Annotated in this window: 100 protein-coding genes, 1 tRNA gene, 3 other RNA genes and 3 pseudogenes (2 of these 107 running past the window's edge); 54 read left to right on the top strand and 53 right to left on the bottom strand. The window is 62.2% G+C overall.

Features of this window, described 5'->3' with window-relative positions:
* The 3 genes from FFY45_RS09040 to FFY45_RS09030 all read right to left on the bottom strand — a co-directional run.
* Window positions 1-1,573, bottom strand: the 5' portion of a protein-coding gene (locus tag FFY45_RS09040; RefSeq protein WP_176340173.1) for a S9 family peptidase. Its footprint begins 359 nt before the window's first position; 1,573 of the gene's 1,932 nt are visible here — the first part of the coding sequence; the start codon lies at window positions 1,571-1,573; its stop codon lies off the left edge, out of view.
* Between the two features lie 568 nt (window positions 1,574-2,141).
* Window positions 2,142-2,498 carry an MmcQ/YjbR family DNA-binding protein gene (locus FFY45_RS09035; RefSeq protein ID WP_176340172.1) on the bottom strand — a complete coding sequence of 119 codons (357 nt, stop codon included), beginning with the start codon at window positions 2,496-2,498 and terminating at the stop codon, window positions 2,142-2,144.
* Window positions 2,499-2,678: 180 nt separating this feature from the next.
* Window positions 2,679-3,287, bottom strand: coding sequence for a TetR family transcriptional regulator (locus FFY45_RS09030; protein WP_176340171.1), 609 nt, complete (start codon window positions 3,285-3,287; stop codon window positions 2,679-2,681).
* A 125-nt stretch (window positions 3,288-3,412) separates the two neighbouring features.
* Between FFY45_RS09030 and FFY45_RS09025 the strand changes: the two genes are divergently transcribed.
* Window positions 3,413-4,489 carry an aldo/keto reductase gene (locus tag FFY45_RS09025; RefSeq protein WP_176340170.1) on the top strand — a complete coding sequence of 359 codons (1,077 nt, stop codon included), beginning with the start codon at window positions 3,413-3,415 and terminating at the stop codon, window positions 4,487-4,489.
* 117 nt (window positions 4,490-4,606) lie between these two features.
* Window positions 4,607-5,569 carry an aldo/keto reductase gene (locus FFY45_RS09020; protein ID WP_176340169.1) on the top strand — a complete coding sequence of 321 codons (963 nt, stop codon included), beginning with the start codon at window positions 4,607-4,609 and terminating at the stop codon, window positions 5,567-5,569.
* 674 nt (window positions 5,570-6,243) lie between these two features.
* On the opposite strand, the gene FFY45_RS09015 is transcribed toward FFY45_RS09020, so the two are convergent.
* Window positions 6,244-7,137 carry a LysR family transcriptional regulator gene (locus FFY45_RS09015; RefSeq protein WP_176340168.1) on the bottom strand — a complete coding sequence of 298 codons (894 nt, stop codon included), beginning with the start codon at window positions 7,135-7,137 and terminating at the stop codon, window positions 6,244-6,246.
* 141 nt (window positions 7,138-7,278) lie between these two features.
* On the opposite strand from FFY45_RS09015, the gene FFY45_RS09010 reads away from it, so the two are divergent.
* The 6 genes from FFY45_RS09010 (at window position 7,279) to FFY45_RS08985 (ending at window position 13,271) form a co-directional block, all read left to right on the top strand.
* The gene (locus FFY45_RS09010) at window positions 7,279-8,031 is read left to right on the top strand and encodes an SDR family oxidoreductase (protein ID WP_176340167.1); all 753 of its coding nucleotides are present in this window, start codon (window positions 7,279-7,281) and stop codon (window positions 8,029-8,031) included.
* 294 nt (window positions 8,032-8,325) lie between these two features.
* The gene (locus FFY45_RS09005; RefSeq protein WP_176340166.1) at window positions 8,326-8,997 is read left to right on the top strand and encodes a glutathione S-transferase family protein; all 672 of its coding nucleotides are present in this window, start codon (window positions 8,326-8,328) and stop codon (window positions 8,995-8,997) included.
* A gap of 54 nt (window positions 8,998-9,051) precedes the next feature.
* Window positions 9,052-9,666: a cysteine hydrolase family protein gene (locus FFY45_RS09000; RefSeq protein ID WP_176340165.1), complete on the top strand. Its 615-nt coding sequence runs from the start codon at window positions 9,052-9,054 to the stop codon at window positions 9,664-9,666.
* A gap of 27 nt (window positions 9,667-9,693) precedes the next feature.
* The gene (locus FFY45_RS08995; protein ID WP_176340164.1) at window positions 9,694-9,993 is read left to right on the top strand and encodes a putative quinol monooxygenase; all 300 of its coding nucleotides are present in this window, start codon (window positions 9,694-9,696) and stop codon (window positions 9,991-9,993) included.
* A gap of 58 nt (window positions 9,994-10,051) precedes the next feature.
* Window positions 10,052-10,945 carry an EamA family transporter RarD gene (gene rarD / locus FFY45_RS08990; protein WP_176340163.1) on the top strand — a complete coding sequence of 298 codons (894 nt, stop codon included), beginning with the start codon at window positions 10,052-10,054 and terminating at the stop codon, window positions 10,943-10,945.
* A gap of 244 nt (window positions 10,946-11,189) precedes the next feature.
* Entirely contained in the window at window positions 11,190-13,271 is a 2,082-nt protein-coding gene (locus FFY45_RS08985; RefSeq protein ID WP_176340162.1) for a M13 family metallopeptidase, read from the top strand.
* 214 nt (window positions 13,272-13,485) lie between these two features.
* Here the strand turns inward: FFY45_RS08985 and FFY45_RS08980 are convergent, their stop codons facing one another.
* Window positions 13,486-14,604 carry an ROK family protein gene (locus FFY45_RS08980; RefSeq protein WP_176340161.1) on the bottom strand — a complete coding sequence of 373 codons (1,119 nt, stop codon included), beginning with the start codon at window positions 14,602-14,604 and terminating at the stop codon, window positions 13,486-13,488.
* A gap of 241 nt (window positions 14,605-14,845) precedes the next feature.
* On the opposite strand from FFY45_RS08980, the gene FFY45_RS08975 reads away from it, so the two are divergent.
* From FFY45_RS08975 to FFY45_RS08960, 4 genes are all read left to right on the top strand, one after another.
* Complete coding sequence (locus tag FFY45_RS08975; RefSeq protein ID WP_343204092.1) at window positions 14,846-17,209, top strand: TonB-dependent receptor domain-containing protein; 2,364 nt, start codon at window positions 14,846-14,848, stop codon at window positions 17,207-17,209.
* Window positions 17,210-17,211: 2 nt separating this feature from the next.
* On the top strand, window positions 17,212-18,132 hold the full coding sequence (locus FFY45_RS08970) for a glycerophosphodiester phosphodiesterase family protein (protein ID WP_176340159.1): 921 nt from the start codon (window positions 17,212-17,214) through the stop codon (window positions 18,130-18,132).
* A gap of 230 nt (window positions 18,133-18,362) precedes the next feature.
* A complete protein-coding gene (locus FFY45_RS08965; RefSeq protein WP_176340158.1) occupies window positions 18,363-19,520 on the top strand; it encodes a glycerophosphodiester phosphodiesterase family protein in 1,158 nt (385 codons plus the stop codon).
* 77 nt (window positions 19,521-19,597) lie between these two features.
* Window positions 19,598-21,100, top strand: coding sequence for a hypothetical protein (locus tag FFY45_RS08960; protein ID WP_255171903.1), 1,503 nt, complete (start codon window positions 19,598-19,600; stop codon window positions 21,098-21,100).
* A gap of 75 nt (window positions 21,101-21,175) precedes the next feature.
* Here FFY45_RS08960 and FFY45_RS08955 read toward each other — a convergent pair whose 3' ends face one another.
* A complete protein-coding gene (locus FFY45_RS08955) occupies window positions 21,176-21,361 on the bottom strand; it encodes a hypothetical protein (protein WP_217902502.1) in 186 nt (61 codons plus the stop codon).
* Between the two features lie 324 nt (window positions 21,362-21,685).
* Here FFY45_RS08955 and FFY45_RS08950 point away from each other — a divergent pair, with 324 nt between their 5' ends.
* Together FFY45_RS08950 and FFY45_RS08945 are read left to right on the top strand one after the other, a co-directional pair.
* The gene (locus tag FFY45_RS08950; RefSeq protein WP_176340157.1) at window positions 21,686-22,588 is read left to right on the top strand and encodes a trypsin-like serine protease; all 903 of its coding nucleotides are present in this window, start codon (window positions 21,686-21,688) and stop codon (window positions 22,586-22,588) included.
* 243 nt (window positions 22,589-22,831) lie between these two features.
* A pseudogene (locus FFY45_RS08945) lies at window positions 22,832-23,607 on the top strand (IS5 family transposase).
* A 422-nt stretch (window positions 23,608-24,029) separates the two neighbouring features.
* Here the strand turns inward: FFY45_RS08945 and FFY45_RS08940 are convergent.
* The 7 genes and pseudogenes from FFY45_RS08940 to FFY45_RS08910 form a co-directional block, all read right to left on the bottom strand.
* Complete coding sequence (locus FFY45_RS08940) at window positions 24,030-24,680, bottom strand: hypothetical protein (RefSeq protein ID WP_176340156.1); 651 nt, start codon at window positions 24,678-24,680, stop codon at window positions 24,030-24,032.
* 39 nt (window positions 24,681-24,719) lie between these two features.
* Window positions 24,720-28,748 (bottom strand): coiled-coil domain-containing protein, encoded by a 4,029-nt coding sequence (locus FFY45_RS08935; protein ID WP_176340155.1) that lies wholly within the window; start codon window positions 28,746-28,748, stop codon window positions 24,720-24,722.
* Between the two features lie 36 nt (window positions 28,749-28,784).
* Window positions 28,785-29,426 carry a DUF1629 domain-containing protein gene (locus FFY45_RS08930; protein ID WP_176340154.1) on the bottom strand — a complete coding sequence of 214 codons (642 nt, stop codon included), beginning with the start codon at window positions 29,424-29,426 and terminating at the stop codon, window positions 28,785-28,787.
* A 466-nt stretch (window positions 29,427-29,892) separates the two neighbouring features.
* Window positions 29,893-30,714: a hypothetical protein gene (locus tag FFY45_RS08925; RefSeq protein ID WP_176340153.1), complete on the bottom strand. Its 822-nt coding sequence runs from the start codon at window positions 30,712-30,714 to the stop codon at window positions 29,893-29,895.
* A gap of 66 nt (window positions 30,715-30,780) precedes the next feature.
* Window positions 30,781-30,981, bottom strand: a complete 201-nt coding sequence (locus FFY45_RS08920; RefSeq protein ID WP_176340152.1) for a hypothetical protein — start codon at window positions 30,979-30,981, stop codon at window positions 30,781-30,783.
* A gap of 33 nt (window positions 30,982-31,014) precedes the next feature.
* Window positions 31,015-31,656, bottom strand: coding sequence for a DUF1629 domain-containing protein (locus FFY45_RS08915; protein WP_176340151.1), 642 nt, complete (start codon window positions 31,654-31,656; stop codon window positions 31,015-31,017).
* A 93-nt stretch (window positions 31,657-31,749) separates the two neighbouring features.
* Window positions 31,750-32,199 (bottom strand): annotated as a pseudogene (locus tag FFY45_RS08910) (JAB domain-containing protein).
* Window positions 32,200-32,621: 422 nt separating this feature from the next.
* On the opposite strand from FFY45_RS08910, the gene FFY45_RS08905 reads away from it, so the two are divergent.
* Window positions 32,622-33,059: a GNAT family N-acetyltransferase gene (locus FFY45_RS08905; protein WP_255171902.1), complete on the top strand. Its 438-nt coding sequence runs from the start codon at window positions 32,622-32,624 to the stop codon at window positions 33,057-33,059.
* 558 nt (window positions 33,060-33,617) lie between these two features.
* On the opposite strand, the gene FFY45_RS08900 is transcribed toward FFY45_RS08905, so the two are convergent.
* The 3 genes from FFY45_RS08900 to FFY45_RS08890 all read right to left on the bottom strand — a co-directional run bounded on the left by FFY45_RS08900 (window position 33,618) and on the right by FFY45_RS08890 (window position 35,753).
* A complete protein-coding gene (locus FFY45_RS08900) occupies window positions 33,618-34,097 on the bottom strand; it encodes an Imm44 family immunity protein (RefSeq protein ID WP_176340149.1) in 480 nt (159 codons plus the stop codon).
* Window positions 34,098-34,319: 222 nt separating this feature from the next.
* Window positions 34,320-35,513: a tyrosine-type recombinase/integrase gene (locus tag FFY45_RS08895; protein WP_176340148.1), complete on the bottom strand. Its 1,194-nt coding sequence runs from the start codon at window positions 35,511-35,513 to the stop codon at window positions 34,320-34,322.
* Window positions 35,514-35,676: 163 nt separating this feature from the next.
* A tRNA-Arg gene (locus tag FFY45_RS08890) sits at window positions 35,677-35,753 on the bottom strand.
* Window positions 35,754-36,012: 259 nt separating this feature from the next.
* On the opposite strand from FFY45_RS08890, the gene ubiA reads away from it, so the two are divergent.
* Window positions 36,013-36,918, top strand: coding sequence for a 4-hydroxybenzoate octaprenyltransferase (ubiA, locus tag FFY45_RS08885; RefSeq protein WP_176340147.1), 906 nt, complete (start codon window positions 36,013-36,015; stop codon window positions 36,916-36,918).
* Between the two features lie 394 nt (window positions 36,919-37,312).
* Here the strand turns inward: ubiA and FFY45_RS08880 are convergent, their stop codons facing one another.
* Window positions 37,313-38,038: a ComF family protein gene (locus FFY45_RS08880; protein WP_176340146.1), complete on the bottom strand. Its 726-nt coding sequence runs from the start codon at window positions 38,036-38,038 to the stop codon at window positions 37,313-37,315.
* 49 nt (window positions 38,039-38,087) lie between these two features.
* Between FFY45_RS08880 and bioB the strand changes: the two genes are divergently transcribed.
* The 6 genes from bioB (at window position 38,088) to bioC (ending at window position 43,558) form a co-directional block, all read left to right on the top strand.
* Entirely contained in the window at window positions 38,088-39,122 is a 1,035-nt protein-coding gene (gene bioB, locus FFY45_RS08875; protein WP_023902310.1) for a biotin synthase BioB, read from the top strand.
* A 98-nt stretch (window positions 39,123-39,220) separates the two neighbouring features.
* The gene (gene bioF, locus FFY45_RS08870; protein WP_006452457.1) at window positions 39,221-40,426 is read left to right on the top strand and encodes an 8-amino-7-oxononanoate synthase; all 1,206 of its coding nucleotides are present in this window, start codon (window positions 39,221-39,223) and stop codon (window positions 40,424-40,426) included.
* Window positions 40,427-40,485: 59 nt separating this feature from the next.
* Window positions 40,486-40,560, top strand: a non-coding RNA gene (locus FFY45_RS08865) — sX9 sRNA.
* A 162-nt stretch (window positions 40,561-40,722) separates the two neighbouring features.
* Window positions 40,723-41,484: a pimeloyl-ACP methyl ester esterase BioH gene (gene bioH, locus FFY45_RS08860; protein ID WP_176340145.1), complete on the top strand. Its 762-nt coding sequence runs from the start codon at window positions 40,723-40,725 to the stop codon at window positions 41,482-41,484.
* A 44-nt stretch (window positions 41,485-41,528) separates the two neighbouring features.
* The gene (locus tag FFY45_RS08855) at window positions 41,529-42,311 is read left to right on the top strand and encodes an SDR family oxidoreductase (RefSeq protein WP_176340144.1); all 783 of its coding nucleotides are present in this window, start codon (window positions 41,529-41,531) and stop codon (window positions 42,309-42,311) included.
* A gap of 362 nt (window positions 42,312-42,673) precedes the next feature.
* Window positions 42,674-43,558, top strand: coding sequence for a malonyl-ACP O-methyltransferase BioC (gene bioC, locus FFY45_RS08850; protein WP_104551520.1), 885 nt, complete (start codon window positions 42,674-42,676; stop codon window positions 43,556-43,558).
* Between the two features lie 171 nt (window positions 43,559-43,729).
* Here bioC and FFY45_RS08845 read toward each other — a convergent pair.
* Window positions 43,730-43,807, bottom strand: a non-coding RNA gene (locus FFY45_RS08845) — sX9 sRNA.
* Window positions 43,808-43,901: 94 nt separating this feature from the next.
* On the opposite strand from FFY45_RS08845, the gene lpxO reads away from it, so the two are divergent.
* Window positions 43,902-44,807: a lipid A hydroxylase LpxO gene (lpxO, locus tag FFY45_RS08840; RefSeq protein ID WP_176340143.1), complete on the top strand. Its 906-nt coding sequence runs from the start codon at window positions 43,902-43,904 to the stop codon at window positions 44,805-44,807.
* Window positions 44,808-45,024: 217 nt separating this feature from the next.
* Here the strand turns inward: lpxO and FFY45_RS08835 are convergent, their stop codons facing one another.
* The 3 genes from FFY45_RS08835 to FFY45_RS08825 form a co-directional block, all read right to left on the bottom strand.
* Window positions 45,025-45,444 (bottom strand): nuclear transport factor 2 family protein, encoded by a 420-nt coding sequence (locus FFY45_RS08835; RefSeq protein ID WP_176340142.1) that lies wholly within the window; start codon window positions 45,442-45,444, stop codon window positions 45,025-45,027.
* Window positions 45,445-45,523: 79 nt separating this feature from the next.
* Window positions 45,524-46,141, bottom strand: a complete 618-nt coding sequence (locus FFY45_RS08830; protein WP_006451966.1) for a YdcF family protein — start codon at window positions 46,139-46,141, stop codon at window positions 45,524-45,526.
* On the bottom strand, window positions 46,126-47,085 hold the full coding sequence (locus FFY45_RS08825) for a pyridoxal-phosphate dependent enzyme (RefSeq protein ID WP_176340141.1): 960 nt from the start codon (window positions 47,083-47,085) through the stop codon (window positions 46,126-46,128). The genes FFY45_RS08830 and FFY45_RS08825 overlap by 16 nt, the downstream gene beginning before the upstream one ends.
* 156 nt (window positions 47,086-47,241) lie before the next feature.
* Here FFY45_RS08825 and FFY45_RS08820 point away from each other — a divergent pair, with 156 nt between their 5' ends.
* From FFY45_RS08820 to FFY45_RS08810, 3 genes are all read left to right on the top strand, one after another.
* The gene (locus FFY45_RS08820; RefSeq protein WP_168959119.1) at window positions 47,242-47,724 is read left to right on the top strand and encodes a hypothetical protein; all 483 of its coding nucleotides are present in this window, start codon (window positions 47,242-47,244) and stop codon (window positions 47,722-47,724) included.
* A 585-nt stretch (window positions 47,725-48,309) separates the two neighbouring features.
* Entirely contained in the window at window positions 48,310-50,214 is a 1,905-nt protein-coding gene (gene mnmG / locus FFY45_RS08815; protein WP_176340140.1) for a tRNA uridine-5-carboxymethylaminomethyl(34) synthesis enzyme MnmG, read from the top strand.
* A gap of 443 nt (window positions 50,215-50,657) precedes the next feature.
* Window positions 50,658-51,368, top strand: coding sequence for a DUF2490 domain-containing protein (locus tag FFY45_RS08810; RefSeq protein ID WP_176340139.1), 711 nt, complete (start codon window positions 50,658-50,660; stop codon window positions 51,366-51,368).
* Here FFY45_RS08810 and FFY45_RS08805 read toward each other — a convergent pair.
* On the bottom strand, window positions 51,365-52,336 hold the full coding sequence (locus FFY45_RS08805; protein ID WP_176340138.1) for an alpha/beta hydrolase: 972 nt from the start codon (window positions 52,334-52,336) through the stop codon (window positions 51,365-51,367). The genes FFY45_RS08810 and FFY45_RS08805 overlap by 4 nt on opposite strands.
* Window positions 52,337-52,678: 342 nt before the next feature.
* Entirely contained in the window at window positions 52,679-53,539 is an 861-nt protein-coding gene (locus tag FFY45_RS08800; protein WP_176340137.1) for a PA4780 family RIO1-like protein kinase, read from the bottom strand.
* 147 nt (window positions 53,540-53,686) lie between these two features.
* Here FFY45_RS08800 and FFY45_RS08795 point away from each other — a divergent pair, with 147 nt between their 5' ends.
* A complete protein-coding gene (locus tag FFY45_RS08795; protein WP_055828399.1) occupies window positions 53,687-54,547 on the top strand; it encodes an IclR family transcriptional regulator domain-containing protein in 861 nt (286 codons plus the stop codon).
* Between the two features lie 16 nt (window positions 54,548-54,563).
* Here the strand turns inward: FFY45_RS08795 and FFY45_RS08790 are convergent, their stop codons facing one another.
* From FFY45_RS08790 to FFY45_RS08750, 9 genes are all read right to left on the bottom strand, one after another.
* On the bottom strand, window positions 54,564-55,490 hold the full coding sequence (locus tag FFY45_RS08790; protein WP_176340136.1) for an alpha/beta hydrolase: 927 nt from the start codon (window positions 55,488-55,490) through the stop codon (window positions 54,564-54,566).
* 254 nt (window positions 55,491-55,744) lie between these two features.
* Window positions 55,745-56,131, bottom strand: a complete 387-nt coding sequence (gene pcaC, locus FFY45_RS08785) for a 4-carboxymuconolactone decarboxylase (protein WP_006449044.1) — start codon at window positions 56,129-56,131, stop codon at window positions 55,745-55,747.
* Window positions 56,132-56,195: 64 nt separating this feature from the next.
* Window positions 56,196-56,978 carry a 3-oxoadipate enol-lactonase gene (gene pcaD, locus FFY45_RS08780; RefSeq protein ID WP_176340135.1) on the bottom strand — a complete coding sequence of 261 codons (783 nt, stop codon included), beginning with the start codon at window positions 56,976-56,978 and terminating at the stop codon, window positions 56,196-56,198.
* 14 nt (window positions 56,979-56,992) lie between these two features.
* The gene (locus FFY45_RS08775) at window positions 56,993-58,345 is read right to left on the bottom strand and encodes a 3-carboxy-cis,cis-muconate cycloisomerase (RefSeq protein ID WP_500692576.1); all 1,353 of its coding nucleotides are present in this window, start codon (window positions 58,343-58,345) and stop codon (window positions 56,993-56,995) included.
* 117 nt (window positions 58,346-58,462) lie between these two features.
* On the bottom strand, window positions 58,463-59,026 hold the full coding sequence (gene pcaG, locus FFY45_RS08770; RefSeq protein WP_176340134.1) for a protocatechuate 3,4-dioxygenase subunit alpha: 564 nt from the start codon (window positions 59,024-59,026) through the stop codon (window positions 58,463-58,465).
* 4 nt (window positions 59,027-59,030) lie between these two features.
* Window positions 59,031-59,759 carry a protocatechuate 3,4-dioxygenase subunit beta gene (gene pcaH / locus FFY45_RS08765; RefSeq protein ID WP_176340133.1) on the bottom strand — a complete coding sequence of 243 codons (729 nt, stop codon included), beginning with the start codon at window positions 59,757-59,759 and terminating at the stop codon, window positions 59,031-59,033.
* Between the two features lie 114 nt (window positions 59,760-59,873).
* On the bottom strand, window positions 59,874-61,082 hold the full coding sequence (gene pcaF / locus FFY45_RS08760; RefSeq protein WP_176340132.1) for a 3-oxoadipyl-CoA thiolase: 1,209 nt from the start codon (window positions 61,080-61,082) through the stop codon (window positions 59,874-59,876).
* Window positions 61,079-61,867 carry a CoA-transferase subunit beta gene (locus FFY45_RS08755; protein ID WP_104551341.1) on the bottom strand — a complete coding sequence of 263 codons (789 nt, stop codon included), beginning with the start codon at window positions 61,865-61,867 and terminating at the stop codon, window positions 61,079-61,081. The genes pcaF and FFY45_RS08755 overlap by 4 nt, the downstream gene beginning before the upstream one ends.
* A complete protein-coding gene (locus tag FFY45_RS08750; RefSeq protein ID WP_176340131.1) occupies window positions 61,864-62,727 on the bottom strand; it encodes a CoA transferase subunit A in 864 nt (287 codons plus the stop codon). The genes FFY45_RS08755 and FFY45_RS08750 overlap by 4 nt, the downstream gene beginning before the upstream one ends.
* A 256-nt stretch (window positions 62,728-62,983) precedes the next feature.
* Between FFY45_RS08750 and FFY45_RS08745 the strand changes: the two genes are divergently transcribed.
* The 8 genes from FFY45_RS08745 to glpK all read left to right on the top strand — a co-directional run bounded on the left by FFY45_RS08745 (window position 62,984) and on the right by glpK (window position 71,243).
* Entirely contained in the window at window positions 62,984-64,060 is a 1,077-nt protein-coding gene (locus tag FFY45_RS08745) for an aromatic ring-hydroxylating dioxygenase subunit alpha (RefSeq protein ID WP_006449036.1), read from the top strand.
* A gap of 21 nt (window positions 64,061-64,081) precedes the next feature.
* A complete protein-coding gene (locus FFY45_RS08740; RefSeq protein ID WP_176340130.1) occupies window positions 64,082-64,885 on the top strand; it encodes a GntR family transcriptional regulator in 804 nt (267 codons plus the stop codon).
* Window positions 64,878-65,861, top strand: a complete 984-nt coding sequence (locus tag FFY45_RS08735) for a PDR/VanB family oxidoreductase (protein ID WP_023902283.1) — start codon at window positions 64,878-64,880, stop codon at window positions 65,859-65,861. The genes FFY45_RS08740 and FFY45_RS08735 overlap by 8 nt, the downstream gene beginning before the upstream one ends.
* 60 nt (window positions 65,862-65,921) lie before the next feature.
* A non-coding RNA gene (locus tag FFY45_RS08730) (sX9 sRNA) lies at window positions 65,922-66,011 on the top strand.
* Between the two features lie 11 nt (window positions 66,012-66,022).
* The gene (locus tag FFY45_RS08725; protein ID WP_104551345.1) at window positions 66,023-66,850 is read left to right on the top strand and encodes a DeoR/GlpR family DNA-binding transcription regulator; all 828 of its coding nucleotides are present in this window, start codon (window positions 66,023-66,025) and stop codon (window positions 66,848-66,850) included.
* Between the two features lie 225 nt (window positions 66,851-67,075).
* Entirely contained in the window at window positions 67,076-68,590 is a 1,515-nt protein-coding gene (gene glpD, locus FFY45_RS08720; RefSeq protein ID WP_176340129.1) for a glycerol-3-phosphate dehydrogenase, read from the top strand.
* Window positions 68,591-68,786: 196 nt separating this feature from the next.
* Entirely contained in the window at window positions 68,787-69,608 is an 822-nt protein-coding gene (locus tag FFY45_RS08715; protein WP_176340128.1) for an MIP/aquaporin family protein, read from the top strand.
* A gap of 135 nt (window positions 69,609-69,743) precedes the next feature.
* Window positions 69,744-71,243 (top strand): glycerol kinase GlpK, encoded by a 1,500-nt coding sequence (gene glpK, locus FFY45_RS08710; protein ID WP_176340127.1) that lies wholly within the window; start codon window positions 69,744-69,746, stop codon window positions 71,241-71,243.
* A gap of 115 nt (window positions 71,244-71,358) precedes the next feature.
* On the opposite strand, the gene FFY45_RS08705 is transcribed toward glpK, so the two are convergent.
* Together FFY45_RS08705 and pobA are read right to left on the bottom strand one after the other, a co-directional pair.
* A complete protein-coding gene (locus FFY45_RS08705) occupies window positions 71,359-71,871 on the bottom strand; it encodes a nuclear transport factor 2 family protein (protein ID WP_115037301.1) in 513 nt (170 codons plus the stop codon).
* A 374-nt stretch (window positions 71,872-72,245) separates the two neighbouring features.
* Window positions 72,246-73,433: a 4-hydroxybenzoate 3-monooxygenase gene (gene pobA, locus FFY45_RS08700; protein WP_176340126.1), complete on the bottom strand. Its 1,188-nt coding sequence runs from the start codon at window positions 73,431-73,433 to the stop codon at window positions 72,246-72,248.
* A gap of 98 nt (window positions 73,434-73,531) precedes the next feature.
* On the opposite strand from pobA, the gene FFY45_RS08695 reads away from it, so the two are divergent.
* Complete coding sequence (locus FFY45_RS08695) at window positions 73,532-74,428, top strand: helix-turn-helix domain-containing protein (protein ID WP_176340125.1); 897 nt, start codon at window positions 73,532-73,534, stop codon at window positions 74,426-74,428.
* Window positions 74,429-75,067: 639 nt separating this feature from the next.
* Here FFY45_RS08695 and FFY45_RS08690 read toward each other — a convergent pair.
* The 6 genes from FFY45_RS08690 to FFY45_RS08665 all read right to left on the bottom strand — a co-directional run bounded on the left by FFY45_RS08690 (window position 75,068) and on the right by FFY45_RS08665 (window position 82,074).
* The gene (locus tag FFY45_RS08690) at window positions 75,068-76,549 is read right to left on the bottom strand and encodes a benzaldehyde dehydrogenase (protein WP_176340124.1); all 1,482 of its coding nucleotides are present in this window, start codon (window positions 76,547-76,549) and stop codon (window positions 75,068-75,070) included.
* Between the two features lie 27 nt (window positions 76,550-76,576).
* The gene (locus tag FFY45_RS08685; RefSeq protein WP_176340123.1) at window positions 76,577-77,344 is read right to left on the bottom strand and encodes a coniferyl-alcohol dehydrogenase; all 768 of its coding nucleotides are present in this window, start codon (window positions 77,342-77,344) and stop codon (window positions 76,577-76,579) included.
* 33 nt (window positions 77,345-77,377) lie between these two features.
* Window positions 77,378-78,397, bottom strand: coding sequence for a SphA family protein (locus FFY45_RS08680; RefSeq protein WP_439333519.1), 1,020 nt, complete (start codon window positions 78,395-78,397; stop codon window positions 77,378-77,380).
* 137 nt (window positions 78,398-78,534) lie between these two features.
* Window positions 78,535-79,011, bottom strand: coding sequence for a MarR family winged helix-turn-helix transcriptional regulator (locus tag FFY45_RS08675; RefSeq protein WP_006451709.1), 477 nt, complete (start codon window positions 79,009-79,011; stop codon window positions 78,535-78,537).
* A 369-nt stretch (window positions 79,012-79,380) separates the two neighbouring features.
* Entirely contained in the window at window positions 79,381-80,625 is a 1,245-nt protein-coding gene (locus tag FFY45_RS08670) for an HD-GYP domain-containing protein (RefSeq protein ID WP_176340122.1), read from the bottom strand.
* A 138-nt stretch (window positions 80,626-80,763) separates the two neighbouring features.
* On the bottom strand, window positions 80,764-82,074 hold the full coding sequence (locus FFY45_RS08665; RefSeq protein WP_176340121.1) for an MFS transporter: 1,311 nt from the start codon (window positions 82,072-82,074) through the stop codon (window positions 80,764-80,766).
* A 512-nt stretch (window positions 82,075-82,586) separates the two neighbouring features.
* On the opposite strand from FFY45_RS08665, the gene FFY45_RS08660 reads away from it, so the two are divergent.
* The gene (locus FFY45_RS08660) at window positions 82,587-83,132 is read left to right on the top strand and encodes a gamma carbonic anhydrase family protein (protein ID WP_176340120.1); all 546 of its coding nucleotides are present in this window, start codon (window positions 82,587-82,589) and stop codon (window positions 83,130-83,132) included.
* Between the two features lie 46 nt (window positions 83,133-83,178).
* Here FFY45_RS08660 and FFY45_RS08655 read toward each other — a convergent pair whose 3' ends face one another.
* Complete coding sequence (locus tag FFY45_RS08655) at window positions 83,179-83,445, bottom strand: YkgJ family cysteine cluster protein (RefSeq protein ID WP_176340119.1); 267 nt, start codon at window positions 83,443-83,445, stop codon at window positions 83,179-83,181.
* A 294-nt stretch (window positions 83,446-83,739) separates the two neighbouring features.
* On the opposite strand from FFY45_RS08655, the gene ilvD reads away from it, so the two are divergent.
* Entirely contained in the window at window positions 83,740-85,578 is a 1,839-nt protein-coding gene (gene ilvD / locus FFY45_RS08650) for a dihydroxy-acid dehydratase (RefSeq protein ID WP_176340118.1), read from the top strand.
* Window positions 85,579-85,607: 29 nt separating this feature from the next.
* Here the strand turns inward: ilvD and FFY45_RS08645 are convergent.
* Window positions 85,608-85,931, bottom strand: a pseudogene (locus FFY45_RS08645) (phage integrase N-terminal SAM-like domain-containing protein); the annotation flags it as partial.
* 249 nt (window positions 85,932-86,180) lie between these two features.
* Between FFY45_RS08645 and FFY45_RS08640 the strand changes: the two are divergent.
* The 5 genes from FFY45_RS08640 (at window position 86,181) to FFY45_RS08620 (ending at window position 88,699) form a co-directional block, all read left to right on the top strand.
* The gene (locus FFY45_RS08640; RefSeq protein WP_176340117.1) at window positions 86,181-86,462 is read left to right on the top strand and encodes a hypothetical protein; all 282 of its coding nucleotides are present in this window, start codon (window positions 86,181-86,183) and stop codon (window positions 86,460-86,462) included.
* 57 nt (window positions 86,463-86,519) lie between these two features.
* Window positions 86,520-87,065 (top strand): hypothetical protein, encoded by a 546-nt coding sequence (locus FFY45_RS08635; protein ID WP_076037405.1) that lies wholly within the window; start codon window positions 86,520-86,522, stop codon window positions 87,063-87,065.
* A gap of 81 nt (window positions 87,066-87,146) precedes the next feature.
* The gene (locus tag FFY45_RS08630) at window positions 87,147-87,593 is read left to right on the top strand and encodes a hypothetical protein (RefSeq protein ID WP_139328404.1); all 447 of its coding nucleotides are present in this window, start codon (window positions 87,147-87,149) and stop codon (window positions 87,591-87,593) included.
* A 70-nt stretch (window positions 87,594-87,663) separates the two neighbouring features.
* On the top strand, window positions 87,664-87,999 hold the full coding sequence (locus FFY45_RS08625) for a hypothetical protein (protein WP_076037944.1): 336 nt from the start codon (window positions 87,664-87,666) through the stop codon (window positions 87,997-87,999).
* Between the two features lie 70 nt (window positions 88,000-88,069).
* Window positions 88,070-88,699 carry a hypothetical protein gene (locus tag FFY45_RS08620; RefSeq protein ID WP_043888855.1) on the top strand — a complete coding sequence of 210 codons (630 nt, stop codon included), beginning with the start codon at window positions 88,070-88,072 and terminating at the stop codon, window positions 88,697-88,699.
* 38 nt (window positions 88,700-88,737) lie between these two features.
* Here the strand turns inward: FFY45_RS08620 and FFY45_RS08615 are convergent, their stop codons facing one another.
* Both FFY45_RS08615 and FFY45_RS08610 read right to left on the bottom strand, forming a co-directional pair.
* Window positions 88,738-90,087: a Tle-like phospholipase domain-containing protein gene (locus tag FFY45_RS08615; protein ID WP_176340116.1), complete on the bottom strand. Its 1,350-nt coding sequence runs from the start codon at window positions 90,085-90,087 to the stop codon at window positions 88,738-88,740.
* Window positions 90,084-90,746: a hypothetical protein gene (locus FFY45_RS08610; protein WP_176340115.1), complete on the bottom strand. Its 663-nt coding sequence runs from the start codon at window positions 90,744-90,746 to the stop codon at window positions 90,084-90,086. Before FFY45_RS08610 ends, FFY45_RS08615 begins: the two co-directional genes overlap by 4 nt.
* Before the next feature lie 566 nt (window positions 90,747-91,312).
* Here FFY45_RS08610 and FFY45_RS08605 point away from each other — a divergent pair.
* From FFY45_RS08605 to FFY45_RS08585, 5 genes are all read left to right on the top strand, one after another.
* Window positions 91,313-91,663: a SymE family type I addiction module toxin gene (locus tag FFY45_RS08605; protein WP_176340114.1), complete on the top strand. Its 351-nt coding sequence runs from the start codon at window positions 91,313-91,315 to the stop codon at window positions 91,661-91,663.
* 108 nt (window positions 91,664-91,771) lie between these two features.
* Entirely contained in the window at window positions 91,772-92,020 is a 249-nt protein-coding gene (locus FFY45_RS08600) for a hypothetical protein (RefSeq protein WP_176340113.1), read from the top strand.
* A gap of 662 nt (window positions 92,021-92,682) precedes the next feature.
* Window positions 92,683-92,928: a hypothetical protein gene (locus FFY45_RS08595; protein ID WP_176340112.1), complete on the top strand. Its 246-nt coding sequence runs from the start codon at window positions 92,683-92,685 to the stop codon at window positions 92,926-92,928.
* Between the two features lie 441 nt (window positions 92,929-93,369).
* Window positions 93,370-94,161, top strand: coding sequence for a hypothetical protein (locus FFY45_RS08590; protein ID WP_176340111.1), 792 nt, complete (start codon window positions 93,370-93,372; stop codon window positions 94,159-94,161).
* A gap of 99 nt (window positions 94,162-94,260) precedes the next feature.
* Window positions 94,261-94,617 (top strand): YfeK family protein, encoded by a 357-nt coding sequence (locus FFY45_RS08585; protein WP_176340110.1) that lies wholly within the window; start codon window positions 94,261-94,263, stop codon window positions 94,615-94,617.
* 14 nt (window positions 94,618-94,631) lie between these two features.
* Here FFY45_RS08585 and FFY45_RS08580 read toward each other — a convergent pair whose 3' ends face one another.
* The 3 genes from FFY45_RS08580 to FFY45_RS08570 form a co-directional block, all read right to left on the bottom strand.
* Window positions 94,632-96,731, bottom strand: a complete 2,100-nt coding sequence (locus FFY45_RS08580; protein WP_176340109.1) for a methyl-accepting chemotaxis protein — start codon at window positions 96,729-96,731, stop codon at window positions 94,632-94,634.
* Entirely contained in the window at window positions 96,728-97,225 is a 498-nt protein-coding gene (locus tag FFY45_RS08575; RefSeq protein WP_176340108.1) for a hypothetical protein, read from the bottom strand. The genes FFY45_RS08580 and FFY45_RS08575 overlap by 4 nt, the downstream gene beginning before the upstream one ends.
* A 385-nt stretch (window positions 97,226-97,610) precedes the next feature.
* Window positions 97,611-98,045 carry a winged helix-turn-helix transcriptional regulator gene (locus FFY45_RS08570; RefSeq protein ID WP_039513244.1) on the bottom strand — a complete coding sequence of 145 codons (435 nt, stop codon included), beginning with the start codon at window positions 98,043-98,045 and terminating at the stop codon, window positions 97,611-97,613.
* Between the two features lie 134 nt (window positions 98,046-98,179).
* Between FFY45_RS08570 and FFY45_RS08565 the strand changes: the two genes are divergently transcribed.
* Both FFY45_RS08565 and FFY45_RS08560 read left to right on the top strand, forming a co-directional pair.
* Window positions 98,180-99,067, top strand: coding sequence for an SDR family oxidoreductase (locus FFY45_RS08565; protein WP_176340107.1), 888 nt, complete (start codon window positions 98,180-98,182; stop codon window positions 99,065-99,067).
* Window positions 99,068-99,629: 562 nt separating this feature from the next.
* On the top strand, window positions 99,630-101,075 hold the full coding sequence (locus FFY45_RS08560; protein ID WP_023903021.1) for an OprO/OprP family phosphate-selective porin: 1,446 nt from the start codon (window positions 99,630-99,632) through the stop codon (window positions 101,073-101,075).
* A 152-nt stretch (window positions 101,076-101,227) separates the two neighbouring features.
* On the opposite strand, the gene FFY45_RS08555 is transcribed toward FFY45_RS08560, so the two are convergent.
* The 3 genes from FFY45_RS08555 to msuE all read right to left on the bottom strand — a co-directional run bounded on the left by FFY45_RS08555 (window position 101,228) and on the right by msuE (window position 104,033).
* Entirely contained in the window at window positions 101,228-102,259 is a 1,032-nt protein-coding gene (locus FFY45_RS08555; protein ID WP_176340106.1) for a methionine synthase, read from the bottom strand.
* A gap of 28 nt (window positions 102,260-102,287) precedes the next feature.
* The gene (locus tag FFY45_RS08550; protein WP_176340247.1) at window positions 102,288-103,271 is read right to left on the bottom strand and encodes a DUF1852 domain-containing protein; all 984 of its coding nucleotides are present in this window, start codon (window positions 103,269-103,271) and stop codon (window positions 102,288-102,290) included.
* Window positions 103,272-103,439: 168 nt separating this feature from the next.
* On the bottom strand, window positions 103,440-104,033 hold the full coding sequence (msuE, locus tag FFY45_RS08545) for an FMN reductase (RefSeq protein ID WP_176340105.1): 594 nt from the start codon (window positions 104,031-104,033) through the stop codon (window positions 103,440-103,442).
* 97 nt (window positions 104,034-104,130) lie between these two features.
* On the opposite strand from msuE, the gene FFY45_RS08540 reads away from it, so the two are divergent.
* The 3 genes from FFY45_RS08540 to FFY45_RS08530 all read left to right on the top strand — a co-directional run bounded on the left by FFY45_RS08540 (window position 104,131) and on the right by FFY45_RS08530 (window position 108,316).
* Complete coding sequence (locus tag FFY45_RS08540) at window positions 104,131-105,045, top strand: LysR family transcriptional regulator (protein ID WP_023903024.1); 915 nt, start codon at window positions 104,131-104,133, stop codon at window positions 105,043-105,045.
* Between the two features lie 106 nt (window positions 105,046-105,151).
* Window positions 105,152-106,021, top strand: coding sequence for a methylenetetrahydrofolate reductase (locus tag FFY45_RS08535; RefSeq protein WP_439333521.1), 870 nt, complete (start codon window positions 105,152-105,154; stop codon window positions 106,019-106,021).
* A gap of 336 nt (window positions 106,022-106,357) precedes the next feature.
* Entirely contained in the window at window positions 106,358-108,316 is a 1,959-nt protein-coding gene (locus tag FFY45_RS08530; RefSeq protein WP_176340104.1) for a choice-of-anchor X domain-containing protein, read from the top strand.
* 557 nt (window positions 108,317-108,873) lie between these two features.
* Here FFY45_RS08530 and FFY45_RS08525 read toward each other — a convergent pair.
* Genes FFY45_RS08525 through FFY45_RS08515 form a run of 3 tightly spaced genes read right to left on the bottom strand, consistent with a single transcriptional unit; the run spans window position 108,874 to window position 114,734 of the window.
* Window positions 108,874-110,307, bottom strand: coding sequence for an efflux transporter outer membrane subunit (locus FFY45_RS08525; protein ID WP_176340103.1), 1,434 nt, complete (start codon window positions 110,305-110,307; stop codon window positions 108,874-108,876).
* Complete coding sequence (locus FFY45_RS08520; protein ID WP_176340102.1) at window positions 110,304-113,453, bottom strand: efflux RND transporter permease subunit; 3,150 nt, start codon at window positions 113,451-113,453, stop codon at window positions 110,304-110,306. The genes FFY45_RS08525 and FFY45_RS08520 overlap by 4 nt, the downstream gene beginning before the upstream one ends.
* 9 nt (window positions 113,454-113,462) lie before the next feature.
* Window positions 113,463-114,734 carry an efflux RND transporter periplasmic adaptor subunit gene (locus FFY45_RS08515; RefSeq protein ID WP_176340101.1) on the bottom strand — a complete coding sequence of 424 codons (1,272 nt, stop codon included), beginning with the start codon at window positions 114,732-114,734 and terminating at the stop codon, window positions 113,463-113,465.
* Window positions 114,735-114,997: 263 nt separating this feature from the next.
* Between FFY45_RS08515 and baeS the strand changes: the two genes are divergently transcribed.
* Window positions 114,998-115,343, top strand: the beginning of a protein-coding gene (gene baeS, locus FFY45_RS08510) for a sensor histidine kinase efflux regulator BaeS (RefSeq protein ID WP_176340100.1). 1,034 nt of this gene lie beyond the right edge of the window; the window shows 346 of its 1,380 coding nt (coding positions 1-346); it begins with the start codon at window positions 114,998-115,000; its stop codon lies beyond the right edge, outside the window.

Below are 115,343 nucleotides of genomic sequence, written 5' to 3'. Positions count from 1 at the left end.
TTATCCCAAACAGGTCGACGCCCCCTACTAACCTATCGGAATAGAACGTCATCGTCGCAAGCGCCATATAGCCACCGTAAGACCCGCCTATCACCGCCACGCGATTCGCGTCGAGGTCGGGCTGGGCGCCAATCCAGTCGATCAAAGCACCAATGTCCTTGACAGAATTCTCGCGTTTCTCCCCATTGTCCATGTTGAGATAACGGGTGCCGTATCCATCCGAACCTCGGACATTGGGCACAATGACCGTCGCGCCGAGCGTGTCGACGAAGCTGGCGGTGAGGGGTGACCATCCCGGGCGTGCCTGACTCTCAGGACCGCCGTGGATCATAATCAGGACAGGTGTCTTTGTGCCCGGCGCCACGGACTTCGGACGGTAAACAAAGGCCGGAACGGAGAGACCGTCAAAGCTCTTGAACCGGACCAGAGCAGGTTCTGGTAACGAAGCGCGATCGAGGGGACCAACTTCCGATAGCGTCCAGCGCTGCAACTTGCCGTCTGCGGTGTTCCAGTTCCACACATCGCCGGGCGTGGTCGCCGACGCCATACCGATCGCCAGCGACGATCCGTCGGGTGACAGTTTGAGACCAGTCAGAACGCCCTTTGGTAGATCGGCTTGCGGCAACGCATGGCCGGTAGAGAAATCAGTTACATTGACGGTGGAATAGCCGTCAATGTTGGTCGCATAAGCAAGGATACGACCATCATCACTTAGGTCGAATTTTTCAATATTCCATTGGGACACTGGCAGTACCGGCGTCAGCCGGCCGCTCTTGACGTCAATCTCAACCAGTCGTCTCACATCACTGCCTCGGTCACTGACGACGAGAATGGCATGGCCTCCCCGCACGTAACGCGCACCCTCAAGAACCGCAGGCGTGCCTTTGGCAACTTCATTCAGGTCGCCACTGACGATATCAAGCGTGAACAACTTCTGTTCGCTATTTGATACGGAACGCGAGAGAAGCAGTTTCTTACCATCCGTCGAAATGTCATCGACACCAAATACGCCAGTCCCTTGGTATATAACGGTGCGAGTCGCAGGGTCGGCCGGATTGGCGGACAAAATATCGTAGTTATCAGATCCCTTGACAGCTCGGCTCCAAAATATACGGCTGCCATCACGGGAGACCAAGACATTTTCGTTACGCGTTCCCGGTTCGGTCAGCTGTACAGGACGGCCATCGGCACCGACCGTATAAAGCTGGAACCACTCATCTCCGCCGGTGTCGCGACTGTACAGAACACGGTCCGTGTTCGGGATGGCCATTCCGAACGCGATCGGCTCGGTGGAGAAGGTGATCTGGCGTCGGTCCATTCCGGGACCTGCGACGCGATGAAGTTGTGTGACGTTCCCAAACCGGGTAGTAATCAGCAAGCTACCGTCAGTTAGCCAATCGGCAACTTCGGCGGAACGACTCTGCTGATAACGCGCAACCGCATCACCGATGTCCTTGTCAATTGGTGGAACGTCCTCAAGCGTGGCAGCGCCAATTGTGCGCTTATCCACTTGCTGGGCCATCACTGGAGCAGTAAGTAGGAGCAGCAAGATCAAAGCAACAAAATTCCTCATCAAAAGGCTCCGCTGGAAAACTGGTGGGCGCTAGCATAGCGTCTTATGGTGTCAGTGCTTCGCTCGTGATTGGAATTAATCTCTCTCCTCCCGGATTCTTCGTGCGATTTGGCGGCAAGCACTTGAGGAGAATTCAGCGCACACAAAATATTTATATTTTATGCGACACCAGCCTCCAATCTATCAAAATTATTTTACGAATCTATTCCGTCATTGACCTGTACCAAGCTTCGTATAGCCGGCTCTATTTTCGCTTATTTGCTCATTTTTTCGATCTGACCGCCTCCCTGAATTCAGCCTCAGAAGAAAGTGGGCTGCTCTGATTTATCCTGCACAGCTATAGCACCGGAACCGGCAATCAGATCGCGGATCTCCTTCGCAGCTATGGTGCGGCGCCGTGCGAAGCTGCGCACTTCAGAGGCAACAACCGCGAAGCCAGGTCCCTACTCTCTCGCACACGTCGCGTCCATCACCGCATCCTTTGGGAGCGATGCAAGCATGTGACGCGTCAAGATGTTGCACTTGACTCTTGGGAATGCTCTGTCGCGCAGAGCTGCCACGACGACCGCTAACTGGTTAATTCGTAGCTTTCGTGCAACAGCGAATGGATGTCTGCACGAGATACTGGCCCATCTAACAGGATGGTGATCCAGTGCTCCTTGTTCATATGATATGCAGGCAGTATCCCGTCACGCTTGCGCAATTGTGCCAATTTATCAGGATTAACTTTTACATCAATAACCTCCACGTCCCCGTCGCCATCAATTCCAAGCTTGCTACGCGGGACAAGCATCACCAGCGCAAACCATTTTTCGCTACCCGAATGACGCAAGACCGCGTAATGAGGGAATTTCTCAAATGGATAGTCAGGATTGGCATCAAAGTTCTTCTTTGCGTAGGCAAAAATATCGTCTCTTGTATGCATTACTTACTCCACTCGTTCTAGACTCAGCCAATTCTACAGCTCATAAAAATGATTCCTATGCATTGCCGTCGCCCCGAGAAAAAATGAGACAGAAGGAGTGGCAGCAGCGCTCAAATCCATATCGGACCCTTCATCAGAATGCCGTATTGACCGTGACGCATTGCGCGCGCTGAACCCGCCTCAACTCCGGCAATGCGCGGCGAGCGCACCGAATGCCTCGTCGAGCAACTGGTGTATCGGCACTGCGTGGGGATCGCGTGCAAATCGCGACAACGCGACATCCAGGCAAGCGAGGGCGGAATAGACCAGGGCGGCGGCTTCGGTGCGCTGATTCCCGACATCGCCGAGGCGCTTAACGACTTCCGGGGTGAGATCGACCGCCCAGCGGTTGTGCTTCTCCATATGGTAGGCGCGCAAACTGGCCGTGCTATAGACGACTCGCATTGTCCGGGCGGCAGCCTCGGGATCCTCGGCCACCTTGTCGGCAATCACTTCGAAAGCCTGCCGCAACGATGCCCATACGCCCTCGCTCGTCGAACGCGCAGCAAAAGCCGCCGCGACTCTAGGCCCAAATGCACCGTGTGTTCCCACCACGGCGTCTTCCTTAGTCGAAAAGTAGCGAAAAAAGCTGCGCCGGGAGATGCCGGCGGCTGCGGCAATCTCGTCGACGGTGACGCTGTCGAACCCTTTTTCGTCGAACAGCACCAACGCGCATGCGGCGATCGAGGCGGAGGCTGCGTCGCTCTTCAGTCGCTGCAAAGGGGTACCTGGACTTTTCTGGGTTTTCACGTTTTTTTAGCCCGCCGGAGATGACACTCAGTGCCAAAAGCGACTCTAGATGCCAAATCTAGCGTCAATCTCCATGATTCTAACCAGTGCGGATCAACCCCACTCCAACCACATGAAGGACATGTATGACTTTGACCTCCTACCGCGCTCTTGGCCGATCCGGCCTGATCGTCAGCCCCTTGGCGCTGGGTACGATGACCTTCGGCACTGATAAGTGGGGAGTGGATGAGGCCGGTTCGCGGGCGATCTTCGACCACTACCGCGACGCCGGCGGCAACATGATCGACACTGCGGACATCTATAGCGGCGGTGAGAGCGAGAGGCTGGTCGGCAAGTTCATTGCCGACAGCGGCTCGCGCGATGACATCGTGCTCTCGACGAAGTTCGCCTTCAATGCGTCGGCTAATCCAGCATCAGGCACCCACGTCGCAGGCGGCAATCCGAACGCAGGCGGCGCCGGCGCGAAGAACATCCACCGCGCGCTCGATGCTTCGCTCAGGCGGCTCGGCACCGACTATATCGACCTGTACTGGATGCACATCTGGGATCAGGTCACACCGATCGAGGAGATCGTCCAGACGCTCGGCGACCTGGTTCGCGCGGGCAAGATCCGCTATTACGGCCTCTCGGACATGCCGGCTTGGGTGGCGATGAAGGCGGCGACGATCGCGGCGGAACGGCGGGTGCCAGGCCCGATCGCGATGCAGCTCGAATATTCGCTGGTCGCGCGCGATGTGGAGAGCGAGCATTTCCCGGTCGCGCGCGAGGCCGGGATGGGCGTGATGCCGTGGAGTCCACTGGCCGGCGGCTTACTCTCTGGCAAATACCGGCGCGAGGACCGTGCCGGCAAGGGCCGCCTCAGCGGTCCCAATCCGCTCGGCGACACCAAGTTCACCGAGCGTAACTGGACTATCCTCGAGGCGTTGGAACAGGTGGCAGCGGAACTGAGCCGGCCGATGGCGGAAGTCGCGCTGGCGTGGACACTGGTGAACGAGAGAGTCGGATCGACCCTGGTGGGCGTCAGCAAGGTGTCGCAGCTGGAAAGCAACATCGCCGCCACCGAACTGCGTCTCGAAGGCGCGCATCTCGAACGCCTGAACGATGCCAGCGCGCCCGTGCCCGGGTTCACGTCTGGCCTAGGCTCCCAGGAGATCCGTCGCATGATCTTCGGCGGCCAAGATGTCGCCGGATGGGGCGAGTAGTGGGTTTGGTTATTCAGGATATTTCAGGATCTTTCGTTAACCCGAAGACTGCTTTCCATGCCTCAGCCGTTATCGAGACCTTTGAACCAGATAGCTCTCACACAGGAAGGAAAGATCATGCAAAAACGTAAACTGGGCACCAACGGTCCGGAAGTCTCTGCCATTGGTTATGGCGCCATGGGCTTTCATCTGGCCTACGGGGCGGCCGACGAGCAGGCCGGGCTGGCAACGATCCGTCGTGCTTACGATCTCGGTGTAACGTTCTTCGATACCGCCGAACTGTATGGCTGGGGCGAAAACGAGAAGTTCATTGGCCGCGCTGTGAAAGGCTTCCGCGATGATGTGGTGTTGGCAACCAAGTTCGGCTTTACCCCTTCATGGGAGGCTGACAGCCGGCCCGCGCACATTCGCGAAGTGACAGAGAACAGCCTGCGCTATTTGGGTGTCGATTACATCGATGTGCTCTACCAGCACCGGGTCGATCCGAACGTGCCGATCGAAGATGTGGCCGGCACGGTCAAGGACCTGATTGCCGAGGGCAAGGTCAAGCATTTCGGATTGAGCGAAGCTGGTCCTGAAACGATCCGCAAGGCCCATGCCGTGCAGGAAGTGGCGATGCTTCAAACGGAGTACTCAGTGTTCGAGCGCGAGGTGGAAGTGCTGTTCCCGGTCTTGCGCGAGCTTGGCATCGGCTTCGTGCCCTACTCTCCCCTCGGCCGCGGCTTTCTCACCGGCACGGCCAAGCCGGCAGCCGAGTATGAAGAGACCGATATGCGCCGGGGCGACCCGCGCTGGCAGCCCGGCAACTTCGAGAAGAACGTCGAAGCCGTCCGCCAGTTGAAAGAGCTTGCCACCTCCAAGGGCGCCACCGTTTCGCAATTGGCACTCGCCTGGTTGCTTGCCCAGGGCAACGACATCGTGCCGATTCCGGGCTCTCGCAAGGCAGAGCGCGTTGCGGAAAACGTCGGCGCTGCCGATCTGGTGCTGACGACGCAAGACCTGACCAAAATCAAGGAAATTCTGCCTGAAGGCGGGTTCGGCGAGCGTTATGCCAAAGAATTCGCGCCGAACTGGATCTAAGGCGTAGCGGCCTGCACTCGATGCCAGAGGCATTCATCGCTAGAGATTCGGCCTGATTCGCCAGCTGAGAATTCGCCTGTAACCCGTCATTTCGGGCGAATTCTTCAGGGGTTTCAGCACCAGTGCGCTGTGTGGTCGCTGCTCCTTATAGAACCACCGCTACCCTTGGTTCTTCTCCGTGCGTCGACTAGTGACAAGAACCATTGCTCGCTGATACACACCTGCCGCAGGCGTTCGTTGGGGAGAGCAGGTCTGCGCGTAAGCGCGCCCGTCAAGCGGTTCACCATCTAGAGGCAGACGTCGCCGTCCCGCCGACCATCGATCCGTTCTCTTCAACCTTGCACGGGTCGGCGGGCGGCTCATGGATGTGCCTTATGTCTGTGGACGAGAGCCTCTTGTCCCGTCATCGCTGTAATGCTGGTGAAGCAGGCTGGCCGATTCAACGTGCAGGGCTTAGGCCGGAGGATTTGGGTAGACGTGACTTCTTCAGTGCCTGCTAGGGCTCGTGCAAGCAGAACGCTCAAGCCTCCGGTGCAGCTTGCATTCAATGACTGAGGGCTTCCTAACTCAATCTCGCCGATACTCAGGCCCGTCTTGCAGCGCTGCTGCCAGCGGTTCTGAGTGGTCGCCATAAGCCCCTCGGCGCCAGCTTCCACGCAGCAGCATGACGCCTATTACGCTTTCACATTTAATCGAGGAATCTTTGAAAATTCCTCCGCGATGAAGTCCATGAACACAAGCGCCCTTTTTGCCACCAGGCGGTTGGCGGCATACATGATGTGCATTGGCACTGCAGGGGCTGAAAAATCATTTAACACAATCTGTAGATGACCCGCGTTGAGCCCCTGCTCGAATAGCCATTCCGGCCCCTGCCCGATGCCCAGGCCTGCGCTTATCGACTCGCGCGCAGCTTCCGGCGAATTCACACGAATCCTGCCGGAAACCGGAACGTCCACATCCTTGAAGCGCCATGTCGCCCCCGATGCCAGCAGCGTGTACAGCACGCAATCGTGCTGGCGCAGATCGTCGGGAACAGTGGGAACTCCGCGTTCGGCCAGATACGCACGGCTTGCCACGCAAACACGCTTGAACGATCCGATGCGTCGCGCACGCAGGGAGCTGTTTTCCAGATGGCCGATGCGGATGGCAAGCTCCGCGCCCTCGTCGAGCAAATTGACGAAGCGGTCATTGATCTGCAGATCTAGCTGCAGGCCCGGATAGCGCTGTAAGAAGCGCGGCACTAGCGGCATCACATACTGATGCGACAACGCCGTGGGGCAGGCCACACGTAGTAAGCCAGTGGGCTGCACATTTTCGCGCAGCGACATTTCAGACTCGTCCACCGCATCCAGGATGCGGCGCACTTCCGCGTAGTAGCGCTCCCCTTCCGGCGTCAACATGAGCTTGCGGGTCGAGCGATTGAGCAGCCGGGCCTGCAGATGTTCTTCCAGCGCGGCCACGTGGCGACTGACGTTGGGTTGACCCAAGCCGAGATCGCGCCCAGCGGCAGAGAAACTGCCCGTTTCCACCGCACGCGCGAAGCAGGTCATCAACACGAACCGATCCATTGTGCTTCTCTACTCATGCTTTCACCACATGAATGCTATGCGTGCTGACGGTCTTCTGGCAAATCCAGCATGAGCGCACGCTGTGTCACATCGAAGGCCGGCCATGTGCGGCGGGCCTGGCACCACCGTCAGGAGCATCTCATGTCACGTTTAGCAGGCAAGCGCACCCTCATCACCGGCGGCACCAGCGGTATCGGTCTGGAAACCGCCAAGCAGTTTCTTGCCGAAGGCGCCCGCGTCATCGTCACCGGCGTCAACCCAGAATCCATCGCCAATGCCAAGGCCGCGTTGGGTAGCGAAGTGCTGGTGCTGCGTGCCGATTCGGCCAGCGTCACCGCGCAGCAGGAATTGGCGCAAGCCGTGCAGGCCCATTACGGCCAGCTCGACATTGCCTTCCTCAACGCCGGCGTATCGGTCTGGGCACCGATCGAGGAGTGGACCGAACAGGCATTCGACGCTTCTTTCGCCATCAACGTCAAAGGCCCGTACTTCCTGCTGCAGGCGCTGCTGCCGGTGCTGGACAATCCCGCCTCGGTGGTGCTCAACACCTCCATCAACGCCCATGCGGCCATGGCCCGCTCGTCGGTGTATGCCGCCACCAAAGCCGCCTTCTTGAGCATGACCAGGACGCTATCCAGCGAACTGCTCGCACGCGGCATCCGTCTTAACGCGGTCAGCCCCGGGCCGGTGGAAACCCCGCTATACGACAAGCTCGGCATCCCCGACGCTTACCGTGCGCAGGTCAACCAAGACATTGCCGCCAGCATCCCGATGGGCCGCTTCGGCACCCCCGACGAAGTGGCCAAGGCCGTGCTGTACCTGGCCTCGGACGAATCCCGGTGGACGGTGGGTTCGGAAATCATCGTCGACGGTGGCCGCACGCTCAACGGCTGACCATGGCAGCCGTCGTTGAGACGGCGGGAGCGGCGGGGCGCATCGCTGACATTCATGCGGATGCACCCGCTGCGCGCCTGCCGACCAAGCCAACCGGTGCGTTTGCAGATGCTCGGCGGGGCGCTATCCGCGCCGGCACACACGCAAGGCCCGGCGTCCATTTAACTCAATGCGCTCCGTCATGCGCCGGCTGCATGGTGATGCGCGTTCTTGTGCCATGGATAACGTGCGATCCATCGCCGTGCCGTCGCCTGCCCTATCGCCAGAACCCCTGAAGCAGAACTCACACAGCCTATGCCCAACACCCTCACCCTGATCAGCCACCCGTTGTGTCCATTTGTGCAACGCGCGGCCATCGTCCTGCTGGAAAAAGCTGTCCCGTTCCACCGGATCCAAGTAGATCTAGCAGCCAAGCCCGACTGGTTTCTGGCCCTTTCTCCAACTGGGAAAGTGCCGTTGCTCCTGGTCGTTGAGCCAGACGGAACGGAGACGACAATCTTCGAGAGTATGGTGATATGCGAGTATCTTGAGGAAACTCAACCGGGCTCGCCGATGTACTCGGCCAGTGCACTATCACGCGCCCGTCAACGCGGCTGGACGGAGTTCGCTAGCCAGGCCCTTTCCGACATCTGGCAATTCCTCCACGCAACTGATCGACAGATGGCGAATGCACGACAGACAGCTGTCAGAACGAAACTCGAGCGTCTCGAGTCAAAACTCGAAGTCGGACCCTACTTCGGTGGCATGACCTTCAGCATGGTCGATGCGGTATTCGCGCCGATTTTCCGGTATTTCGATGTCCTCGAACCGGCCTTGTCACTGCCCATTTTTGACAATCTTCCTCGCATTTCCACATGGCGCGCAGCTTTAGCGGTTCGTCCCAGCGTCATTAACGCCGTGGGTGACGATTACGCGGCACTGCTAGAGACCCATCTTCGCAAGCAACTCTCCATTCACATGACATGACCCACGAAGTAGACGTTTCAACCGACATGCTCAACACACTCCAAGGAACTCACAATGAATAGTACATCCACGAATAACCCTGCACAGAAAAGCGCGCTCGTCCTTATCGAGTATGTAAACGATTGGCTGGCTCCGACCGGTGGCATCAATGGCCAATTCCAGGATCGCGAACAGGTTGACACCGCCATCGCCAATTCGAAGACGATTCTTGAAGAAGCGCGTCGCCGTGGCATGGAAGTCATCCACGCATCACTCAAGTTTGAGCCAACGTTCAAGGTGCTCGGCGACGGCAAGTACGGCCTGCGAAAGATGATGCGCGACTATGGCTCGTTCCTCGGTGAGCAGGCGGATTTCTTTCCCGGCTTCGAGCCTCAGGACGGCGAGTATGTCATCCGTGAGCGAACCGGCGGCAGTAGCGTCTTTGCTTCGACCACTCTCGACAGCTACCTACGCAACAATCGCATCTTTGATATCTATCTCGCGGGTTTCGCCCTCAGGCAGTGTGTCGAGTCGTCGATGCGTAATGCTCATGATCTGGGCTACAACACTAACGTCATATACGACGCATCAGCCGCTTTCACCCGCGAGCAGCAGACCGCTTTCCTGAATGAAATCGCTCCGTTCTATGCCAACGCCATCTCCACCCAGGACTTCATCAAGCAGGCATGACGCCTGTATCGCAGAGGCCAAGACCTAATGATCGGCATGATGGTGAAGTTAACGGTCAAACCGGCTAGCGGCGCAGCATTCGAAAGCGCTTTCGCCGCTCAGGCTGCAGCAGTACGTACCAACGAGCAGGGTAACCGCCTCTATAAGCTGTTCAGGTCGCGGGTACGACCTGACAGCTACGTGCTGATGGAAATCTACGAAAACGACGCCGCTCTTAATGCACACCGGGATGCGCCGCACATGGCAGCGCATCGTCCATTAACTGCAGCATTCATTGCAGCTGAGCCAGATATCGAAGCTTTCGATGTCATCGCACATGCAGTGTGACAACAGGCTCGCGAGGGACTACCCGGTCCCTTGAGTTGCCCATCTCACCGAGGTTCACATGACCGCTAGTGTAGATAGCCGCACAGGGTTTTTTTACGGTATCGCCGCCAATGTCCTTTGGGGGGTCCTACCGCTGTATCTAAACATGCTCAAGGGCGTGGATGCATTGCAGGTACTCTCACATCGCGTGGTGTGGTCATTAGTGATGTTTGGCGCGATCATCGCAGTGTCGGGGCGCTTGCGAACACTCCTAGTGGCAGCGCGTGGCCGAACCCTGGGCTTGCTGACCATTAGCGCAGCACTGATCGCGGTCAATTGGTTCGTCTACATCTGGTCAGCGGCTAATGGACATCTGGTGGAGGCAAGCCTTGGCTACTTCATCACTCCACTTGTGAACGTGGCACTTGGAACCGTGCTGCTGAGGGAGCGACTCACCTGCTCACAAGCCGTGGCAATCGGTATTGCCGGAACTGGCGTTCTAATTCTTTCAGTCACCGGTGGCGGTGAGATTTGGATTTCACTAACGCTGGCACTGAGCTTCGGCTTCTATGGACTGATTCGCAAGGTGGTGGCAATCGATGCGCTTAGCGGATTGACGATCGAAACAGCGCTTCTTGCGCCGCTAGCAATCCTCATTCTCTGCTATGTCGGCACCACGAGTGAAGCAGCTTTTGGGCAGGGCAGCCGTATTGATGCTCTACTAATTCTTGCAGGACCAATCACAGCGCTACCACTGCTCCTCTTCGCAGCTAGCGTAAAGCGATTACGCTATACGACACTAGGATTGCTCCAATTCATCGCACCCACACTCCTGCTGGCAGAAGCCGTCTTGTTGTATCAAGAGCCCATCGGCTCCATCCAGTTGGCCACCTTCAGTCTGATCTGGATCGGCTGTGGGCTGTATGCATGGAGCAGTATCATCTCGTCACGCAGTTTAAGTGTGCAGGCATGAGAAGCCTAGCATCTGCAACAGACAGGCTAAAAACGATCAGCGCCGACGCTGCGCCTTACTTGATACCCGAAAACTAACACCCCTCATTCAGAAACTGTCAATTTCATATCACAGCATCAATCAAAACGAGCAAATTGATCGCAAGCTTATTCGCAAGAGCTTCGCTTTCGGCGAGTTAAAGGGACTTATTTATAAGCGACCCGATATATATGCATATATGCTTAGCATTATTACGAGGCGTCCTATGAAAGTTAAATCGTTGATATTGCCTATTTTTATCGCAGCGAGCATAGTTGCTTGCAGCAAAGGAAATGACGGACTTCCCCCTGCTGGCCAGATTTCATCGTCAACCCAGCTACGCGCTGCTAAGAGCACTTTTGATATTGGGGAGCTCGAAGGACAGATCAGTGCATGTGAAAATTTATTCGATTTTGTCAATTCGAAATGGATTGCCAGAAATCCAATTCCAGATGATAGGTTCTCTTTTGGCGCCTTTGATCAGATGCGAGAAAAGTCAATCGCCATTCAAAAAGGCATTTTGGAGTCTGCTGCTTCTAAGGGCTCGGCTGGGACCCCGTTGGAACGGATCTTAGGCAATCTATATGAGGCTGGCATGGATGAAGCTAAGATTGAGCAACTGGGTTCAATGCCGATCAAGGCTCAACTGGATCAAATCAATTCTTTAAATTCCCCCGAACAAGTAGCGAGTTACCTAGCTCAGATTCATGCGGCGGGGCAATTAGCAGTTTTTAATTTTATTCCAGAGGCCGATATCTACGATTCCAGTCGACAGGTGGGATACGCATTACAGGGGAATTTCAATCTTCCTGCGCCGGAATTTTATACTGACAAAAAGTATGAAGAAGTACGCAGTGCATATCTACGCTATATAGCCCAAGCGTTTGAATTGACTGGCGCGACTCATACTGATGCAGAAAAAGACGCCAAGCGAGTATTCGGAATAGAGAAGGCTTTAGTGTCAGGCGCTTCCTCTCCCGAAAAAGAACACGACCCGGCTGAGCGCTATAACATGGTATCTATCGCTGAGGCAGATGCCATCACACCGCACTTTTCTTGGGACAAGTATTTAAAGGTTCAAAACGTTTCTGCAAAGGAATTCTCGTTAGGGCACAAGCAGTATTTTGTCATGTTTGATCGACTTCTCGCTGTAGAGCCCACTGCAAATTGGAGGGCCTATTTGCGCTTTCAGCTTATTGACTCGTCATCCCCTTACCTTAGTAGCAACTTTGTTAATAATCGCTTTCAATTTTACAATAATTTCTTGCAAGGACAAAAAGATCCTGAATCTCGCCCAAAGGCGGTTTTGTCGGCGCTAAACGAAGTAATGGGTGATGGACTGGGTAAGCTCTATGCTGCCAAAGCATTTACGCCAGAGGAAAAGCAGAAGGCGAGCGAGCTTGTCAAAAATGTGATGCAAGAGTTTAAGTCGCGACTAGACAAAAACAACTGGATGAGCGTAGCGACAAAGCAACAGGCCATTAATAAACTCACCGCAATGACCTATAAGGTGGGCTATCCAGACACTTGGAAGGACTGGACGGGGTTAAATACTGGACCGCAGGAATATTTGCAGGCCATACAACAAGTAATGCAATTCAATCGAAGACAGCAACTGGACAAGATCGGCAAATTAACTGATCGCAACGAATGGAGCATTAATCCGCAAGATTTTAATGCGCGCTACGAGACCGCCACGAATTCCATCGTTGTTTCTGCAGCAGTCCTGCAGCCCCCTTTCTTCGATGCGACTGCCGACGATGCAATAAACTACGGTGCAATCGGAACCGTTATTGGCCACGAGATTACTCATGGGTTTGATGATGACGGGAGTAAATTTGATGGTCTTGGCAATAGAGCTGAATGGTGGACCGAGGCTGATATGGCAAATTTCAAAGGCAAATCGGAACTACTAGTCTCTCAGTTTAATGCCTACCAGCCGTTGCCAAACCACCCAGACGCTCATGTCGATGGAAGAAGAACGATGAGTGAGAATATCGCCGACTTAGGTGGAATTAACGTAGCATACGATGCCTTGCATAATGACCTACGGAAACACCCTGAGCGCGCAGTGGCAGTCGATGGCTTTACGCCAGAGCAACGCTTCTTTTTAGCTTACGCCAAAATCTGGAGGGGATCTCTGCGGGAGCAGGCAATGCTGAACACTTTAGCAAGAGATAATCATTCGCCTGCCAACATACGAGCAATTGCAGCTCCTTCTAATATGCCGCAGTTTGCAAAAGCATTTGCATGCAAAAACGGCGACAAGATGGTGCGTAATGACAATGAACGAGTTGTCATCTGGTAACCCTAATGTTATTTACCTTCAATCTCCCCAACCTTTTGACAGCACGCTGCGATATTCAAAGGCGATTAAATAATTAGATCGCAATCTTAAACGCAACTAACTTAAGACGTATGCTTTTATGCCGCGTGGCGGAGGTGCTATTTAAAGGCACCTCCGCTGCAAGCGTTGGCGGCTGACGCCTGACCTCCTCTGTATAATTTGGACTAGCAAAACATCAGGCAAAAAATGCACGCTGCAGCGGCAGCAAGCCCGCTCCAAGCATGACCGCGTCGCCGAGCACGCTCGCGACACGGAGCTCCGGTAGCGGCGGAGACAAGCCGTGTCGGTTTGGGGCACGCGGAACCTGCAAGCGCGCCACCAACGCCTCGGCTAATGGAGTCGGAAGCCGCCCGCCGATGACAATCATCTGGGGATCCAGGCCATAGGCCAGGATGCTGCATAGTCGGGCGAACGGCTCCTGGGCCATCGCCAACCATGCGTCCACCCCTGGCGTTGCCAAGGTGACGTCGGGGAGCAATTGCTCGACGGTCTCCACTTCGCCTCCCGCGGCGCGCACATAGCGCAGCAGGGAGTCAAGATTTGGATACTCCAGGCCGGACACTGTCCATATGCCACCGAACTCGCCTGCATTGCCCCGGTGGCCGCGGAACAGACGGCCGTTGCTGATTATGCCGCCGCCAAATCCGTTGGTCAGATGCAGGTAGACGAAGTTGGCGCAGTCACGACCGATGCCATAAAGGCTCTCGGCGACCGCAGCCACTGCGCCATCATTCTCGACGATGGCCGGAACCCCGAGTGCCTGTTCGAGTAACGGCACCAGCTCCACGCCTGTCCAGTCCTCCAGCGCGGGTGGGCCCACCATCTCGCCACCCTGTCCACTGAAAAACGCGGAGATACCAACGCCCGCGCCAAGGACACGCGGCCGCGCAACACCCGCTTCTGCCAGTAGCTCATCGCCAAATTCGCGCAACTGCGCCAGCACCCGCACGCGGTCCATCTGTGCCATCGCCTGCCGCCGTTGCCCACGCACAGCGCCGCTCAGATCCAACAGGGCAATCGCGAACGCGTCGCCCATCACGCTGACCCCGAAGGCAAAAGCATGGTCGGGGTTCAAGCGCACATCCACGCTTGGGTTGCCCGGCCCCTCAGGCGCTCGGGAGGAAAGGCGCACAAGATCGCTCTGTGCAAATCCCCGCAGCAAGCGGGCCACGGTTGGCTGTGACAGGCCCAGCAGCCGCGGTAAAGCGGCCTGGCTCTGCACGCCGCACTTGAAGAGATGGTCGAGCAGCAGGCGGCCGCCCGTGCTCGGGACGGCAGAGGAAACGTCGATCATGGATACGCAACGCGGCCCTACAAGAAGGGAGAAACGAATCTAGCATGTAGACACAATAATTTCATACATGGTAAATAGTATTACCCCCACATTCTTCTACTGGGGTCTTTGCATGTCGTTTTCCGCACCTTGCTTCACCGCGTTGGCGCTTGCCCTGGCAGCCGTCACGGCCACCTCAGGGGCGTCCGCACAAGAGGCCGAACCCACGAATCGGCAGGCAGTTGACCTGGATGCTGTCGTAGTGACCGGAACACCCAAGGGACGCTCTCAGAAGGACGCGCCGTTCGCGATCAGTGTCATCTCCGAACAGGCCTTGCAACGCCGCTCGGCGACCAGCAGCGTGGACATGCTTCGCGCAGTGCCCGGCATCTCTGCCGAACCCTCCGGCGGACAGGGCGGCGGTCAGAACCTGTATGTGCGCGGCCTGCCCGCTGGTGGTTGGTTCTACATGCAGTACCAGGAGGATGGCCTGACCCTGTTCGACGAACCGCAGGAAAGCTTCCTCAACATCGACAACCTCTTTTCGTTGGACATGATGACCGAGCGCCTGGAGGTGGTCCGCGGAGGCACCTCCCCGCTATTCGCCACCAATGCGCCCGGCGGCACCGTCAACGCGATCACACGGCATGGCACCGCGACACCGGAGGGCGCGGTTCGGCTGACCAATGGCAGCAACGGGCAGTGGCGCCAGGATGCCTATAGCGCCGGCCCACTAAGCGAGAATGTGCTCTACAGCATCGGCGGTTTCCATCGCACCGACGATGGCTTGCGCCGCACCGGCTATACGGCGGACAAGGGCGGCCAGTTGCGCGGCAACCTCACCTTCCTGCTAGGCGACGCGGTGTTGGATGTGGATGCGAAACTGCTCAACGACCGCACCGCGTTCTACAACCCGATCCCGTTGCGGGATCCGCGCGCGCCCGATCGCCCGCTCTCGGCGCTGATCGATCCATTGGACGGCACCTTGCTGTCCAACGATCTGCGACATACCAGCGTGCCCACCTTCTTCGGCGACCAACTCCAACAGCGGAGTCTGGATCTTGCCGACGGCATCCACACCAACGTCAAACAGTTTGGCACGCACCTGGAATGGGACCTTGGGCATGGCATCACGCTGGACAACCGCATGCGCTACGTCAGTGCACAGGTCGACTACACCTCGCTGTTCTCCGGCGCAGCCCCTAGCGATGCGGCAGGCTATCTCGGCACCCAACTGAGACGCGCACGCATTGGATTCGGCGCCAACGTGGCACGCACCGGTTATGTCATTGCCGCCGATGGCAGCCTTTACGACCCGGCTGGCAGCGATGGCCTGGTGTTGGAAAGCGGCTTGTGGAACAGCCGCACCCGCCTGCGCACGTTGTCCGACGACCTACGCCTGAGCAAGGCCTTCGATGCCACTGCAGCCGGACAACACACCGTGACTGCCGGCATCAATGTGCAGCACTTCGAATATGCGCAAGATCGTCTGCAAAACACAGTGCTGACCACACTGCGCAACAACCCACAGCGTCTGGACGTGCTGGCCTACGACGCGACCGGCAACGTCGTTGGCGCGGTCACGCAGAACGGCTTCGTGCGCTACGGCAACGGCGTCACACGCGGCTTTGCAAGCGGCACCTACCTGTCGCCGTATCTCTGGGATTCAGTGAAGTTCGGACGCTTTAGTGTTGATGCCGGTATGCGCTATACACGCTACACCGCCGATGGCGGTGTCTACGCCAACACCACGGGAAACCTTGGAGATCCAACAACGTTGGCGGACGACAGCGTCGGCGGCCTCAGCGGCACGTTCAGCGCACGCGATGATCGTCGGCATGCGTTGCAATGGACTGTCGGCGGCGAGTTTGCGGTGAGCCCCGCGCTACAGGCCTTTGCGCGCTATACCGCCTCACAGCGGCTGCCGCGCCTGCAAAACGTCTACCAGACCCAAAATGCAGCAGTCACCGACATCGACCAGGCCGAGATGGGTCTGCGCGGCACAGTCGGCGACGATCTCTCGTTCTCCAGCGTCGCGTTCTGGAGCCGCTTCAACGATCTGTCGATCAGCGCGATCGTGTTGGATGGAACAGGCGCGGTGCAGAACCTCAACCTGGTCGGCAGCACGCAGACGCTTGGCTTGGAGTCGGAATTCACATGGCGCCCGGCCGACCTGTTCGGCATGACGGGCTCTGTGACCCTCCAAGATCCACAAACCAAAAGCCTAACCAACGCGACCACCAACAGCGCAGTTCCTGGTTTGAACGGTAACCAGATCTCGCGCATCCCGAAATACATCGTCTCGCTAAGCCCGACGCTGTATTTCGACATCGCCGGCAAGCCTACCGAGCTGACTGCAACGGCATATCGCATCGGACAGCGTTACGTCGACTACACCAACGCCACCGCATTGCCGGCCTACACAAGCTACGACCTTGGCCTGTCCACCTATCTGAGCCAGCGTCTGGAACTGCAGCTGCATGCGGCCAACATCAGTAACGTCGTGGGCTTGACCGAGGGCAACGGGCGCGTGGATACCTTGTCTGGTCAAGGCACCGCTGAGGCGATCTACGCGCGACCGATCTTTGGGCGCAACTACACCGCATCGCTGACCTGGAGGTGGTGAGCATGCGTGCACATCTGATGATTGCAGGGCTAATACTGTTGCTGCAAACGTTCCTTGTCGCTGCATCAAGCCCGGTAAAACTGACGCTGCCCGAACGCTTGCGCGATCCCGATGCCGGCACCATCGTGGTCTCGCATCGAGCTTGCTGGATGCTGGCCGCGGAGAACACGCTGGCCGGCATCAATGCATGCGTGGCGCGCGGCATCGACATGGTAGAGATCGACATCCGCACCACGCGCGATGGGCAACTGGTTCTCATGCATGACGATCGCGTCGACCGGACCACCAACGGTCACGGTGCCGTGGCCGATCTCACCGCCGCGCAGATCGCGCGTATGCGTATCCGCGCCAAAGGCGGTGGTCCAGATGCTGCATTGACCGATTGGCATCCACCCACTTTTTCGCAAGCCCTTGCCATCGCGCGCGGCAAAACCTTGATCAATCTTGACGTCAAGGACGCCTCGTTGAACCAGATCATGGATGTCGTTGAAGCGGCGAATGCACAGCGCGATGTTCTGTTAAACGTGCCGATGGATGTGCCCGGAGAGATTGTCGAACGCGCGCATCGCTCCGGCATTGCATTGCAGGTGTTGTACATGGAACGCGATACCAAGATATCAGCAGCAGAGGCCTTCCAACACGCCACCACGCTGCGGCCTACAGCGCTGCAACTCATGTTTAACGACGCTTCGCTAATCGACACAGCACGACACGTTTCCAAAGGAAAGATACGACTCTTCGTCAATACAATGACAAATGATATTGCCAGCGGGAAACCGATGAATCTGTCGGGCGACTACACCGATGCAAACGCGCTGAAGGATCCGGCGAAGGTCTGGGGAGTCTTGCGCGACCGCGGTGTCAGCATGATGCAGACCGATCAACCATTTGCCCTACAGAGCTACCTGCAACACGGGCGCTGACGTCTTTAGATGGTCACTACATCGCCATACAAACTTCGCTGACCGATTTCATGCGAAGGCCGCGCAGGTAAGAGAACCCGCCGACCTGCCCATCACAGTGGTCGCTATTCCCAAGCGCTAAATCATCACCAATATCTTCACGCTGCTCAAGAAACCAGGAGCACCGTGAGATGCAAGGCTGTTCGTAATCGCACCACTCATTCACCACCCTACCCATCTGGAGAATCATCTTGAAACGCTCCGCACATCCCTGGAAAAAGACGGTTTGCGCTCTTGCCTGTTTGGCTATTGCCGCGCTCTCTGGCGCAGCATCAGCAGCAAACAACTGGAATCCTCAACACATCCTCGGCGCGCTCAAGCGACCGCATCAAATCAGTGGCGTCAGTATCGCCGTCATTGCACACCGCGGCGTCGTGAGTGCGGGCTGTCCGGAGAACTCATCTTGCTCAATCCTTGCCACCTACAACAATAACGTTGAAGCGATCGAGCTGGACGTCAAGCAGTCCGCTGATGGAACGCCTTGGCTATTCCACGACCAAAACGTGGGACGACTTCTCGAACACAGCCCCAATTTCAATATTTTCCAGGCTAATAGCAATCCGACCGGGTGGAATCCCGATGTGCGCACATTGAGCAATGCAGAGCTCAATACCGCGTTGCTACGCGACAAGAATTTCGCCAAGACTGGATACCATCCCGTCACACTGACTCGTGCCCTCACCACGATTCGTGATTCGGCGAATCACATGGTCATCGTCCTCGATCTGAAGACACTGGACGCGGTATCGCGTGCTGCTGATCTTGCACGCGCTTATGGCATGGAGAATCAGGTCGTCCTTAAGTTCAGTGCTTCGCTGGTTGCTCGCAGCCCGGACAGCATCACCAATTACACCAAAGGCGTCGCATTTGCACCAACGATCTATGCTGGCGATATGGATAACCTCGCCGATGGCGGCTACGTCGGCCTATGTGGCACGATCAGCAGCAACACGCCTTTCTGCCGAGTCAACGCCTGGATCAATCAGGCCAGAAGCAAGCAGAACTTCGCCTGGTTGGAAATTGGCAACAAGCAGCCGCGCCGTGGCGATCCGACCGCCGAGCTGCTAGCGGACAATCAAGCGCGCAAGGAAGCCCTTGGTGCGTTCTCGCCGGTGTCGGAGTATCGCATCAGCTCCCACGACGGCTACCACTTTGTCCGCAGCAACGGAACCTGCTGCGCCGCACTGAGTGACTACCTGACGCACACCAAGCACTTCGGCAATGAAAGTGCGGATGAGCGCCCTAATTACCTACTGCAGGTGGTTGCCGGGTTCACCAGCATCATTACCGACGACCCGTTAGGCGTCATTCGATCCTCGATCAAACGCGACACGACTCGCTACCTCTGAGTCCCCCGAGGGGCCGGCATTCGCCGGCCCCTTCCATAACGGTTCGAAGACACGCCTAATCCAGTCCGGGTCACCTCATGCGCCTCGTAAGTCATTGGAAAACCATCCTCATTGTTAGCGCAATCGCTGCCCTTGCCTGGTTCATGTTGCGCGATGCCACCAGCGCCAAAAGCGTATCAACGCCATCGGGCACTCCTGCGCAGGCAGCCAAGCGGCCGCCAGCTGGCGAAAGCGCTGCGGCCCCCACACATAATCGGCAGGACAGACCGTCGGCCCAAGAGGTCATTACGGCTGCAACGGCGCTCCCTCCAGACTTTCAAGCCGATGTGCTTTTGCGAGTGGCCGAGTCCGATGATGGCCCTGTCACTGGAAATCACGGCGAACGCGATAGAGCGGTCGTTGATCTTAACGAGCAGGCATACTCCCTTGCTCAACATGCCACACGAAGACTTCCCGGCCTTGCCACTGTCGGCTATGCAGGCGAAGAGAATGAAGATGAGCTGCGTAGCGCCCGGACCGCAGGCCTGGACCAACTCACGTTGCAGACGCGCGCCATCTCTAACGTGAAAAGCCACGCACCAGACCGCGCCATAGCGTTGATGCCGGGGTTGCCCAGGCCCGCCGCCGCAACCTGCGACAGTGACTATGTGGACGATCCGACACCGCTCTACAGACTCCTTCCGACGTTCTCCGTCAACGATGCCCGCCAGAGCACCGATCTGCTCCTTGGGCAAGTCGATCGCGTCCGGAGCGAGGCTGAGATAGCGCCTGCGCTGAAGTCTGTCACCGCCCTACCACTGGGATCCAACGCGACCGAAGCCGCGATTGCGCAGCGCCTGACGAAGATGCTGTTGCGCGCGCGTGGCGATGACGCCAGTTTCACTGCAACCGAGCTGAGCGTTGCGTCGGACATCCAACTGGCACTTCAGCGCGTTGAAAGCATCCCGGGTATTCACTCGCAACTGCGGGCGAGCTATCGCGAGTATGTGGATGCACATTTGTCGGCGTCCCGCTGTGCGGCTAGCCTGGTTGGCAACCATCGCCTGCTTGAGCAGCGCTTCGTCGCGGGACTGCCCAATGATCGGATACGCGAACCCGCACCTACACCGCCCTCGGCGACACCACAAGTTGACGATGCGGTGTCTCTCATCCGCCAAGCAGGCTACAACGTCCGCACCCAGTTGCTTGGCTATGTCGGACAAGAGCCGCTTCGTGATGCCGCGCTGGCAGCTGCGTCGAACGAGTTCCTCGACCAAATCGATGCGGGACCGCTACGCGAGGCGGCAGCAACGGACGCGACTGGCCAGATTCAACGCGCACAACTGATCGAGACCCTCCGCTATCTAGAGTATGCACCGCCCGGCAGTTCGCGCGACCGTGGCTTTTCCCTGCTCGATGGCCTGCTCGATGGAACGCACTATCAGCGCGATCACGATGTCTGGTTCGGTGATCTCAAACGCGTTGCGGATCAATCCATGCGCTGGCCAGATCGCAACCTACGGCTGCGCCATTTAGCAGCCAGCACCACTCCGGTCATTCGAGTCTATGCCATGCTTATTCAGCGCAAAGAGTTCCCGTAGCCGCTTCAGTGCACTGCGCTCCAACACCAGCACCGGACAGGTCCGATGCTGAGTCTCACGTTTCATATCCTCATGCTAAAAGTCATAGCGCAGCCCCTCCAATTCCGGAAGCGCAATCACTTGTGCCGCGACATCGACCGGATTGCTGAGCGGCCACGACCCGATAATCAGCGGCAGCGCGTATTTGATCACCTGCTCGAACACATCTACCGACATCTGCGGCAAGCGCGCATGAAAGGCCTGCGCAGCCTTATGGCGCAACGCGCCGCCTGCTGAGTCCGCTCCCTCGTTTGCTGCGGCAGCTCTATCGACAAACGTCGCACGGCTCGACCCTTCGTTCCGAGACGCCGCAGTTCGTAGCCAAGCCATGCGGCGCGGGCGGCAGCGTAGATGATCGCAACCTCGCAAGACAACTAAGAAAGTGGCAGTAGGGGATGACCATCGTCTTGCGAGTTGGTGGAACCAAGGATGGCGATATCGTTCACCGTTTCGGGCCTATTCACCACCGGGACACCGCCAATCTATTAACGCGCGAATGGGCGTCCCCCCCTCCCCCACGACATCTCTTAAAGAACCCTATCCCTGATGAAAACCTCACCACTGCCAAAGCATTTGGCAGCTCTCGCATTTGCCATCGTCACCACGCTCGCATCCTCGACCGCCGCGGCGCAAACCCCGGGCGTCGTGGCACCTCGAAATCCCGACCGCGCGGAGCTTCCGGTCATCTCCGGCTCGAAGGTCAGCGTTCCCTTTGGCTCATGCACCGTAGGGGCGGTGTTGGTGCCCACAAGCATCTTCCACAGGTTGACGCCTTATCAACGTGCAACACGATGGATCGTGCTGGCTAAGCACTGTGCGCCCATGTACGCGAGCATCCACGTAGGTACTGCTTCCATCGGCAACGTCGTGTGGCAGTCAGCTACCTCGGACATTGAGCTTGTGCGGGTATCGCCCCAGCAGGATCAGACCGCGGTGCTGTACTGCGCCTCCCACAGCAGCGCAGCCTTTTGCAATCCGATCCAATCGTATACCCCCCGTGCGAACAATCAGGTCTTCATGCCGCGCGCAGGGCGGGAGGCGCGTCTTGCTGTAACGGGTTGGTCGAACGCGCCCGATGGGCAGTTCTGCACCAGCGGTTGGCGCACCGGCGTCCGATGCGTGTGGAACGGATTCTCTCTCACGCCTGGAATTTGGAGACCGAGTTATGAGCACATCAGTACTGCTCACGCTTCCGAGCTCAATAGCATTGACAACGGCGACTCTGGCGGACCAGTCGTCACCTACGACCGGCATCTGATCGGAATCATCTCCTCTGGCGAGCCCGAAGGCCGTTCCATCGTCTACTACACACCGATGCAACAGGTGCTGCACGAGCTTTATAGCTACTCCCTCGCCCCGGCCGACCTGCCCACCGCTGCCGGCGACGAGAATCCGCTTTCCCCCGGCGGTGAAAATGCTGGGTGGGAACTGGCACCTACCGACGGGTGAGGACGGTACGGTCGCGACCCACTGCAAGATGAAGGCGAGCGGTCGGCGTCCAGGACGTCGGTCTGTATCATCAGCATCACGTGATACTGGAAGTAGCTCTTTAGTCAGCAAAGCGCCGCCTCCGTGCGGCGCTTTGCTAAGGGATTGAACAGCGACCGTCTATAAGACTAGAGCGTGTCATGAACTTTGCCATTGTCACGCTAACGTTTACGGATGAAGCCTCGTAAGCCTTATCCCACCTAAATTTCCGACGAAGAATGGGCTTTTGCGGCGCCGTATCTGACATTGATGGATGCGCAGGCACCGCAGTGCAAGCACGCGCTACGCGAGATGTTCAACGCACTGCACTGGATTGCACGCGCAGGCGCACCGTGGCGATTGCTTCCCAACGATCCCCCCTTGGGAAGCGGTGTATCAGCAAACGCAGCGTTGGCTGCAGGCTTGGCTGCTTTGAAGCCATGGTCAGCGATCTGCACTCACTCTTGCGTGCGGCACAAGGGAAGAAAGGCCAGCCGAGCGCGGTCATTTTCGATGGCCGGACTCTGCAGTCCACCTATGAGGGCGGTCCGCGTGCTGGATACGATGGCTATAAGCGCAATAAATGGAGCAAGGTGCATATAGTGGTCGATACGCTGGGACATCTGCTCGCCATCCTGGTCACGCCAGCCAATGAGCAGGAGCGCGCGCAAGTCCGATCGTTGGCCCAAGAGGTACAACACGTGACCGGTGAAACGGTCAAGATCGCGTTTGTGGATCAAGGCTATACCGGCGAAGAACCGGCGCAGGCAGCCAAGGAAGAAGGCATTGAGTTGCACGTCATCAAGCTGCAAGAAGCGAAGAAAGGCTTTGTCTTGCTGCCGCGCCGATGGGTCGTCGAGCGCAGCTTCGGATGGGTCAATCGCTTCAGACGGCTGGCACGCGACTATGAGCGATTGCCGGAAAACTTGGCAGGTTTGCACTTTGTCGTCTTCACGATTCTGATGCTTGGAAATGCAGCCACGCTCTTTCAAAGTTCATAACACGCTCTAGGCGCCCCCGAGCAGCGCTTCACCACTTCCGGGCCGCGCCACGCACGTGTATTGATGTTTCTCGGTGGTGCAGAGCGAACCGGTCAAGTCGATCCACGGAGCCGTGAACGTCTTGATCGCGCTCGCTTTTGGACTGCCTTCCAGGGCGCGCTAGCAGATGCAGCCTTTCAGCTAGCAAGGCGCCTGGCAGCGCTGCCAAGTCTTGCGGTGAGTTACCGTGAGTTCCCCGCGCTGCACCATGCGTCAGTATTCAATACCTCGTTACGAGGGGTGTTGCTGCACATTGTTGGACTCCCGACCCGATAGTGTGGACCTCGCCGTTGACCGAGATTTCTATTCCATACCCCCATCCCTGGCAATCGATAAGTCCAGCCGTGTCTGCTCTCCACCAATTTCAATTTGATCAGTAGGCATTACTGCGCAGCAGGTGTTGCGCGCAAGTTGATAGCTCTGTATTGCCTCTGGCTGCCGTAACGCGGCCCATTCTTCTCGAACGTGGCGCAAAGCCTGCCTTCGCCACAGGGAGCTAGGTCCGCACGCGAAACGCGGTCCATGTAATCGATGGATGTTCGCAGCTGTGTAAGTTCGGTTCGCTTTTCGTTGATGATGCCCACCGAGTAAGCCACCGCCCCCAGGCCCAACACGCCCGCCACGAGCATCGTGACGGATGCAATGCCCATGCGCCGCGTGATCCGCGTCTCCAAGGATTGCTGGGCCTGTGCGTAACGTCGAGTGGCTTGCTGCAATGTCTCGTCCACATGGGCCATCTCTTTGTTGAACCGCTTGGCGGCTGGCTCCAGCGTCTGCGTCAACGCCTGATTGGTCAGCTGCGTCAGTCTCGGGAGTGCGTTCTCCAGCACCCGATTGACGTTGGAGTCTGCGCTGCCCACTGCGTTCTGGAGCACCTGGAGTTGCTCGGCGACCACCTCGCGTAACCGTTGTTCGCGCTGCTGCGTGGATGCTACCAGCGTCGTTAGCACTTTGACCGTCTCCTGCAACGAGGCGTTCGTTGCATTCAACGTGGCCATCATTTCCGCCATTGCGGCAGCGTCTTGCTTGTCCATGAGGTTTCCTAACTCGGCTGGTCACGGAAGTGATTTTGACTAACCACCGCCTCCACCACCACCTCCCCCACCGCCGTCTCCGCCTCCACCGTCGTCTCCTTGGGGACCGCTCTGCATCGGCCCCTTGGCAAAATCTGGCAGTGTCATCACCATCACCGGTCCGCGGCTGGTGTTGATTTCCGGTGAGACATCCATCCCAAGTGCCTGGCGTGCGGCGACGTGCTCTTGGGCCTCTTGCTGGGCCTGCGCCTCCAGGAAGTCATTGCCTTTTTTCAACAGCGCCTGCGTCGCTGCGCTGTTGGCCACCCGAGTCAGGGCGTGCTCAATCGCCAGCTCGTTCTTGCTGTCGAGCGCATAGAGCACCTCATCCACGTCGGGATCGCCCGTAATGGATTTCCGCTCAGCTTTCGACGAATCGTTTGGGGCATAGCCTCCTCCTGGACCGGCGAAGCGCTGAGCTAAAGAGGGGAAGGTATCGGTTTGCTCAGCAGCTTCGCTGGGAGAGCGGTGGCCTTGTTCGTGTGCTCTGAATGCATCAATGCTTCCACTCTCCTGGTCTCGCGCGCCGTCGCGAGCGAATGGATAGGGTTCTCCGCGCTCGCGATACTCCTTCCATTCCTGGTGGAAGCGTTCGTCTTCCCGATCCGCCGCCTCAATCTCCTGTTGCAGTTGGCGCAACGAGCGCATGGTCTCTTCCAGAAACAGGGCGCTACCCGGGTCTGCGGCGCTGCGGTCCTGCGCCGGGGTTGATTGCGTTTGTTGGTCTTCTGCGTCAGCAGACCCGACGGGCAAGCGATTCTCTGCACTGGCTTCCAAGAACTGCTCGCGTGCCTGCGCGAGGTGTGCTGCGGGCAGCAAAGCCGCCTCCTGATAGGCATGCAGCGCGTCTGAAGGACGGGGTTGCTCTGCCTTGGTTTCTCGCTCCTCAGGAGTGGTAAGCGCCGTGGCCTGCGATGCAATCAACGATTCTGCTGTCGCAGGCGTTGTTGGGGCCATCACGCGAACCGGCTCTGCCTCGTGCTCACGCGCCACGTCTTGCTGGCGGACCGACGCTTGCTCCATCTCCGCTTGCTGCGTTTGCACGTTGGGGTGCAGCGCTGGAGGCACCGCATCGGCCTCCGCGCCTCGCGAAAATTGGTTACCGGATTCCGGCCCCTCGGATGAAGACACTTGAAGGCGCGCGGCGTCGCGACTCTCTACCGCCGACATTTCCAGCGCGCGTTCCGCTTCTTGTGCTTGATGCGGCCGCGCGTCGCCTGGACTGTGCGTTTGCTTCAGTGTGTCATGTGCGTCAAGAGCCAGGTCTTCGCGTGCCTGTTGGTTCTGCGTCTCTGGCTGCTGGCGCGCGTCTTCCTGCTGCAACTGAGCATGCGTCGTTTGTTGAGTAAGCGCGGCATTTTGAGCGTGCGGTTGAGGGTCCGGTCGCTGCGAGGCTTGCCGAGGTTGGTCCTGCTGCGGTTCGAGTGCTTGAGTTTGTTGCTGCTGATCCTGTGCTTGCCGAGCCTGAGCTTCCTGGACCTCAACTTGCCGGATTTCTTGAGCATGGCGGTCTTGCTGCTCCCGCTGCTGGTTGTCCTCGGCTTGGCGTTCCTGCGCCTGTCGTTGCTGGACTTCCCTACCCTCACGCTCCTGCAGCTCGCGTTGCTGGCTGTTCTGCGCTTGCCGCTCGTGCACTTGGCGTTCTTCTAGCTCACGTTGCTGCTCTGCTTGGCGTTGACCTTCCAACACCGCGTGCGCCTGGACCGCCTGCTCGTTCTTCGACTGATCTTCTTGCTCAGGCTGTGCCTGATGGAGGTGCTCGCGCACCTGCGCGGCGTGCTGCTCTTGCGCGAGACGATCTTGCTGTTCGCGTTCTTGTCGCGCCTGCGCGGCGACAGAAGCCTGCATGCGTGCCTGGATGTCGAGCACTTGCTGCGGATTGGAAGAATCGGATGTCGAGGTGTCTGCGTCTGCCGTTCCCTCAGGCACGCGCCCAAGGGGCGGCAATTCTCGCCGATTGCCTTGCGACTCATTCAGCGCCTGACGGATGTCGTCGCTGCTGGTGACGGCCACCACCCGAGCGACGCCATCGCTACCGCGCTGGAGGTGGACGATGGGGCTGTCGTAGCCGTATTGCCCGGACTCGTTGCGCTGGAGTTGCTGCATGGTCGGTCCGGTGATGCCATTGGCATCTATGGTCCGCTGCGAGGCCAGCATCACGGCCTGCTGCATGTCTGAATTAACGTTCAAATCAACGCCTGCGGTCCGATAACGGTGCAGCAGCTCGTTGTGCTCCATCTGCGCAACCGTGGGCGCGGGAAGCGCCTGGATCGCCGCCAAGGCTTCGTGGGAGCGCTCTATTGAAGGCTGCCGCAGTTGGTCGGTCAGTTCCAGCTCCACCGCCAGGTTGCCGCTGGCGACGCCATCCTTGCTGGCCCACTGTCCTGAACCGGTGCGCTGGTAAAGCTGAGCGTCCGACCCCAGCACAGCGCCTGACTTGGCTTGGGAGGCTTCGACCGCCGCCGGCACCTCCACTCCATAGGACTGGGCGCGCTGAGCGGCGTGGTTTTCCAGATAGGCGGCGGCAATGGCTTCGCGCCCGGTGGCGACGTTGCTCTCGATGCGTGCCAGCGCCTCTTGATTGAGCTGCTGCACGCGTTCCGGGGGCGCGAGTTGGACCGCATAGCTGCCAATCTCATCGGTGCCAGAGTCCGCGGTCCTGACTTGGCGCTCCCAGGTCTGACGCTCGGGATTGCGCTGCCAATTCTGGTTGTCCAACCCCACCTGGTCGCTTGCCAGTGCGGGGAGGTTGAACGGGTTCTGGGGTGGCGGGGCTTTGCCCAACGCCAGCTCCACCGCCTTGGTGTTGGCCAGGGCGCCCAGCTCCTGGGATTTTTCGTAGCTGGCCACCACAGGCTGTTCGTTCGGAGTGCGGCGACCATCCTGTGTGGCGTCGATAGCGGCTTCGCGCTGCCAGTTTCTGCCGTTGAACTGCCACTCCACTCCCGCCTTGTCGGTCTGGTGGTAGATGGCGCGGTTGTCCAGCAGATCGGCGCCTTTGTCGAACACCTTGCTCATCAACAGCGCGTCACTGACCACCAAGGCCGCAGGCACGAAGCCGCTGCCGCCCAGTGCCGCCGCAGTGGACGCACCACCGGCCCAGCCGCCGACATTGCGCGCCAAGGCATGGGTAACCTCAGACTGCGCGGCGGTGGCATTGCCTTGTTCCAGCAGCTCGGCCGAGCGGCGGGCGGTTATCACCGCATCGGCGCCGGTGGCCAGCAAGCCGCCCGAACGCACCAGAGTGCTTGCTGATGCTTCGCCCAATAGCAGTTCCACGGATACGCCACCGCGCTGGCCTCGGGGGACGCGCAGGTTGTATGCGGCCTCCTCGCCCAGGGTCTGCTCAACCTTGAGAATGCCCTGCTCTGAAAAGAGTACGCGCCCATCGTGGTGCGCATTGGAAAGGGCGAGCGACAACCCGCTGCGCTGAAGTTGGATGTCGCCGCCCCGGATGATCGCGCTGTTGCTGACCTGGATTTGGTTGAGCGTGGTGACGATGCGCGACTCAGAGTGCGCGACTGCACCCCAGCCATGGTCCACCCCAGTGAAGCCCTTCAGGGCTTCAATTTGTTGGGCATGGTTTTGATAGTAGGCCGGGACATCGCGAAAGAACTCCCGGACCCGCTGGCTTGTTTGCGCCGGGATTTCGCCAACCGGCGTGTTGGTGTTCAAATCCCCATTGATCAGCCCGACCTTGACCGTATCGCGTAGCTGTTCAACGCGCTTGGCAACTCGATCCATCGCCGCCGTGTCGCCTTCCAGGGCCGCCTGGCCATCTCGAGATGCTTCGATGTCGTCCAGGCGCCGGATCATTCCACTTTGGTATTCGGCCAACGGGCCACCGCTATGCGGCGTCACGCCCATTGCTTGCGCAAGCTGAGGGCTTGCCGGTAGAAACAAGCGATTTTCGGCTGCGTGAATGTCGAATCTTCCGGCGACCTGGAGCCGGGAAAGCAGTTCGCTGTTTTTCAGCGTCTGCTGTTCGATGTTGTGATGGTCCTGGAAAAGCGTCCGATAGTTGGACATAGATAGGCTCCTTCCTTGCTGCCGTGTATTCGCGGCTTAGCAGTTCACGACGTCGTCAAACCAAAGCCCATTGGACTCGCTCGGCGTGACAATGCCTGCCGCTTCTACAGCATCCTTGAACGTCCGGTCACAGTAGACAAAGCCGTTGAAGGGCAGCCTGAAGACGTGCGCCGGGCCCAGCACATCTTGCTTGAAAGCCAATCGCACATCGCCAGTCAGGTCGTAATACTTTCCCGCCTCGTAATCGTCGCTGAGCACGATGTTCAGCTGAGAGGCTTCCTCATCCAGGGCATCCACCGTTCGGACCACATCACAGAGGAAGAGGGTTGCCCCCTGGGAGCCGTCGGCAAGGCGATAGTCGGTCTCGGCAAACGCGAACGCACCAGGGTCTACAGCTTCCATCACCTGACGGAGTCGGCCGGACACCAGCCAATAGCCACTCAACCCGCCTTCGAGGTCTTGTGGCGGAACGCCTTCATTGGGATCGTAGACCAAGCGCGGAACTTCTCTCAGTGGCGGGAAGCCACGAGTCTTAGGGCGCAAGATCAAGCGCGGCGGCGTCAGCAAAGCCTTCTCGTTCTCGAAAACTACACCGTGGCCTTTACCCCCCCTGCGCGCATCCGGCTGCAGAATAAAGAAGTCCCCGGTCTGGGGCTGATTGGTCATCGTTGTATCCATGCTTTGCGTCCCATCTACCTGGCTATGGCCCACACCTAAGTCGGGCAGAGTCTACCGTCCCGATAGCTGACTTGGGCAGACAAAAAAGCGCATACCCCCAACCCTCGCAGCTCGCTCCACCGTGGCGAGCAAAGTCAGCGCCTAGCCGGCCGCCACCCTGTCCGGGCCGCCCCCTCGGACTACAGGAAATGCGATCGCCACGGCTCAGGTCGATGTTGGTGCGCTCGTAATCCCGCTAGTTGGGCACGTAGTAGATCTTCTTGCCCTGACGGGGATGTTGCCCTTAATGCGGCATCCACCCTGCGCGGGTGGCGCGTCAACTGGCGCTTGACGTGCCGTCTGGTCACATCTGCTGCGACGGTAGGCCGCAGGCATCTGGAAGGCGTCCTGTCAAAGGTTACGCCGATGCTGGCGCGATGGACGGCATCCAGAAGTTCGGCCATGCAAGCGGCCGATTCCACGCAAGCTACTGCTTAGTCTTGATCCTTTGACTACCCTTTCCTGAGCAGTGTAGATAAAGCGCGCACTGGCGCCAGTGTTGCTGGACTTTGATCGAGGCAATGCTTTCAAGCAAATCTCCGACTTCGTCTGATCCCCACTCAGTTCCTGTTGGCGGCCTCACGGTAACTCGCGATGGAAGATGACCACCGACACGCATGACGATGTAGCCCTCTAGTGGCATGCCGAAGCTCTTTGTATAACTCGGTTTAAGGCGATCTGAGTTCATCTGAACAACGTGTGCACGCAGCCGTCTCACGAGTAGGCAGATCGCCTTGAATTTCGCATCGCTCCACAAGTCGGTAGTTCGCCGATTGATTGCATCGATGGGCGTTTCATTTCTGCGAGGACTAGCTGGGTATCTGGCTTCCAACATGACTGCCTTGCTCAAAAAATCCAATAATTCGCGCGGCGCAATCGACGCATCAATCTCAAGGTCATCGGCCAACTTTTTGTAATTATGGCTGTACCGCCTGATGTCCGCCAGGAAAAGCGATTCGGGACATTGCTTAAGCCACTTAGCCAAGCCGGCCTTGAGATACATCTCCACAGCGTAACCCATCAAAAGGACCGATGCTCTGGGGTTACCCGTGAGAGCAGCCATATCACCACGGCGTGGGAACTCAGGCTTTCCTATTTTTATTTTCTTTTTTGTGCGCAGCCAATTGATTCTGATTGAACGAGCAGTCGCGGCCAATCCATCGCCTTCTTCAACCCAGGCGTTAGCCTCAGTCTCCCCATGTTTGGCGCTGCCGAGCCGCATTTCAACAAGTTTGGTGTATTCATTCATGTATCGGCTCCCGAGATCATGCGCAAACGGACTGTCTGCACGCCCACTCACTATTTGGTATCGGCGTCAGCTCATTGGGCCACCGCTATGGGGTGAGACGCCCATTGCCTGAGCCAGTCCCTTGTCGTGCGGCATGAAAATTCTATTTTCAGGCGCATCAATGTCGAAGCGATCCGAGTCCGACAGCACCCGCAAGATGCGGCTGTAACGAAGGGTTTGCTGCTCGAACCCATGATGATCCTGAAAAATAGGGCTGCTGCGCGGCATGCTCCCTGCTCCTTACCTGTTGCCCAGGTGCGGCTAGATGTCTGATGCGTTGATAAAAGAGATGCCGCTTTCACCAGCATCATCAGGAATCCCCGCGTCATGGACCGCATCTTTGAAGGCCCAGTCGCAAATCACGAATGAGCTGAACGGCGTAAGGAATACGTGTGCTTGACCCACGACTTCTGGCCTAAAGGCCAAGCTGGCTCCTCCTCCCACCGAGTAGAACTTGCCATTGACATAGTCATCGTCTACTTCAATTTGTAGCTTCGAGGCGACTTCGTCCAAAGCATCAAGCTCGCGAACAACGTCGCACAAAAAGTGGCGCGGACCTTTTGCTTCGTCAGCCAAGCGGTAATCCACCTCCTCGAAGGCAAAGGCGTCGGAATCCACCGAAACCATAGCATCGTGGAGTCGCACGGAAACCAACCAATAACCACCGAATCCCGGCTCTAGATCGCGCGGAGCTGGACCTGTGTTGGGGTCGTAGGTCAGCTGCGGTGTTTCGCGGAGCGTGGGAAACCCTCCCTCCTCCGGCCGCAGGATCAACCGCGGAGGGGACAGCAGGTGGCGGACGTTATCGAACCTCACCCCACAGTGCGGCCTGTTGCTCTCCATGTCCGCTTCAAACATGTAGAAGCTCCCGGCCGTCGGCTGATTGGGTGTTGTTGATGGCATGCGTTTCGTCCCGTCCGTGCGCTGTGGTCTCAGCTGACAGAAAGAGCTTAACTCGGCCGCTTTGCCGACCCAACCCATAAGGCAACGGAGGGGCTATGCCCACCCCCTTGCCGCCAAGCTGACGATCTTCTGGCCGCCGATCACCAGATGGTCGAGCAGCCGGATGTCCAGGAGACCCAAGGCCTGCTGCAGATGCTCGGTGACTTTGCGGTCGGCTTGGCTGGGCTCCGGATTCCCGCTCGGGTGGTTGTGAAAGAGGATGACAGCGGCGGCGTTGAGTTCCAGGGCACGCTTGGCGACCACTCGGGAATGAATCTCGCAGCCGTCGACGGTGCCGGTGAACAAGTGCTCGGTAGAAATGATGTGGTGCTGGTTGTCCAGGAAGACGACCCCGAAGACTTCGTGCGACAGGTGAGCGCAGCGGGCTGTGGATGCGGCCTTGGCGTTGAAGGCGTTGTTCCAGGATGGTGGCTGCTGCGAGCAAGATGCCTCCTCGTCCATCTGAAGTTGATACTGGACTGCTCGGTCTTGGGTGCGCTTCATCGATTCTTCTCCACCAGCGCGTTGTGCGCCTCGTGGGAACCGACAGGCGGAGCGTCCGGCCCTACCGCACCCGGGAGCGAGCACCGCGCAAGCGGCGCACGGCGGAGGGCCGCAACAAAGCGCCAGCGACGAGAAGGAGGCCTGTCCTTGCGGTCAGGACAGCGAAGCTAAGGTCCCTTTGAGAGGCCCAGCGCTGGTGGAGATGAAAACGTTGAGACCCATCCCAGCTGGCGAATGCCTACCTGAGTGGAGAGGACAGCAGCAGGTGTTATCGGCCATTAGATTGGTGGATCAAAGCCTCGTGCGCTTGGCCCGGACTTGCCCTTCGCGCATTGGCTATTGCCGTGCGCTTGCTTGTCTGAGGCAAACTGGCCGGCATGAATACGATTCGGACCTACCGCCCTCACGACTTTGACGCGTGCATGGCTGTCTTCGATGGCAACGTGCCGGCGTTTTTCAGCACTGAGGAACGACCTGAGTTCGTGCGATTTCTAACGCACCACGCTGCTGCCTGGCACTATCACGTCATTGAGCGTGCGGGTGAGGTGGTTGCCTGCGCGGGCTACTCCATCAGCACGGATGGCACGACAGCAAGCCTTTGCTGGGGCATGGTTCATCCGAGCTTGCATCGCCAAGGCCTGGGGACGGAGTTGCTCTTGGCTCGGCTCGAAGCCGTGCGCCTGACGCCGGCCATCCAGCGAGTCGTGTTGGATACCAGCCAGCACACGCAGGCGTTTTATGCCCGCTTCGGGTTTGTCGCGCAGCACGTTGTGCGAGATGGCTATGGTGCAGGCTTGGACCGGTGGGACATGGCCCTGGAGTGCTGGGCACTCCACGCAGCATCAAATAGATGCTCGTGAGCAGTGACTACGGGCAAGCTGATTTTCAGCCAAACTTCGCTCCATTGTGGACGGCCTGGCGAAGCTTGCCTTGCATGGTGCGTTTGAATGAAGCGCAGGACTCTTTGATCAATCGCGCAGATCAAAGGTCGAGCGCGCGAGTTCACCGTTAGCTGAGTCAATTCAGTTCCATCGCAGCGCATGCGCCCAATTTGCATATGACCATCAAAGCATTCCGAGCTGAAGTAGATCCACTGGCCATCCGGACTGTATTCGCATCCATCAGCCGCTCGGGGTCCCCGCGTTAGCTGGCAATAGTCACTGCCTGCACTGGTCATCGTGTAGATCTGCGCAGGGCGCTCGGCGGCCACGGGGATCCGGCACACCCCAACGAAGACCAGCCGACCATCAGTAGGATGAATGCCGTGGAGAAAGCGCATCAAGTCCTGGCTCTGCGAGATACGCTTAGGACCGGCATGCTCGCCCCCAGGATCTCCGCGTCACCGAACACCAGTTGCATTGATGACTCCGTAACTCGAGCCGATAGCGCCAAGCGTTTTGGGTGACTTTTCCAGCCTCCTAATACTGCCAAGCGCCGCTTGTATGCCCATCGTACTCAACGACGGTTTTATCAAGCCACTCTTTAAGGTCATTCAAGAATATGAATCCTTCAAATTCATATATTTTTTTATTACGAACTACATCTGAAATTTGAATATTTATCTGATCAGCTACATACAACATCCGATCTCTCATGGAAGACTGAACCATTACCTCGTAATTAAGCATTACATCTGAATACAACTCGAGATTTTTCTTTGAAAACCTTACTCTCTTCCTAAAGTCCAGTTCCGGCAATCTACACATTAAAACTATCACTAACTTAGATAATCCAGAGCCGTAAAATTTTTCAGAGAAAAAATCTGCTCTATTGACTAGCACTTCCATGACCCGACCGGTCCGAGCCTCCCAGTTTGCATCACTTGTCAATCGTAGCTGCATGGAATCATCTTCTAATTTTGTTTCCAGGTGGGAGGCTACCACTTTGGTGCACAGCATTGTCTATCTTCATGCGCTCTAACATAAGGGCTTCGCCCAGGGTCCCGCTAAATTCCGGGTCTATCCTAACGCCACCAGTACCTATGCTATCTAGATAGCTTTGTGAATACCTAGTTGGCACATTTTTTGATGTTCCGAATTTCCAAACTTCACCTTGGTTGAGCCATGTCTGACCAGTAGGATACTTTTGGCCGCGTGTCATTATGGGATACCAGCCATATTTCAACTTGCCTGCCGCGGCGTCCGTAGATCGTCTAGATAGTCGGCCCACGCTTGCATCATTTTTCGGCGCTCGGTGAGATGAGCTGTGCGATTGTATGCCCTGCCATTTGGGTCACGCACAGCATGCGCGAGCTGGTGTTCGATGTAGTCAGGACGAAAGCCAAGCACCTCATCCAGGATCGTACGAGCCATCGCACGGAAGCCGTGACTGGTCATCGTTTTGGAGTCAAATCCCATCCGCCTCAGTGCAGCATTGATGGTGTTATCGCTGATCGGCCTCCCCTTTCCATGAAGGCTGGGAAATACAAACTCACTGCTCTTGGTAATTGGCTCAAGCTCGCGAAGAACTTCAACTGCTTGGGAGGCAAGCGGGACAATGTGTGGAGTCCCTGTCTTAGAAGCGACGTACCGCCACTCTCCGGCAGCAAGATCGATATCTTTCCATTTGGCGGTGCGCAGTTCGCCCGGCCGTGCGAAGACCAGCGGCGCAAACCTGAGGGCGGCGCGTACGACCGGACTTCCTTCGTACCCCCACAGGGCGCGCAGCAAGGGCGCCACGGCGGCCGGCTCGGTCAAGCTGGCGAAGTTCTGCACCTTTGGAGTCTCTAGCGCTCCAAAAAGATCGGCAGCCGGGTCACGCTCAGCCTTGCCCACCGTGATGGCATATCGAAACACCATACTGGCGATACCCCGCGCTCGATGTGCTGTCTCGACGGCACCGCGCGTTTCTATCTTGCGCAGGACAGCCAGGAGTTCCGGCGCAGATATCTCAGCGATAGGCCTATGGCCCAGATAGGGGTTGAGGTCCTTTTCAACGATTCTGCCATTGCGCTTCATCGTCAAGGCGGAATTCTTCTTGGCATGTAGCTCCAGTAGCTCCGCAGCGACAACCGCAAAGCTGAGCTGGGACCGGTCAACGCCAACCAGCCTGTCGAGCCTTCTCTTCTCCCCTGGGTCGATGCCTGACCGAATGACTTTCCGTGCCTCCAGATGCTGCGCTCGCGCCTCTGCCAGGCTGACCTCTGGGTAGACCCCTAGTGCCAAGCGTTTCTCCTTTCCGCCGAATCGATACTTCCATCGCCAGAGCTTGGCGCCTTTCGGTGAGATCTCGACGTACAGCCCGCCGCCATCGAACAGCCTCACCGGCTTGATAGCGGGCTTTGCACTACGTATTGCAGCATCACTTAGGGGCATGGGGGCATCCGTATCCGTGCTGGGGGCTGATGCCCCCATTTATGCCCCCGATCAGCCTGGATTTCAATGGATCATGGCGGACCTAGCAGGACCTGCAGACAACAAAAAACCCCTGATTTCTCAGGGGTTTTGGACTTTCTTGGATGTCCCTGGAGGGACCATCTGGTGCGCCCGGAGGGATTCGAACCCCCGACCAATGGCTTCGGAAGCCACTACTCTATCCGGCTGAGCTACGAGCGCCTGGCCGCGCATTATGCCAGAACAGCCGCCACCCGCGGGAAACCCGCAGCGCAGGCCGAACCGCTGGCGCACCAGGGCGTTGCCCGCCTTGGGGCCGTCCTTGAAATCTGTCGCCTGCCGCATTCACGGCCGCCATGTGACCCACTGCGTCTACGGCACGCGCTGACAGCGACGTCATCGCAGCAGGCATCGCCTTGCACGGCTCGACCAGCCGGCCAGCGCATGACCGCATCCAAGCCGCACTGCTACCCTTTGCGGCATGAGCAAGCATGGTTTCGAACACGTGCCCGTGGCGCACGCGCTGAGCTGGCCACAGCGACTGGGGCAGTACTGGAAGTTGATCCGCGGCGATCGCCCGATCGGCAGCCTGTTGCTGCTCTGGCCCACCTGGTGGGCGCTGTGGCTGGCTGCCGATGGCCTGCCGCCGTTATGGACGCTGTGCGTGTTCACCGCCGGGGTCTGGCTGACCCGCTCGGCCGGTTGCGTGATCAACGACTACGCCGACCGCTGGCTGGACCCGCATGTGGAGCGCACCAAGTCGCGTCCGCTGGCCACCGGTGCGGTATCCGGGCGCGAGGCGCTGTGGGTGTTCGTGGTGCTGATGCTGGTGGCATTCGCGCTGGTGCTCACGCTCAACTGGCTGACCGTGGCGTTGAGCGTGCCGGGCGTGTTCCTGGCCGCCAGCTATCCCTATCTCAAGCGCCACACCCACCTGCCCCAGGTCTATCTGGGCATGGCATTCGGCTGGGGCATCCCGATGGCCTTCGCGGCGGTGCAAGGCAGCGTGCCGGTGCTTGCCTGGCTGCTGTACGCGGCCAATATCCTGTGGGCCACCGCGTACGACACCTGGTACGCCATGGTCGACCGCGAGGACGACCTGCGCATGGGCAGCAAGTCCACCGCCATCCTGTTTGGCAAGTTCGATCTGGTCGCACAAGGCGTGCTGTATGCATTGATGTTCGCGGCCCTGGTGCTGGTGGGCCTGCGTGCCGGTCTCGCCACCGCTTACTGGGCCGGGCTGGGCATCGCTGCGCTGCTGGTGGCCTACGAATTCCGCATCGCCCGCCATCGCGAACGCAGCCCCTGCTTCCGCGCCTTCCTGCACAACAACTGGGTGGGCTTGGCGATCTTCGTCGGCATCGCGGCGGCGCTGGCGTTGCGCTGACGGGCAGATGCGGCAATCGCGTCGCGAGTTAAGCCCGGGACGAGAAGGCACTGTTTGCGCGCCTTGAAGCGCCCGCGAAACGCGGGCTGGGGCGCGGAGCGGGGTTTGGGGGTACGGAATGGTTCCACTTGTCAGGTGCCGGCTTCGGTGGGATGCGACAGCGCGACCGGGAATCGGCTCCTCGGCTCGGTCAGACATCCTGTCTGACTCGCCGCCGCGGCACATCCCTGTGCCGCTCTCCGCCAATCCCCGGTCACGCTGTCGCTTCGGCAGGTCGTTTCCATGACTTGGGTGGGCTCGCAACTTGTTTGCCCGTCGCCGTCAAACTTCCATCCAGGCGGGAATGGGTGCGTGCGAAGCCTCACGGTGCAGGCTACAACGCGTAAGCCAAGCCTCACGGCACCCGCGCGCACACCCACGCATCCACCCGCTGCACGCCCGCGCGGCGCAACGCCTGCGCCGCCGCGTGCAGCGTGGCGCAAGTGGTCATCACGTCGTCCACCAGCGCCACATGCGCTGGCAACACGCCGCGCGCCACGAACGCATCCCGCATATTGCGTTGGCGTTCGTCCGCATCCAGCTCCGATTGCGGTGCGGTCGCCCGCACGCGTCGCAATAACGGCAGGCAGGGCAACCGCAGCGCGCGGCCAATCGGTGTGGCCAGCTCCAACGCCTGGTCGTAGCCGCGCTGGCGCAGGCGCTGCCGATGCAGGCTCACCGGCACCAGCGCCTGTGGGCGCGGCAAGTCCGCACAGCGTTTGGCCATCAACTCGCTGAGCAAGCGACCGGCCGGTAGATCCTGATGAAACTTGAAACGCCGCAGCAAGCCATCCACCGGCCAGCGATAGGTGAAGCACGCATGCACGCGCTGCAGCGGTGGCGGGTGCTGCAGGCAGTGTCCGCATCGCAGCGCCCCATCGGAAACATATAACTGCGTCGCGCAACACAGGCAGGCGTGGCCGTGATCCGGCAGGGCCGCGCGGCATGCCGGGCACAGATCGCAATCGGCAGTGCCGGCCTCTGCACAGACCAGGCACACGCTCGGCAGCAGCAGCCGCAACACCCGTTGCGGCCACCTGTAAACCGAGCGCACCCCATCGAAGTTGACAGCCTCTTGCATGCTCACCAGACTGCCTGCCTTCCATGCCGCTGACTGTCAGGAAACCCCAATGTCTGTTGTCGTACGCCATGACTGGGATCGCAAAGAGCTGCAGGCGCTGTTCGATCTGCCGTTTCCGGAGCTGCTGCACCGCGCCGCCAGCGTGCACCGCGCCCATTTCGATCCGGCCGAAGTGCAGGTCTCCACGCTGTTGTCGGTCAAGACCGGCGGCTGCCCGGAAGACTGCGCGTACTGCCCGCAGGCGCAGCGCTACGACACCGGGGTGACCGCGCAGAAGCTGATGGAGACCGAAGAGGTCGTCGCCAAGGCGCGCCAAGCCAAGGCCGCCGGCGCCTCGCGCTTCTGCATGGGCGCGGCCTGGCGCTCGCCCAAGGAGCGCGATATCCCCAAGGTCGCGGCGATGATCCGCGAGGTCAAGGCGATGGGCCTGGAGACCTGCGCCACGCTCGGCATGCTCGACGCCGGCCAGGCGCGCGCGCTCAAGGACGCCGGGCTGGACTACTACAACCACAATCTGGACACCGCGCCGGATTACTACGATTCCATCATCCACACCCGCCAGTACCAGGACCGCCTGAACACCCTGGAGCACGTGCGCGATGTGGGCCTGAAAACCTGCTGCGGCGGCATCGTCGGCATGGGCGAAACCCGCGAGCACCGCGTCGGCTTGCTGCTGGCGCTGGCCACGCTGCCGTCGCATCCGGATTCGGTACCGATCAACCAGCTGGTGCAGGTCGCCGGCACGCCGTTGCATGGCACCCAGCAACTGGACCCGTTCGAGTTCGTGCGCATGATTGCCGTTGCCCGCATCGCCATGCCCAAATCGATGGTGCGGCTGTCGGCAGGCCGCGAGGCGATGAGCGACGAACTGCAGGCGCTGTGTTTCCTGGCCGGTGCCAATTCGATCTTCTACGGCGAAAAACTGCTGACCACCGGCAACCCGGACACCGAACGCGACCAGGCCCTGTTCCAGCGCCTGGGCCTGCGCCCGATGCAGATCACCGTGGACGCCGCCGACCACGACCACCCCGGCACCGTGCATGCCGACATCACCCGCGACGCGGCCTGCGAACACGCCGCGTAACCGCAGCTCCACCCAGCCGGCACCGGTCGTCGGTGCCGGCTGGGCGCGTTGAGCCGGGCACGCTACGCTAGCGGCCCCTCCCGCCGTTGAACGACTCCATGGCTCGCCCCGATCTGCACGAACGGATTTCGTCGCTGCGCAAGTTGCGTGTGGCCCAGGAACGGGTACGGGTGCGGCGCCAGGTAGGCCGCCGCGATGGTGTGCGGCTGGAAATCGATGGCCGCTGGCTGACCGGTTTTTGCTCCAACGACTATCTGGGTCTGTCGCAGCAGTTCGAAGTGGTCGCCGCGCTGCAGGATGCCGCCGCGCGCGATGGTGCCGGCGCCACCGCCTCGCATCTGATCTGCGGCCACCACACTGCACACGAAACGCTCGAACGCGAGATCGCCGACTGGCTCGGCTATCCATCGGCGCTGCTGTTCGGCAGCGGCTTTATCGCCAACCTGGCCGTGCAGCAGGCCTTGCTCAGCGAAGAAGACGATGTCTGCGTGCAGGACCGGCTCAATCACGCCAGCCTGCTCGATGCCACACGCCTGGCCGGCTGCCGGCTGCGGCGGTATCCGCATCTGGATGTGGAAGGCGCGATGCGTCAGCTCAAGGGCGCGCCCGAGGGCGCGGCGATGCTGGCCAGCGATGGCGTTTTCAGCATGGATGGCGATGTTGCGCCGCTGCGTGCGTTGAGTCTGGTCGCGCGCATGCAGGAAGCGCTGTTCTACGTCGACGATGCGCATGGGGTGGGCGTGCTCGGCCCGCAAGGGCGCGGTTGCGTTGCCGATGCGGGGCTCGGCGTGGCCGAAGTGCCGCTGCAATTGGTGACCCTGGGCAAGGCGCTCGGTGGCTATGGCGCGGTGGTGGTCGGCGACGAAGCGCTGGTGCGCCATCTGGCCGAAACCGCGCGCCCGTACATCTACACCACCGCGCTGCCGCCGGCACAGGTCGCCGCGACCCTGGCGGCCGTGCGCCTGGCGCGGCGCGACGACTGGCGGCGGGCGCGGCTGACCGAATTGATCGGCAGTTTTCGCGATGGCGCGCGCCGGTATGGCTTCGAACTGATGGCCTCCGATACACCGATCCAGCCCTTGCTGTGCGGCGAAGAATCCACGGTGATGGCGATGTCCGCTGCGCTGGAACAGGCCGGCTTTCTGATCGGTGCGATCCGCCCGCCCACCGTGCCCGAAGGCAAGGCGCGCTTGCGCATCACCCTATCTGCATTGCACACGCCACAACAGGTGCAGACGTTGATCGAAGCCCTGGTGCAGGCGCGCGATGTGGTGAGCCGGCAACCGCTGCGCGCCTCCGCCTGAGGACGGCGATCGAAACGACTGCGCAGCCGCCGGGCAGCGCAGCCGGTGCGCGGGGTGACATGGACCACCCGGCCACTGCAGTGCCGAGCGCAGTCCACGCCCAGCTGACACTTGCTGGATCAGTGGCGTTGGCGCTGACACGGTCATGGTCATGGTCATGCGAGCACGCAACGGAACTGGCTCGAATCCCAGGGTCAACGCGCCACGCGCAAGCTTCATGCACCGACTCAAGACTCACCGCTCCTCCCGCGCGGATCTGTGCACGCCGATCCGTGCCGATCGGCGACAATGCGCGCATGCATATCGACGTCATTGGCCACGGGCCTGCGCTGGTTCTTCTGCACGGTTGGGCCCTGCACGGCGGCGTGTTTGCACCACTGGTGGAGCGGCTGGCGCCGCACTATCAACTGCATCTGGTGGATCTGCCCGGGCACGGTTTCAGCCGCGACGACAGCACGCCATTGGCGCTGCCTTACGTGGTCGCCGCGATCGCTGCGGCAACGCCGCCGGCAGTGTGGATCGGCTGGTCGTTGGGCGGCTTGTTCGCGCTGCATGCCGCCGCCACCCAGCCGCAGGTACGCGGGCTGGCGATGATCGCGGCCACGCCGCGGTTCGTGCGTGGCAGCGATTGGCCGGAGGCGGTCGAAGGCGAGGTCTTCGTGCAATTCGGCCAGGACTTGTCGCGCGATTATCGCGGCACCCTGGAGCGCTTTCTGGCGCTGGACACGCTGGGCTCGGCGCATGCCCGCGCCGAGCTGCGCAGCCTGCGCGAGACGCTGGTTGCGCGCGGCGAACCGGCCGCCGACGCCTTGCAACAAGGCCTGAGCCTGCTGGAACGCACCGACCTGCGCCGCGCTCTGCCGCACTTGGCCCGCCCCAGCCTGTGGATTGCCGGCCAACGCGATCGCCTGGTCCCTGCAGCCGGCATGCACGCCGCCGCGGCGTTGGCCCCGCACGCGCAAGCACTCACCATCGCCGGCGGCGGTCACGCACCGTTTCTCGGCCACGCCGATCAAGTGAGCGAGGCACTGCAACGCTTCGTTGCGTCCGTACCGTGAGCGGATCGCCGATCATGCCAACTCACTGATCGAGGGAGCAGCGCATGGACTTGGGCATCGCCGGACGTTGGGCATTGGTATGCGCCGCCAGCAAAGGTCTCGGATTGGGCTGCGCACGCGCACTGGCCAGCGAAGGCGTCAACGTGGTGATCGTCGCGCGCGGGCGCGATGCCTTGGAGCAGTCCGCCGATGCGCTGCGCGCGCTGCCAGGTGCCGGCGAGGTGCGCAGCGTGGTGGCCGATATCGCCACCCCGCAGGGACGCACCGATGCACTTGCCGCCTGCCCGCAGGTCGACATCCTGATCAACAACGCCGGCGGCCCGCCGCCCGGCGATTTTCGGCAGTGGGAACGCGAGGACTGGCTGCGCGCACTGGACGCCAACATGCTGGCGCCGATCGAACTGATCCGCGCCAGCATCGATGCGATGCGCGCACGGCGCTTCGGCCGCATCGTCAACATCACCTCCAGCGCAGTGAAAGCGCCGATCGACATCCTGGGCCTGTCCAACGGCGCGCGTGCCGGCCTCACCGGCTTCGTCGCCGGGCTGGCGCGCAGCACGGTGGCCGATAACGTCACCATCAACAATCTGCTGCCCGGCCAGTTCGCCACCGACCGGCTGCGTGGCAACTTCGCCGCGATCGCGCAACAGCAAGGCGGCACCGCCGAGGACATCGCCGAGCGCAAGCGCGCGGGCATTCCGGCCGGGCGCTTCGGCGAGCCGGACGAATTCGGCGCGGCCTGCGCATTCCTGTGCAGCGCGCAGGCCGGCTACATCACCGGGCAGAACCTGCTGATCGATGGCGGCAGCTATCCCGGCACGTTCTAGCCGGACTGCATCGCCTCAGGCGAGCTGCGGCACCTCGCATGGCGGCTTGCATACCCCACACCCTGCAGCGCATCTTCGGTCCACGTCGCGCGAACGCAGCGAACGGCAGGCGGGCACGGATCAAGTGCTCACAGTTGCGGGCGTGCAGCGAGTTACAGATTCCGTGGGTCAAGGCACCGCGCCTTGCAATCAACGCGGTGATCTCTACCGCTGTCTGATGCTTGCTTGGCAAGACACAGTGCAGATCGCTCGAGCCTCCAGCCCAGGCCAATGCCGCATGACCACCTGCGCAGCGCCCGAACTCCATCTAACACCACACATCGATTCCCTCCGCCGCGCGCAGCGGCGACAATAGCCCCGCAATGAACAGTACCTTCGACCCCCGCCACGTCCGGCGCGCCTTTGCGCGTGCCGCCAGTAGCTATGCCGCCGCCGCCGCACTGCAGCGCGAAGCGGAAACGCGCCTGCTCGAATCGCTCGACTACTTTGACGACCAGCTGCCCAAGGTGGTGCTGGATGTCGGCGCCGGCCCCGGCCATGCCAGCGGCGCGATCAAGAAACGCTGGCCCAAGGCGCAGGTGATCGCCCTCGATCAGGCCATGCCGATGCTGCGCCAGGCGCGCAAGGCCGCGGGCTGGTGGAAACCGTTCGCGCAGGTCTGCGCCGATGCGCGCGCGCTCCCGGTCGCCGACGGCAGCGTGGATGTGATCTTCAGCAATCTGTGCCTGCAGTGGGTGGAAGACCTGCCGGCGGTGTTCGCCGGCTTCCGCCGCGCACTGCGACCGGGCGGACTGTTGCTGTGCTCCACCTTCGGCCCGGAGACGCTGATCGAACTGCGCGAAGCCTTCGCCCAGGCCGACCCGGCCCCGCACGTCAGCCGCTTCCCGCCGATCGCGCAGTTCGGCGATGCCTTGTTGATGTCCGGCTTCCGCGACCCGGTGCTGGACCGCGACCTGTTCACGCTGACCTACAGCGACCTGCCAGCCTTGATGCGCGAACTGCGGGCGATGGGCGCCACCAACGCGCTCAGCGATCGCCGCGCCACCCTGACCGGACGCGGTCGCTTCGCCGCCGCCAGCGCCGCGTACGAGCCGTTACGGCGGCCCGACGGCACCTTGCCCAGCTCCTGGGAAGTGATCTACGCGCACGCCTGGGCACCGGCACCGGGCGCGCCCATCCGCGAACAAGGGCACGACATCGCCAGCGTACCGTTGGCCTCGATCCCGATCCGCCGCCGCATCGACTGAGCGGCGGTACAGATCGCTGGCCGCAATGCACCTGCTGCCGGTGAGACACACAATCTTGGGCCGATGCCAATGCCGACCTGTCAGGCTCGGCGGCGACACCCGGTAGAATTCAATCGTTAACGGCCGCATGTTCCTGTGACGGCTCACCTTGTTCAACGCCTCAACCAGAGTGGCTGGCAAAACGTGGCAAGCAGTCGTCAGGTGCGTGCAGACGGCGCGGAGGAACCGGTGTGTACGTGTGCAGTACATGCAGGTTCCGCGCACCGGCAGCGCCCGGCTGCTGCACCGTCGTTTTGATCCCGCTCTTGCGTTTGCGGCCCCCGCTCCCTAATTGGCCTTCTCCATGTTGAAGTGGCTCATCATCGCGCTGTTCATCGCATCGGCGCTTTACATCCATTACCGCGGTCGCGTGCGGCACCGGCTCAGCCGGCAGTTGCTGGACCATTCCACCTTCATGGCACCGATCAACACGCTGATGTATCTGTGTTCGCGGGTGCCGACCACGCCCTTCATCGATCCCGGCAAGGAATTCCCTGAGCTGGCACCGTTGCGCGCCAACTGGTCGCTGATCCGCGACGAAGCGGTGGCCCTGCAGCAGATGCAGAAGATCCGCGCGGCAGACGGCTACACCGACATCGGCTTCAACTCGTTTTTTCGCCGTGGCTGGAAGCGCTTCTATCTGAAGTGGTACGGCACCGCGCACCCGTCGGCGTCCGAGCTGTGCCCGCAGACCACCGCCTTGCTGAAGTCCATCCCCACGGTGAAAGCGGCGATGTTCGCCGAGTTGCCGCCGGGCAGCGAACTGCGCCCGCACCGTGACCCGTTCGCCGGGTCCATGCGTCTGCATCTGGGCCTGGCCACGCCCAACGACGATCGCTGTTTCATCGACGTCGATGGCCAGCGTCACAGCTGGCGCGATGGCGAATGGACCATGTTCGACGAAACCTACATCCACTACGCGCGCAACGACACCGACCAGGACCGCATCATCCTGTTCTGCGATATCGAGCGCCCGATGCGCTGGCGCTGGGCGGCGGCACTGAACCGCTTCGTCGGCCGCAGCCTGCTCTCGGCCGGCGCCTCGCCCAATCAGGAAGGCGACAAGACCGGCGGCATCAACCGCGTGTTCCGCTATTTCTACGCTGGCCGCCTGAAGGCCAAGGCCTTGAAGGAACGCAACAACCCGCTGTACCAGATCCTCAAGTGGGGCATCTTCGTGCTGGTAGTGGTCGGCATCGTGTTGCTGTAACGCCAAGACCGACCGCGTAGGAGCGCGCTTGCGCGCGATGAAGCGTTACCGAGAAAGCCTTATCGCGCGCAGGCGCGCTCCTACATAGGCATAGGTCCGGCCGCACTACCGCACTAACCACGTAGGAGCGCACCCGGGCGCGACCAAGCATTCCCGGTAGCGCCTCATCGCGCCCAGGTGCGCTCCTACGCAGGTCTAGCCCGTGCCGGCCATGCAATCAGCGCGAGACCTGCGCGATCCATTCCTGCAGGTTGTAGTAGTTGGTGACGCGGGTGATCTTGCCCTCGCGCACATCGAAGAACGCGCCACCCGGCAGCACGTAGGTCTGCCCGTTGGCCTCCGGCAGGCCCTCGTCGGTGGTGTGGTAGACCCCGTGCACCACGTACTCGGCGCCGACCCGGGTGCCGTCCTCGTTGGCGGTGATCACGATGTCGCGCAACTGCTCGCGGTAACTGTCGTTCATGCGTTGCAGAAAGGCGGCGAATTCCGCACGGCCGATCTCGCGCGGCCCCTGATTGAGGTCATGCGCCACATCGTCGGCCAGGAACGCCAACATGGCGTCCCACTCGCCGCGATTGAATGCTTCGTAGTAGGCCTGGACCAGGCCGGTGGCGCGTTGCCGATTGCTCTCGCTCATGCTCGAACCTGCCGCTGGGAAAGCCGCATCATAGAGCGCGTCTTGCACTGCAACGTCATCGCACGCTGCAGACCCGGCATCAGGCGCCCTGCACCACCAGATCGCGGTGGAAGTAATAGACCTCCTGCAGCAGAAAGCGCCAGCTGGTGTGGAAGCTGCGAAAGCGCGTGCTGGGGGTGGACGAGGCCAGCGCATCCACGCCCAGCTCCTGGCTCAGCCGCAGCGCGCGCGCCATATGCAGCGGGTCGCTGACGATGATGGCCCGGTGCATGCCGTGGCGCTCCATCAGCGCGCGCGCCTGCTGCAGGTTCTGGCGGGTGGTGCGTGATTCGGTTTCGATCACGATCGCTTCCGGCGGGATGCCGTGACGCAGCGCATAGCGCCGCGCGACCTGCGACTCGGCAAAGCGCGCGCCATTGCCGAAGCCCCCGGTGAACAACAGCCGCGGCGCATAGCCCTGCGCGTAGAGATCCAGCGCATGCCGGATGCGCTCTTCGAACACCGGCGAAGGCCGCGCGTCGTAGGCGGCCGCGCCCAGCACGATGATCACATCGGCCGGCGCGGCCTGGTCGCGGTCGCCGATCCACACGATCCAGCCCGCCACGCCCACCAGCCAGATCGCCGCCAGCATGCACAACCGCCAGCCCCAGCCCCACAGGCCGAGCCCGCGCGAACGCCTGCTCACGCCGCGGCCCATGGCAGCGCATCCAGATCTACATTGCCGCCCGACAGGATCAGCCCCACCCGGCGCCCGGCAAAGCGCGCCGGGTCGGCCAGCACCGCCGCCAGCGCAATCGCCGAAGATGGCTCTACGACTTGTTTGAGCACCTGCCAGATCAGCCGCATCGCCTGCACCACTGCGGCATCGTCCACGGTGATCACCTGCGCGCCGGCCGCCTGCAACAGTGCGAAGTTCGGCGCGCCCAGGGTGCCGCGCAGGCCGTCGCAAATGGTGTCGGGAACGAAATCGACCAGGCGCTCGCCCGCCGCCAGCGAGCGAGCGGTGTCGGCCGCCCCGCTGGGCTCGGCCAGCACCAGTGCGCAACCCGGCGCGGCCTGCAGCGCCAAGGCTGCACCGGCAGCCAGCCCGCCGCCGCCGACTGGCGCCACCAGCATGTCCAGCCCGCCGCTCTGGTGCAACAGCTCCAGCGTGGCGGTGCCCTGTCCGGCGATCACGGCCGGGTCGGTGTAGGGATGGACCAGCGTCGCGCCGCTGCTGGCCTGCACTTCCGCGCACAGCTGCTCGCGCGCGGCGATGGTCGGTGCGCAACGCCACAGCGTGGCGCCGTGCCGGGAAATATTGGCCAACTTGGCGGCCACCGCACCCTCCGGCACCACTACATGGCAACCGATGCCACGGGTGCGCGCGGCCAGCGCCAAGGCGGCGCCGTGGTTGCCGGACGAATGCGTGACCACGCCGCGCGCGGCCAGTTCCTCGGGCAACGACCACACCGCATTGCAGGCGCCACGGAACTTGAACGCACCGCTGCGCTGCAGGTGTTCGGCCTTGAAGAACAGCTGCGCGCCGCAGAGCGCATCCAGGCTGTGCGAGGTCAGCAACGGTGTCGGCGCGCACTGCGGCGCGATGCGCGCAGCGGCTTGCAGGACGTCGGAATGGGCAAGAGAAACCGTCTCGATCATGCCTGCAAGATTAACGTATCCCCCACTCTTCACGGTTGCGCGCACAATTCCCGCGCATGCTGGATCGATGAAAAAGCGCCACATAGCGACACAGTTAAGGACCGATTCAATGCATCGGTTCGAAAGTGGCACCATGGTTGCAGGAGGGCACCATCCATGAAATTCCGTCTGATCTTCGCCGCCGGGCTACTGGCTCTGAGCGGCTGCGCGACTTACGACTACACCGGCGGTGGGTCGGGCGGCTATTACCGTGGCGCTCCGGCCGTACAGTATCGCTACCCGCCTGGTTACTCGCCGTATTTCTACGGCAATCCGTACGGCAATCCCTATGGCGCCGGTTCGATCGGGTTGTACGACTACCCGGTGTATCCGGTCTATCGCGGTGGTGGCGGCTACTACTACCGGCAGAACGATCGGCGCCCACAATACCGGCCGCCGCGCCCGAACGGCTCGTACCACAATGGCCCGCGTCCGAACGGTCCCCGCCCCAATGGCCCGCGTCCGCAGCAGCCCAATCGTCCACCGGCAACCGGCGCTCCGCCGTCGCGGCCGCCCGCACGCATCGGTGCGCCGCCAGGGGTGATCCGGCAGATTCAACGGCAGACCGCACCCCGCACTACCCGTGAGCAGATCCCCTGAGTTGCTGACTGCGACGCGGCCCACAAATGGATAGATTGGGGGCTTGCGTTCAGCCGGCACTTGGTTGCAAGCTAGGTGCTCTGTGTGACCCGCCACGTCATTTTTTGACCTGACGCGCTGCACTGACTGACTTATGTCGATGTCCGACAGGGAAATCTGGATCCCCCCTGTTCCGGCCCTGTCGGATATCGGCGCCTTCAACGCATAAAGCCCCGGCATGCCGGGGCTTTATGCTTTTGTCGTTGCGTAATCTGGCAGCGCCGGACGGCATCAGCCCCGGCAAAAGAAACCTCGGCGGCGGCACCAAGCCGCAGAAAAAAATAAGGGTCGGCAGTCCCCCGACTACCGACCCTTACGCTACCCCATCGCACGCGCGGCTGGCCCCTGTTCCAATTCCAGCCTTGCGCCCATGTCGCAATGCCACGACGGGTGCAGTAGGGATATCCGCACGGAACATGCCAACTTGAGTGCCATTGTTCGATAATGTGATTCACATCACATTTTTATCGATTGAGTGACCTCAATCGCCCTTCAGCCGATACTTTCGCGGCCGCTTGTCCTCCTTCCGCTTCCCAGTCCACGCCCATGTCCGACTCTTTCTATCGCTACGACGTCATCGTGATCGGCGGCGGCCATGCCGGCACCGAGGCCGCGCTGGCCTCCGCGCGCGCCGGTGCCCGCACCTTGCTGCTGACCCACAACATCGAGACGGTGGGCGCGATGAGCTGCAACCCGGCCATCGGCGGGATCGGCAAGGGTCATCTGGTCAAGGAGATCGACGCGCTGGGCGGGGCGATGGCACGCGCGGCGGATCTGGCCGGCATCCAGTGGCGCACGCTCAATGCCTCCAAGGGGCCGGCGGTACGCGCCACGCGCTGCCAGGCCGACCGCAACCTGTATCGCAATGCGATCCGCAGCATTGTGGAGGCGCAGCCCAACCTGACCGTGTTCCAGGCGGCGGTGGACGATCTACTCATCCACAACGGCGCCGCCGAGGGCGACAGCGTGCGCGGGATCATCACCCAGACCGGGCTGCGTTTCGAAGCACCCGCAGTGGTGCTCACGGCCGGTACCTTCCTTGCCGGCAAGATCCATGTTGGGGAGACCCAGTACGCGGCCGGGCGCATGGGCGACCCGCCGGCCACCACGCTGGCCGCACGCCTGCGCGAGCGGCCGTTTACGATCGACCGGCTCAAGACCGGCACCCCGCCGCGTATCGACGGGCGCACGCTCGACTACAGCGTCATGCAGGAACAGCCGGGCGACGACCCGTTGCCGGTGATGTCGTTCATGGGCCAGCGCAGCGATCACCCGCGCCAGGTCAGCTGCTGGATCACTCACACCACCGAACAGACCCACGACATCATCCGCAGCGCGCTGCATCGCTCGCCGCTGTATTCGGGACAGATCGAAGGCATCGGCCCGCGTTACTGCCCGTCGATCGAGGACAAGGTGGTGCGCTTTGCCGAGAAGACCAGCCACCAGATCTTCGTCGAGCCCGAAGGCCTGGAGGTCACCGAGATCTATCCCAACGGCATCTCCACCTCGCTGCCGTTCGATGTGCAGCTGGCGCTGGTGCGTTCGATCCATGGCTTTGCGCAGGCGCATATCACCCGCCCCGGCTATGCGATCGAGTACGACTTCTTCGACCCGCGCGGGCTCAAGGCCTCGCTGGAAACCAAGGCGGTGGGCGGGCTGTTCTTCGCCGGGCAGATCAATGGCACCACCGGTTACGAGGAAGCCGCCGCACAGGGATTGCTGGCCGGCCTCAATGCCGCGCGCCATGTGCAGGCCTTGCCGGCGTGGTCGCCGCGTCGCGATGAAGCGTACCTGGGCGTGCTGGTGGACGATCTGATTACCCACGGCACCACCGAGCCGTATCGCATGTTCACCAGCCGCGCCGAATACCGGCTGCAGCTGCGCGAAGACAATGCCGACGCGCGCCTGACCGGCGTGGGCCGTGCGATGGGCCTGGTCGACGATGTGCGCTGGGTGCGGTTTTCGGCCAAGCAGGAGGCGGTGCAGCGCGAAAGCGCGCGCCTGCAGGCATTGTGGGCAACCCCGGGCAATGCGCTGGGCCGCGAAGTGGCCCAGACGCTGGGCGTGGCGGTGAGCCGCGAGACCAACGTACTGGATCTGATCAAGCGCCCCGAACTCAACTACGCCGCGCTGATGCGCGTGCCGACACTGGGCCCGGGCGTGGACGATGCGCAGGTGGCCGAGCAGGTCGAGATCAGCGTCAAATACGCCGGCTATCTGGACCGCCAACGCGACGACATCGCGCGTCAGCAACGCCACGAAACCACGCCGATTCCAGAAGGGTTCGATTATGCCGGCGTGCGTGGCCTGTCGATCGAAGTGCAACAGAAACTCGAACGCGTGCGCCCGCAAAGTATCGGCCAGGCCCAGCGTATTGCCGGCATGACGCCGGCGGCGATCTCGCTGCTGCTGGTGCATCTGGAACGCGCGCGGCGCAGCCAGGTGGCGTGAGGGGCTTGTGGTTAGTTAATCGATTACGTCGCTGCTCGGCAAGCAAGTGTTCCGACGGATTCCACGATGACGTCGGTCATCCATCGCGCTGCCACTCGGTCGCCAGCGAAGGTCTCGCGTACAACTAGATCAATCAACCAGCCGTCGCTTGTCCCACAGCCACCGACAACAGTCGGTGGTGCTCGCGCGCGTGCCGGCGTGGGACCTTATGCGGCAGGGATGCCGCATAAGCGCCTACGTACTTGCGGCGTGTCCCACGCCGGTGCGCGTGCAAGCGCCCTCAGTGGACCGATGCGCGAAACGTTGCCAACAGATGTCAGCATGCGATGCCATGTCGCCACGTGCGAAGCCACCGACGCACGCAGGCTTGCCACTCGTCCGGCGGCCTCTAGCGGCACGGGGGAAGTTGCTATGCTCGATCAACTATGACGACTTTCTAATCCATGAACAGATCGAGTGCGATGTTGAAGGCAACTCTGCGCAGTGCCTGTCTGCTTTTATTGCTGATGCTGGCGAACATCGCGCCGGCGATGGCCACTACCGAAGAAGATGGCCGTTACTGGTTGAGTGTGTATGCCCAGGGCAAGTTGCCGGTCGAAAATCTGTACTGGAGCATGGATATCCATCCGCGCTGGCGCGAGGAAGGCGAGCAGTTCGACCAGTTGATTCTGCGCCCCGCCGTGTTTTACCGCCTCAATCCCAAAGCCAGTGTCTGGATGGGCTACGACACCATTATCAGCCATCCGGCCGGGCAATCCTCCAACCGCGAAAATCGCTGGTGGGGGCAGTTTCAATATCAGTTCGACCCGATTGCCAATATCACCATTACCAGCCGCACGCGTCTGGAGCAACGCCACCGCGAAGGCTTCAGCGATGAAGGCTACCGGGTGCGCCAGATGATCCGGGCCGTGCGGCCCAGTGCGTTGTCGCCGCAATTGTCGTGGGTGGCGTTCAACGAACTGTTCGTCAATCTCGATCAGACCGAATGGGGCGCGCGACGCGGTCTCGATCAGAACCGCGTATTCGTCGGCATTAACTGGAAGTTCAACGCCATCTCCAATGTCGATGTCGGGTATCTGAATCAGTTCGTCAACACCCCTGCAGTGGACCGCGAAAACCACGTACTGATGACCACCTTCCGCTTCAATTTCTAGTCACTCGCCCACCGCCCGATGGTGGGCAACAAGCGCTGGCGCAGTACAAGTGCCGCCAGCGCCAACGTCTCGTCGGCGGCGCGCAGTACGCCGCCCATGTTGATGAAACCGTGGATCATGCCGGGGAAGCTGTGCAAGGTGACTTCCACGCCGGCAGCACGCAGCCGCTCGGCATAGGCGCGTCCTTCGTCGTAGAGCATGTCGCGATCGCCCACCACGACCAGTGCAGGCGCAACGCCGGCCACATCGGGCACCAGCATCGGTGAGACGCGCCAGTCCTGTGCAATGGACGGGTCGGGCAACAGATGTCGATTGAAAAAGCGCACCGCCTCTGCGGTCAGCGGCGGCAGGCCGGCATTGTGCGATCGCGACGGGTACACCCCCGTGTCCTCGCGTGCATCGGTGAGCGGATACACCAACACCTGGCAGCGCAACGCGATGCCGGCATCGCGCGCGGCCAGCGCTGCGGCTGCAGCCATGGCGCCGCCAATGCTGTCGCCGGCGATGGCCAGGCGCTGCACATCGGCGCCGACCGCTTCGGGCTGGGCGACCAGCCACTGCAGCGTGGCAATCACATCTTCCACGCCGGCCGGTGCGGGGTGCTCGGGTGCCAGACGATAGTCGACCGCCAACAGCTGACAGCCGGCACGCGCAGCCAGTTGCCGGCAGACGTCGTCATGGGAGTCCAGATCGCCCACCACACCACCGCCGCCATGCACGAACAGGCAGGTCGGGGCGGGGCCGGGGGCAAGCTCGGATGGTCGATACAACCGCAACGGCACCGGGCCTGCAGCGGTGTCGGCATGCAGATCGCGTACCTGCGCCATCTCCACGCGCGGGAAGCCGAGCTGCGCGCCGAGCGCACGCATCATCGCGCGCGCACCTTCGATCGGTAGGGTATCCATGGCCGGTTGACCGGATTGTTGAAGCTGGGCAAACAGGCGCACGACATCAGGATCAAACGACATGACAGACCCTCCAGGAGACGAGGAGCGAGCCTGCCAGATACTTATGATCAATCACCATTAAATTGCATAAATAATTTCAATGGCATTGCCTGATGCACGCCGCAGCGCTGCAAAACCCTTGACTGGCCTTGCATACGGCGGCAAGGGCAGTGCCTGGCTGGCTTGTGCGACAGTCACGCAATCAGCGTCAGTTGGTTTTTTGCTGCGCCGCATCGCGTCTGTACGCGCTGGCATCGGCGCGCTCAGCGCGCACCGACACGTTGCCCATGAACAGTGCACGCTGGCAGCGCGCCGTGTACGCCATTGCCAGTGTCGCGCCGCATAGGGCGCGACAGCCGCTGGCTAATCTTCGTCTTCCGCAGCTGCCTCGCGGCCTTGCTGGCGAATGAGATTTTCCTGGCGTGCGTCTTCGATCGAGGCACGGATGGCGCGTACGTCGGCGCGGTGGGTGTCGAACTTGAAGCGTCCGGTCAGCACGCTGTCCGGGCGCAGCTCGCCCTTTTCGAACAGCGCCCACATCTCTTCGCCGTAGTAGGTTTCCAGCAACTCCGGCGCAAAACGGCCGAGGCAATCGCGCAGGTTGTGCACATCGCGCAGCAGCATGTCGCGCGCGGCATTGTTGCCGGCGGCGCTGACCACCTGGGGGAAGTCGATCAACACCGGGCCCTCGGGCGAGACCAGCACGTTGTATTCGGACAGATCGCCGTGCACCAGGCCCAACGACAGCATCTTGACCACATCGCCGATCAGGCTGGTGTGGAAGATGCGCGCCTGCTCCGGTTCCAGCTCTACCTCGCCCAGCCGCGGTGCGCTGTGGCCGGCTTCGTCGGTGACCAGATCCATCAGCAGCACGCCGTGGAAATAGCCGCGCGGCTTGGGCACATGCACGCTGGCATCCATCAGCTGGTAGAGCACCTCGGCTTCGGTGTTCTTCCACGCGGTCTCGGCTTCGCGGCGGCCGAACTTGGTGGCCTTGCCCATCGCGCGTGCCTGGCGGCTGCCGCGCACCTTGCGGCCTTCCTGGTATTGCACGCGCGCCTGGAAGCTGCGCTGCGCCATGTCTTTGTAGACCTTCGCGCACAGGATGTCGGCGCCTGTGCTGACCACATAGACGGATGCTTCCTTGCCGCTCTTCAGTGGTCGCAACACTTCGTCGATGATGCCGTCGTCGATCAGCGGTTGCAGGCCCTTGGGGGTTTTCATGGACTAAGAGGACCGATCCGGAACAAACCAGCGGCGATTATGCGGCAAGCAGGGTGAAGCGATTACATGTCCAGGCACAAGCTGCGACCGGGGGCATGCATCGGCGTGAGCGCTTACCATGCGCAAACCTGTCCAACCTGCGACCCAATGCCCGAGCCCGCCGCCAGCCGACGCAAACGCCCCACCGCCGTGCCCGCAGTCGGGAGCGAACGCGGCCTGCCGCACGAGTTGATGCAGCAGATCGCCGCTGCCCAGGGCGACCCGGACTTCATGACCTCGCTGGGACGCGGGCTGGTGGTACTCAGCGTGTTCGCCCAGCACGCGCGCGAGGTGACGATGTCGCAGATCAGCCTGGAGACCGGCATCTCGCGCGCAGCGGTGCGGCGGGTGCTGCATACGCTGGCCAAGCTGGGCTATGTCGGCGAGCAGGGCCGCGGCTATGTGCTGCTGCCGCGCGTGTTGGGCATCGGCGGGGCATATGCGGCCTCTTCATCAATGACCGCGGCAGCGCAGCCGGTGCTGGATGGCTTGCGTGACCAACTGCACGAATCCTGCTCGCTGGGCGTGCTGGACGGCGACGACCTGTTGTACGTGGCGCGCGCCGAGACGGTGCGCATCATGTCGATCGGGCTGCGCCCGGGCACGCGCCTGCCGGCCTACTGCACCTCGATGGGCCGGGTGCTGCTGGCCGCCCTGCCCGGCGACACCTTGCAGGCGTATCTGGAGCGCACCACGCTGCGCCCGCGCACCGACCGCACGGTGACCCAGGCATCGGCGCTGCTGGAGCTGCTGGCACGTACGCGCCGCGAAGGCATGTGCCTGACCGACCAGGAACTGGAAATCGGCCTGCGCTCGATCGCAGTGCCGGTGCGTAACCTGCGCGGCGAGGTGATCGCCGCGCTCAACATCGGCGCGCAGGCCGGACGCGTGAGCCTGCAGACGATGCAGACGCAGCTGCTGGAACCGCTGAAGCAGGCGGCGCAGCGGTTGGGGGCGTTGTTGAGTTAGGGCTTGTCGAACACGCTCAGCGCGGCCGGCGCAGAAAGCCGACCACCGCATCCACCCAGGCGGCATGCGTGTCTTCGACATGCGCCACATGGTCGGCGTGCGGCAGCGTGACCCAGCTGCGATCTTCGCTACGCAGGCGTGCGTACAAGTGCGCGTTATCCGGCTGGGTCGCGATGGGATCGTCGACGCCCCGCAGCAGCAGCACCGGCAGCGTTGCCACCTGCTCGGGCTGGAAGGCGAACTGCTCCATCGCACGCCAGTCGGTGCGCACCGGGTCGGCTGACACCGCCTGCGCAGCGTAGGCCGCACGCACGCCGGAGGGCGCGGCATTGGCGGTGATGAAATCCTCGCCGGCTGCGGCGACCGTGGTGCGTGCGCGCAATGGCTGGGCTGGCGTTGGTGTGGCATCGGGAGCCGCATCGACATCGTCCGGAAAACCGTACAGCACCAGCGCAGACAGCGCCTGCGGGTGTTGCTGGCCGATCAGCAGCGCCACCCGCGCGCCGTTGGAATAACCGAGCAGCGCCGGCGGCGGCAAGTGCGCGTGCTTGCGGGCGATCCAGGCCAGCACCTCGGCGACATCGGCCACTGCGCGCGCCGGCGTGTTCCAGCCGCTGCCATCGCGCGCACTGCCGCCATAGCCGCGCAGGTCCACCGCGTAGGCGGCATACCCGGCCTGCGCCAAGGCCGCCAGCACCGAGCGCGAATCGCGCACTTCGCCGGGAACCTGCAGGTCGAAATTGGGCAGCGCACTCCAGGTACGCCCATGCACCAGCAGGATCGTGCCACGCGGCTGTGCCGGTACGCGCGACCACACCGCCAGCGTCTGGCCATCGTCGGCGCGAACCTGCGACAGCTGCGTGCCCGATCCGGGATGCGGCTGTGCCTGCAGCGCACAGGTGGCAAGCAGCAGCATCATCAGGCAGGCAAAGCGCAACGTCATGAGTAATCCCTTTGGGAGGTGATGTCCGATAGTGGCCATCTTGCCTGCGATGCTTGGCGGTGTCCGAGTGGCACATGCCGATTCCGGGCACCGACGTGCCCGCCTGGCGGCTGCGTAATCGTTTTTTTGGCCGCTCTTGCTGCTCGCGCCTCGAGCACGACACACACGTGGTTGCGCTGCCGGCATGCGCAGCGTGTTCCCGTTCGGCTCGCTCGGCAGGTCGGTCGTAAGAGCATCCACGCGATAGCGGCGGCTCAGCCTTCGGCGGCCTGTTCTTCGAGAATCGGTTTGGCCAGCGCGAATGCGTGATTGGCCGCCGGCACGCCGCAATAGACCGCCGCCTGCAACAACACCTCCTTGATCTGATCGGGCGTGACGCCGTTGTTGCGCGCGGCGCGCACGTGCAGCTTGAACTCTTCGTCATGGCCCAGCGCCACCATCATCGCCAGCGTCAGCAGCGAGCGGGTATGCGCGGGCAGGCCGTCGCGGGTCCAGATGCTGCCCCAGGCGTAGCGGGTGATCAGTTCCTGAAACTCTTCGGTGAACTCGGTGCGTGCGGCCAGCGAGCGGTCGACATGCGCATCGCCGAGAACGCGCCGGCGCTCGTGCAGGCCGGCCTGATAACGCTCGTCTTCGTGCATCGGATCTCTCTTGCGTGGGGGATGGTTGGAGCGGCCGTGCAGCGCAGGCGTGCTGGCAGCTGCTTTAGTCGGCCTGAAGAAAGCGCAATACGGTGTCGTTGAACGCGGCCGGCGATTCCAGATTGCAGATATGCCGGCCGGGCACCTGCACGTAATGGCCGTGCGGAGCGGCAGAGGCGATCTCGCGCAGATCGGTGGGTGGGCAGACCGGGTCATCTTCGCCAGCTATTGCGAGCAATGGCAGCGCCAGCGTGTCGAGCGCGCCACGGAAATCCGCATCGGCCACGGCCTGGCAGCAGGCGATATAGCCGTCCGGCGAGGTCGCCACGAACGCGGCCACGATCATCTCCAGCCGTTGCGCGTGGCTGATGGCAAACGGCGGGGTGAACCAGCGCTGCAAGGTGGCATCGACCAGCACGGCCAGGCCTTCGCTGCGCACCTGTGCGATGCGCGCGTTCCAGCTCTCGCTGCTGCCGATCTTCTGCGCGGTGGCGCAGACCACCAGCCGCCGCAGCCGTTGCGGTGCGTGCAGGCCCAGCCACTGCCCGGTGAGGCCGCCGATCGACAGGCCGCAGAAATCGCTCTGTGCGATCTGCAGCGCATTCCATAGCGCGAGCACGTCCTCGCCCAGGTCGGCGACGCTGTACGGGCCGGACGGCGCCTCCGAATCCCCATGACCGCGGCGGTCGTAGCGCAGGATGCGGTAGTGCGGCGCAAAAGCAGCGATCTGCGTGTCCCACATGTGCAGGTCGGTGCCGAGCGAGTTGCAGAAGGTCAGCCAGGGGCGGCCTTCGGTGCCGTCCAGCCGATAGTGCAGGCGGTGCGTGGGCAACTGCAGATAGGCCATCGAAGTACCTTCAGCTAAGAAGAACAAGAGGTGGCAAGCACGCGATCGATCCAGACCGAGGACATGCCGCGCCAGCTATCCACATCGAACAGCGCCTGCAGTTGCGCATGCGTGAGCACCGCACTGACCAGTGCATCCTCGGCGAGCACCTCGCGCAGATGCCGCTGCTGCGCCTGCGCACGTGCCACCGCCTGCTCCACCAGGGCATGCGCCTGCGCTTTGCCGAGCTGCGCTGCGAGCGCGAACACCACCGCTTCGGCATACAACACACCGCCATGGCTATCCAGATGCGCGCGCATGCGCTCGCGGTCCAGTTCCAGATCGGCCAGGCACAGCTGCATCTGCGCAAGACTTCCGGCAGTGAGGCAGACGATCTGCGGCAAGGTCTCCCATTCGGCGTGCCATTGCCCGGCGGCGCGCTCATGCGGCTGCGCCATCGCGCTGAACAAGGTCGCCACCAGGCCGGGCACACGCGTGGCGGCCGCAATCGCGGCGACGCTGGAAACCGGATTGCGTTTGTGCGGCATTGCCGAGGAGCCGCCCTTGCCGGCAGCGGCAGGCTCGAACACTTCGCCGACCTCCGATTGCATCAGCAGCACCACATCGCCGCCGATCTTGCCCAAGGTGCCGGCCAACAGCCCGAAGGCGCAGCCGACCTCGACGAGGCGGTCGCGCGCGGTGTGCCACGGCAATGCGGGCAACGGCAGCGACAGCGTCTTTGCCAGCGCTTCGGCGACCTCGAGGCCGCGCTCCTGCAGCGACGCCAATGTGCCGGCGGCGCCACCGAACTGCAGTACCAACGCATCGCGCTGCAAGGCCTGCAGGCGGTGGCGCGCGCGCTGCAACGCATCCAGCCAGCCGGCGACCTTGAGCCCGAAGGTGACCGGCACCGCCTGCTGCAACAAGGTGCGACCAGGCAGGCCAGTATTGCGCTCGCGTTTGGCCAGTGCGGCCAGATCGGCACACAGGTGTTGCAGACGCGGTAGCAGCAGGTCGAGCGCGGCGCGCAGCTGCAGCACCGTGCCGGTATCGATGACGTCCTGACTGGTGGCGCCCCAGTGCACCCAGCGCGCGGCTTGCGCATCGTGTTCGGCCACGCGTGCAGTTAGCGCCTTGACCAATGGAATGGCGGGATTGCCGGCCAGTGCAGTGGCCTGCGCCAGCGCAGCCAGATCGTAGTGCTGCACGTCGCAGGCATTGGCAATGGCCTGCGCGGCCTCGGCCGGGATCACACCGCATTGCGCCTGCGCGCGAGCAAGCGCGGATTCGAACGCCAGCATCGCCTGCACACGCGCGGCGTCGTCGAACAACGCGTCGCACGCAGGCTCGCCAAACAAGGATCCCAACAGGGAAGACGTCGCAGTCATGCATGGCCTCTCTTGGCGTGCCGGCAGCATGGCACCGATACGCGGGAGTGCCAACTGGCGTGCGCGGTGCGCACGCGTGCGCATCGCAGCATGGGCAAACGCGCAATGATGCTGCGGTCAATAATGAAAGAACACCGTTTCCGCATCGCCCTGCATGTGGATGTCCCACACGTAGTTGCCACTACCGCGCGATTGCGCCAGCAGTGTGGCGCGACGCTCGGCCGACACCAGGGCAAGGATAGGATCACTGCTCAGTTGCGGGTCGTCGGCGAAGTACAGCCGTGTCGACACGCCGCGCAGCAGCCCGCGCATGAACACCAGCACGGTCAGATGCGCGGCCTGCAGCTTGCCGTCGGGCCCGGCGACCTGGCCTGGCTTGATGGTGCTGAAGGAAAATCGCCCCTGCGCATCGGTCGGCACACGGCCCCAGCCATCGAAGCTGGGGTCATGCGTTTCATAGCGAGTGTCCGCGGCATGCGCGTAAATGCCAGCCGCATCGGCTTGCCACAGTTCCAGCACCGCGTCGGCCACCGGAGTGCCGGCGCCATCGAAGACACAACCACTGATCTGCACCTGCGTGCCTGTGGCCTGCACAGATGCGAGCTGGTCGCGATACAGCGGCTCCAGCCCGAGCCGGTAATACGGGCCAACGGTTTGCGACGGGGTGGTGTGCAAGCTCATCGATTCACTCCCAGACCGTTTGCTTGCGACCGCGCAACACGATGTCGAAGCGGTAGGCCAGCGCGTATTCGCTCACCGCGTTTTCCCAGTCGAAGCTGGACACCATGCGTTCGCGTGCCAGCGGATCGTCCACGCAGTTGTAGATCGGGTCGTGCGCCAGCAACGGGTCGCCGGGGAAGTACATCTGGGTGATCAAGCGCTGTCCGATGCCATCGCCATGCAGCGAAAAATGGATATGCGCCGGCCGCCAGGCGTTGTAGTGATTGCGCCACGGATACGCACCCGGCTTGATGGTCTTGAACGCATAGCGGCCGTGGTCGTCGGTGAGCACCTGGCCGGTACCGCGAAAATTGGGATCCAGCGGCGCATCGTGGCGATCGCCCGCATGTTGATAGCGGCCAGCCGCGTTGCATTGCCACACTTCCACCACGCTGTTGCGCACCGGCTTGCCGTTTTCGTCGAGCACGTGGCCGGAGACGATGATGCGCTCGCCCAATGGCTCGCCGGCAAAGCCGGCAGTGAGATCGGCGGCATGCTCGCCCAGGGTCAGCCGATCCAGTCGCGGCCCGGTGACTTCCGACAGCGTGACCGGGATGTCGATCGGCGCGCGTGTGGGGCCGCGCAACGCGGTGGATGCATAGGGAAGATGCAGATACGCCGGCTGCGTGCCGATCCGGGTGCGGCGATAGCCGAGCAGCGGATCGACTGGCGTGTCAGAGCTGGGGTCGCGCATGCGGGATCTCCATCGGTTGCGCTGCGGCGCGGTCGAGAATGCTGGCGTCAACGCTGCAAGCGTCGAGAACGCTATGGGTGTGCGGTAACGGCAGCGGTGGTTGCAACGGGCGCACTACACGCGCTCGATCGCCAGCGCCACGCCCTGCCCCACGCCGATACACATGCTGGCCAGGCCAAGCCGTCCGTTGCTGGCTTCCAGTTGCCGCAGCAAGGTCAACGCCAGCCGCGCGCCGCTCATCCCCAATGGGTGGCCGAGTGCGATGGCGCCGCCGTTGGCGTTGACGTGCGGCGCATCGTCGGCCAGCCCGAACGCGCGCGTGCAGGCGAGCGCCTGCGCGGCGAAGGCTTCGTTGAGTTCGATCGCATCGAACTGTTCGATGGTCAGGCCCAACCGCGCCAGCAAGCGCTGCGTGGCCGGCACCGGGCCGATCCCCATGAAGGCCGGCTCCACACCCGCCGAGGCGAAGCCGAGCACGCGTGCGCGCGGGGTCAGCCCATGCGTCTGCACCGCCTGCGCGGAAGCCAGCAACAAGGCGGCAGCGCCATCGTTGAGGCCCGAGGCATTGCCGGCAGTCACCGTGCCGGGCTGGCGGAAGACCGGCTTGAGCTTGGCCAGCATCTCGGCCGTGGTATTCGGGCGCGGGGGCTCGTCGCGATCGACAGCGGTTGCCTCGCCACCTTTGCGTGGGGCCACGGTCACCGGCGTGATTTCTCCATCGAAGAACCCGGCCGCCTGTGCAGCGGCAACGCGTTGCTGACTGCGCAATGCAAAGGCATCCTGGTCTTCGCGCGCGATGGCATGGCGCTGCGCCACGTTCTCTGCAGTTTCGCCCATCAACTCCACGCCGTAGGCGCCCTGCAGACGCGGATTGACGAAACGCCAGCCCATCGTGGTGTCTTCCAGCTTTTGCGTGCGGGCGAACGCGCTCTCGGCCTTGCCCATCACCCATGGCGCGCGCGTCATCGATTCGACCCCGCCGGCGATCGCCAGCCCCAGTTCGCCGGCACGGATGCCGCGCGCCACCGTGCCGATCGCATCCAGCCCGGACCCGCACAGGCGATTGAGCGTGCTACCCGGCACCGAAGACGGCAGGCCCGCCAGCAACAGACTCATGCGCGCGACATTGCGATTGTCTTCGCCGGCCTGGTTTGCGCAGCCCAGATACACGTCTTCGATCAGCGCCGGTTCCAGTTGCGGATTGCGCGCCATCAACGCGGCGATCGGTACCGCGCCGAGGTCATCGGCACGCACGCTGGCCAGAGCGCCGCCGTAACGGCCGATCGGCGTGCGGATGCCATCAATCAGATAGACCTCGCTCATGCCTCGGCTCCCGCAGCCTGCTTGCCATGCGCCGCATCGGTGCGTGCCTGCAGCGCGCGCAGCGCCTGCAATTCCGCAGCGCTCGGTGGGGTGGTCTGCGCCAGATCGGCGGCGAAGCGGATCGGCCAGCCGGTGGCGGCACTCACCTGTTCGCGGGTGCTGCCGGGGTGCAAGGCGGTGACGGTGAGTTCACGGGTCACGGGGTCGGGCTCCATCACGCATAGATCGGTGACCACCACGGTGGGGCCGGCACCGGGCAGGCCGGCACGTTGGCGAGCATCGCCACCGTCCAGATGCCCGACCGTGGTGATGAAGTCCAGCACCGGCACGAAGCTGCGCGTGGATTGGCGAATGATGATGAACACCTGCTTGGCGCTGGCCGCAATCTCCGGCGCGCCACCTGCGCCGGGCAGCCGCGTTTTCGGCGCATCGTACGGGCCGATCACCGTGGTGTTGAGGTTGGCATGGCGATCGATCTGCGCCGCGCCCAGAAAGCCCACATCCACGCGACCGCCCTGCAACCAGTACCGAAAGATCTCCGGCGTGGAGACCACGGTGTCGGCGGTGTCGGCCAGTTCGCCATCGCCGATCGACAGCGGCAGCACGTCCGGACGCGCGCCGATCGGGCCGGATTCGTAGATCAAGGTGACGTCCGGCGCATGCGTCAGCCGCGCCAGGTTGGCGGCAGTGGATGGCAGGCCGATGCCGACAAAGCACACCGCGTTATCGGGCAGGCGCCGCGCGGCCGCCACGGTCATCATTTCATTGGTGCTGTAGTCGCTCATGCGGCCACCTGCAGCTGCGATTGCGCGTACACGCGCTGGAAGGCAGCGAAATCCTCGGTATCGAGAATATGCGTCTGGATCCATGCCTGGAAGCGCGCACGGTCGCGTGCGATCGCATCCCAGGCCAGATAGAAGCGGTTGTCGCGGGCGTAGTAGCCATGCGCATACGACGGCGCGGCGCCGCCGGGCACGTGGCAGACCGCATCCACCACCCAGCGCGGCAGGATGCAGGCGTTGGGCGGCGCATCCAGCGTATCGACGATCTCTTCCACCGTCACGATCACCTTGCGCGCGGCCAGAGCCGCTTCTTTCTGCACGCCCAGGATGCCCCACAGCAGCACATTGCCGCGGCGATCGGCCCGCTGCGCGTGAATCACGGTGACATCGGGATTCACCGCCGGCGTGGTGGCCAGCGTTTCGCCGGTGTACGGGCATTGCAGGAACTTGATGCTGTCGTTGACGCGCGGCAGGTCCGAGCCGACATAGCCGCGCAACACCGCAAATGGCAGGCCCGATGCGCCGGCCACGTACGCGTTGGCCATGTCGGCATGGCTGTGTTCGCGGATCTGCAGCGGCTGCGGCCAGGCATGTTCGACCGCATCGCGCAGCCGGTGCAGCGAGCCGACGCCGGGATTGCCGCCCCAGGAAAACCGCAATGCCGCCGCGCACCCGGCGCCGATTAGCTGGTCGTAGATCAGATCCGGCGTCATGCGCACCAGGTGCAGGTCGCGCTTGCGCTGACGGATCACCTCGTGGCCGGCCGCATGCGGAATCAGATGGGTGAAGCCTTCCATCGCCACGCAATCGCCGTCAGCGATCAGTTGGGACACCGCTTCTGAGAGGGAGACGATTTGGGCCATTGCAAGAGTCCTGCGCAGCGAGCGTGCGGTCACGGTAGGCGCAGCGGCACAGCCCGGTCAATCCGATTATCGGTGTGCGTATTCGATAATCGCACAATTTCGCTTGGCGACTGACACCTCAACATTGTCTCCGGTGTATACATAACTTCGCTTGCAAGCAGACGCCAGCGCTGGCAAGCGCGTCAACTGGTTGCCAGCCGGCGTACCACTGCCGATCCGCACCCCAGGTTGTATACAAACCCCAGGAGTCACGGTCATGTCCCAGTCCAAGCAGCTGTTTCCCCTCAACGCGTGGTATGCCGTCGCCTGGGACCACGAGATCAAGCACGCGCTTGCCCCGCGCAAGGTATGCAACCTGGATGTGGTGCTGTATCGCAGCACCGCCGGGGCCGTGATCGCACTCGAAGACGCGTGCTGGCATCGCCTGGTGCCGCTGTCGATGGGCAAGCTGCGCGGCGACGATGTGGTCTGCGGTTATCACGGGCTGGTCTACAACACCCAGGGCCGCTGCGTGCACATGCCCTCGCAGGAGACCATCAATCCGTCTGCCTGCGTGCGCAGTTTTCCGGTGGCCGAGAAGCATCGCTATGTGTGGATCTGGCCCGGCGACCCGGCGCAGGCCGACACCAGCCTGATTCCCGATCTGCATTGGGCGCACGACCCGGCCTGGGCCGGCGACGGCCGCACCATCTACGCCAAGTGCGACTACCGGCTGGTGCTGGACAACCTGATGGACCTGACCCACGAGACCTTCGTGCATGGCTCCAGCATCGGCCAGGACGAGATCGCCGAAGCGCCGTTCGATGTGATGCATGGTGACCGCTCGGTGGTGGTGTCGCGCTGGATGCGCAATATCGACGCGCCACCGTTCTGGGCCAGCCAGATCGCGCGCCATCTGGATTACCACGGCAAGGTCGATCGCTGGCAGATCATTCGCTTCGAAGCGCCCGGCACCATCGCCATCGATGTCGGTGTGGCCATCGCCGGCACCGGTGCGCCGGAAGGCGACCGCAGCCAGGGCGTCAACGGCTACGTGCTCAACACCATCACGCCCGAAACCGACACCACCTGCCACTACTTCTGGGCATTCATGCGCAACTACGCGCTGCACGATCAATCCCTGACCACGCTGACCCGAGCCGGCGTCACCGGCGTGTTCGGTGAGGACGAGGCGGTGCTGGAAGCGCAGCAGCGCGCCATCGATGCGCATCCGGATCACACCTTCTACAACCTCAACGTCGATGCCGGCGGCATGTGGGCGCGCCGCGTGATCGATCGGCTGATCGCACAGGAACAGCGCGCGCAGGAATTGTCGCTGCGCATGGTGGGCTAAAGCACCGCGACGGAGGTTCGCATGTCACCGACCACCCCGTTTCGCAGCAGTGCCGCGCAAACCACGCGCGCGCTGCTGTCGCTACGCGAACTGATTCTCGACGGCACCCTGCCGGCCGGCGCGCGGCTGTCCGAGCTGGCGGTGGTGCAGCGGCTGGGCATGTCGCGCACGCCGGTGCGCGCCGCGTTGCAGCGTCTCTGCGAAGAAGGCCTGGCCAGCGCACTGCCGGGTGGCGGCTACGCGGTGCAGGCCTTCAGCGAACGCGATGTGCACGATGCGATCGAACTGCGCGGCACGCTCGAAGGCCTGGCCGCGCGCATGGCCGCCGAACGCGGGGCATCCGCCGCATCGCTGGCCCAGGCTCGCCAGTTGCTGGACACGCTCGACGGCATCGTCGGCTCGCCGCTGCACGCCATCGACTTCACCGCTTACGTACAGGCCAACGCGCAGTTCCATGCGTTGCTGGTGGCCATGGCCCGCAGCGATGTGCTGGGCCGCGAACTCACCCGTGTGCTGCAGTTGCCGTTCGCCTCGCCCAACAGCCTGGTCATGGCGCAGACCACCAGCGCCGAAGCACAACTGATTCTGACGCTGGCGCAAGACCAGCATCGCGAAGTCATCGCTGCCATCGAATACCGCCAGGGCGCGCGTGCCGAAGCACTGATGCGCGAACACGCACGGCTTGCGCATCGCAATCTGCGTCACGTGCTGCAAACCCCGGCGGCGATCACCCAGGTGCGCGGTGGCGCCTTGATCGGCCGCGCCCATCCGTCCGACGCTGGCAACAGCCAGCACACCCTTCTGCCCGGAGTTCCCCATGCGTAAAGACACCCAGTGGCACCGCGCCCATGTCGTCAGCATTGCCGATGCCTGCGAGGGCGTGCGCGAGATCGTGCTCGATCCCGGCACTGCGGCACGCCCGTTCGAGGTGGGCAGTCATCTGGATTTTCGCGTGCAGTTGCATGGCCGGCCCGATGTGCGTTCGTACTCGCTGGTGGGCGAACCGCGCTCCGATGGCTATTACCAGATCGCGGTACGGCAGATGCCCGACAGCCGCGGCGGCTCGCGGCATATGTGGACCCTGCAGCCCGGCGATGTGGTGGAGATCTCGCCGCCCAGCAACAACTTTGCGCTGGATGAGAGCGGCGAGGAAATCCTGTTGATCGCCGGCGGGATCGGCATCACGCCGATCATCGGCATGGCGCAGCGGCTGTCACGTCGTCACCGGTCCTTTCGCCTGCTGTACGTCGGTCGCTCGCGTGCTGCGATGGCGTATGCGGACGAGTTGGAAACCTTGCTCGGCGAGCGCCTGCAGCTGCATTGCGACGACACCGCTGGGCAGCCGGATCTTGCCGCCGAATTGGCGCGCCTGTCGCCCAATGCCGAGGTGTATGTGTGCGGGCCGCTGGGCATGCTCGAAGCAGTGCGCCAGCACTGGCACGCCGCCGGGCGTTCGCGTGCGCGGCTGCATTTCGAAACCTTCGGCAATAGCGGGCGGGTGCCGGCGCAGGCCTTCGTGGTCAAGTTGCCCGGGCTCGGCCTGGAAGTGCCGGTGGCGGAAAACGAATCGATGCTGGATGCCCTGGCCGATGCCGGGGTGGAGCTGATCGCCGAATGCCGTCGTGGCGAATGCGGGCTGTGCGCGGTGGAGGTGCTGGACAGCGCGGCCGATATCGACCACCGCGATGTGTTCTTCAGCGACGAACAACGCCGCGAGAACCGCAAACTGTGCGCCTGCGTCTCGCGCGCGGTCGGTGGCAGCATCAGTATCGATACGGGGTATCGCGGCGAGCTGGGCTGACAGCGCAGCAAAAACTGCTGCGCCAACCATCAGCCAGGCGTGGCAGGCGCTTGCTGCGGCGTGTGCCACGCGCACACTGCGGTTTCTGCGTGCGCCGTCCACGCCCACCTGACGACTGCTCGCTACCGCTTGCACGCAGCCGTGTTTGCATCCTCACGCACATGCGCGATCATCTGCGCATGGAGTCGACTCACTACAGGACGGTCCCGGCGCCGGCGCTCAACCCGCGCCAGGAGCAATTGGTGGCATTGGTGCGGCAGCAGGGCTTTGCCGAGGTGGAAGGGCTGGCAACGCGCTTCGACGTCACCCCGCAGACCATTCGCCGCGACCTCACGTTGCTGTGCGATGCCGGCGTGCTGCGCCGCTATCACGGCGGCGTCAGCATGCCCTCTAGCGTGGAAAACCTGGCCTACACCGCGCGCAAGGCGTTGCAGGCACGCGAAAAGCAGCACATCGCCGCACAGGTCGCCCGCTTCATTCCCGACGATGCCTCGCTGTTCATCAACCTGGGTACCACCAACGAAGAGGTGGCACGCGCATTGCTGCAGCACCGCGGCCTGCGTGTGATCACCAACAACCTCAACGTGGCGGTGATGCTCAGCGCCAACCCCAGCTTCGAGGTCATCGTGGCCGGCGGCGTGGTACGCGGACGCGACCAGGGCGTGACCGGCGAGGCGACGGTGGAGCTGATCCGCCAGTTCAAGGTGGACTTCGGGGTGATCGGCATTTCCGGCATCGATCTGGACGGCACCTTGCTGGATTTCGACTACCAAGAGGTGCGGGTGGCCCAGGCCATCATCGAGCACTCGCGGCAGGTACTGCTGGCTGCAGACCACAGCAAGTTCGGCCGCAACGCCATGGTGCGGCTGGGCGCGATCGCCCAGGTGCACGACTGGTTCACCGACCGGCCACCGCCGCAGGAACTGGCCGCAGTGCTGGCCGAGGCCGGCACCCGGGTGCATCTGGCAAACCCTGGCGACGCCAGCTGAGCCGATTGTTCGTTTTTGTGCGTTTGCGATAAGCGCACACCTCTGGATCGCAATTTTGATCCTGAATAGCGATCGAAGTTCCACTTCTCAATAGGTCCTCCAACCGAAACCTATCCTGAAACAGGGGTTTGCGTCTCTTCACGTCCCGACAAGGTTTGATGTTCGAATATGTTCGAACATGACAACTTGGGTTCGCTCTTGTGGCGTACCCGGACGGAGACACCGATGGGCGAGATATACGATCTTCTGGTGATAGGCGGCGGTATCAACGGCGTCGGCATCGCCCGCGATGCGGCCGGGCGCGGTTTGTCGGTGTGCCTGTGCGAGCAGGACGATCTGGCTGCGCATACCAGCAGCGCCAGCACCAAGCTCATTCACGGCGGCCTGCGCTACCTGGAGCAGTACGAGTTCGCGCTGGTCGGCAAGGCACTGGCCGAGCGCGAGGTGCTGCTGCGGCTGGCCCCGCACATCATCTGGCCGCTGCGTTTCCTGCTGCCGCATCAACCGCATCTGCGTCCGGCATGGATGATTCGTGCCGGCCTGTTTCTGTACGACCATCTCGGCGGCAGCAAGCGCAGCCTGCCGCGCTCGCGCCGGCTGTCGCTGCGCACGCACCCGGTGGGCCAGCCATTGCAGGAGTCGCTGCGCACCGGTTTTGTGTACTCCGATGCCTGGGTGCAGGACGCGCGGCTGGTGGTGCTCAATGCGATGGACGCTGCAAAGCGTGGCGCGCAGATCCACACGCGCACGCGCTGTGTCGGTGCCTGGCGCGATGCCGGGTTCTGGTATGCCGAACTCGAAGGTCGCGACGGCCGCCGCCGCACCGTGCAGGCGCGTGCGCTGGCCAATGCGGCCGGTCCCTGGGCGGTGTCGTTCCTGGACAAGGTGGCCGCAGTGCCGCACAAACACGCACTGCGCCTGGTCAAGGGCAGCCACATCGTGGTGCCCAAACTGTTCGACCACGACCATGCGTACATCTTCCAGCAACCGGACCGGCGCATCGTGTTCGCCATTCCGTACGAGCACGACTTCACCTTGATCGGCACCACCGATGTCGACCACGAAGACGACCCCGCCACGCCCAAGATCGACGCGGCCGAGGTGCAGTATCTGTGCGAGGCGGTGAACCTGTATTTCCAGCAGCAGATCAGCCCCGCCGATGTGGTGTGGAGCTATAGCGGCGTGCGTCCGCTGCTCGACGATGCCGAGGACAACGCCGCCGAAGTCACCCGCGATTACCAGCTGGAAGTGCTCACCGACGGCGCGCCGTTGCTCAATGTGTTCGGTGGCAAGCTGACCACGTATCGCAAGCTCGCCGAAGAAGCGGTCGACCGCCTGACTCAGGCATTGGGTGCGCGCAAGCCGGCATGGACGGCGCGCGGCGACGCGCTGCCGGGCGGCGAACAACGCGATATCGCCAGCCTGCTCGAACGCGTCAGCAGCGCGCGGCCGTGGCTGCCGGCACCCACCGCACAGCGGCTGGTTCGCAATTACGGCACCTGCGCGGAGCAGCTGCTGGGCGACGCGCAGAACCTGGCCGCGTTGGGTACGCACTTCGGTGCCGACCTGTATCAAGCCGAGGTGGACTATCTGCGCGCCCACGAATGGGCCGTGACCGCCGACGACATCCTGTGGCGGCGCAGCAAACTCGGTCTGCGCATCGATGCGGCCGGGCGCCAGCGTCTGGAAGCGTATCTGCAGACGCAATCGGTCCAGCAGGTGGACGTGGTACCGGCCTGATCGAACAGCGTTGCCGGCGAGGACGGGTCGTTCGGCAACGTATCCTGGCGCATTCGCCAGCATCATCCTGAGTCACGTGGAGGGCAACCCAGATGAGCACCAACCAACACCCCTGCGCGCCAACATGCGCGCCGCACCATCCTGCCTGCGTCATTGAGACCAGTACCCGCATTGTCACACCCATGAGGTCGCGCGCATGAGCCGCCAACTCGTGGGTGAGTTGATCTCCGAAGCGGTGGCGATGTTCATCATCATCGCGCTCGGCGATTCGGTCGCAGCGATGTACATCCTCTACGACCCCAGCCCGTATCAGAACGCCTACTGGGGCGTGTGTATCGCCTGGGGCCTGTCGGTGACGCTGGCGATCTATGTCACCGGCTCGGTATCCGGCACGCATGCCAATCCGGCGGTGACGCTGGCGCTGGCGTTGTTCCGCGATTTCTCGTGGAAGAAAGTGCTGCCGTACTGGGGCGCGCAAGTGATCGGTGCGTTTCTGGGCGCGGCCATCGTCTACCAGATGTACGGGCCGGTGATCGATCACTACAACCAGGTGCAACAGCTCACCCGCGAAGCCGGTGGCGCAGCCGGGGTGTTCTTCACCGCACCCGGCCTTGCGGTCACGCCGATGCATGCGTTGGTGGACCAGATCATCATCACTGCGTTCCTGATCTTCGGCATCTTCGCCATCACCGAACAGTTCAACGAAGCCGCGCCGACCGCCAACTCCGGCGCGCTGATGATCGGTCTGCTGGTGGCCACGCTGGGCGCGTCGATGGGCTATCTGGAAGCCTGGGCGATGAACCCGGCGCGCGACTTCGGCCCGCGCCTGTTCGCCTACTTCGCCGGCTGGGGCGAGGCTGCGTTGCCGGCCAAGGACAATTACTGGTGGATCCCGATCGTCGGCCCGTTGATCGGCGGCCCCATCGGCGCGCTCGCCTACCAGTGGCTGATCCTGCCGTTTCTGCCGGCACGCGTGCGGCATCTGCAAGGCAGCAAACCGCCGCTCGACCCGCAGTAATCGCACTGCTGCACGACTGACAGCACAGCGCCGATGTTGAGCAGGTCTTGAGTTGTTACCGGCCTCTCATACAACGGCGTGCACCACCCACTTTCTCGCCGTGCGCCAGCGCCGGCACTGTTTGAGGAATCTCCGATGGAAAAGCAATACGTCCTTGCGATCGATCAAGGCACCACCAGCTCACGCGCGATGTTGTTCGATCGCCAGGGCAAGGTGGCCGGTGTGGCGCAGCGCGAGTTCGGCCAGATCTTTCCGCAACCGGGCTGGGTGGAACACAACCCGCGCGAGATCATGACCAGCGTCTACACCACCATCACCGAGCTGCTCAACAACGCGCAGATCGATGCGCGCTCGATCGCCGGTATCGGCATCACCAACCAGCGCGAAACCGCGGTGGTGTGGGACAAGGCCACCGGCCAGCCGATCTACAACGCCATCGTGTGGCAATCGCGGCAGACCAAGGACATCTGTACGCAGCTCAAGGAAGCCGGGCACGAGCAGATGGTGCGCGACAAGACCGGCTTGCTGATCGACGCGTATTTTTCCGGCACGAAGGTCAAGTGGATTCTCGACCATGTGGAAGGCGCACGCGAACGCGCGCAGAAAGGCGAGCTGGCCTTCGGCACCATCGACAGCTGGCTGATCTGGAATCTCACCGGCGGCAAGGTGCACGTCACCGACTACACCAATGCCTCGCGCACGCTGATGTACAACATCCACACGCTGGAGTGGGACGCCGAGCTGCTGGCGATGCTCGACGTGCCCGCGGCAATGCTGCCGGAGGTGCGCTCGTCCAGCGAAATCTACGGCATGACCCAGACCCAGTATTTCTACGGCGAGCAAGTGCCCATCGCGGGCATCGCCGGCGACCAGCAGGCCGCGTTGTTCGGCCAGGCCTGCTTCGAACCGGGCATGGCCAAGAACACCTATGGCACCGGTTGCTTTGCATTGATGAACACCGGCGACAAGGCGGTCGCCTCCAAGGCCGGGTTGCTGACCACGATTGCCTGGGGCATCGACGGCAAGGTCGAATACGCGCTGGAAGGCTCGATCTTCGTTGCCGGCTCGGTGGTGCAATGGCTGCGCGACGGCCTGCGCATGCTGGGCAAGGCCAGCGACTCGCAAGCCTATGCCGAGCGCGCCGGCGACAACGACGGTGTGTATCTGGTGCCGGCCTTCGTCGGCCTGGGCGCCCCGTATTGGCGCAGCGATATCCGTGGCGCGGTGTTCGGGCTGACCCGCGGCACCACCAAGGAACACTTCGTGCGTGCGGCGGTGGAATCGATGGCATATCAGACCCGCGACGTACTCACGGCAATGCAGGCCGATTCGGGCATCGAGCTGAAAGAGCTGCGTGCCGACGGCGGCGCGATCGCCAACGACTTCATGGCGCAGTTCCAGAGCGACATTCTCAACGTACCGGTGCTGCGTCCGGAAGTTTCAGAAACCACCGCACTCGGCGCGGCCTATCTGGCAGGGCTGGCGACCGGCTTCTGGAGCAGCCGCGAAGAGATCGCCAAGCAGTGGGCAGTGGATCGCCGGTTCGAGCCGAACATGGCCGACGACAAGCGCGAACAACTGTATGCCGGCTGGCAGCAAGCGGTGGAAGCCACGATGGGCTTCCGCATCAGCTAAACACTGCCACCGAAACGACTGCACCCACCAGTAGGTGGGCGCAACGTTAGGTTGGCAACTCGCGTGAATTACGCACTGCAGGGCTGCACGCTGCAGCCCTGCAGTGCCGCAGCACTTACTGGCCGCCGGTATTGGCGCGGCCGGCAATGGTGTCCGGATCCCAATGTTCCTTGATCAGGCCTTTTTCGATGCGGAACATGTCGAACCAGGTGGTGGTGTAGGTCTTGCTCGGATCACGCGGATCCGGCAGCGTGCGCACCGACACCAGCGTGACCAGATCGCGATCTGCGGTGATGGCCACCAGCGGCAACTGCACGCGTTCCTGCACCGGCGTCGGCGGCACGAAGGCGGTCAGAAATGCGATGAAGGCATCGCGCCCGTTGGCCACATTCGGGTTGTGCTGAATGTAGTTCTTGTCCATGTACATCGGCGCGTACTGCACCTGACCAGCCTCGAACACAATGCGCCAGAAGTCGTAGACCAAGCGCTTGTTGGCGGTTTCGAACCAGGTGGAACCGACCAGCATCTTCTGGTGGTTGGGATTGGCGGTCACTGCGGTCTGCGCGAACGCAGCCACCGGTGCCACCAGCATGACCAGTAACAGGGCACGGGAGAACAGGGTTTTCATGGAGCACTCCTGGGTGGAGACGGGCACTGCGCTCGCTGCAGGCAGCAGCACGATGCTCCGCTGATTGGGGGAATGACGCGCCCTTGCACACAGCGATGTCTACGCGTCGCCGCCAGCCTACCGGCCGCGTCCGCTCACCCGCTAGACGCCTTGAAGTGCACCAGGGCACTTCCAAAATGGGTGGTGAGAAAAACATCACCCTTTAACGTGACGCGTGTTGTGTTACCAAGCATGGCGAATGCATGCCAGGAGCGCCCCGATGTGTGAGCTCGAGTGGCGCGCAAACCGCACAACGCACAAATCCGTGCCGATTCCGAGCAGCAAGAATACTTGCCTGACGGCAGCGCAGCGGTGGGTCAACCGCCCTGGTCAGATCACTCGGCGGGCAACTCCACCAACGGCAGGCCGGCATAGTTTTCCGCCACCGTGGCGCGACCGGCTTCGCTGCTCAGCAGATAATCCAGCTCGGCCGCGCGGATGCGCGCAGTAAATGCATCTTCGTGGTCGAAGGTGTGCAGCAAGGTGGTCATCCACCATGAAAACCGCTCGGCCTTCCAGACCCGTTGCAGCGCGAGCGCCGAATACTGCTGCAGCACGCCGGCATCGCCGGATGTGTTCCAGCGTTCGAACAACTGTGCGAGCAGGCCGACGTCGGCCAGCGCCAGGTTCAAGCCCTTCGCGCCAGTCGGCGGCACGATATGCGCCGCGTCGCCGGCCAGAAACAGACGACCGTACTGCATCGGTTCGGCAACGAAACTGCGCAACGGCGCAATGCTCTTTTCGATCGATGGGCCGGTCGCCAGTTGCGCAGCCAAGGTGTCTGGCAACCGCGCGCGCAATTCATTCCAGAATGCCTGGTCGCTCCAGGCCTCCACACGCGCATCGGCAGGCACCTGCACGTAATAGCGCGTGCGTGTGGGCGAGCGCATCGAACACAACGCAAACCCGCGTGGGTGACGTGCGTAGATCAGCTCATCGTGCACTGGCGGTGTGTCGGCAAGCACGCCCAGCCATCCGAACGGATATACGCGCTCGAACAGGCGCAGTCGCTCGGGCGGAATGCTGGCGCGGCTGATGCCATGGAAGCCGTCGCAGCCAACGATATAGTCGTAGGCGATACGCTGGCGTTGGCCATCATGGGTGAATTCCACTACGGGCGCATTGCTTTGTACCTCGCACAGGGTGACGTCCTGGGCGTTGTAATAGGTCGGCGCAGCGCTGCGCGCACGTGCCTGCATCAGATCGGCGGTGACCTCGGTCTGGCCGTAGACGGTGACGCCACGCCCGCAGCCGCGCAGCAGGTCGATGCGCTCACGCTGGCCATCCAGCGACAGTTCGAAGCCATGATGCAACAAGCCTTCGCGCTGCAGGCGCTCGCCAACGCCGGCGCGCTGCAGCAGCTCCACACTGCCCTGCTCCAGCACGCCGGCGCGAATGCGGCCGAGCACGTGCTCGGGCGTCTGCCGCTCGATAATGACGGTATCGATACCGGCGCGCAGCAACAGCTCGCCAAGCAACAGGCCGGAGGGACCTGCGCCGATGATCGCAACCTGGGTTCGCATGCAATGCTCCTGCCTCAGCGGGCTGATGCAGGCCAGTGTCGGTAGCCAAGCGTGCGCTTTGAAGGGATGATTGCGTGCAGTGCTTGGACTTTTCGACGATGCCGACACGCGCGCCTGATATTGCTGCAGCCACCCCTGTTCCCGCCTTCGGTCTGTACGGCGAGCACGATGCCGACGCGCCGGAGTTATTGCACTGGGAGTCGATCGCCGCACGTAGCCGGTTGCACGATTGGCATATCGTGCCGCACCGCCACGAAGACCTGGCGCAGCTGCTGTACGTGCAGCGCGGGCCAGCAACGCTGCAGCTGGATGGCCGCAGCCAACGCGTGCGCGGCGCAACCGTGGTGTGGTTGCCACCGTTATGCGTGCACGGCTTCGGATTCGATCCACAGGTGCGCGGGCACATCATCACCTTGTGCATGCCGTTGGTACGCAGTGCACTTGGTGCCACACCACTGCTGCAGCGCGCATTGGCGGCGCCTTTGGTGCTGCAGGTCAATCAAGCACGCGGATTGCTCGACGTGTTGTTCGCCACCATTGCCGACGATCACGCGCGCCATCGCATCGGCCACGAGGCCGCGTTGCAGGCGGCTGCGGCGCAGCTGTTGATCTGGACGGCGCGCACTTCACTGGAACGCGCACAAGATGCAGCTGCGGTAAGCCCGCAGGCCGATCCGGCGTTGCGCCATCTACGCGGCTACCAAGCCTTGATCGACCAGCACTATCGCGCGCATTGGCCGATCTCCCGCTACGCCGATCAATTGGGACTGACCCCGGGCCATCTCAACGCGCTGTGCCAGCGACTGGCTGGGGCCTCGGCATTACACCTGCTGCAGCGCCGGATCATGCTGGAAGCACGCCGCAGCCTGCGCTACACCAGCCTGAGCGTGCAACAGATCGCGGCCAGCCTTGGATTTTTCGACGCTGCGTATTTCAGCCGCTACTTCGCCCGCCACACCGGCTGCTCGCCGACGCGCTTCCGTGCTGGCGATTGAGAGCGGCTGACAAGACTATTGCGCTCACCGCTAGTTTGGCGAAGCCGGCTATTACTCAATTCCCGTATGTCTTGAAGTGATTGCAGAGCACGGATAGCTTAGTTGCCAGGGCGGCTGGTCTGTGACTTTGCTGCAGGGTCCTTGCCGGCCCACCATCGCGGGACACGCCGCAAGTACGTCCGTGTAGGCGGCTTCCATGCCGCGTAAGGTCCCGCGACGGTGGGCCGGCAAGGACCCGTCGAGAGTGTCGGTGTGCAGGGTTGCAAGCAATGCATGACGTGCTTCTGATTTGCTAGCTATCGTGTCGTTCCGCGACCCGCACCAGCAAGGACACGCTGCTTGTGAGGCGCTCAGCTTTTTACCCAGCGACCGACCAACATTCTGGTGCGGTGTCCTCACCGATTGCGGGACCGTGTGGCGGCATGGATGCCGCCACCGAGCCTACATGGACGTACTTGCGGCGTGTCCCGCGAGCGGTGAGGGCACCGCGCGCTCGACTAACCAGGCTCTTGGCTGCACCTCAAAACGGCGCCAGTGGTACATCCAAACGACGCAGGCGAGTGTGACCAACAAGTTGCCGCCATCAACGCAGCGTTCGAGAGGTTTCGTCAGCAACCCCATTCGGCTGCATTACTCCGATCAGAACGGGTACTGCGGCACCGTGTTCTTGATCGTCAGCCACTGCCAATGCGTGTACTGCTCCCAATCGGCCGGGCCGCCGACGCTGGTGCCATTGCCCGACGCACCGGTGCCGCCGAACGGATTGATGACTTCGTCCACCACCGTCTGGTCGTTGATATGCAGCGAGCCGATGTACAGTTGCTCGCCCAAGTTCATCGCACGCGACACCGATGCCGACATGATGCCTGCGGCCAACCCATACTCGCCGTAGTTGGCCAGTTCCGCCGCTTCGTCGTCGGTATCGAACACGGTGATGTTGATCACCGGGCCGAATACCTCTTCGTCGAATGCGCGCATGCCCGGACGCACGTTGGACAATACGGTCGGCGCATAGAACAGGCCTTCGTTTGTCGCGCCGGCTTCGACCACCGCACCGGCAGCAACGCTGTCGCGCACGATGTCGATCACACGTTGCAGCTGGCGTTGGTCGATGATCGGGCCCAGCGCCACGGTGCCGCTGACCGGATCGCCAACGGGAAGATGACGGGCTTTTTCGGCCAGCCGCTGCGTCAATGCCTCGGCCACACTGCGCTGCACCAGCACCCGGCCGGTGGCCATGCAGATCTGGCCTTGATGCATGTAGGCGCCAAACGCGATTGCCGATGCGGCTTTATCCAGATCGGCGTCGTCGAGCACGATCACTGCGTTGTTGCCGCCCAGTTCCAGCGCGACTTTCTTCAGGTGCCGCCCTGCAATCTCGCCGATGCGTCGGCCGGCAGCGGTGGAACCGGTGAAGGCAATCATCGGCACATCCGGCGATTCGACCAGCGCCTGACCGATCTGCGCATCGCCATGCAGCACATGCAGCAAGCCCTTCGGCAGACCGGCTTCTTCCAGCACCTGCGCGATGATCACCCCGCCGGTATACGGCGTGCGCGGATCGGGCTTGAGCACTACCGCATTGCCCATCGCCAGCGCCGGTGCGACCGAACGCAGCGACAGGATCAACGGGAAGTTGAACGGCGAAATCACCGCAATCACACCCAACGGCAGATGCCGCGCCAGGCTGAGCTGACCGGCACCGGTCGGTAGTACCTGGCCCACGGCCTGCAGCGGCAGCGCTGCAGCTTGCTGATAGAACACTACCGATTCGTTCACTTCGCGCCGGGCCTTGGGCAGGATGCCGCCGGTTTCGCGCGCGATCAGCAGCGCGGCTTCTGCACTGCGCGCTTCCATCAGCTGCGCGGCACGGTGAAATATCGCAGCGCGCTCACGCGGCGCGGTGGCGGCCCACGCACGCTGCGCGTGTTTGGCTTGCGCCACCGCAGCTGCGACATCGGACAGATCGGCCTTGCTCACTTCATGCAATAGGTTGCCGGTGGCGGGCTCGTAGATCTGCAAGGTGCCGCCGTTGCCGGGCACCCAGTCGCCATTGAAAATGCAGCCGTGCCACGCCGGGGTGGTGGGCGCGGATACTGCAACGTTGGGGAGAGCATTCATGGTCTAGCCTCCTGCTGTGGGGTGGAGTTACAGAGTGGTCGACGCCAGCCCGCCATCAACCGGCAGCGTGATGCCGTTGATCCAGCGCGCAGCATCGGACGCAAGAAACACGATGGCCTCGGCCACTTCATCGGCATACGCCGGGCGGGTCATGCGCTTGGCATCTTCCTTGACGCGCTCTTCGCCGAGCATGGCGGCAAAGTCGCCCAGAATCGGCGTAAAGACCGGCCCTGGCGAGACGTTGTTGACGCGCACGCCGCACTCGGCAAACCAGGGCCGCGATTGCAGCAACGTCCACACGATCAGCGCTTCCTTGAAGTACTGGTAGCAGGTGTCGTGTGCCACCGGATGTTCCGCCAACCATGCACCGCCGGCAGCAAAGCTGTCGGTGGCGGCCAGTTGCTTGTGCAGGTCCAACCGCTGTGGCCATTCGGCGCCCAGGATCGAGGCCACGTTGATGATGCTGCCGCCCGGCATGATACGCGGCAGCAAGGCCTGGCTGAGATGACGCAGTCCCAGATAGTTGACGCGTGCCACCAGCTCGAGCGGTGCGGTGCCGGGGACGCCGGCCACGTTGGCCAGCGCGTCGATACGCTCCGGCAACGCCTTCACCAGTGCATCGATAGAGGCCGGGTCGCCGAGGTCGGCCTGGTGAAACCCATGCAGCGTCATCTGCACCGGTGTGCGGTCGATGCCGATCACGGTAGCGCCATGAAACCGCGCCAGCCGCGCGACTTCTGCACCGATACCCGAGGCCACACCGGTGACCACGATCGTCTTGTTCTGCAAATTCATTGCCACTCTCCGAAGAGGCCGGCCACGCCGGCACTAGAACACATGGACGTACTGCAGGTTGACGTTGTTGCCGGAGGCGGCGTTCTTCACTTCCACCGGCAGATAGAGATTTGCGAACACGATGTTGCTGGCATCCAGCCGCCATGAGCCGCCTGGTCCGGCGTAGAACACGCTTTGACGCGTGTCTGCAACACGCTGCCCATTGGTGCGGTTATCGCGGAACTGGGTGAGGTAATACGCATTCACGCCCAGATGGATATCCGGTGCCACTTCCCAGGAGGTGGCGAAGTTGATCCAGCCCGCATCGCCTGCCTGCCCATTGCGGAATTCGAAGCCGGGCGGCAGATTCGGACGACGCTCGCTGCGAAAGTTGTAGATGTAATTCAGGCGCGCACTGATTTCCCAACTCGGCGTCGGCAGCCAGGTCAATGCGTAGTTCGGCACCACCGACCAATAGCCTGCACTTTGATTGAGGTCGCGGTCGCGATCGAACTTGCCGACCGGTGCGATGGCATCGATCTCGAAACGCTGCGAAAACACCGGCCTGCCATCGCGTATCACCGGCAGCATCTGCAGATACGGCCCGAACGTCAGATCGCCCACGCCGGCGCCGTTATCGCGCAGTGTGGCGACGCTGTTGCGGCCGAAGGAGGCATCCAGGTTGATCAGCGGAACCAGCGTATTGATGCCCAGTGCGCCGCCAAAGAGCTTGTAGGGCGTGACATAGGCGATCTGGGTCAGCAACAGGGTGGAATCGATGCGCGGATTATCGAACACTGGCACATCGTTGCCACGCGCGTCCTTGATCGCATCCAGCGAACTCTGACGCAGGTAGGTGATCACCGCCCAGCCCGGCGTGGTGCGCGTGAACCCGTCGAAGAAGCTGGTGCCGCCGGTGTTGATGCCATTGGTCAGCGTTGCACTCTGCGGTACGCCCTGCGCAAACGCAGGCCCGGCTGCCAGCAGCGACATCACCCCGAGCAGGACACTGCACTGCAGTAACCCACGCCAACCCACGTGGCGCACAACCGATAGATAACTCACTGCGAACATCTCCAACGTTGAGAGGAAACAGCGGTAGATAGGACGTGGCAACGGTCAGGCAGGCGCGATCGCCGCGCCGCTCACGGCACGTGCAATGGTCAGATTGGTGGGACGGTACTGCCGCGCGCGGGCTCGGCAGCGGCGGATCACTGCGTGTCGAGACGATCCAGCCGGTCGAGTGCGCGCAGCAACGGCGCTTCGCTGCTGCCAAGCACCGCGCTGAGTTGCTGTTCCATGCGCAGCACCTCGGCTTCGGCATCGGTCAGCAAGGCCACGCCGGCAGCGGTCAGCGACAGATGCTGCATGCGCCGGTCCTGGCGTCCACGCACCTGCCGCAGCAGGCGGCGCTTGACCAGCCGCGCCACCACGATCGCCAGATTGGGAGGCGACACGTGCAGCACATCGCCGATCTGGCGCTGGTTGATGCCCGGGTTGCCGTCCACCAGCATCAGCAGCGAAAAATCCACCGGCTTGAGATCGAACGCCGCCACGCAGTCCTGAAACATCCGCCGCACCAGCAGTTCGGTGCGGGTGATGCGGTAGCCCAGCAACCGCAGCAGGCGCGCCTGGTCCACCGTGGTGACGGCATCGGGTAGCAGTGCGGCATTGGCAGTGACGGACATGACGGTTCTCGCAACGATGGCAGCGGGCGGACCGGTGCGCGCAACACTCCCCGCCCGCAACGCCGATCCGCGGCGTGAGCTGCATTGTAGACGTGGCCGGGGGTACCGATGCGGGCGTGTGCGTTGCCGATGCTGCCCGTTGCTGCCTGCAGACCCGCGCAGACGGCCAGCTGCCGGCCGGCGCCAGTGCATGGCAGCTGCGTGCGGCAGCTGCAGCACGTGGGGAACGGCGGTGATCCAGGCACGGCGTGGGCATGAAATCCGGGTCGGCATTGATTGCGTTCCGGAATAGTTATGGATCATAACTACATTGCCAAGCTGCAGCGCAGCATGGTCGCGCTCGCCAGCGTGTTCACGCGGTGCAGCCGCTTACGGCAGCCAGAGTTTCTCGAGATCGCGAAAGCCCCAATCGGTGGGGCTTTCCATCTGCGCGATGCGGTCCTGGCAGTCCGGCCGCGACAGATCGATGTCCTGCACCAGCACATGGCTGCGCAGCTTGGCCGAATAGAACACGCGCACCTTGGGCTTGAGCAGCGCATCGGCCGTCTGCTCGATCACCACCGCCAGTTTCTGCGACTCCAGCCGCACCAGCGAACCGACCGGATAAATACCCAGCCGCCGCACGAACGCCTGGAATACCGCGGGGTCGAAATGCCCCTGCCACGATGCCATGCGCTTGAGCGATTCGGCCGGATCCCAGGCCCGTTTATACGGGCGATCCGAGCTGATGGCGTCGTACACATCGCACACCGCACCCATCCGCGACATCAACGAAATCGTGTCGCCCGCCAGCTGATTCGGATAACCGGTGCCGTCCATCTTCTCGTGATGATGCAGCGCGATCTCCAATACCACCGCGTTCTGCACACCGCCAGCCACCAGCAAGCGATGACCATCCATCGGGTGCTGGCGCATGATGTCCATCTCTTCGTCGGTGAGCTTGCCGGGCTTGTTGAGAATGTCCAGCGGCGTCACCGCCTTGCCCATGTCGTGCAGCAGGCCGCCCATCGCCGCCTCCACCACCTGCGCCTCGGGCAACCCCAGCTGACGCGCCAGCCCGCTCATCAGCCCGGCCACGGCCATCGAATGCAGATAGGTGTAGTCGTCGGCAGTCTTGAGCCGCGCCACGCTGATCAGGGCCTGCGGATGCCGCAGCACCGAATCGTTGATGGCCTGCACCAGCGGCATCGCCGCCTCGGTGTCGACGGTACGGCCAAGCCGCACGTCGCGGAACATTGCCTCGACCATGTCGCGGCCGTCTTCGAAGATCTTGCGGGCACGCACCACTTCGGACTCGATACCAACCTGTGCGGTGACGCTGTTGGTGCGCGCGGTGCGGGAGGTGCATGCGGGCTCGGGCGGCTCCGATGGCTCCGGCAGTTCCGGTTCGGGCGCTGCATCCTGTGCTGTGTGCGCTGCGGCCGGCGTTTCCAGATCCAATCCACGCGCGGTATCGATCACCAACTGCTCGATGCGGCTGCCATGGATCTTGTCCACATCGTCGGAGTCGACCAGAAACGAGGTCTTCCAGAACGGATGGTGCACCCACGCGCCCAGCAGCTTGTAGACATACATGCCGGGGCGGAGTTGATCTGAGTCGATGGTTCTGAGCATGCCGGCGCTGGTCTGCTTGAAATCCGCGGAAGAGCCCGCCACAGGGATGGGGGGTCTGACGAGTTATCGGCAGTGCAGTGGATTTCTTTGGCGCGGTCGACTCCGCTAGCGGCACCTGGCTGACGCAGCGTGAGCGGTTCAGCGAGGGGGCAGACGCATGCTCAGCACGGCCGCCGCAGCCAGCAGCAGAGGCAGGCTGCAGGCCAGGTAGAGCGTGGCCGGCGACCACCCTGCATCCACCAGCATGCCCACGCACAGCGGCGAGGCAATCGCGCCGAAGCGGCCCACGCCGATCGCCCAGCCCATGCCGGTGGAGCGCACCGCCGCCGTGAAGACCACCGGCGCTACCGCATACAGGCCGGCAATGGCGGCAAACATGGCCGCACCGGTCAACAGCGCGATCACGAACGCCCAGCTCAACACCGTGCTGTAGAGCCCGAACGCAAGCATGGCCAGCGCCGACAACAGCAGCGCCCCGGCGGTCAGCCGCGACAACCGCGCACGTGCGGCCAGCCAGCTGAACATCCCACCGCCAGCGATGCCGCCCAGATTCAACAGCACCCCGCCGGTCACGCCCTGCTCCGCCGACAGCCCGGCCACCACCAGCAGCTTCGGTGTCCAGCTGAGCACGAAGTAGAACGCGAACATCAGCAGGAAGAACGCCAGCGCGATCAGCAGCGACTGCCGCCGCAAGCCAGGCACAAACAGGGCCGCGTAGCCCTGCGCCTCATCGGCAACCTGTGGCGGCGGCAATGGCAAGTCGGCACGCGGCGGCATGCCCATGCGGGCCAGCACCGCGTTGAAGCGCGCAGACGCACCCAGCGGGCGACGGGCAATCAGAAATTCCAGCGATTCGGGCAGCCAGGCCAGCACCAACGGCACGCACAGCAGCGACCCGGCCGCACCAAGCAGGAACACCGCGTGCCACGACCACTGCTGCAGCAACAACGCCGCGATCGCACCGCCCAGGGTCGCACCGATCGGATAACCGGTGGCCTGCAGCGCCAATGCGGTGCTGCGCCAATGCGCAGTGGAATATTCGGCGGCGATCACCGCAACGCAGGCCAGCATGCCGCCGATCCCGATGCCGGTGAACGCGCGCAGCGCACCGAGTTGCCACGCGCTGCTGGCCAACGCCGAGGCGCCCATGCCGATGGTCAATATCGCCAGGCACACCAGGATCATCGCGCGACGCCCGATGCGGTCGGCCAACGGCGCCAGCAACAACGATCCCACCGCCATGCCGACCAGGCCGGCGCTGAACAACACGCCGAGCAACTTGCCCGACAACTGCCACTGCGCCGACACAAGCGGCGCGGTGAAGGCCATTGCCATCACATCGAAGCCGTCGAGCATGGTGAGCAGCACGCACACTGCCACCGCTCTCCACTGGAAGGGCGTCATCCGCTGCAGCACGAAGCTTGCGGGTGTTGCTCCGCTATGCGGCATGCGTAAATCCTGTGATGGAGATGGGTGCTTGCTGCAGTACGCCAACCTGCATGCAGGTCGTCCGAGGGCGCCGCACAGTTGCGGCGCAGATCGAGCCCATGGATGCAGACGACGCGGTTACACGAATCAGCAGTTTCGACGACATGCAGCGTTGCGATGCAGTGGCAAACCAACACCGCTGCAACAGTGCGTGGCCACGCTAGGCCGATCGCAGGCAGCGTTCAAGACGAGTGCCTGCACTGGTGTGCGCTTATCGAACAGGCCGGCACGCCGCTTCGTTTCGAAGCTCACGCGTTCGTTGCTGGTGACTGCAATCAAACGCCTGCGTCGTGTGCATCGCATGCACTACAAAAGGAAGGCGTAACCACTCTGTCTTTGCAGCCTTGATCGCCTCGATGCGCAGCCACGCGGTATATCCACCACGCGCAGCCTGTTCCGCACACCAACAGACGGCCAGTTATCATGCAAGCAGTGCATGCATTGGGCGGCACGCTGTTTTGCCGGAGAGTGCCGTGACCCCGATTCGTTCGTTCCTCGACCACACCCCGCAGCTGGGCGCACGCGTCTATATCGACCCCGCCTGCACCATCATCGGCAAGGTGAGCCTGGGCGATGACGTCTCGGTGTGGCCGGGCACGGTGATTCGCGGCGACGTCAATCATGTGCAGATCGGCGCCCGCACCAACGTGCAGGACGGCACCATCATCCACGTCAGTCACCACAGCCCGTTCAACAAGGCCGGCTATCCCACCGTGATCGGCGAAGACGTCACCGTTGGCCACGGCACCATCCTGCATGCCTGCACCATCGAAGACCTGTGCCTGATCGGCATGGGCGCCTGCGTGCTCGATGGCGCCACCGTCAAACGTTACGGCTTTATCGGCGCTGGCGCAGTGGTTGGTCCGGGCAAGGTCGTTGGCGAAGGCGAACTGTGGCTGGGCAATCCCGCGCGCCTGGCACGCACGCTCAGCGACAAGGAAATCAAAAGCCTGCATTACTCGGCGCAGCATTATGTGCGGCTCAAGGATCAGTATCTGGGCGTGCCGACTGGCGATTGATTGAGGGTCTGCGAGGCGGGCTCGCGCCTGGCGTTGACGTACCGGTTTAAGGCTGCGTCGCACGCTCCAAGGCCGTCAGCATCTTCAACGCCTGCTCACGCGAAGCGCCGCACATCTCCAGCGAAGGCCGCAGGCTGCCGCACACCGCCGGGCGCTGCGGCGAGCCGAACAAGCGACAGCCCAGCTGCGCATCAAGCTGCACGCACGCCACCCCGGCCGGCTTGCCATTGGGCATGCCGGGAATCGGCGAGCTGATCGAGGGCGCGATGCAGCAGGCAGCGCAGCCCAGGCGGCAGGAAAGTGTGGAAGACATCGGCACAGTGTAGCGGCGCGGCGCAAGTGCGGCGCTGGCAAAAAACCACATTTGCCGAGCCCCCTATTCGGAACGCCGCCACCCGGGCGCGCTGCACGTGCACTCCACTTGCGTTGAAACCAGCCCACTGCAGCCTGATCGCCCGGCAGCGTGCACGCTGCAATGACGGCCGCGCCGAACAGCTGCGTGCTAACGTGCCAGATCACCAGAACGCGCCGCGACGGTTGCAGCAGCAACAGTTGCGACGCGCTCTAATTGCCAGCCACCGCTCGCCAATCAGCCGTCGAATTCGCCATGCCCGAGTACCGCTCCAAGACCTCCACCCACGGCCGCAACATGGCCGGCGCCCGCGCACTGTGGCGCGCCACCGGCATGCGCGATGGCGACTTCCACAAGCCCATCATCGCCATCGCCAACTCGTTCACCCAGTTCGTGCCCGGGCATGTGCATCTGAAGGATCTTGGCCAGCTGGTCGCACGCGAGATCGAACGCGTCGGCGGCGTGGCCAAGGAGTTCGACACCATCGCGGTGGACGACGGCATCGCCATGGGCCACGACGGCATGCTGTACTCGCTGCCCAGCCGCGAGATCATCGCCGACTCGGTCGAATACATGGTCAACGCACATTGCGCCGACGCGCTGGTGTGCATTTCCAACTGCGACAAGATCACCCCCGGCATGTTGATGGCCGCGCTGCGGCTCAATATCCCCACCGTGTTCGTCTCCGGCGGCCCGATGGAAGCCGGCAAGACCAAGTTGTCCGAACATAAACTCGATTTGATCGACGCAATGGTCATCGCCGCCGACGACAGCGCCTCCGATGAAAAGGTGGCCGAGTTCGAACGCAGCGCCTGCCCCACGTGCGGCTCGTGCTCGGGCATGTTCACCGCCAACTCGATGAACTGCCTGACCGAAGCGCTGGGCCTGTCGTTGCCGGGCAACGGCACCGTCGTAGCCACGCACGCCGACCGCGAGCAGCTGTTCCTGCGCGCCGGACGCGTGGCGGTGGAGCTGTGTCACCGCTGGTATGGCGGCGAAGATCCTACCGCCCTGCCGCGTGGCATCGCCACCTTTGAAGCCTTCGAAAACGCGATGACCCTGGATATCGCCATGGGCGGCTCGACCAACACCATCCTGCATCTGCTCGCTGCCGCGCAGGAAGGTGAAATCCCGTTCGGCATGCGCGATATCGACCGCCTGTCCAAGCGCGTGCCGCAGCTGTGCAAGGTGGCGCCGAACACGCCGAAGTACCACATCGAAGACGTGCATCGCGCCGGCGGCATCATGGCCATCCTCGGCGAGCTGGCACGTGGCGGCCTGCTGCATACCAACGCGGCCACGGTGCACGCACGCACGCTGGCCGACGCCATCGCGCAATGGGATGTCACCCAGACCGACGCGGAAACGGTGCACACGTTCTACAAGGCCGGCCCGGCCGGCATCCCCACGCAGATCGCCTTCAGCCAGGCCACGCGCTGGGACACCCTGGACACCGATCGCAGCGAAGGCTGCATCCGCGATGTCGCACACGCGTTCTCGCAGGAAGGCGGCCTGGCCGTGCTGTACGGCAATATCGCCCGCGACGGCTGCGTGGTGAAGACCGCAGGCGTGGACGAATCCATCCACGTGTTCGAGGGCAACGCCCGCGTCTACGAAAGCCAGGATTCGGCGGTCAAGGACATCCTCGCCGACGAAGTCAAAGCCGGCGACATCGTGGTGATCCGCTACGAAGGCCCCAAGGGCGGCCCCGGCATGCAGGAAATGCTATACCCCACCAGCTATCTCAAATCCAAGGGCCTGGGCAAGCAATGCGCCCTGCTCACCGACGGCCGCTTCTCCGGCGGCACCTCGGGCCTGTCGATCGGCCACGCCTCGCCGGAAGCCGCGGCAGGCGGCGCGATCGGCCTGGTGCGCGACGGCGACAAGATCCTGATCGATATCCCCAACCGCTCGATCAACCTGCTGATCTCGGACGAGGAACTTGCTCTTCGTCGCGCAGAGCAAGATGCCAAGGGCTGGAAGCCGGTGGAAGTGCGCCCACGCAAGGTCACCACGGCGTTGAAGGCGTATGCGTTGCTGGCGACCAGTGCGGATAAGGGTGCGGTGCGCGACAAGGCGATGCTGGACGGCTAGAGCCAGCGAATGTGGCGAGGCATGCACGCCTCTTCGCGCGAGAGCACCACCGGAATGCGCCTCGGTCGCTTGGCACGCACCGGATTTTCCACCCACGGCAGCTCGGTGCGCAGAACCTCGCGATAAAGAGATAACAGCGCTGCCAATGCCTGGTTCTGCGTCCCCGCAGACACCTGCCCGTGGGTCGCCAGCCGGGTCAGGAAGGCCTCGACGTCCGCCTGCTCCATCTGCCTCGGATGCCGCTTGCCGTTAGCCAGGATGAAACGCCGGATCCAACTTACGTACGCCTGCTCGGTGCGCACGCTGTAATGCCGCACGCGCAAGCGGTCGCGCACCTGATCCAGGCGCCTGATCGAAGGGCGTGCTGTTACGCCTTCGTTTTTCTGGCTGTCTCATCCGCCTGCGTCCTTGCTGGATAACGCCAAAAACATCCGTATGGTCGCGTCGGCTTGCCATCGTGCGACCCCGTGATTGCGGCTAGGAGTTCCTCCTTTTACAAAATTCTTGCAATCGAAGATACTCGCTGCGGCACCGCCTTTTGGCGGTCCGATAGTAGTTAGGGGGCATAGGAGGTTCCGTGATTACTCACCCAATACACGTAAGTGCTCGACAGTACCGAGGCAACGATCCGAAGAGACTTCGCAAGCACTCAAGAAGAGTCTTCTGCTGCAATGGCGCTTGAGCGTTTGATCAACGGGATGCTTCTCGCGCAGGAGCGACCAGTTCAGATCTACCTGTACTACGACATTGCACGCGCCTCTGGCTACCCAATTGAGTTGGTACGCAAACTTTGCTTCGCAATTGACTGCGGAGGCAACGGTTTCACCGCCATCAAGCCGGGCATGACGTACGAGGAGGCAATGAGTGCGCACAGTGCCGCCTAACAGTTCATTCAAGCCGACGCTGCTTCGCGTCGCGGCTCAATTCAGGCATTAGGCAACATGAACAAGATTGCCGCCCAGCAATTCGCAGCAATGAGCGCGCCAATGCTTCGGCTTACAGAAGCAAGGTACCTGTTTGATCAGTTCAAATCCGCACGTAACGCAGAGCCCAACCAAGGCCTGTTCCTGCTCACGGTGTACTTCGATGCCTTCTTGTTCTGCTTTATATCCATCGAGGAGATGGTCGACACCGCAACACGTGACAAGTTGCGGGCCATTCCATCATTCACGTTCTTCAAGGCGCTTCGCAACATAGCGACACATCACAGCGTTCTTTCCGGAGTCAAGGGGAAGTTCGCCAGACCAATCTCCCGCATTGTCTCTGTTGGCGTTGGCTGTAATGTCGAGTTCTCGGAGCAATTCTTTTTGCTGCCAGAAAAACTTAGAGCCATATTCGACGCAGTCCTGCAGGAGCGTCCTGGCGAGAAGCGGACAATCGAGGCAGCGCGGAGCTACCTGTCGCAACTTGAAAATACTGGCAAGCAAATTATGCTCGTGGATCTGACTCAGGCAGTAGTCTCGGAAGTTGAGCCGCACGTTGCCTAGGAATTCATTCAAGCCGAAGCCGCTTCGCGGCCCGGCTTAACTCAGGTGTTAGGCGCTGCCAAAAAATTGGAATCAATCCGCATGAAGAGCATCCTTTCACTCCTTGCTGGCTTATTTTGCACTAGCGCATTTGCGCAAGATCCAGCCCAAGGGCGCGTTCAACTTGAACTCACCGATACAATGTCTGGGGTTCAGGACAGGAGCACCATTGCTGCCTCTTGTGCCAAAGTTGCAGACGCCGCGGTGAGTGCACATGCGGCCGGGAAACTTTCAGAAGTTATCAACCAAGCCGCAAAGGCAAAGCAAACCGGCTCCAGCGACGACCCTTACTTCAACAGTCTTGTTCGCAGCTATAGCTTCGACCCAAGAGATGATTTTATTTTCTCGGCCCTCTTCTTCTCTCAGCTGAATATAAAGTTGCTAGAGCAAAAGCAACCTTATCAAAGTGGGCTTGAGTCACTATACAAGGCATACGTAGCTGCTTCTTGTGCGCAAGTGGCCAAGATCAGCAGGAGCGACAAGTCATGAATCATGCGCCTAACAATTCATTCAAGCCGAACTGGCTTCGCCAGTCGGCTTAATTCAGGTGTTAGACCTCATGACTATCGACATCGACAAACTGACCGAGGCCGAGCTCATCGACCTCAATCATCGGATTGTTGAGAGACTTCGCTTCATGCAGCAAGCGCGAGCTCACGCAACTATGCTCCGCTTCAGCATTGGTGATCGCGTCACGTTTGAGCCGGACATGCGAGGGCCGGTTTATGGCGTTATCGTTCGCTACAACAAAAAATCGGTCTCCGTGCTTACGGATGACGGTCAACGTTGGAATGTAGCGCCTGGTCTTCTACGTCCAGCATCAATAAAGGGCACTAAGCATTCGTCTTCTGGCAACGTTGTCGCTTTGCCTCGCAAACCGCATAATGAAGCCTAACAATTCATTCAAGTCGACGCTGCTTCGCGGCGCGGCTTAATTCAAGCGTTACGCCTCAGAGGAGAGTGCAATGGCAGATGATGGTTTGAAAGGCGCAGAGAAGCGCGATCTCGCTATCCAGACTGGGTTGCAGCTGATTCCGTATGTCGGCGGCTCCCTCTGCACGCTCTATTTCGGAACAAAGCAGGAGAAGCGTTTTAAGCGCATAGAGTCGTTTTATGCTGAGCTGGCAGAAGAGCTGAAACAGGTTAAGGGGGCCATTCCTCCCGTCGAGAAGCAAGACGCTCCTGCCCTTGAGGCGATCATGGAGTCATTGCACGACAAGGTTGAGGCGGAGCCCACCGCTGAAAAGCGCCAGTTCTTTTTGAACTACCTCAAGCACACTCTGCTCCAGCCAGTCTCGGGAAACTTCGATGAGCGCAAGTACTTTCTCACTGCCCTAGATGAAATGAGCCTTCTAGAATGCGAACTTCTTGCCTTCATTAATGGCTCTGCTCAGGTACAGGTCGGGAGCATACAAAAGCCTGGCACTGAGCAGTACGCAATGGTTGGCGCCATTGGGCGGCTCAAGGCAAGAGGTTTCCTCACTGCCTCCCAAGGCTCCTTTGCCATTGGAGGCGGGGCGGATAACTCGCTCCAAGAAATCGTGCAGGTCTCGTCGTTTGGCAAGCGCTTCCACAGTTTCTGCCTAGATGCATAACAATTCATTCAAGCCGAAGCCACTTCGCGGCTCGGCTTTTACATCGACCGTGTAGGTGCTTGCTCAACCGTCTCCTGCTGCGACCGCTGCGCATCCAGGGCCTGAGACTGGCGGACGCTTTCCTGCAGTGGAGGCACGGCCTCAGACAGATCCACCTTGGCCCGGAAGCCCGGCGTCTGGCCGAGAATAAAAATGCTTCCTTGGTGTAGGGTCACGCTCTGCAGCTGATCGTCACGGAGGATGCCCGCGCGCTTGGCTTCGACGGTGGCGTGCATTGCAACCTCATCAGAGGTGCCCTCTGGTAGCTTGCTGTGAATCGATCGATACAGAGGATCGTTTGAGACCATCGCAGGGGCAGGCGCAACGCAGCGCTCCAACGACTCACCAATTGGCATCTTCCAGCCCGGTGGCACATACGCTGGCGCATCCTCGCTTTGCATGCGCTGCTGCACTTCCTGCCACCGTGTCGCAGCCATTTCCGTGCGTCCAGCACCTGGGGTAAGCGGGTCGCGCAAGTGATCGATGCCATCCGCCAGGCTCATCCCTTGGATGACCCTCGCATTGAAGGTCACGCCCATCCTCAACGTCTCAACATCGCCGCGATACTTGTCGATCATCGGCGCATGTTGCCGGGCCAGCAGCTGCATTTGAGGGTCTTCCAACACCGAGCGATCCGGTTTGCCGTTGGCGTCCAACGGAAGGAAGTTGTGGATCCGATGCGAATCTCCCAAGTCCTTTGTGACCATCGGACTGCGTGCATCCAAAAGACTGCTGTCGTTGGCGTAACCAGCCCTATCCAACGCAGTGATCTCATGCGACGCGGCGTATAGCTTTACCTGTCCATAATGCTTACTTGCAGCACTCACGGCATCGCCTGCCATCACGTGATTGATCACGTCGGTGCCACCTTCCGGAATGCGCCGGTCCAGGCTGACCGCGCCATAGGCGTTAAAGGTCTCTCCCTTGAGGCCGAAGTGGTGGGCAGTGACCTGGGCGAGGTTGCCGCCCAGAGAATGACCGGTGACGGTTACTTCCGGTGTCCTGCCGTCCTTGCCGAATTTTTCGGCATATTTCAGCGCGTGCTGCGTTAGCTCAACCGCATCGGCGGCCTGGTTGTTGTGTCTCCCCGTAACCATGCCGCCGTCGGCGTAGAGACCATCCTGCTTTGGTTGACGATCAAACTCGGTTCCACGGTGGGCGACAACAATTTCACCCGTATCCGCTCGCTGATAGATGATGCCCTGATAGCCAGATGGGCGATCCATATACTCAAGACGTTTGTAAGAGACGCCACCAATATCGGCAGGACTACTGTTAGGCCCCGTCTCACGCGGCATCTTGTAGGAATCATCCGCAAGCGCTGCATATTGCTGACTTGTAAGGCTCATGGGACCACCTTCTCAGCTGTTAAGGTGATCTTGAATATGTTGTTGCGTGCACTATCGTTGAACTGATCAATACTCGTCTTACCACCATCAGGAAAGTTATCCATATCTTCTTTTGAATAGCGCCCCTTCCAGAAGTAAGTAACCTTAGGGGTAGAACTTATTATTTCACTCTTGAATAGCGCTGGTTGAAAGCGTGTATCCGCTTGTTTTCCGGTCGCCTTCAGCGAGATACCAACACCATTGAGTTCAAAATTACACACACCCTTTCCGTAATAATCCGCATCGACCATGCCGTCTGCATAGATCGTCGCCACATATGTCGTCGGATCTATTTTTTGAAAATTGATGGGTATCCCATCTTCTTTTGACTTACTCCAAACACCCGCAATAGGCTCTATCGGGGTGCATTGCTCATGGTTCGTCATTTGATAAAAGGCGGTGCCCGATATCCACTCAAATGGACCCGGCGCATCCTCGATCGTCATGGTGAGCTTGTAAGCTTCCGTCGGATGTTGATTTTTCCGATAGACCGGATCTCCATCAGCCGTGGTCTCGCCGTTTTTTTCGTACTTCTCAGACGCAGCATTCATTGGGTTGCACCCCGTCAAAAGGACTAGGAAAAGACATCCGACAATCTTGATTTTGAAATACACGTTCATGCCACCTCGGTGCCCTGCGTGTTTAGAGTTGGGAGCGAACGGCCTGCCGGTGCGGTACGACCTGAGTCGCAGTGACTGCAAACCAAAGACCTATCATCAGCCGTCCGGCATCCACGAAGCAACTACTGCACCTTGGACAAATCCAAGAACACCGTTTGTGCAGCTGGAAGATCCTTTGTCGGAGTGTGGCGAATATGCATTGACTAATCCGCTCTTGACCAATGCCCAGCTCTGACTTTGCCGAGTGAAGCGCTAACGCGCAGATCTTCTATCAACGCTATCCAGAGCGCCAGCATCAACCGGTTGACATGTCACGCAGCGCGTAGCAGTCTCCTCGGCAAGGAGCGTAGAAACTCCCCTAACAGCGGTACCCACCTCCGTCAAACCGGTGGGTTTTTTGTGCCTGCAGTTTCTTGTGGGTGCAACCGACGCGATGCCTGCGTCGGGAGGGCGGCTAATACAACACCCTTCGGGGAAATACGCCCGCCGACTGTTAGCGGTTTCTAACCTCCCGACATCCCGTCGCCACCCGGCGGCGGGGCCTGTTCGTCAAGGAGGGCTTTGCCATGCGTCGATCCACATCCCGTCCCACATCGGCACGCAAGCGCGCCACGGTGCCACCGCCCACCGAGATCGGCTGGCACTCGCTCGATCCCTCGATCAAGCCGCGTCCTTACGTCGAGCGAACCCCTATCCCCCAACCCCGCACCGAAGCCCGCCCACCACGTCCCGGCCACCCGCGTGCCCCGCACCACTGCACCGTCGGCTACGGTTATTACCCCGCCAGCGACCAACGCGTGCCCACGCTGCGCCTGCGCGGCCGCTGGCTGGAACAACTGGGTTTTGCAATCGGCAGCAAGCTGCACATCCGCATGCGCGATGGCGAGCTGATCGTCAGCCTGGCACCCGCCGACTGACCCGGTGTGCCCCGCACGCGCAGCACGCACGTGCGCGCCCGCATCGAGTGCAACGCACATGTCGTACACCGTGCGCGCTCACCGCTCCCCGCGCAGAGGAGGACACAGATGGACCACCCCGCCGCCGTCTTGCATCTCACGCTGGACCAACGCGACCAGCTCGACCGCCTGCTACGCAGCCTCATCGCTCATGGCGACGTCATCGCCATGAGCAAACCGGAGTGCCTGGAGGTGCAGACGCTGCCAACGTTGGGACAAGCCATCTTCGATGCCGCCCATGCCGTTCGCGAGATGCTTGAGCAGCGGGTGGAGCAAAGGCCGGGTAGGTCGTATCTGCACGCCGAGGATGGCGGCTAGGTTGGTTTGAACCTACTGATGGCTAAATTGCTGTCGCATGAAGGCATCTTGAAACTTCAGTGGCTTGCCTCGTTACGCCGCACGTCGTCGAACGTAACGCGTTGTCCCTGCAAAGATGCAGCATGGCACATGGCCATGGGCCGCCGCACTGCTGCGAAGGCCGTGCGATTCACAGGCTTGCAGCGATTGACGGCCGTCAACGCCTCGGCGAGGATCGTGTTACACCGCGCTTAGGCGGCCCAATGATAGCCAGGCGGCTTGGAGGCTTCGATGGAGTTGATACTTCTATTGGGTGCGGTGCTTGCTCTTGGCAATATCGTTGCATCGGTAGCAGTACTTCGCGTTTCGGTGCTCTCGCCATCACAACGCGTACTGCAACTTGCCCTCATCTGGCTTGTCCCAGTCATTGGCGCGGTCGTTTGTGCGGCGTTTGCTTCTTCTCAGGCACTTGGCCCCAGATCGTCCAGTACAATTGACCCGCTTTATCCATCATCCGATGGTAGCGCATCGGAGGGTCAAGACCTTGGTTTCTCTGGCTGCGATGCTGGGGACTCTAGCTGCGCCGGGAGCAGTGACTAATGGCGACGCCTGGCAATTCGTTCAAGCCGAACCCGCTTCGCCGCACGGTTTAATTAATGTGTTAGGCGGCACAGGAAATTTTCATGGCAAAAAATAAGGACTATTGGTTTCCTGCCAAGACTTATGGATGGGGTTGGGGTTTTCCCACTGCTTGGCAAGGATGGCTTGCCTATGGCCTTGCAGCCGCCTTCATTGCTGCCGGCGCCTTCATCTTTTCACCAGTCGGTCGCCCGCTCGCTTTCCAAATCTATACGTGGACCGTCGTTCTGCTCCTTATGGCCGTGTGTTGGATCAAGGGTGAGCCACCGAGCTGGCGCTGGGGCAAGTAGGGGTGCCGCCTAACAATTCATTCAAGCCGAACCCTCCTCGCGAATCGGCTTAATTCAAGTATTAGGCCGCTTTGCACATGCCCACCTATCCGAAATCATCAAAGACATCAGTGGCGAATCGCGCTCTTCGGCTATTCGCTGTACTACTCGTCTTCTTCGGTGTTTCAGGCACCCTTACTTGGTGGCATCACACCAGAACTCTCTCGCCCTGCGCCACTTCTGGCTCCATCGCAAGAGATCCGGTCGCGTGTCATTCTGACCTTTGGCTGTTCGGCACATCCTGGGCCGGGCTTGCCACTTTTTTGTTTGCGCTCTTTGGCGCCTGCTTGCTCTTTTCATGGGGATGGTCCTTGACTCGCCGCAAGCGAAGCTAAAGCCTTAAAATGTATCCAATCGCTCAGCGCTCCAATCTGCCACTCACGCATTACTGCCAAGGAAAGCATGTTCTCCATCTTCAAGAAGAAAGCCGCTCCGTTACTGATCGTTCGAGCCGATGGGCGAGAGTTGTGTCGCGTTAGCCAGAGCGATGTCCCGTGTGAGATCAAGCCTTGCGCATGGTTGAAGCCCAATAGCATCCTCGAATTTGCCGACTCGGCGGGAGAGGTGCATCGGCATGAACTTGGTGCTGCGACGGGGTGGTTCCACTTTTCCGTTCGTGTGCATCCCAACCTCGGGTGCCAGGCAGATTGTGTCATTTCGCAGACCGAGCAGCTCGATCCAGACGCGTTTGCGAACGGCAAGGCATCCGGGATCAGATTCCAGCCGTTCTTTCTGCCGGGCGCCAGCGTCAGCAGTTCCGCACTTGCAGGAAAGGGGCTTTTTGCAAAGGGTCTGCACTTCAGCGGATTAGTCACCGGTGGCAACGTGCTGCTTTCTTGTGAATGCGACCACTGCAAGCGGTCGTTCCTGATCCGCTCCTATCACGCGGGTTTCAGCAACGCGGGATACTTCTACTCGGGATCTGGCAGTTACACCATCACGGTCGATAGCCATCTGCCGGGCAGCCCTGCAGCGCTGTCCGAGCCCGATGCCGCAGCGCTTGCTGCGCTGGAAGACGCACTGCCATTGGCACCGGACGGGTCCCGCTACGCCTACCTCAATCCCTTTCGCTGCCCGCATTGTTCCGAGCCTTACATCGATTTTGAGGCGAATCCAGGTTTGCGGAAGGGCGAGTATTACGGGAATTACTTTGAGGGTTCGACGCTGTTGCGGTATGTCCCTGAGACTGTTTAGCGCCAATGGACTGAGCGATGGATGGAAGGTCGGCCACTGTCACTTCGACCGATCAGCGTGCCTGCTGAGATGGTGACCTGTTGCGCTAAGATTCGGCTGATGAACGCTAAATTTTTTCTGATTGCACTCCTGCTGAGCGCCTCTACATCGGCGCAAGGTGTTTCGCCGGCCACGACGCGTGAGGTTGGTCAGCTTTTCAAAGTCCTTGCGCAATCCAACTGCGAATTTTCGCGCAATGGGTCGTGGTACGCGGCGCCGAAAGCCAGCGAACACCTGCAGCGCAAGTACGAGTACCTGCAGAAGAAGGGGCTGGTGACGTCTACCGAGTCCTTCATTGAGCTTGCCGCCACCAAGAGCAGCATGTCGGGCACGCCGTATCAGGTGCGTTGCGGCAACGCTGCGCCGGTATCGAGCCAATCCTGGTTCACTGGCAAGCTGCGGGAGCTGCGTAACTAATACGCCAGCGTCGATCAGGCAACGCGCAGCCTGTGCACTGCATCAGCGCTGCTGTCGCGTGCATCTGCCACAAACGCACTCACCGCATCTTGCAGCTGCGCGGCATGGTCGCCCATGGCGCGTGCGGCGGCGCTGGCGTCTTGCATACGGGTGACGCCGTCGCGCATGTCGGTGTCCACGCCGGCGAGGCTGTGATGCACCTGCGCGATGCTGCCAGCCTCTTGTTGCGAGGCAACGGCGATCTTGCTGAGCGTGCTGCTGACCTGGCCGATGGTGCTGACGATGTGCTGCATGCCTTCGCCTGCGTGGCGGACTTGTTGCACGCCGGCTTGCATATGCGTGACCGATTCGCCGATCAGCGTCTTGATCTGGCTGGCGGCGGTGGACGAGCGTAGCGCCAGCGCGCGCACTTCGCTGGCGACCACGGCAAAACCGCGGCCTTCGTGGCCGGCACGTGCGGCTTCGACGGCGGCGTTCAAGGCAAGGATATTGGTCTGGAAGGCGAGGCCGTCGATGACCGAGACGATGTCCTGGATGCGCCGCGAGGCCTGCTCCATCTGCTGCATGGTGCCCATCGCCTGATGCATGGTGTCGCCGCCAGTGCGTGCAGCCTCCGATGCGGCGGCGGTGAGTTTGTCCGCATCCGCTGCCTGCGCAGTGTGTTGCTGCATGGTGCCGAGCACTGCCTGCATCTGGGTGGCAGTGCGGCCCAGGGTGGCCGATTGGCGCTGCACCTGCTGCTCCAACGCATCGTTGCGGGTGAGGATGTGGCCGGCGGCGTGATTGATGGCGGTGCTGGAGCTGCGGATCTGCGTGATGATGCGCGCCAGCTCGTCGGCGGTGGCGTTGGCATCGCGCTTCATCTGCTCGAACACGCCTTCGCAATGCCGATCGATGCGTTGCGACAGGTCGCCACGCGACATCGCCGCCAGCATGCGGCGCATGTCCTGCAGGCTGTCGTCGGTGATGGCGAGGAATTGATTGATGCCATCGGCGAGCTGGCCGAGCGTGCCGCCCTTGGCGTGCCCTTGCAGCCGTGCGCCAAGCTCGCCACGCGTGGCATGTGCGATGACCGTGGCCAGCTGTGCTTCCAGCGCCAGTTCCTGGGTGCGGTCTTGCCACTCCACCACCACGCCCAGCGAGGCGCCATCGTGGTCGCGGACGGGAGTGATGTTTTCCTGCAGCTGCAGCGCAGCGAGCGCACGCGTTCTGCTGGTGCCGGCGTCATGCCCCAACTGCACGGCATCGGCAAGCGCGGTGTGCAGCACCTGCGCATCGACCTGCGTGCTCAGTAGCTGGAACGACTGATTGCGGTAGATGGCTTCGCCCTGCCCATCAACAATCGCCACGGCCATCGCCGATGCATCCAGCGCCAGGCGGATGCGCCGATTTTCCAGCAGTAACTGCTGTTGCTGAGCGATGCGCTCTTCCACCTGCACGCTCATGCGCACCAGCGCCTGTGCCAGCGATCCGCTGCGGAAGCTCTGCTGCAGGATGGCCGGCGGCAAGGTGGCGCCGGTTGCCAGGGTGTCGGCCAGTTCCACCAGCGATTCGGCTTCGTGGTCGAGCGCATCGACCTGGCGACGCAACTGGATGGCCATGACGCAGACGAAGGCGGTTTCGACGATCACATAACCGGCATGCAGCAGCACGATACCGAAGCCGCTGCCGACAGTGAACGCCTGCACCGGCATGCCACGCGATTGCAGCCAATAGAACGCCAGGTGATGCACGGCGATGGCCCCGGCGGCCACCACCACCGGCAACCAGTCGCGGTAATAGAGCAGCAGCGCCAGGATCACGAAGACGCCGAAGTGCATCTCCACCAGGCCGTGCGCTTGCTGGATGGTGGCAGCGACCAGGGCCATCAGCACCAAGGCGTTGGTGATGCGGGTCAGGCGCGTGCCAGGGTTGGCATGCACCTGCCAGGCCATCAGCAACAGGCTGGGCAGCGTGACGGCGAGAAAGGTGGTCCACTGGCCTTGATACCAAGCCAGGCCCAGCGAGCCAAGGCTCTGCAGCACGGCCAGCCACAGAAACAGCCGATCGGCCTTGATCGCCAGGCGGGTGGCGTAGGTGGAGGTCGGCGATGCCGATGCGGGCAGTTCCGTCATGACAGCGACTCCATGGCACAAGGACAAGGGAACGCCACCGCAGCACTTGGGGTGCGCGCCAGCACGTTGGGAAGCCAGCGCGACCAATCGGCCGCGCCTGCCGTGCCGCACACGGCACCGCCGTCGGCCGGGCCGGCATAGCGCGGTTGGCCGTCAGCGCCGAGCAACCACACCGAATAGCCGCTGCCACGCAGCGTTGGTATGTCGAGCATGCGCACCTGGCCGCCACGCGCACGCACCGCGCTGCTGAGTACGGCCCAGGCGCGATTGGATGCAAGGTCGGTACAGGCGCAAGCGCCTGCGACGCCGATCAACATCGGCGCCTGCTGCGTGGCCGGCAGGCTGGCCTGCACCTGCGCCCAGGCACTGGCCACATCGTTGCTCGGCATGCGAGGCGTGGACCAGGCCACGGCGATCCAGCCGCACCACAGCGCGAGCAGGGCAACGCCCAGGGTGCGTCGCGTTGAGGCGGACAAGGTGCCGAAGACGGGCATGGCGCAGCGGGTTCGCGAGATAAGGTGAGCCCTTATCGGGTGCGAGCGCCTACGCTTGAGTCGGCTTTCGATTGAAGTTTGCGATGGCAGCGATAGGCCGCGACATCGTGCTGACGCTGCAAGGGTTTGCGCGCCGCAGCCGGCATGGTTGCGCTATCAGGCGTTTATCCCGCGCGGGATTTTGTGAGCATGCACTCACATCTTTGCACTGGGTCCATTGTGGAGACGCAAGCCGCTGGCGAGTGCCAGGCGGCAACAGTCGATCCATGGCTGGCACGCGCGCAAGTCAACGATCAACCGACGATCAGCCGACGTAGCGGCGTAGCGGCGCCAACCTAATCAGACCGGCGCCGTCAGTTCCCTCGTCAGCACTGCAGTGCAGCGCTTACGCCATCGCTTCGTCGGCATCCAGCGCGACCGCCGGCTGCTGGGCATGATCGAAGCGTTCACGTGCGGAGCGAATGGCCGCATGGTTTTCGCCTGCCCAGTTGAGCAGCTGCGAGATCGGGCCGAGCAGCGCCACGCCAAGCTTGGACAAGGCATATTCCACGCTGGGCGGCTTGGTGGCGTAGACCTTGCGGGTAATCATGCCGTTGCGCTCGAGGTTGCGCAGGGTCTGGGTCAGCATCCGCTTGGAGATGTCCGGCACGGCACGCTGGATGGCGCTGAAGCGGGACGGGCCGGGGATCAACGTCAGCAGGATCAGCATGGTCCATTTGTCGCCGATCTGATCGAGCACATCGCGCACCGGGCACTTGGTGGCGTCGAAGGGCATGCCTTGCAGGGACGGCGGCGGTGGAAACAGAGCAATCGCGTTCACGGGGGTATCTCACGGTAACCAGGGGGAAGAAAACTGCCTCCTTGTGGAGGATCGAACGGCCCTGATAATGAGTGCGCGGACCTAGAGTCTAGATAGTAGACCACACCTCTTATCAATACCAACTGGAGTTCACCATGGCACACACTTCCCCCCTGATCCTCGTCACCGGCGCCAGCGGGCAGTTGGGCGCGTTGGTCGTCGAAGCCTTGCTAGAGCGTGTGCCAGCGGCACGCATCGTAGCAACGGCCCGCGATACTGCGTCACTCGCAAAGTTCGCAAAACGCGACATCAGCGTGCGTCGCGCCGACTATGCAGACCCGCAGAGCCTGGATGAGGCCTTCGCCGGGGTGGGCCGCGTATTGCTGGTGTCGTCCAATGCGGTGGGCGAACGCGTGCCGCAGCACCGCAACGTGATCGAGGCGGCCAAGCGTGCCGGCGTGGAATTGCTGGCCTATACGAGCGTGCTGCGCGCCGACAGCAGCACGCTGTCGCTAGCCGACGAGCATGTCGCCACCGAAGCGCTGCTGCGCGAGAGCGGCGTGCCGCACGCGCTGCTGCGCAATGGCTGGTACACCGAGAACTACACCGGCTCGATCGCGGCCGAAGTGGCGCAAGGCGCGGTGATCGGCAGCGCCGGCGAGGGCAGGATCAGCGCAGCCACGCGTGCGGATTACGCCGCAGCCGCCGCGGCAGTGCTGGCCGCCGACACACCGCAGGCCGGGAAGGTCTACGAGCTGGCCGGCGATACCGCCTTCACCATGGCCGACTATGCCGCCGAGCTGGCGCAGCAGTCCGGCAAGCCGGTGGCGTATCACGATCTGCCCGAAGCCGACTACGCGGCGGCGCTGGTGCAAATCGGCTTGCCGGCTCCGTTCGCCCAGGTGCTGGCGCAGTGCTCGGCGTCCTCGCGCGGCGGCAGCCTGTTCGACGACAGCCACACCTTGAGCGGGTTGATCGGCCGCCCGACCACCTCGCTGCACGATGCGGTGGCTGCGGCGTTGAAGGCGGCACCGGCAGCCTGAGTCGGGCGTCGGCACGGTGCTGGTCGACATGCGTTGACCAGTACCTGCTCGGCGATACGCCAGAGTGTTTGATCAGACGACGCCGGGCTCTGACCCGCCTTCGCCGCGTTTTGATTTATTCGTCCCCTCGCCCACCGCTGCTCGGGAAGACGACGACAGCGGCGCGGTTGCCGTACGCGGCGCGCGCCTTCCGCCCTGCATCACTCTCCGCCTCATGGCGTCGCTGCCTGCCAGTGGCACTGCAGACTTGAGGACGCGCGGCGGCAACAAGAGCGTTGCAAAAACGCCCCGCACCTCACATTGCGCGCTGATAGGTTCGCCTCGCGCGCGTCGCATAACTGACATCGGCCGGAAACGCAGCTGACACATGCGTGGCGCTGACCAGTCGCTTCCGATGTCACCAAACTGACATCAAATCTAAATATAACTGCTGCCATTGCCGCTACGTCAGGACGACCTGGGCGCCTGGCAGGCGCTCAGACGCCATGTTCGCCGCCCCGGTTGGGGGCAGCCGCAGGCCTGACGCTGCCGCCGACCCGTTTCCCTTGCACGAGCCGGACCCATGAAAAAACGCAATCTCGCCACCGTTCTGTGCGCCCTCAGCGCGACCGCCAGCGGCAGTACGCTGGCCGCCGAGCTGGAGTTGTACGTCGACCGCAAGACCAAGCAGATCTTCGCCGAGCCGGCACCGGGGCGCGACAAGCTGGGCAAGTTCGTGCAGGTGGACGAGAACGGCAAGCTGCCGGCCTCGGCACTGCCTGCCGCGCCGGCATTGCCGCCACCGCCCGCCGCGCCAGTGGCGGCCGACACCGCCATCGCCCAGACCGCACCTGCACCCGTGCCGGCAGCAGCACCGGCCAAGCCCGGCGAGGCCGGCAAGAAGTGGTACGACAAGCTGAGCCTGCGCGGCTACACGCAGATCCGCTACAACCAGGGCATCGGCGGCGACGCGCAGGATCTGCGCGCACCGGGCGACCGCTTTATCGGCAACGACCAGAGCCTGGGCATCCGCCGTGCGCGCCTGGTGCTTAGCGGCGATCTCAACGAGCACGTGTCGCTGTACTTCCAGCCGGATTTTGCGAGCACGCCGACCGGTTCGACCACCTCCAACTTCGCGCAGCTGCGCGATGCGTATGCCGACATCTACTTCGACAAGAAGCGCGAGTACCGCGTGCGCGTGGGCCAGTCGAAGATGCCGTACGGCTGGGAGAACCTGCAGTCCAGCCAGAACCGTCTCACGCTGGACCGCGCCGACGCGCTCAACTCCGGCCTGCGCGACGAACGCGATATCGGTGCGGTGTTCTATTACAGCCCCACCGTGGCCAAGGGCCGCTTTCAGGATCTGGTCAAGTCGGGCCTGAAGGGCTCGGGCGATTACGGCGTGATCGGCGCTGGCGTCTACAACGGCCAGGGCGCCAACCGCGCCGAACGCAACGACGGCATGCATGCGGTGGTGCATGCCACCTACCCGTTCAAATTCGCCAACGGCCAGTATCTTGAAGTGGGCGCCGATGCCTACAGCGGCCGCTTCGTACCGACTGCTGCAGCGGTGAATATCGGTGGCCGCAGTTTCACCCCCGCCATCACCGACCCGAACGGCTACACCGACCAACGCGTGGCCGCCCACATCATTTACTACCCGCAGCCGTTCGGCCTGCAGGCCGAGTGGACGGTGGGCCGCGGCCCGGAGCTGGACGTCGCGCAGCGGCGTATCCGTACCCGTTCGCTGAGCGGCGGTTATGTGCAGGCGATGTTCAAGCACGACTTCAATTACGGCACTCTGCTGCCGTACCTGAAATGGCAGACCTACCGCGGCGGTTCCAAGTTCGATACCAATGCGCCGCGCATGCGCCTGGACGAAGTGGAAGCCGGTGTCGAGTGGCAACCGATGGATGCGCTGGAACTGGTATTCGCGTATTCGAAGATGAAGCGCACCGACGTCACCACGGCGCCGTATCCGGTTGTGGAAGGCGACTTGCTGCGGCTGCAGTTGCAGGTCAATTATTGATCGCTGCAACCAGATGGAAGACAAACAAGCCCCCGCATGCGGGGGCTTGTTTGTTAGTGCAGCGCCGGTCTCGGTCGCCCGTTGCAGCAGCGGGATAGCGTTCGCGTCGGCCCGCATTCCTTCGGCCGATGATCTACGCAAGCATCAGCGCGCTACCGCGCCGACAGTTCTGCACGGATGATGTCTGCGCCTGCACTGAGGGCAGTGAGTTTGCCTCGTGCGACGTGCCGGGCGAGCGGCGCCATCCCGCAGTTGGTGGACGGGTAGAGCTTGTCGGCATCGACAAACCGAAGCGCTTTGCGCAGCGTATCGGCCACCTCCTGCGGTGTTTCGATCGTGTTGCTTGCCACGTCGATGGCGCCGACCATCACCTTCTTGCCGCGAACGAGTTCGATCAGATCGATCGGCACGTGCGAGTTGTGGCATTCCAGCGAGATGATGTCGATATTGGATGTCTGCAGCTTGGGGAACGACTCCTCGTACTGACGCCACTCCGACCCCAGCGTCTGCTTCCAGTCGGTATTGGCCTTGATGCCGTAGCCATAGCAGATATGGACGGCGGTCTCGCATTTTAGGCCTTCGATGGCCCGTTCAAGGGTGGCAACACCCCAGTCGTTGACCTCGTCGAAGAAGACATTGAAGGCCGGCTCATCGAACTGGATGATGTCCACGCCGGCCGCTTCGAGCTCCCTGGCTTCCTGATTGAGAATCTTCGCAAACTCCCATGCCAGCTTTTCGCGGCTTTTGTAGTGCGCATCAAAGAGGGTGTCGATCATCGTCATGGGGCCGGGCAGCGCCCATTTGATCGGCTGCCGGGTTTGCTGGCGCAAGAACTTGGCATCGTCGACGAAGACGGACTTCGGGCGGCTCACCGCACCAACAACGGTAGGGACGCTGGCGTCATAGCGATCGCGAATCCTGACCGTCTCGCGCTTTTCGAAATCCACACCGCTGAGGTGTTCGATGAAGGTGGTGACGAAATGCTGACGGGTCTGCTCGCCGTCGCTCACGATATCGATGCCTGCGTGCTGCTGTTCCTGCAGCGACAAGCGCAATGCGTCCTGCTTGCCTTCGATCAGTTCCTCGTCCTGCAGCTTCCAGGGAGACCAGAGTTTTTCGGGCTGCGCGAGCCAGGACGGCTTGGGCAGGCTACCGGCGGTTGAGGTGGGGAGCAGCTTATTCATGATGAGTGATGTCTTGCGTTCGTGTTGATTAGACAGCGTGGCTGGAGGCCCACTGCTCGAGAATGTTCCCGTAGGGCTTGATGAAGTGCTCCTGCGTGAATTTGCCCTGCGTCACCGCGAGCTGACTACGCTCTTCGCGGTCGTAGACGATCTGGGTAGACGAGTAATCCTGATGCTTCAGGCTCGGCTGGTAGATGGCACCTGCTGCGGAATTGGCGTTGTAGATCTCTGGCCGGTAAATCTTCTGGAACGTCTCCATGGTGCTGATGGTGCCGATCAGCTCAAGATTGGTGTAGTCGTTCAGCAGGTCGCCGAGAAAGTAAAACGCCAACGGGGCGACGCTGTTGGGCGGCATGAAATAGCGCACCTGCAGGCCCATCTTCTCGAAATACCGATCCGTCAATGAACCTTCGTCCTGCCTGTATTCGATGCCCAGGATGGGGTGCTGGTTTCCGGTGCGGTGATAGACCTTGCTGCTGGAGACGCTGATGCAGATGACCGGCGGCTTGGTGAACCGCGCCTTGTAGGCGTCCGAGTGCACGAAGTGCTTGAACAGCTTGCCATGCAGGCTGCCGAACTCCGCCGGCAGGCTGAAGTTGGACGCGTCCTGATTGTGCGCTGGCAGCAGCACGCTGAAATCGTAGTCACGCACATAGGAGGAAAAATTATTCCCTGCAATGCCGTCGATGCGCGCGCCGTTCGTTTTATCGAGAATGCTGGGTTTCAATATCTCGATCAGCGGAAATGCATCACCTGCTTCGCTCCCACCGATCTTCATCTCGACAGAGATGATTTCGAGTTCGACTGTATAGCGGTCAAGCGTGGGATTATCCCAATGCGCCAGGTCGTTGAAGCGGTTGTTAATCATCGCCAGCGTGTTACGCAAATTTTCCTGACGACGCTGCCCCCTGGCCAGGTTGGCAAAGTTGGTCGTGTTGCGCGTATTGGCCGCGGGACGGTAGTCCTCATCGAACCAAAGGCTCTTGATGCTGAAGGTCAATTCCTGAGTCATTGCAAGCTGACGCCTTGTTTCGAGATTAAATACGAGCGCACTTTTCAGCGGAGCTGTTGATGCCTGCTGGATGGAAACCGGAACTCTGGATCGGCGGACCATTGCCAACGGATCCGGTGGCCGGCGAGGGCGTGGTGGCCCGCCAGGCAACCGTGGGCGGGATGGCCCTCAGGCCGCCGCGACTTTTTCTGCGGCGATGGCACCTGCATGCCGCGTCAATGCGATCAGCGGCAATGCCCGCTGCACCGCCAGCCTGGCGCGCTCGGCCAGCGCCTCGTTGTGCACGCGGTAATCCAGAAAGTCCCGGTCGGTGGCGTAGACGCCCAGCGGCAACGTGCGTGCCTGGAAGAAACTGAAAAGCGGCCGCAGCTGGTGGTCGATCACCAATGCATGGCGGTCGCTGCCGCCGGTTGCAGCCAATAGGACGGGCGTGTCGATCAAGGCGTCCTGATGGATGAAGTCGAAGAAGTGCTTGAACAGCCCGGTGAAGGACCCGCGATAGACCGGTGTTGTCACCACCAGCACGTCGGCCTGCTCCACGGCGAGCAGTTCCTGCTCCACCGTTGCGGGCAACTGCGAGCGCCAGACCGCCCCGGCGAACTGCGGTGCCAACGCCCCGAGTTCGACCAGATGCTGCTCGCACGGCACTGCATCGGCGATCAGGGCCAGCAGATGCTCGGCCAGGGCGACGGCCTTGGACGGGCGTTGCATCCCGCCGGAGACCGCGACGACGCGGAGTGGGTGTGGCACGTTGACAGTCATGCAGGTGGACCTAGAACGACGAACCCGGATGCTAGGGCTCGCATTCAATGAAGTAAAATGGTGTTATTTCAACAATCCATGAATTCGGATCATCTGAATGCTTGAGCGCATCCATCTCACCATCGTCCAGCAGGTCGAGCAGCAAGGCTCGCTGACGGCCGCCGCCGGCGTGTTGAACCTGACCCAGTCGGCGCTGAGCCACAGCATGAAAAAGCTGGAGCAGCAGCTGGGCACCGACGTCTGGCTGCGCGAGGGGCGCAGCCTGCGGCTGACCCAGGCCGGCCAGTATCTGCTGGCGGTGGCCAACCGGGTGCTGCCGCAACTGGACCTGGCCGAAGAGCGCCTGGGGCAGTTCGCGCAGGGCGAACGCGGTGCGTTGCGCATCGGTATGGAATGCCATCCCTGCTACCAGTGGCTGCTCAAGCTGGTGGCGCCCTATCTGGCCACCTGGCCGGATGTGGATGTGGACGTCAAGCAGAAGTTCCAGTTCGGCGGCATTGGCGCGCTGTTCGGCTACGAGATCGACCTGCTGGTCACGCCCGACCCGCTGTACAAGCCCGGGCTGCGGTTCGAGCCGGTGTTCGACTACGAGCAGGTGCTGGTCGTGGCCAGCGGCCATGCGCTGGCGTCGGCTGCCTACGTCAAGCCGCAGCAGCTGACACGCGAGGTGCTCATCAGCTATCCCGTGGACCTTGAGCGGCTGGACATCTACAGCCAGTTCCTGCTGCCGGCCGGTGTCACGCCCAGGCGCCACAAAGCCATCGAAACCACCGACATCATGATGCAGATGGTGGCCAGCGGCCGCGGCGTGGCCGCCATGCCACGCTGGCTGGTGGAGGAATATGCCTCCAGGATGGACGTGGTGCCGGTCCGGCTGGGTGCGCGCGGCATCCCCAAGCAGATCTTCCTGGGCGCACGCGAGGCAGATATCGCCATCGACTACCTGCGCGCCTTCATCGAACTGGCGCGCGCGCCTGGCAATGGCAGCGCCACTCCACCGGGAGCCCACTGATGGACAGCATCGCCAGGCGCGTGTGTTGCATGGACCGCCTTCCCGCTCGATCAGCGCTGACATGCGGGAGCCACCCAATCGCCACCAGAGGACGGCAACCCCTTTGATGTATCCGGATCCGCCCAGCCTCGCCAGCACCCTCACCGACGGCTATTCGTTGGAGGTCGGCGCAAACGACATGCCCGCGCTGGCCGCAGCGGCACAGCGGATCCTGCGTGGCTCAACCATTGCCATCCCCTACCTGCCCAGCCAGAACGACGACGCGCGACTGGCCGCAGCACAGACGGTGCGCACCCTCGGTTTCGCGCCCATGCCGCACCTTTCGGCGCGCCGCATCGCCTCGCTCGATGCGTTGCACGCCTTCGTCGGGCGCGCCGTCGATGAAGCCGGCGTTGAGCGCTGCCTGGTGATCGCAGGTGATGCGCCCTCTGCGATCGGGCCGTTTTCGGACAGCGTGTCGCTGATCGATACAGGTGTTTTCGAGCACTCGGGCATCAAGACCATCGGCGTGGCAGGGCATCCGGAAGGACATCCGAGGATGCCTGCAACCGATCAATGGGATGTACTGGAACGCAAGTGTCGCAGCATTGCCGAGCGCGGCATGGCGCCGCTGATCGTCACCCAGTTCGCGTTCGATGCCGACATCGTGCTGACGTGGCTGGAAGCGCTGCGCGCGCGTGGCATTGCACATCCCGTGCGTGTGGGCGTTCCCGGTCCTGCCGGCGTCGCGGTGCTCGCGCGCTATGCCGCACGCTGCGGTGTCGGTGCATGCGCATCGATGTTGTCCAAGTACGGCATCTCGATCGGCAAGCTGTTCGGTAGCGCGGGGCCGGATCGTTTTGTGGATCGCCTCGCCACCGGCCTCACCGACGCGCATGGAGACATGAGCCTGCACTTCTTTCCCTTCGGCGGCATTGCGCAGTCTGTCGCGTGGGTAGAGCAGTATCGCTCCCGCACCGCCGCCCACATCTTGTAGACCTCGGCATCGCGAAGATCGCAATAGATTTCGCACGGTAGTCTGCAGTCCGTGCGGACTAAGACCCGCAGAGTTCGGCGGTCAACAGCGACCGCAGACTTACAGTTTTAGTTGGTATGGAAGTGTGGATCGTCGACATGTCCACGAACTAGATCACAGTCCGTACTATTCATTTCTGTGGATTTGTTGGCTGCGCGTGAGGTGCTGCAGCGCACAGCAGACCTGTCACAAGCGCGCGGTATAACCATCGGCGAATCGCGGCGAGGGGGCGCTGCATCCGGTGTCGTTGCCATGCGCAGCGGCATTGCTTCGCAACGTTCAAGGAGAGATGTCGCCATGCCGAAGCCGTCGCTATTGTCGTTACTGTGCAGCCTGTCGCTCGTGTCCCTGCCGCTTGCGGCGGCGGAGCTGCAGCCCAAACAACTGGCTGGCCCACCGGAGGAGTTCGCGCAGATGCGCGCGCCCGATCCGGCCGAGTCGGCGATTCTGTCCAAGAGCGCATTACTACCGGTGGAATTGACGCCGGCCGGTACATCGGCGCGCTGGCAAGGCACCTTGCCGGTGGAAAACGGCCACCTGCGTTTCATGGTGTTGGCCGGCGACCAGCCGTGGGATGCGGCAGTGACTGCGCCACGCATTGCCGGCGCGCGTGTCGCTGCCGTTGCACCGCAACTGCAGGCGCAACGCACACTGCTGGGCAGCGCAGAGAGTGGCACCAGCGGCATGCGTTACGCAGTGGAATCGGCACAGAACGGTGCATGGTCGCTGACCCTGCAATCGGCATCGCCGGTGGCGCAGCGCGGCTATGTCTTGATGGAAGGCGATGCACGCACGCAGTTGGCTTCGTATGCGCGCAATCGTCGCCAGCAGGTGGGTCAATCGCTGACGCTCAACGCGCTGCTCAGCGGCAACGATGCACGCGGCGCGACCTTGCTTGCCGCGCAGGCTGGGCAGATCGAGACAGCCAGTCTGCGTGTGATCGACCCGCAAGGCGGCATCCGCACACTGCCGATGGCCGATGACGGGCAACACGACGATGGTGCAGCCGGCGATGGTGTGTATGGCGGTACATTTCAACCGAGTAGCGAGGGCACCTGGATTGCACAGGTGATCGTGCACGGTCACGACCAGGCCGGGCAGCCGTTCGTGCGCACCAGCGAGCATGTGTTGCCGGTGCTGGACACCTCGTTGCGTTTGCTCGGCAATGCACTGAGCGCACGTGCTGCCGATGGCACACGGCTCAGCATTGCGTTGCCCGTCGCGGCACGTGGCAAGGCACCGTCGCATTACCGCGTGTTCGGCCAGGTGTGGGGTACCGATGCCAAAGGCAAGGAGGTGCCGGTAGCATGGATCGGCGGCATGCTGACGCCGCAACAAGGCCAGTTGCCACTGAGCCTGGACGAACGCTGGATTGCGCGTGCCGGTGCACGTGCGCCGTTTAGCGTGCGTGGGCTGCGTATCGAAGATCCGGACCATTACATCCCGCTGGTGCAGGCCGACACGCTGCCGTTGCAGCTGCCCGCGTTACGGCGTGCCAGCATCGCGCGGTCTGCCGGTGCGATCGACGAAAGCATGCGTATGGGGCCGCGCCCGACTGCGTTGGTCAGTGCCAGTGCAATGGCGCAGCCGCAGGCCGCCGGCTCGCAACTGGTGCTGGTGCACGGCTATTGCTCCAACGGCGTGTGGCCGCAGGCGCAATTCACCAATGCTTCGTCGTTTATCGATGCCAAACAGAACCGCAGCAACGACCAGTTCGCGCAAAGGTTGGCGCAGTTCGCCAGCCAGTGGTCTTCGTTCGCCACGGTGGCGCACAGCCAGGGCGGCATGGCCGCGCTGCATCTGTATACCTACTACTGGAGCGGGCTGGATAACGCCAGCGGCGGGCGGGTGATGCAGTCGGTGGGCACGCCGTATCAAGGCACCAACCTGTCGGGCATTCTGGCGGCGGTGGGTTCGTGGTTCGGCGTGGGTTGCGGCACCAATACCGACATGACCTACGACGGTGCGAAGGCGTGGCTGGCCGGCATTCCGGCCGATGCGCGGGCCAAGGTCAACTACTACACGACCTCGTTCGCCAAGACCAACTGGTATACCAACGACTACTGCAATGCGGCCTCGGATCTGGTGTTGAACGATCCGGAAGACGGCACCGTGGAGCAGGTCAATGCGCAGCTGCCGGGCGGCGTCAATCGCGGCCACACCACGGGGCAATGCCACACCACCGGCATGCGTGATCCGGCGCAGTATCTGGATGCCAGCCGCAATGCGGTGATGAACGCCAACGCTGCGAAGTAATGCGACGTGCAATGCGATGGCCGGCGTTTGCGTCGGCCATCGCAGTACGCGTGGGAACACTTAGAGCGATTAACAAAACGTAGCGAGTAGTCGTCAGGTGGGTGCGCAGTAGTTTTGATAGCCGCTCTTTGCGTGTTGCATGCAGTTAGTTCTTGCTCGCCTAAGCGCGGCCAACACGACTCCTACGTTCACGGATCTTGGTTGGCTTGAGAGGTGATTGAACGGCGTGGGTGCTTGGGCTTTTAGAGCGGATGATCCGCGGGTTTGCTGCAGGGCCCTTGCCCGCCCACCGTCGCGGGACACGCCGCAAGTACGTCCGTGTTGCCGCGTAAGGTCCCGCGACGGTGGGCGGGCAAGGACCAGTCGAGATGGTCGATGCGCGTAGCTCTTTTCCAAGCAACCTACAAACTCTCTGGTGCGGTGTCCTCACCGCTTGCGGGACCGTGTGGCGGCATGGATGCCGCCACCGAGCCTCCAGGGACGGATTCACGGCGTGTCCCGCAAGCGGTGAGGGCACCACGCACTCGACTCACCGAGGCAAGCGCATCCATGCAGGGCTACTGTTGCGCCAACGGTTGCGACTGCGCATCGGCGCCGCCACCGAGCACCTTGTACAGGCTCACCCGATTGCTCGCCTCGGTCAGACGCAGGCTGATCAAGGTCTGTTGCGCGCTATAGAGCGTGCGTTGCGCGTCCAGCGCCACCAGATAACTGTCCACGCCATTGCGGTAGCGCGCATCCGACAGGGTGAAGCCGCGTTGTGCGGCATCCACCAGGGCGCGTTGCGCGTCCATGCGCTCGTCCAGTTGTGTGCGTTCGGCTAGTGCGTCGGCCACTTCGCTGAAGGCAGTCTGGATCGCCAGTTCGTACTGCGCGATGGTGATGTCTTTCTGCAGCTTGGCCACGTCCAGTTCGGCCTTCAAGGCGCCGGCACGGAAGATCGGCACGCTGACGCTGGGCGAGAACGACCAGGTGTGGTCGCCCTCGAACAGGCTGGACAAGGCATCGCTGCCGCGCCCGACGTTGCCGGTGAGCGAGATGGTGGGGAAGAACGCGGCGCGGGCGGCGCCGATATCGGCATTGGCGGCCTTGAGCGTGTGTTCGGCCGACAACACGTCCGGGCGCTGCAGCAGCACGCGCGATTCCAGCTGGGCCGGTAGCGGTGCCAATGCCACACCGGTATCGATCGCATCGGCAGCCGGGAGCAACGCCGCTGGCACCTGTGTGCCGGCGACCAGATTCAGGGCATTGCGTGACTGCGCCAGCTGGGTGGTGAAACTGGCCACATCGGCACGCGCACTTTCCACACTGGTCTGGATCTGGGCCAGATCCAACCCGGAGACGATGCCGTTCTCGTGTTGCAGTTCGGTCAAGCGCAATGTCTTGCGCTGGCTCTCCAGCGTCTGCTGCGCAAGCGCCAGCCGCTGCTGATCGGCAGCCACGGTAAGCCAGCCGCTGGCCACTTCGGCCACCAGGCTCAGGCGCGTGCTGCGTTGGGTCTGCTCACTGGCGAGATAGGTTTCCAGCGCCTCGTTCTTGAGGCTGCGGATGCGCCCGAACAGATCCAGCTCCCAACTGGTGATGCCCACTTGCCCGGTGGCGCTGCGGATGATCTGCGGCGCACCGGTGAAACTGGTCGCTGCCGCAGCACGTTGCGCACTGTGCGAGACGGTGATATCCACCGCCGGGAACAGGTCCGCACGTTGAATGCGGTACTGCGCACGCGCCTGTTCGATGTTGAGCACCGCCACGCGCAGATCGCGATTGTTGTCCAGCGCCAGTGCGACCACTTGCTGCAGGCGTGGGTCGACCAGCACTTGCCGCCAATCCAGCGCAGCTGCATTGGACGTAGTGCTATCCGCGCTACCGGTGTCGCCGACAACGCTTGGCACCGGCGCATCCGGGCGTGCATAACGCGGCGCCATGCTGACGCAGCCACTCAATGCGATGGCACAGGTCACCGCCAGACTTACGGACAGGTTGCGCTTCACGGGGTCACCTCGGACGTACGGACGACGGTGGAGTGATCGGCGGCTTTACCCGGAAACAGGCTGCGCACCATCACGTAGAACAGCGGCACGAAGAAGATGCCCAGCAACGTGGAGGCCAGGGTGCCGCCGAGCACGCCGGTGCCCAGCGAATGACGCCCACCGGAGCCTGCGCCGCTGCTGATCACCATCGGCAGCACGCCGAGCATGAAGGCCAGCGAGGTCATCAGGATCGGGCGCAAACGCATGCGGGCGGCATGCAAGGTGGCTTCGATCAACGGCTGGCCTTTTTCTTCCAGTTCTTTTGCAAATTCCACGATCAGGATGCCGTTCTTGGCGGCCAGCCCCATCGTCGCCAGCAAGCCCACCTGGAAGTAGATGTCGTTGGACAGATCGCGCATCCAGGTGGCCAGCAGCGCGCCGACAATGCCTACCGGCACCGCCAGCATCACCGAGATCGGGATCGACCAGCTTTCATACAGCGCCGCCAGGCACAGGAAGACGAACACCAGCGATACCGCATACAACATCCAGGTCTGGGTGCCGGCGGCCTGCTCCTGATACGACATGCCCGACCAGGCGTAGCCCACGCCCTTGCCCATGCCATCGACTTCGCCGGCCACCGCCGTCATCGCATCGCCCGAGCTGATGCCCGGTGCGGCACTGCCGGTGATTTCCATCGATTCGCTGCCGTTGAAGCGCGTCAGCACCTGCGGTGCGTAGGCCCACGCACTGCTGGCGAAGGCCGAGAACGGCACCATCGCGGCATCGCTGTTGCGCACGTACCAGCGGTCGATATCGCTGGGCAACATGCGTGCGGACGCTTCGCCCTGCACGTACACACGCTTGACCCGGTTGTTGTTGAGGAAGTCGTTGACGTAACGCCCGCCCATCACCGTGGACAAGGTGGTGTTGATGTCGGCGGCGGCCACGCCCAACGCACCGGCCTTGGCGTCGTCGATCTGCACGCGGTAGGTGGGCGCGTCGTCCAGCCCGTTGAAGCGCACTGCACTCAGGCTCTGATTGCCGTTGGCCAGCTGCAGCAATTGCTTGCGTGCTTCCACCAAGGCTTCGTGCCCGTTGCCGGCGGCATCCTGCAACTGAAGGGTGAAACCGGAGCTGGTGCCCAAGCCGTTGATGGCCGGTGGCGTCAACGCAAACACCTGCGCGTCGGGCAGCGTCATCATCATCGCGCCGGTGATGCGTTGTGCCACTTCCTGCGCCGAGCCGTCTCGGTCGGCCCAGTCCTTCAGACGGATAAAGCCCATGCCCGAGTTCTGGCTGCTACCGGCCAGGCTGAAACCGGAGATGGTCATGATGCCCTGCACTTCCGGTTGCTTGAGGATGAACTGGGTGGCCTGGTCGATCGATTGCTGGGTGCGTTGCTGCGTGGCACCGGCCGGTGCGCTGAACATCACCATCAGCATGCCCTGGTCTTCTTCGGGCAGGAACGCGCTGGGCAGGCGCCAGAACAGCAGGCCCAGCACCAGCAGCAGTACCACATAGATCAGCGAGCCGAGCTTGCGATGGCTGACGATGCGCTCCACACCGCGCCCGTAGCTGTCGGTGCCGCGATCGAAGCGCGTGTTGAACCAGATGAAGAACCTGCCCAGCACGCCCTTGCGCGAGACATGGCCGCCCTTGTCGATGGGCTTGAGCAAGGTGGCGCATAGCGCAGGGCTCAAGGTCAGTGCGACTACCAACGACAGGATCATCGCCGCGGCAATCGTCACCGAGAACTGCCGATAGATCTCGCCGGTGGCACCACCGAAGAAGGCCATCGGCAGGAAGACCGCCGTGAGCACCAGCGCGATGCCGACCAACGCGCCGGTGATCTGGCCCATCGAGGTGTGCGTGGCCTCGCGCGGCGACATGCCCTGCTCGGCCATCAACCGCTCGACATTTTCCACCACCACGATGGCATCGTCGACCAACAAACCGATCGCCAGCACCATCGCGAACATGGTCAGCGTGTTGATCGAAAAACCCAGCAGCGACAACACGCCGAAGGTGCCCATCAACACCACCGGCACCGCGATCACCGGCACCAGCGTGGCACGCCAGTTCTGCAGGAACAGATACATCACCACGACCACCAGCACGATCGCTTCGATCAGGGTCTTGACCACTTCCTCGATGGAGATGCGCACGAACGGCGTGGTGTCGTAGGCGACCTCGTACTTCAGCCCGGCCGGAAAATACGGCTTGAGCGCATCCAGCTTGGCTTCCACCAGCTTGGCCGCATCCAGCGCATTGGCGCCGGTTGCCAGCTGCAGGCCCATGCCCGAGGCGGCCTTGCCGTTGAACTTGGAACTGGAACCGTAGGATTCCGAACCCAACTCCACCCGCGCGACATCGCGCAGGTACACGGTGGCGCCGCTTGCATCGGACTTGAGCACGATGTTCTCGAACTGCGCCGGCGTGCGCAGCTTGCTGCGCGAGGTCACCGTGGCATTCAACTGCTGGCCTTGCAGCGCCGGCAATGCACCCAGCGCGCCGGAGGACACATCGGCGTTCTGCGCGGCGATTGCTGTACTGACATCGGAGGGCATCAACGCGTAGGTGTGCAGTTTTTCCGGATCCAGCCATACGCGCATCGCGTACTCGGCACCGAACACGTTGACGCTGCCGATACCGTTGAGGCGGCTGATCGGGTCCTGCAACGAGGACACCATGTAGTCGCCGATGTCGGTGCTGTCCATGCTGCCGTCTTCGGAGGTGAAGGCCAGCACCATGAACATGCTGCCGCTGGCCGATTTGGTCACGGTGATGCCGTTGGTCTTGACCTCGTCGGGCAGCAACGCCTCGCCTTGCGATACCTTGTTTTGCACCTGCACCTGCGCGGTGTCCGGGTCGGTGCCGGAGTCGAAGGTGAGCGTGAGTTGCGCGGTGCCCGCCGAACTACTGCTGGAGGACATGTAGAGCAGATTGTCCAGACCGGTCATCTGCTGCTCGAGGATCTGCGTGACCGAGTTCTGCACGGTCTCTGCAGAAGCGCCGGTGTAGGTGGCGCTGACCGTCACCGATGGCGGTGCGATGTCCGGGTATTGCTCCAGCGGCAGCGAGAAGATCGAGATGGCGCCGGCCAGCGTGATGACGATGGCGATGACCCACGCGAAGATGGGGCGGTCGATAAAGAAACGAGCCATAAGAGTTCCTCAGTCGGCCTTGGGCGTGGCGCTGGCCGGCGCTGTTGGCTTGGCATTGGGCGTAGCTGCGGCGGGTGCACTCGGCGTCACTGCTGTGGGTGCAACCGGCGCCGCTGCAGCTGGCGTGGCCGCAGCGGCCTTTACTTCGCGCGTCTTCACCGGCATGCCGACCTGGATTTTCTGCAGGCCCTGCACGATCACGCTCTCGCCTGCAGAGAGGCCTTCGCTGACCACCCAGCGGTCGCCCACCGCATCGCCGGTCTTGAGCACGCGCTGCGCCACCTTGCCGTCGGCACCGACCACCATCGCCACCGCCTCGCCCTTGCTGTTGCGGGTGACGGCCTGCTGCGGCACCAGGATCGCCTGCTCGTTGACGGCCATCGACAGCACCGCCTTGACGTACATGCCGGGCAGCAACAGATGGTCGGGGTTCGGAATCACCGCACGCAGCTTCACCGTGCCGGTGGTGGCATCTACCGCGGTGTCCACTACTTCCAGCGTGCCTGTACGCGCGTAAACGCTGCCGTCTTCCAGCAGCAACTTGACCTCGGCCTTGCCGTCCACCGCCTTGACCTGGCCGGCATCGAGCTTGCGCCGCAACTGCAGCAGCTGCGCGCTGGATTGGCTGACATCCACATAGATCGGGTCGAGCTGGTTGATGGTGGTCAGCACATCGGTCTGGTCGGCAGTGACAAGTGCGCCCGGGGTAAAGCTCGAGGTACCGATACGGCCGCTGATCGGCGCGGTGATGCGGGTGAAATCCAAATTGAGTTTTGCGGTCTGTAACGCGGCCTTTGCGGCAGTCACCGCGGCCTCGTTCTGACGCAACGTGGCGATGGCGTCATCGCCATCCTGCTGGCTCACAGCATCCAGCTTGACCAGTGTCTGATACCGCTGCGCCTTGGGCTTGGCCGAGAGCACTGCCGCTTGCGCCTGCGCCAGCTCGCCCTGCGCGGAGGCATACGCGGCCTGGAACGCGGCCGGCTCGATCTGGTACAGCACCTGGCCGGCCTGCACCTGCTCGCCTTCGATAAACAGCCGCTTGCGCAGGATGCCGCCCACTTGCGGGCGTACTTGGGCGCTCTGATAGGCCACCGTGCGACCGGGCAGGGTCTGGTCCAACGCCAGGCGCTGCACGTCCACGCGTTGCACACCCACTCCCACTTGCCGCTGCTGCGGCGCTTGCGCAGGCGAACAGGCCGCCAGCGCGACGGTGATCATGGCGGCCAGCAGCCATTGGCGCGGTACCACGGCAGAACGGGAAGAAGCGACGGAACGCATGCGGCGCACTCGGGAATGATCGGAGGATGCGCACGCTACGCTGCGAATATGGAGCAAATTTGAAGATTTGCGTTGACAGACAGCAGGCGCTTGCTTTCGGGGTTTAATGAAGTCCCAATACGGGTGTGCAAGACAGGCGGCGCACTTGGCGTCTGCACTTGGCGTCTGCAGTCGACGCCGCTGCAGTCGCCATTCAATGCAGGCAGTCATGACAGCAAGCGCACGTGCGTGACCTCATTCGCAACAAGGTTTTCCCAACGTCGATGAAACTCGGAATCACCGCCAAACTCTTTCTCGCCATCCTGAGCGCGTGCATCGCAGTGCTGCTGATCAATGGCCTGGCCGGGCAGCTATTACTCAGAAAGCAGTTTCTCGACTATCTCAGCGAGCAAGGCATCGAGCGGATGATGGAAGTGTTGCCGCGCGTGCAGGCCGATTACGCCAAGCATGGCGACTGGAACTTCATCCGCGACAATCCCGATGCCTGGTTCGTGCTGATGCGCCCGGAGCTGGCGCAAAATCTGCCACCGCGCGCGCCGCCGATCTCCGACCAGACCGGCGCAGTGTTTCGCTTCGCGCTGCTGGATCGCGATTACCGCGTGATCATCG

It is taken from the genome of Xanthomonas hortorum (genome assembly GCF_011305375.1).
In the GTDB taxonomy this organism is placed as follows: domain Bacteria; phylum Pseudomonadota; class Gammaproteobacteria; order Xanthomonadales; family Xanthomonadaceae; genus Xanthomonas; species Xanthomonas hortorum_E.
The sequence above is the reverse complement of the archived record's forward strand: the minus strand, read 5'-3'. Positions and strand labels throughout refer to the sequence as shown.

Coding starts and splice junctions, on each gene's coding strand:
- FFY45_RS08705 (WP_115037301.1), bottom strand. CDS start 71,871: ATGAAAACCCTGTTCTCCCGTGCCCTGTTACTGGTCATGCTGGTGGCA.
- FFY45_RS08590 (WP_176340111.1), top strand. CDS start 93,370: ATGTTCTCCATCTTCAAGAAGAAAGCCGCTCCGTTACTGATCGTTCGA.
- FFY45_RS08920 (WP_176340152.1), bottom strand. CDS start 30,981: ATGCCGCGCAGCAGCCCTATTTTTCAGGATCATCATGGGTTCGAGCAG.
- mnmG (WP_176340140.1), top strand. CDS start 48,310: ATGTCCGACTCTTTCTATCGCTACGACGTCATCGTGATCGGCGGCGGC.
- pcaF (WP_176340132.1), bottom strand. CDS start 61,082: ATGAGCGAGGTCTATCTGATTGATGGCATCCGCACGCCGATCGGCCGT.
- bioC (WP_104551520.1), top strand. CDS start 42,674: ATGAACAGTACCTTCGACCCCCGCCACGTCCGGCGCGCCTTTGCGCGT.
- FFY45_RS08515 (WP_176340101.1), bottom strand. CDS start 114,734: ATGCGTTCCGTCGCTTCTTCCCGTTCTGCCGTGGTACCGCGCCAATGG.
- FFY45_RS08935 (WP_176340155.1), bottom strand. CDS start 28,748: ATGTCCAACTATCGGACGCTTTTCCAGGACCATCACAACATCGAACAG.
- FFY45_RS08745 (WP_006449036.1), top strand. CDS start 62,984: ATGTCCCAGTCCAAGCAGCTGTTTCCCCTCAACGCGTGGTATGCCGTC.
- FFY45_RS08900 (WP_176340149.1), bottom strand. CDS start 34,097: ATGCTGTGCACCAAAGTGGTAGCCTCCCACCTGGAAACAAAATTAGAA.
- FFY45_RS08905 (WP_255171902.1), top strand. CDS start 32,622: ATGGCTGTCTTCGATGGCAACGTGCCGGCGTTTTTCAGCACTGAGGAA.
- glpK (WP_176340127.1), top strand. CDS start 69,744: ATGGAAAAGCAATACGTCCTTGCGATCGATCAAGGCACCACCAGCTCA.
- bioH (WP_176340145.1), top strand. CDS start 40,723: ATGCATATCGACGTCATTGGCCACGGGCCTGCGCTGGTTCTTCTGCAC.
- FFY45_RS08535 (WP_439333521.1), top strand. CDS start 105,152: ATGTATCCGGATCCGCCCAGCCTCGCCAGCACCCTCACCGACGGCTAT.
- bioB (WP_023902310.1), top strand. CDS start 38,088: ATGTCTGTTGTCGTACGCCATGACTGGGATCGCAAAGAGCTGCAGGCG.
- FFY45_RS08680 (WP_439333519.1), bottom strand. CDS start 78,397: ATGTTCGCAGTGAGTTATCTATCGGTTGTGCGCCACGTGGGTTGGCGT.
- ubiA (WP_176340147.1), top strand. CDS start 36,013: ATGAGCAAGCATGGTTTCGAACACGTGCCCGTGGCGCACGCGCTGAGC.
- FFY45_RS08960 (WP_255171903.1), top strand. CDS start 19,598: ATGCGCCTCGTAAGTCATTGGAAAACCATCCTCATTGTTAGCGCAATC.
- msuE (WP_176340105.1), bottom strand. CDS start 104,033: ATGACTGTCAACGTGCCACACCCACTCCGCGTCGTCGCGGTCTCCGGC.
- FFY45_RS08540 (WP_023903024.1), top strand. CDS start 104,131: ATGCTTGAGCGCATCCATCTCACCATCGTCCAGCAGGTCGAGCAGCAA.
- FFY45_RS09010 (WP_176340167.1), top strand. CDS start 7,279: ATGTCACGTTTAGCAGGCAAGCGCACCCTCATCACCGGCGGCACCAGC.
- FFY45_RS08735 (WP_023902283.1), top strand. CDS start 64,878: ATGCGTAAAGACACCCAGTGGCACCGCGCCCATGTCGTCAGCATTGCC.
- FFY45_RS08915 (WP_176340151.1), bottom strand. CDS start 31,656: ATGCCATCAACAACACCCAATCAGCCGACGGCCGGGAGCTTCTACATG.
- FFY45_RS08755 (WP_104551341.1), bottom strand. CDS start 61,867: ATGAGCGACTACAGCACCAATGAAATGATGACCGTGGCGGCCGCGCGG.
- FFY45_RS08725 (WP_104551345.1), top strand. CDS start 66,023: ATGCGCGATCATCTGCGCATGGAGTCGACTCACTACAGGACGGTCCCG.
- ilvD (WP_176340118.1), top strand. CDS start 83,740: ATGCCCGAGTACCGCTCCAAGACCTCCACCCACGGCCGCAACATGGCC.
- FFY45_RS08615 (WP_176340116.1), bottom strand. CDS start 90,087: ATGAGCCTTACAAGTCAGCAATATGCAGCGCTTGCGGATGATTCCTAC.
- FFY45_RS08835 (WP_176340142.1), bottom strand. CDS start 45,444: ATGAGCGAGAGCAATCGGCAACGCGCCACCGGCCTGGTCCAGGCCTAC.
- FFY45_RS08795 (WP_055828399.1), top strand. CDS start 53,687: ATGCCCGAGCCCGCCGCCAGCCGACGCAAACGCCCCACCGCCGTGCCC.
- pcaD (WP_176340135.1), bottom strand. CDS start 56,978: ATGGCCTATCTGCAGTTGCCCACGCACCGCCTGCACTATCGGCTGGAC.
- FFY45_RS08880 (WP_176340146.1), bottom strand. CDS start 38,038: ATGCAAGAGGCTGTCAACTTCGATGGGGTGCGCTCGGTTTACAGGTGG.
- FFY45_RS08595 (WP_176340112.1), top strand. CDS start 92,683: ATGGCAAAAAATAAGGACTATTGGTTTCCTGCCAAGACTTATGGATGG.
- FFY45_RS09005 (WP_176340166.1), top strand. CDS start 8,326: ATGCCCAACACCCTCACCCTGATCAGCCACCCGTTGTGTCCATTTGTG.
- FFY45_RS08825 (WP_176340141.1), bottom strand. CDS start 47,085: ATGATCGAGACGGTTTCTCTTGCCCATTCCGACGTCCTGCAAGCCGCT.
- FFY45_RS08580 (WP_176340109.1), bottom strand. CDS start 96,731: ATGACGGAACTGCCCGCATCGGCATCGCCGACCTCCACCTACGCCACC.
- FFY45_RS08970 (WP_176340159.1), top strand. CDS start 17,212: ATGCGTGCACATCTGATGATTGCAGGGCTAATACTGTTGCTGCAAACG.
- FFY45_RS08530 (WP_176340104.1), top strand. CDS start 106,358: ATGCCGAAGCCGTCGCTATTGTCGTTACTGTGCAGCCTGTCGCTCGTG.
- FFY45_RS08690 (WP_176340124.1), bottom strand. CDS start 76,549: ATGAATGCTCTCCCCAACGTTGCAGTATCCGCGCCCACCACCCCGGCG.
- FFY45_RS08620 (WP_043888855.1), top strand. CDS start 88,070: ATGGCAGATGATGGTTTGAAAGGCGCAGAGAAGCGCGATCTCGCTATC.
- FFY45_RS08775 (WP_500692576.1), bottom strand. CDS start 58,345: ATGACTGCGACGTCTTCCCTGTTGGGATCCTTGTTTGGCGAGCCTGCG.
- FFY45_RS08625 (WP_076037944.1), top strand. CDS start 87,664: ATGACTATCGACATCGACAAACTGACCGAGGCCGAGCTCATCGACCTC.
- FFY45_RS08565 (WP_176340107.1), top strand. CDS start 98,180: ATGGCACACACTTCCCCCCTGATCCTCGTCACCGGCGCCAGCGGGCAG.
- FFY45_RS08925 (WP_176340153.1), bottom strand. CDS start 30,714: ATGAATGAATACACCAAACTTGTTGAAATGCGGCTCGGCAGCGCCAAA.
- FFY45_RS08930 (WP_176340154.1), bottom strand. CDS start 29,426: ATGGATACAACGATGACCAATCAGCCCCAGACCGGGGACTTCTTTATT.
- FFY45_RS09025 (WP_176340170.1), top strand. CDS start 3,413: ATGACTTTGACCTCCTACCGCGCTCTTGGCCGATCCGGCCTGATCGTC.
- FFY45_RS09015 (WP_176340168.1), bottom strand. CDS start 7,137: ATGGATCGGTTCGTGTTGATGACCTGCTTCGCGCGTGCGGTGGAAACG.
- FFY45_RS08695 (WP_176340125.1), top strand. CDS start 73,532: ATGCCGACACGCGCGCCTGATATTGCTGCAGCCACCCCTGTTCCCGCC.
- FFY45_RS08670 (WP_176340122.1), bottom strand. CDS start 80,625: ATGCTCAGAACCATCGACTCAGATCAACTCCGCCCCGGCATGTATGTC.
- FFY45_RS08610 (WP_176340115.1), bottom strand. CDS start 90,746: ATGAACGTGTATTTCAAAATCAAGATTGTCGGATGTCTTTTCCTAGTC.
- FFY45_RS08560 (WP_023903021.1), top strand. CDS start 99,630: ATGAAAAAACGCAATCTCGCCACCGTTCTGTGCGCCCTCAGCGCGACC.
- FFY45_RS08605 (WP_176340114.1), top strand. CDS start 91,313: ATGCGTCGATCCACATCCCGTCCCACATCGGCACGCAAGCGCGCCACG.
- pcaH (WP_176340133.1), bottom strand. CDS start 59,759: ATGCGCGACCCCAGCTCTGACACGCCAGTCGATCCGCTGCTCGGCTAT.
- FFY45_RS08740 (WP_176340130.1), top strand. CDS start 64,082: ATGTCACCGACCACCCCGTTTCGCAGCAGTGCCGCGCAAACCACGCGC.
- pcaC (WP_006449044.1), bottom strand. CDS start 56,131: ATGCACGAAGACGAGCGTTATCAGGCCGGCCTGCACGAGCGCCGGCGC.
- FFY45_RS08810 (WP_176340139.1), top strand. CDS start 50,658: ATGAACAGATCGAGTGCGATGTTGAAGGCAACTCTGCGCAGTGCCTGT.
- FFY45_RS08715 (WP_176340128.1), top strand. CDS start 68,787: ATGAGCCGCCAACTCGTGGGTGAGTTGATCTCCGAAGCGGTGGCGATG.
- rarD (WP_176340163.1), top strand. CDS start 10,052: ATGACCGCTAGTGTAGATAGCCGCACAGGGTTTTTTTACGGTATCGCC.
- FFY45_RS08950 (WP_176340157.1), top strand. CDS start 21,686: ATGAAAACCTCACCACTGCCAAAGCATTTGGCAGCTCTCGCATTTGCC.
- FFY45_RS08980 (WP_176340161.1), bottom strand. CDS start 14,604: ATGATCGACGTTTCCTCTGCCGTCCCGAGCACGGGCGGCCGCCTGCTG.
- FFY45_RS08665 (WP_176340121.1), bottom strand. CDS start 82,074: ATGCCGCATAGCGGAGCAACACCCGCAAGCTTCGTGCTGCAGCGGATG.
- FFY45_RS08575 (WP_176340108.1), bottom strand. CDS start 97,225: ATGCCCGTCTTCGGCACCTTGTCCGCCTCAACGCGACGCACCCTGGGC.
- FFY45_RS08655 (WP_176340119.1), bottom strand. CDS start 83,445: ATGTCTTCCACACTTTCCTGCCGCCTGGGCTGCGCTGCCTGCTGCATC.
- FFY45_RS08585 (WP_176340110.1), top strand. CDS start 94,261: ATGAACGCTAAATTTTTTCTGATTGCACTCCTGCTGAGCGCCTCTACA.
- FFY45_RS08940 (WP_176340156.1), bottom strand. CDS start 24,680: ATGGACAAGCAAGACGCTGCCGCAATGGCGGAAATGATGGCCACGTTG.
- FFY45_RS08555 (WP_176340106.1), bottom strand. CDS start 102,259: ATGAATAAGCTGCTCCCCACCTCAACCGCCGGTAGCCTGCCCAAGCCG.
- FFY45_RS09035 (WP_176340172.1), bottom strand. CDS start 2,498: ATGCATACAAGAGACGATATTTTTGCCTACGCAAAGAAGAACTTTGAT.
- FFY45_RS08805 (WP_176340138.1), bottom strand. CDS start 52,336: ATGTCGTTTGATCCTGATGTCGTGCGCCTGTTTGCCCAGCTTCAACAA.
- FFY45_RS08635 (WP_076037405.1), top strand. CDS start 86,520: ATGAACAAGATTGCCGCCCAGCAATTCGCAGCAATGAGCGCGCCAATG.
- FFY45_RS08600 (WP_176340113.1), top strand. CDS start 91,772: ATGGACCACCCCGCCGCCGTCTTGCATCTCACGCTGGACCAACGCGAC.
- FFY45_RS08520 (WP_176340102.1), bottom strand. CDS start 113,453: ATGGCTCGTTTCTTTATCGACCGCCCCATCTTCGCGTGGGTCATCGCC.
- FFY45_RS08550 (WP_176340247.1), bottom strand. CDS start 103,271: ATGACTCAGGAATTGACCTTCAGCATCAAGAGCCTTTGGTTCGATGAG.
- pcaG (WP_176340134.1), bottom strand. CDS start 59,026: ATGAGCTTGCACACCACCCCGTCGCAAACCGTTGGCCCGTATTACCGG.
- FFY45_RS08790 (WP_176340136.1), bottom strand. CDS start 55,490: ATGACGTTGCGCTTTGCCTGCCTGATGATGCTGCTGCTTGCCACCTGT.
- FFY45_RS09000 (WP_176340165.1), top strand. CDS start 9,052: ATGAATAGTACATCCACGAATAACCCTGCACAGAAAAGCGCGCTCGTC.
- FFY45_RS08895 (WP_176340148.1), bottom strand. CDS start 35,513: ATGCCCCTAAGTGATGCTGCAATACGTAGTGCAAAGCCCGCTATCAAG.
- FFY45_RS08800 (WP_176340137.1), bottom strand. CDS start 53,539: ATGAAAACCCCCAAGGGCCTGCAACCGCTGATCGACGACGGCATCATC.
- bioF (WP_006452457.1), top strand. CDS start 39,221: ATGGCTCGCCCCGATCTGCACGAACGGATTTCGTCGCTGCGCAAGTTG.
- FFY45_RS08855 (WP_176340144.1), top strand. CDS start 41,529: ATGGACTTGGGCATCGCCGGACGTTGGGCATTGGTATGCGCCGCCAGC.
- FFY45_RS08820 (WP_168959119.1), top strand. CDS start 47,242: ATGAAATTCCGTCTGATCTTCGCCGCCGGGCTACTGGCTCTGAGCGGC.
- glpD (WP_176340129.1), top strand. CDS start 67,076: ATGGGCGAGATATACGATCTTCTGGTGATAGGCGGCGGTATCAACGGC.
- FFY45_RS08685 (WP_176340123.1), bottom strand. CDS start 77,344: ATGAATTTGCAGAACAAGACGATCGTGGTCACCGGTGTGGCCTCGGGT.
- FFY45_RS08675 (WP_006451709.1), bottom strand. CDS start 79,011: ATGTCCGTCACTGCCAATGCCGCACTGCTACCCGATGCCGTCACCACG.
- FFY45_RS08630 (WP_139328404.1), top strand. CDS start 87,147: ATGAAGAGCATCCTTTCACTCCTTGCTGGCTTATTTTGCACTAGCGCA.
- FFY45_RS08830 (WP_006451966.1), bottom strand. CDS start 46,141: ATGGGCCGCGGCGTGAGCAGGCGTTCGCGCGGGCTCGGCCTGTGGGGC.
- pobA (WP_176340126.1), bottom strand. CDS start 73,433: ATGCGAACCCAGGTTGCGATCATCGGCGCAGGTCCCTCCGGCCTGTTG.
- FFY45_RS08995 (WP_176340164.1), top strand. CDS start 9,694: ATGATCGGCATGATGGTGAAGTTAACGGTCAAACCGGCTAGCGGCGCA.
- lpxO (WP_176340143.1), top strand. CDS start 43,902: ATGTTGAAGTGGCTCATCATCGCGCTGTTCATCGCATCGGCGCTTTAC.
- FFY45_RS08750 (WP_176340131.1), bottom strand. CDS start 62,727: ATGGCCCAAATCGTCTCCCTCTCAGAAGCGGTGTCCCAACTGATCGCT.
- FFY45_RS09020 (WP_176340169.1), top strand. CDS start 4,607: ATGCAAAAACGTAAACTGGGCACCAACGGTCCGGAAGTCTCTGCCATT.
- FFY45_RS08985 (WP_176340162.1), top strand. CDS start 11,190: ATGAAAGTTAAATCGTTGATATTGCCTATTTTTATCGCAGCGAGCATA.